The organism is Vibrio sp. SCSIO 43086 (genome assembly GCF_051132235.1).
In the GTDB taxonomy this organism is placed as follows: domain Bacteria; phylum Pseudomonadota; class Gammaproteobacteria; order Enterobacterales; family Vibrionaceae; genus Vibrio; species Vibrio diabolicus.
The window spans coordinates 921,179-1,036,521 of the sequence record NZ_CP072677.1; the positions used below are offsets into that span (position 1 = coordinate 921,179).

General features: G+C 45.1%; 101 protein-coding genes and 7 tRNA genes (2 of these 108 running past the window's edge). 59 read left to right on the plus strand and 49 right to left on the minus strand.

All coding sequences use genetic code 11. The features are described 5' to 3' along the window. On the plus strand, window positions 1-756 hold the 3' portion of the coding sequence (sucC, locus tag J8Z23_RS04320) for an ADP-forming succinate--CoA ligase subunit beta (RefSeq protein WP_104971395.1). 411 nt of this gene lie to the left of the window's left edge; only the last 756 of its 1,167 coding nucleotides appear in the window; the start codon falls outside the window, past its left edge; the stop codon is at window positions 754-756. Beyond that, window positions 756-1,628 carry a succinate--CoA ligase subunit alpha gene (sucD, locus tag J8Z23_RS04325; protein ID WP_053395190.1) on the plus strand — a complete coding sequence of 291 codons (873 nt, stop codon included), beginning with the start codon at window positions 756-758 and terminating at the stop codon, window positions 1,626-1,628. The genes sucC and sucD overlap by 1 nt, the downstream gene beginning before the upstream one ends. A gap of 70 nt (window positions 1,629-1,698) precedes the next feature. Here the strand turns inward: sucD and znuB are convergent, their stop codons facing one another. Next, complete coding sequence (gene znuB / locus J8Z23_RS04330) at window positions 1,699-2,484, minus strand: zinc ABC transporter permease subunit ZnuB (RefSeq protein ID WP_005396067.1); 786 nt, start codon at window positions 2,482-2,484, stop codon at window positions 1,699-1,701. Next, complete coding sequence (gene znuC, locus J8Z23_RS04335; protein WP_006742704.1) at window positions 2,477-3,265, minus strand: zinc ABC transporter ATP-binding protein ZnuC; 789 nt, start codon at window positions 3,263-3,265, stop codon at window positions 2,477-2,479. The genes znuB and znuC overlap by 8 nt, the downstream gene beginning before the upstream one ends. A 78-nt stretch (window positions 3,266-3,343) precedes the next feature. On the opposite strand from znuC, the gene znuA reads away from it, so the two are divergent. From znuA to J8Z23_RS04360, 5 genes are all read left to right on the plus strand, one after another. Beyond that, a complete protein-coding gene (gene znuA / locus J8Z23_RS04340) occupies window positions 3,344-4,231 on the plus strand; it encodes a zinc ABC transporter substrate-binding protein ZnuA (protein ID WP_006742703.1) in 888 nt (295 codons plus the stop codon). 201 nt (window positions 4,232-4,432) lie between these two features. Further along, window positions 4,433-7,810: an AraC family transcriptional regulator gene (locus J8Z23_RS04345; protein ID WP_434635096.1), complete on the plus strand. Its 3,378-nt coding sequence runs from the start codon at window positions 4,433-4,435 to the stop codon at window positions 7,808-7,810. Window positions 7,811-8,637: 827 nt separating this feature from the next. Next, window positions 8,638-8,865 carry a FeoA family protein gene (locus J8Z23_RS04350; RefSeq protein ID WP_005382190.1) on the plus strand — a complete coding sequence of 76 codons (228 nt, stop codon included), beginning with the start codon at window positions 8,638-8,640 and terminating at the stop codon, window positions 8,863-8,865. Beyond that, complete coding sequence (gene feoB, locus J8Z23_RS04355) at window positions 8,865-11,141, plus strand: Fe(2+) transporter permease subunit FeoB (RefSeq protein WP_434635098.1); 2,277 nt, start codon at window positions 8,865-8,867, stop codon at window positions 11,139-11,141. Before J8Z23_RS04350 ends, feoB begins: the two co-directional genes overlap by 1 nt. Then, a complete protein-coding gene (locus tag J8Z23_RS04360) occupies window positions 11,138-11,368 on the plus strand; it encodes a FeoC-like transcriptional regulator (protein WP_434635100.1) in 231 nt (76 codons plus the stop codon). The genes feoB and J8Z23_RS04360 overlap by 4 nt, the downstream gene beginning before the upstream one ends. A gap of 93 nt (window positions 11,369-11,461) precedes the next feature. Here J8Z23_RS04360 and J8Z23_RS04365 read toward each other — a convergent pair whose 3' ends face one another. Together J8Z23_RS04365 and argS are read right to left on the minus strand one after the other, a co-directional pair. Next, window positions 11,462-11,890: an HIT family protein gene (locus J8Z23_RS04365; protein WP_046874244.1), complete on the minus strand. Its 429-nt coding sequence runs from the start codon at window positions 11,888-11,890 to the stop codon at window positions 11,462-11,464. A 126-nt stretch (window positions 11,891-12,016) separates the two neighbouring features. Next, on the minus strand, window positions 12,017-13,750 hold the full coding sequence (argS, locus tag J8Z23_RS04370; RefSeq protein ID WP_046874243.1) for an arginine--tRNA ligase: 1,734 nt from the start codon (window positions 13,748-13,750) through the stop codon (window positions 12,017-12,019). 220 nt (window positions 13,751-13,970) lie between these two features. Here argS and J8Z23_RS04375 point away from each other — a divergent pair, with 220 nt between their 5' ends. After that, window positions 13,971-14,567, plus strand: coding sequence for a VOC family protein (locus tag J8Z23_RS04375; RefSeq protein WP_434635102.1), 597 nt, complete (start codon window positions 13,971-13,973; stop codon window positions 14,565-14,567). A gap of 71 nt (window positions 14,568-14,638) precedes the next feature. Here the strand turns inward: J8Z23_RS04375 and J8Z23_RS04380 are convergent, their stop codons facing one another. The 3 genes from J8Z23_RS04380 to purU form a co-directional block, all read right to left on the minus strand. Further along, window positions 14,639-15,007, minus strand: a complete 369-nt coding sequence (locus tag J8Z23_RS04380; protein ID WP_104971400.1) for a hypothetical protein — start codon at window positions 15,005-15,007, stop codon at window positions 14,639-14,641. A gap of 4 nt (window positions 15,008-15,011) precedes the next feature. Further along, window positions 15,012-16,628: a trypsin-like serine protease gene (locus tag J8Z23_RS04385; RefSeq protein WP_434635104.1), complete on the minus strand. Its 1,617-nt coding sequence runs from the start codon at window positions 16,626-16,628 to the stop codon at window positions 15,012-15,014. Between the two features lie 203 nt (window positions 16,629-16,831). Next, the gene (gene purU, locus J8Z23_RS04390) at window positions 16,832-17,665 is read right to left on the minus strand and encodes a formyltetrahydrofolate deformylase (RefSeq protein ID WP_005382206.1); all 834 of its coding nucleotides are present in this window, start codon (window positions 17,663-17,665) and stop codon (window positions 16,832-16,834) included. A gap of 218 nt (window positions 17,666-17,883) precedes the next feature. On the opposite strand from purU, the gene J8Z23_RS04395 reads away from it, so the two are divergent. The 7 genes from J8Z23_RS04395 (at window position 17,884) to rnd (ending at window position 25,377) form a co-directional block, all read left to right on the plus strand. Beyond that, window positions 17,884-19,824: an ATP-dependent DNA helicase gene (locus J8Z23_RS04395; protein ID WP_434635107.1), complete on the plus strand. Its 1,941-nt coding sequence runs from the start codon at window positions 17,884-17,886 to the stop codon at window positions 19,822-19,824. Window positions 19,825-19,853: 29 nt separating this feature from the next. Continuing rightward, the gene (tsaB, locus tag J8Z23_RS04400; protein ID WP_301567590.1) at window positions 19,854-20,555 is read left to right on the plus strand and encodes a tRNA (adenosine(37)-N6)-threonylcarbamoyltransferase complex dimerization subunit type 1 TsaB; all 702 of its coding nucleotides are present in this window, start codon (window positions 19,854-19,856) and stop codon (window positions 20,553-20,555) included. 60 nt (window positions 20,556-20,615) lie between these two features. Beyond that, window positions 20,616-20,921 (plus strand): hypothetical protein, encoded by a 306-nt coding sequence (locus J8Z23_RS04405; RefSeq protein WP_005396047.1) that lies wholly within the window; start codon window positions 20,616-20,618, stop codon window positions 20,919-20,921. 41 nt (window positions 20,922-20,962) lie between these two features. Next, window positions 20,963-21,520: a Slp family lipoprotein gene (locus J8Z23_RS04410; protein WP_048626136.1), complete on the plus strand. Its 558-nt coding sequence runs from the start codon at window positions 20,963-20,965 to the stop codon at window positions 21,518-21,520. 6 nt (window positions 21,521-21,526) lie between these two features. Further along, window positions 21,527-22,381, plus strand: a complete 855-nt coding sequence (locus tag J8Z23_RS04415) for an alpha/beta fold hydrolase (RefSeq protein WP_434635110.1) — start codon at window positions 21,527-21,529, stop codon at window positions 22,379-22,381. Between the two features lie 106 nt (window positions 22,382-22,487). Continuing rightward, window positions 22,488-24,179 carry a long-chain-fatty-acid--CoA ligase FadD gene (fadD, locus tag J8Z23_RS04420; protein ID WP_005396044.1) on the plus strand — a complete coding sequence of 564 codons (1,692 nt, stop codon included), beginning with the start codon at window positions 22,488-22,490 and terminating at the stop codon, window positions 24,177-24,179. Between the two features lie 79 nt (window positions 24,180-24,258). Further along, a complete protein-coding gene (rnd, locus tag J8Z23_RS04425; RefSeq protein WP_054867852.1) occupies window positions 24,259-25,377 on the plus strand; it encodes a ribonuclease D in 1,119 nt (372 codons plus the stop codon). Between the two features lie 78 nt (window positions 25,378-25,455). Here the strand turns inward: rnd and minE are convergent, their stop codons facing one another. Genes minE through minC form a run of 3 tightly spaced genes read right to left on the minus strand, consistent with a single transcriptional unit; the run spans window position 25,456 to window position 27,214 of the window. Further along, window positions 25,456-25,719 (minus strand): cell division topological specificity factor MinE, encoded by a 264-nt coding sequence (gene minE, locus J8Z23_RS04430; RefSeq protein WP_005396037.1) that lies wholly within the window; start codon window positions 25,717-25,719, stop codon window positions 25,456-25,458. A gap of 2 nt (window positions 25,720-25,721) precedes the next feature. Then, window positions 25,722-26,534: a septum site-determining protein MinD gene (gene minD / locus J8Z23_RS04435; RefSeq protein WP_005388331.1), complete on the minus strand. Its 813-nt coding sequence runs from the start codon at window positions 26,532-26,534 to the stop codon at window positions 25,722-25,724. Window positions 26,535-26,551: 17 nt separating this feature from the next. Further along, entirely contained in the window at window positions 26,552-27,214 is a 663-nt protein-coding gene (minC, locus tag J8Z23_RS04440) for a septum site-determining protein MinC (protein WP_005382304.1), read from the minus strand. Window positions 27,215-27,411: 197 nt separating this feature from the next. Here minC and J8Z23_RS04445 point away from each other — a divergent pair, with 197 nt between their 5' ends. The 4 genes from J8Z23_RS04445 to J8Z23_RS04460 all read left to right on the plus strand — a co-directional run bounded on the left by J8Z23_RS04445 (window position 27,412) and on the right by J8Z23_RS04460 (window position 31,206). Next, complete coding sequence (locus tag J8Z23_RS04445; RefSeq protein WP_005382303.1) at window positions 27,412-27,693, plus strand: YcgL domain-containing protein; 282 nt, start codon at window positions 27,412-27,414, stop codon at window positions 27,691-27,693. Window positions 27,694-27,741: 48 nt separating this feature from the next. Continuing rightward, window positions 27,742-28,713, plus strand: coding sequence for a lytic murein transglycosylase (locus J8Z23_RS04450; RefSeq protein ID WP_046874238.1), 972 nt, complete (start codon window positions 27,742-27,744; stop codon window positions 28,711-28,713). A gap of 91 nt (window positions 28,714-28,804) precedes the next feature. Continuing rightward, window positions 28,805-29,749, plus strand: coding sequence for a LysR family transcriptional regulator (locus tag J8Z23_RS04455; RefSeq protein WP_005396032.1), 945 nt, complete (start codon window positions 28,805-28,807; stop codon window positions 29,747-29,749). Between the two features lie 257 nt (window positions 29,750-30,006). Continuing rightward, window positions 30,007-31,206, plus strand: coding sequence for a NupC/NupG family nucleoside CNT transporter (locus J8Z23_RS04460; protein ID WP_031780514.1), 1,200 nt, complete (start codon window positions 30,007-30,009; stop codon window positions 31,204-31,206). 67 nt (window positions 31,207-31,273) lie between these two features. Here J8Z23_RS04460 and folD read toward each other — a convergent pair whose 3' ends face one another. Further along, the gene (folD, locus tag J8Z23_RS04465; RefSeq protein WP_005396027.1) at window positions 31,274-32,134 is read right to left on the minus strand and encodes a bifunctional methylenetetrahydrofolate dehydrogenase/methenyltetrahydrofolate cyclohydrolase FolD; all 861 of its coding nucleotides are present in this window, start codon (window positions 32,132-32,134) and stop codon (window positions 31,274-31,276) included. 203 nt (window positions 32,135-32,337) lie between these two features. Between folD and J8Z23_RS04470 the strand changes: the two genes are divergently transcribed. Next, window positions 32,338-32,414: transfer RNA gene (locus J8Z23_RS04470), tRNA-Arg, on the plus strand. A 163-nt stretch (window positions 32,415-32,577) separates the two neighbouring features. Then, complete coding sequence (locus J8Z23_RS04475) at window positions 32,578-34,272, plus strand: methyltransferase domain-containing protein (RefSeq protein WP_434635115.1); 1,695 nt, start codon at window positions 32,578-32,580, stop codon at window positions 34,270-34,272. 94 nt (window positions 34,273-34,366) lie between these two features. On the opposite strand, the gene J8Z23_RS04480 is transcribed toward J8Z23_RS04475, so the two are convergent. From J8Z23_RS04480 to J8Z23_RS04560, 17 genes are read right to left on the minus strand one after another with little or no spacing between them, the layout of a single operon-like run. Further along, window positions 34,367-35,590: a beta-ketoacyl-ACP synthase gene (locus J8Z23_RS04480; protein ID WP_134648026.1), complete on the minus strand. Its 1,224-nt coding sequence runs from the start codon at window positions 35,588-35,590 to the stop codon at window positions 34,367-34,369. Then, window positions 35,587-36,312, minus strand: coding sequence for a 3-oxoacyl-ACP reductase FabG (gene fabG, locus J8Z23_RS04485; protein ID WP_395195363.1), 726 nt, complete (start codon window positions 36,310-36,312; stop codon window positions 35,587-35,589). The genes J8Z23_RS04480 and fabG overlap by 4 nt, the downstream gene beginning before the upstream one ends. Beyond that, window positions 36,309-36,773, minus strand: a complete 465-nt coding sequence (locus J8Z23_RS04490; RefSeq protein WP_047009504.1) for a hotdog family protein — start codon at window positions 36,771-36,773, stop codon at window positions 36,309-36,311. The genes fabG and J8Z23_RS04490 overlap by 4 nt, the downstream gene beginning before the upstream one ends. After that, window positions 36,766-37,953 carry a beta-ketoacyl-[acyl-carrier-protein] synthase family protein gene (locus J8Z23_RS04495; protein ID WP_225497036.1) on the minus strand — a complete coding sequence of 396 codons (1,188 nt, stop codon included), beginning with the start codon at window positions 37,951-37,953 and terminating at the stop codon, window positions 36,766-36,768. Before J8Z23_RS04495 ends, J8Z23_RS04490 begins: the two co-directional genes overlap by 8 nt. Window positions 37,954-37,973: 20 nt before the next feature. Beyond that, on the minus strand, window positions 37,974-38,585 hold the full coding sequence (locus J8Z23_RS04500) for a DUF3261 domain-containing protein (protein ID WP_225497039.1): 612 nt from the start codon (window positions 38,583-38,585) through the stop codon (window positions 37,974-37,976). Next, window positions 38,582-40,924, minus strand: coding sequence for an MMPL family transporter (locus J8Z23_RS04505; RefSeq protein ID WP_262580409.1), 2,343 nt, complete (start codon window positions 40,922-40,924; stop codon window positions 38,582-38,584). Before J8Z23_RS04505 ends, J8Z23_RS04500 begins: the two co-directional genes overlap by 4 nt. Further along, a complete protein-coding gene (locus J8Z23_RS04510; RefSeq protein WP_017819935.1) occupies window positions 40,896-41,516 on the minus strand; it encodes a LolA family protein in 621 nt (206 codons plus the stop codon). Before J8Z23_RS04510 ends, J8Z23_RS04505 begins: the two co-directional genes overlap by 29 nt. Next, on the minus strand, window positions 41,516-41,962 hold the full coding sequence (locus J8Z23_RS04515) for an acyl-CoA thioesterase (protein ID WP_042523992.1): 447 nt from the start codon (window positions 41,960-41,962) through the stop codon (window positions 41,516-41,518). The genes J8Z23_RS04510 and J8Z23_RS04515 overlap by 1 nt, the downstream gene beginning before the upstream one ends. Next, on the minus strand, window positions 41,962-43,515 hold the full coding sequence (locus J8Z23_RS04520; RefSeq protein WP_434635120.1) for an HAL/PAL/TAL family ammonia-lyase: 1,554 nt from the start codon (window positions 43,513-43,515) through the stop codon (window positions 41,962-41,964). The genes J8Z23_RS04515 and J8Z23_RS04520 overlap by 1 nt, the downstream gene beginning before the upstream one ends. Then, the gene (locus J8Z23_RS04525) at window positions 43,499-45,205 is read right to left on the minus strand and encodes a glycosyltransferase family 2 protein (protein WP_434635122.1); all 1,707 of its coding nucleotides are present in this window, start codon (window positions 45,203-45,205) and stop codon (window positions 43,499-43,501) included. The genes J8Z23_RS04520 and J8Z23_RS04525 overlap by 17 nt, the downstream gene beginning before the upstream one ends. Continuing rightward, window positions 45,198-45,566 (minus strand): ApeI family dehydratase, encoded by a 369-nt coding sequence (locus tag J8Z23_RS04530; RefSeq protein WP_134648038.1) that lies wholly within the window; start codon window positions 45,564-45,566, stop codon window positions 45,198-45,200. The genes J8Z23_RS04525 and J8Z23_RS04530 overlap by 8 nt, the downstream gene beginning before the upstream one ends. Before the next feature lie 10 nt (window positions 45,567-45,576). Beyond that, the gene (locus tag J8Z23_RS04535) at window positions 45,577-46,977 is read right to left on the minus strand and encodes an AMP-binding protein (RefSeq protein WP_134648040.1); all 1,401 of its coding nucleotides are present in this window, start codon (window positions 46,975-46,977) and stop codon (window positions 45,577-45,579) included. A 4-nt stretch (window positions 46,978-46,981) separates the two neighbouring features. Then, window positions 46,982-47,542: a hypothetical protein gene (locus J8Z23_RS04540; RefSeq protein WP_228070055.1), complete on the minus strand. Its 561-nt coding sequence runs from the start codon at window positions 47,540-47,542 to the stop codon at window positions 46,982-46,984. After that, a complete protein-coding gene (locus tag J8Z23_RS04545) occupies window positions 47,542-47,799 on the minus strand; it encodes an acyl carrier protein (protein ID WP_005382279.1) in 258 nt (85 codons plus the stop codon). The genes J8Z23_RS04540 and J8Z23_RS04545 overlap by 1 nt, the downstream gene beginning before the upstream one ends. Window positions 47,800-47,814: 15 nt before the next feature. Then, complete coding sequence (locus J8Z23_RS04550; protein WP_005382278.1) at window positions 47,815-48,075, minus strand: phosphopantetheine-binding protein; 261 nt, start codon at window positions 48,073-48,075, stop codon at window positions 47,815-47,817. 13 nt (window positions 48,076-48,088) lie between these two features. Continuing rightward, window positions 48,089-48,856 carry a lysophospholipid acyltransferase family protein gene (locus J8Z23_RS04555; RefSeq protein ID WP_006742871.1) on the minus strand — a complete coding sequence of 256 codons (768 nt, stop codon included), beginning with the start codon at window positions 48,854-48,856 and terminating at the stop codon, window positions 48,089-48,091. After that, window positions 48,853-49,581, minus strand: coding sequence for a beta-ketoacyl synthase chain length factor (locus J8Z23_RS04560; RefSeq protein WP_048626149.1), 729 nt, complete (start codon window positions 49,579-49,581; stop codon window positions 48,853-48,855). The genes J8Z23_RS04555 and J8Z23_RS04560 overlap by 4 nt, the downstream gene beginning before the upstream one ends. Window positions 49,582-49,658: 77 nt before the next feature. Between J8Z23_RS04560 and J8Z23_RS04565 the strand changes: the two genes are divergently transcribed. The 4 genes from J8Z23_RS04565 (at window position 49,659) to J8Z23_RS04580 (ending at window position 53,365) form a co-directional block, all read left to right on the plus strand. After that, window positions 49,659-50,057 carry a hypothetical protein gene (locus tag J8Z23_RS04565; protein WP_005390458.1) on the plus strand — a complete coding sequence of 133 codons (399 nt, stop codon included), beginning with the start codon at window positions 49,659-49,661 and terminating at the stop codon, window positions 50,055-50,057. 27 nt (window positions 50,058-50,084) lie between these two features. Beyond that, entirely contained in the window at window positions 50,085-51,152 is a 1,068-nt protein-coding gene (locus J8Z23_RS04570) for a methyltransferase (protein WP_167713405.1), read from the plus strand. Window positions 51,153-51,159: 7 nt separating this feature from the next. Then, window positions 51,160-52,404 carry an NAD(P)/FAD-dependent oxidoreductase gene (locus J8Z23_RS04575; protein WP_046874222.1) on the plus strand — a complete coding sequence of 415 codons (1,245 nt, stop codon included), beginning with the start codon at window positions 51,160-51,162 and terminating at the stop codon, window positions 52,402-52,404. Window positions 52,405-52,624: 220 nt separating this feature from the next. Beyond that, a complete protein-coding gene (locus tag J8Z23_RS04580; protein WP_134648048.1) occupies window positions 52,625-53,365 on the plus strand; it encodes a transglycosylase SLT domain-containing protein in 741 nt (246 codons plus the stop codon). Between the two features lie 9 nt (window positions 53,366-53,374). Here the strand turns inward: J8Z23_RS04580 and J8Z23_RS04585 are convergent, their stop codons facing one another. Beyond that, the gene (locus tag J8Z23_RS04585) at window positions 53,375-54,679 is read right to left on the minus strand and encodes a hemolysin family protein (protein WP_167713406.1); all 1,305 of its coding nucleotides are present in this window, start codon (window positions 54,677-54,679) and stop codon (window positions 53,375-53,377) included. A gap of 176 nt (window positions 54,680-54,855) precedes the next feature. Here J8Z23_RS04585 and J8Z23_RS04590 point away from each other — a divergent pair, with 176 nt between their 5' ends. The 9 genes from J8Z23_RS04590 (at window position 54,856) to J8Z23_RS04630 (ending at window position 67,638) form a co-directional block, all read left to right on the plus strand. Continuing rightward, window positions 54,856-56,064, plus strand: a complete 1,209-nt coding sequence (locus J8Z23_RS04590) for a DEAD/DEAH box helicase (RefSeq protein WP_046874220.1) — start codon at window positions 54,856-54,858, stop codon at window positions 56,062-56,064. 252 nt (window positions 56,065-56,316) lie between these two features. Continuing rightward, window positions 56,317-56,979, plus strand: coding sequence for a potassium channel family protein (locus J8Z23_RS04595; protein WP_006742864.1), 663 nt, complete (start codon window positions 56,317-56,319; stop codon window positions 56,977-56,979). After that, window positions 56,976-58,343, plus strand: coding sequence for a TrkH family potassium uptake protein (locus tag J8Z23_RS04600; protein WP_134648050.1), 1,368 nt, complete (start codon window positions 56,976-56,978; stop codon window positions 58,341-58,343). Before J8Z23_RS04595 ends, J8Z23_RS04600 begins: the two co-directional genes overlap by 4 nt. Before the next feature lie 356 nt (window positions 58,344-58,699). Beyond that, window positions 58,700-61,684: a M6 family metalloprotease domain-containing protein gene (locus J8Z23_RS04605; RefSeq protein WP_301659165.1), complete on the plus strand. Its 2,985-nt coding sequence runs from the start codon at window positions 58,700-58,702 to the stop codon at window positions 61,682-61,684. Window positions 61,685-61,858: 174 nt separating this feature from the next. Next, complete coding sequence (locus J8Z23_RS04610) at window positions 61,859-62,671, plus strand: hypothetical protein (protein WP_005390499.1); 813 nt, start codon at window positions 61,859-61,861, stop codon at window positions 62,669-62,671. A 176-nt stretch (window positions 62,672-62,847) separates the two neighbouring features. Next, complete coding sequence (locus J8Z23_RS04615) at window positions 62,848-64,317, plus strand: protein adenylyltransferase SelO (protein ID WP_256951270.1); 1,470 nt, start codon at window positions 62,848-62,850, stop codon at window positions 64,315-64,317. 212 nt (window positions 64,318-64,529) lie between these two features. Next, window positions 64,530-65,528 carry a TRAP transporter substrate-binding protein gene (locus tag J8Z23_RS04620; RefSeq protein ID WP_005390503.1) on the plus strand — a complete coding sequence of 333 codons (999 nt, stop codon included), beginning with the start codon at window positions 64,530-64,532 and terminating at the stop codon, window positions 65,526-65,528. A 70-nt stretch (window positions 65,529-65,598) separates the two neighbouring features. Continuing rightward, complete coding sequence (locus J8Z23_RS04625) at window positions 65,599-66,273, plus strand: TRAP transporter small permease (protein ID WP_005390505.1); 675 nt, start codon at window positions 65,599-65,601, stop codon at window positions 66,271-66,273. A gap of 3 nt (window positions 66,274-66,276) precedes the next feature. Further along, complete coding sequence (locus J8Z23_RS04630; RefSeq protein WP_047009484.1) at window positions 66,277-67,638, plus strand: TRAP transporter large permease; 1,362 nt, start codon at window positions 66,277-66,279, stop codon at window positions 67,636-67,638. Between the two features lie 42 nt (window positions 67,639-67,680). On the opposite strand, the gene J8Z23_RS04635 is transcribed toward J8Z23_RS04630, so the two are convergent. The 3 genes from J8Z23_RS04635 to J8Z23_RS04645 all read right to left on the minus strand — a co-directional run bounded on the left by J8Z23_RS04635 (window position 67,681) and on the right by J8Z23_RS04645 (window position 71,089). Continuing rightward, window positions 67,681-67,863, minus strand: a complete 183-nt coding sequence (locus J8Z23_RS04635) for a hypothetical protein (protein WP_041853050.1) — start codon at window positions 67,861-67,863, stop codon at window positions 67,681-67,683. Window positions 67,864-67,941: 78 nt separating this feature from the next. Next, window positions 67,942-69,279, minus strand: coding sequence for a sigma-54-dependent transcriptional regulator (locus J8Z23_RS04640; RefSeq protein WP_005390512.1), 1,338 nt, complete (start codon window positions 69,277-69,279; stop codon window positions 67,942-67,944). 4 nt (window positions 69,280-69,283) lie between these two features. Then, a complete protein-coding gene (locus tag J8Z23_RS04645) occupies window positions 69,284-71,089 on the minus strand; it encodes a sensor histidine kinase (RefSeq protein ID WP_065645431.1) in 1,806 nt (601 codons plus the stop codon). Between the two features lie 526 nt (window positions 71,090-71,615). Between J8Z23_RS04645 and tig the strand changes: the two genes are divergently transcribed. From tig to J8Z23_RS04680, 7 genes are all read left to right on the plus strand, one after another. After that, a complete protein-coding gene (gene tig / locus J8Z23_RS04650; protein WP_005390526.1) occupies window positions 71,616-72,923 on the plus strand; it encodes a trigger factor in 1,308 nt (435 codons plus the stop codon). Window positions 72,924-73,028: 105 nt separating this feature from the next. Then, a complete protein-coding gene (gene clpP / locus J8Z23_RS04655; protein ID WP_005382347.1) occupies window positions 73,029-73,655 on the plus strand; it encodes an ATP-dependent Clp endopeptidase proteolytic subunit ClpP in 627 nt (208 codons plus the stop codon). A 70-nt stretch (window positions 73,656-73,725) separates the two neighbouring features. Next, the gene (clpX, locus tag J8Z23_RS04660; RefSeq protein WP_005390528.1) at window positions 73,726-75,006 is read left to right on the plus strand and encodes an ATP-dependent protease ATP-binding subunit ClpX; all 1,281 of its coding nucleotides are present in this window, start codon (window positions 73,726-73,728) and stop codon (window positions 75,004-75,006) included. A 129-nt stretch (window positions 75,007-75,135) separates the two neighbouring features. After that, window positions 75,136-77,487, plus strand: a complete 2,352-nt coding sequence (lon, locus tag J8Z23_RS04665) for an endopeptidase La (RefSeq protein WP_005390529.1) — start codon at window positions 75,136-75,138, stop codon at window positions 77,485-77,487. Between the two features lie 191 nt (window positions 77,488-77,678). Then, window positions 77,679-77,951 (plus strand): HU family DNA-binding protein, encoded by a 273-nt coding sequence (locus tag J8Z23_RS04670; protein ID WP_005382341.1) that lies wholly within the window; start codon window positions 77,679-77,681, stop codon window positions 77,949-77,951. A gap of 201 nt (window positions 77,952-78,152) precedes the next feature. Further along, a complete protein-coding gene (gene ppiD, locus J8Z23_RS04675) occupies window positions 78,153-80,012 on the plus strand; it encodes a peptidylprolyl isomerase (RefSeq protein WP_005390530.1) in 1,860 nt (619 codons plus the stop codon). Between the two features lie 225 nt (window positions 80,013-80,237). Further along, window positions 80,238-80,522, plus strand: a complete 285-nt coding sequence (locus J8Z23_RS04680; protein WP_031780151.1) for a ComEA family DNA-binding protein — start codon at window positions 80,238-80,240, stop codon at window positions 80,520-80,522. A 98-nt stretch (window positions 80,523-80,620) separates the two neighbouring features. Here the strand turns inward: J8Z23_RS04680 and rrtA are convergent, their stop codons facing one another. Next, complete coding sequence (gene rrtA, locus J8Z23_RS04685; RefSeq protein ID WP_047009480.1) at window positions 80,621-81,172, minus strand: rhombosortase; 552 nt, start codon at window positions 81,170-81,172, stop codon at window positions 80,621-80,623. Between the two features lie 3 nt (window positions 81,173-81,175). Here rrtA and J8Z23_RS04690 point away from each other — a divergent pair, with 3 nt between their 5' ends. After that, window positions 81,176-81,790, plus strand: a complete 615-nt coding sequence (locus J8Z23_RS04690) for a tRNA-uridine aminocarboxypropyltransferase (RefSeq protein WP_047009479.1) — start codon at window positions 81,176-81,178, stop codon at window positions 81,788-81,790. A 6-nt stretch (window positions 81,791-81,796) separates the two neighbouring features. Here the strand turns inward: J8Z23_RS04690 and J8Z23_RS04695 are convergent, their stop codons facing one another. The 3 genes from J8Z23_RS04695 to J8Z23_RS04705 form a co-directional block, all read right to left on the minus strand. Next, window positions 81,797-83,119, minus strand: a complete 1,323-nt coding sequence (locus tag J8Z23_RS04695; protein ID WP_258586672.1) for an anti-phage deoxyguanosine triphosphatase — start codon at window positions 83,117-83,119, stop codon at window positions 81,797-81,799. A gap of 15 nt (window positions 83,120-83,134) precedes the next feature. Next, the gene (gene yfbR, locus J8Z23_RS04700) at window positions 83,135-83,719 is read right to left on the minus strand and encodes a 5'-deoxynucleotidase (protein WP_047009477.1); all 585 of its coding nucleotides are present in this window, start codon (window positions 83,717-83,719) and stop codon (window positions 83,135-83,137) included. Between the two features lie 90 nt (window positions 83,720-83,809). Beyond that, window positions 83,810-85,024: a pyridoxal phosphate-dependent aminotransferase gene (locus J8Z23_RS04705; protein WP_005390543.1), complete on the minus strand. Its 1,215-nt coding sequence runs from the start codon at window positions 85,022-85,024 to the stop codon at window positions 83,810-83,812. 217 nt (window positions 85,025-85,241) lie between these two features. Here J8Z23_RS04705 and J8Z23_RS04710 point away from each other — a divergent pair, with 217 nt between their 5' ends. The 7 genes from J8Z23_RS04710 to J8Z23_RS04740 all read left to right on the plus strand — a co-directional run bounded on the left by J8Z23_RS04710 (window position 85,242) and on the right by J8Z23_RS04740 (window position 92,754). Next, complete coding sequence (locus J8Z23_RS04710; RefSeq protein ID WP_432596725.1) at window positions 85,242-86,549, plus strand: isochorismate synthase; 1,308 nt, start codon at window positions 85,242-85,244, stop codon at window positions 86,547-86,549. Then, on the plus strand, window positions 86,546-88,264 hold the full coding sequence (gene menD / locus J8Z23_RS04715; RefSeq protein ID WP_434635139.1) for a 2-succinyl-5-enolpyruvyl-6-hydroxy-3-cyclohexene-1-carboxylic-acid synthase: 1,719 nt from the start codon (window positions 86,546-86,548) through the stop codon (window positions 88,262-88,264). Before J8Z23_RS04710 ends, menD begins: the two co-directional genes overlap by 4 nt. After that, window positions 88,251-89,078 carry a 2-succinyl-6-hydroxy-2,4-cyclohexadiene-1-carboxylate synthase gene (menH, locus tag J8Z23_RS04720; protein WP_434635141.1) on the plus strand — a complete coding sequence of 276 codons (828 nt, stop codon included), beginning with the start codon at window positions 88,251-88,253 and terminating at the stop codon, window positions 89,076-89,078. Before menD ends, menH begins: the two co-directional genes overlap by 14 nt. Then, the gene (gene menB, locus J8Z23_RS04725) at window positions 89,071-89,937 is read left to right on the plus strand and encodes a 1,4-dihydroxy-2-naphthoyl-CoA synthase (RefSeq protein ID WP_005390550.1); all 867 of its coding nucleotides are present in this window, start codon (window positions 89,071-89,073) and stop codon (window positions 89,935-89,937) included. The genes menH and menB overlap by 8 nt, the downstream gene beginning before the upstream one ends. 126 nt (window positions 89,938-90,063) lie before the next feature. After that, a complete protein-coding gene (menC, locus tag J8Z23_RS04730) occupies window positions 90,064-91,053 on the plus strand; it encodes an o-succinylbenzoate synthase (RefSeq protein WP_257082824.1) in 990 nt (329 codons plus the stop codon). Then, window positions 91,038-92,465, plus strand: a complete 1,428-nt coding sequence (menE, locus tag J8Z23_RS04735; protein WP_301659173.1) for an o-succinylbenzoate--CoA ligase — start codon at window positions 91,038-91,040, stop codon at window positions 92,463-92,465. Before menC ends, menE begins: the two co-directional genes overlap by 16 nt. A 100-nt stretch (window positions 92,466-92,565) precedes the next feature. Then, entirely contained in the window at window positions 92,566-92,754 is a 189-nt protein-coding gene (locus J8Z23_RS04740) for a hypothetical protein (protein WP_005390556.1), read from the plus strand. Here J8Z23_RS04740 and J8Z23_RS04745 read toward each other — a convergent pair. From J8Z23_RS04745 to J8Z23_RS04755, 3 genes are all read right to left on the minus strand, one after another. Then, complete coding sequence (locus J8Z23_RS04745) at window positions 92,744-93,679, minus strand: YeiH family protein (RefSeq protein WP_301659174.1); 936 nt, start codon at window positions 93,677-93,679, stop codon at window positions 92,744-92,746. The two genes, J8Z23_RS04740 and J8Z23_RS04745, sit on opposite strands and share 11 nt — an antisense overlap. Window positions 93,680-93,795: 116 nt before the next feature. After that, entirely contained in the window at window positions 93,796-95,670 is a 1,875-nt protein-coding gene (locus J8Z23_RS04750) for an MFS transporter (protein WP_046874204.1), read from the minus strand. A gap of 13 nt (window positions 95,671-95,683) precedes the next feature. After that, on the minus strand, window positions 95,684-96,274 hold the full coding sequence (locus J8Z23_RS04755) for a TetR/AcrR family transcriptional regulator (protein ID WP_006743255.1): 591 nt from the start codon (window positions 96,272-96,274) through the stop codon (window positions 95,684-95,686). A gap of 378 nt (window positions 96,275-96,652) precedes the next feature. On the opposite strand from J8Z23_RS04755, the gene J8Z23_RS04760 reads away from it, so the two are divergent. Beyond that, entirely contained in the window at window positions 96,653-97,525 is an 873-nt protein-coding gene (locus J8Z23_RS04760; protein ID WP_046874203.1) for a Tim44 domain-containing protein, read from the plus strand. A gap of 425 nt (window positions 97,526-97,950) precedes the next feature. Here the strand turns inward: J8Z23_RS04760 and J8Z23_RS04765 are convergent. The 6 genes from J8Z23_RS04765 to J8Z23_RS04790 all read right to left on the minus strand — a co-directional run bounded on the left by J8Z23_RS04765 (window position 97,951) and on the right by J8Z23_RS04790 (window position 98,880). Next, window positions 97,951-98,035 (minus strand) — tRNA-Tyr (locus J8Z23_RS04765). An 84-nt stretch (window positions 98,036-98,119) separates the two neighbouring features. Continuing rightward, window positions 98,120-98,204, minus strand: a tRNA-Tyr gene (locus J8Z23_RS04770). 84 nt (window positions 98,205-98,288) lie between these two features. Beyond that, window positions 98,289-98,373, minus strand: a tRNA-Tyr gene (locus tag J8Z23_RS04775). A gap of 84 nt (window positions 98,374-98,457) precedes the next feature. Then, a tRNA-Tyr gene (locus tag J8Z23_RS04780) sits at window positions 98,458-98,542 on the minus strand. Window positions 98,543-98,626: 84 nt separating this feature from the next. Further along, window positions 98,627-98,711, minus strand: a tRNA-Tyr gene (locus tag J8Z23_RS04785). Between the two features lie 84 nt (window positions 98,712-98,795). Then, window positions 98,796-98,880, minus strand: a tRNA-Tyr gene (locus J8Z23_RS04790). A gap of 284 nt (window positions 98,881-99,164) precedes the next feature. On the opposite strand from J8Z23_RS04790, the gene J8Z23_RS04795 reads away from it, so the two are divergent. From J8Z23_RS04795 to J8Z23_RS04805, 3 genes are all read left to right on the plus strand, one after another. Beyond that, window positions 99,165-100,274: an efflux RND transporter periplasmic adaptor subunit gene (locus tag J8Z23_RS04795; RefSeq protein ID WP_301658980.1), complete on the plus strand. Its 1,110-nt coding sequence runs from the start codon at window positions 99,165-99,167 to the stop codon at window positions 100,272-100,274. After that, window positions 100,274-103,387, plus strand: coding sequence for a multidrug efflux RND transporter permease subunit VmeF (gene vmeF, locus J8Z23_RS04800; protein WP_046874696.1), 3,114 nt, complete (start codon window positions 100,274-100,276; stop codon window positions 103,385-103,387). The genes J8Z23_RS04795 and vmeF overlap by 1 nt, the downstream gene beginning before the upstream one ends. 219 nt (window positions 103,388-103,606) lie before the next feature. Further along, window positions 103,607-103,804: a type II secretion system protein gene (locus tag J8Z23_RS04805; RefSeq protein ID WP_005390570.1), complete on the plus strand. Its 198-nt coding sequence runs from the start codon at window positions 103,607-103,609 to the stop codon at window positions 103,802-103,804. 90 nt (window positions 103,805-103,894) lie between these two features. Here the strand turns inward: J8Z23_RS04805 and J8Z23_RS04810 are convergent, their stop codons facing one another. Beyond that, window positions 103,895-104,470 (minus strand): porin family protein, encoded by a 576-nt coding sequence (locus J8Z23_RS04810; RefSeq protein WP_005390572.1) that lies wholly within the window; start codon window positions 104,468-104,470, stop codon window positions 103,895-103,897. A 213-nt stretch (window positions 104,471-104,683) separates the two neighbouring features. Here J8Z23_RS04810 and J8Z23_RS04815 point away from each other — a divergent pair, with 213 nt between their 5' ends. Then, window positions 104,684-105,001, plus strand: coding sequence for a DUF1244 domain-containing protein (locus tag J8Z23_RS04815; RefSeq protein ID WP_167713325.1), 318 nt, complete (start codon window positions 104,684-104,686; stop codon window positions 104,999-105,001). 64 nt (window positions 105,002-105,065) lie between these two features. On the opposite strand, the gene J8Z23_RS04820 is transcribed toward J8Z23_RS04815, so the two are convergent. Continuing rightward, window positions 105,066-106,160, minus strand: coding sequence for a PLP-dependent cysteine synthase family protein (locus J8Z23_RS04820; protein WP_395202545.1), 1,095 nt, complete (start codon window positions 106,158-106,160; stop codon window positions 105,066-105,068). A gap of 138 nt (window positions 106,161-106,298) precedes the next feature. Here J8Z23_RS04820 and J8Z23_RS04825 point away from each other — a divergent pair, with 138 nt between their 5' ends. Together J8Z23_RS04825 and J8Z23_RS04830 are read left to right on the plus strand one after the other, a co-directional pair. Further along, window positions 106,299-106,763, plus strand: coding sequence for an Lrp/AsnC family transcriptional regulator (locus J8Z23_RS04825; RefSeq protein ID WP_005390577.1), 465 nt, complete (start codon window positions 106,299-106,301; stop codon window positions 106,761-106,763). A gap of 461 nt (window positions 106,764-107,224) precedes the next feature. After that, window positions 107,225-110,266: a cadherin repeat domain-containing protein gene (locus J8Z23_RS04830; protein ID WP_434635147.1), complete on the plus strand. Its 3,042-nt coding sequence runs from the start codon at window positions 107,225-107,227 to the stop codon at window positions 110,264-110,266. A gap of 64 nt (window positions 110,267-110,330) precedes the next feature. Here J8Z23_RS04830 and tesB read toward each other — a convergent pair whose 3' ends face one another. After that, window positions 110,331-111,191, minus strand: a complete 861-nt coding sequence (gene tesB, locus J8Z23_RS04835) for an acyl-CoA thioesterase II (RefSeq protein ID WP_005390581.1) — start codon at window positions 111,189-111,191, stop codon at window positions 110,331-110,333. A gap of 240 nt (window positions 111,192-111,431) precedes the next feature. Between tesB and J8Z23_RS04840 the strand changes: the two genes are divergently transcribed. After that, complete coding sequence (locus J8Z23_RS04840) at window positions 111,432-111,866, plus strand: YbaY family lipoprotein (protein ID WP_012842007.1); 435 nt, start codon at window positions 111,432-111,434, stop codon at window positions 111,864-111,866. A 30-nt stretch (window positions 111,867-111,896) separates the two neighbouring features. Here J8Z23_RS04840 and J8Z23_RS04845 read toward each other — a convergent pair whose 3' ends face one another. Continuing rightward, window positions 111,897-112,199 carry a DNA base-flipping protein gene (locus J8Z23_RS04845; RefSeq protein ID WP_134646971.1) on the minus strand — a complete coding sequence of 101 codons (303 nt, stop codon included), beginning with the start codon at window positions 112,197-112,199 and terminating at the stop codon, window positions 111,897-111,899. Window positions 112,200-112,456: 257 nt separating this feature from the next. On the opposite strand from J8Z23_RS04845, the gene J8Z23_RS04850 reads away from it, so the two are divergent. Together J8Z23_RS04850 and J8Z23_RS04855 are read left to right on the plus strand one after the other, a co-directional pair. Then, window positions 112,457-113,200 carry a hypothetical protein gene (locus J8Z23_RS04850; protein ID WP_046874702.1) on the plus strand — a complete coding sequence of 248 codons (744 nt, stop codon included), beginning with the start codon at window positions 112,457-112,459 and terminating at the stop codon, window positions 113,198-113,200. Window positions 113,201-113,352: 152 nt separating this feature from the next. Next, window positions 113,353-115,343, plus strand: partial view of a GGDEF domain-containing protein gene (locus J8Z23_RS04855; protein WP_104974319.1) — the 5' portion only. The gene runs 13 nt beyond the window's last position; only the first 1,991 of its 2,004 coding nucleotides appear in the window; it begins with the start codon at window positions 113,353-113,355; its stop codon lies beyond the right edge, outside the window.

Consider the following 115,343-nt stretch of genomic DNA (forward strand, 5'->3'; position numbering starts at 1 on the left):
GAAGAAACGCCGGAGCTAATCCACAAAGCAGCAATCGATCCACTAGTGGGCCCACAAGCTTATCAAGGTCGCGAGCTTGCATTCAAACTTGGTCTTGAAGGCGACCAAATCAAACAATTCGTTAAGATCTTTATGGGTCTTGGCACTATGTTCGCTCAGTACGACCTTGCTCTACTGGAGATCAACCCGCTTGTGATCACTGGCGAAGGCAACCTGCTATGTCTTGACGGCAAGATCAACATCGACTCAAACGCACTTTACCGTCAGCCTAAGCTACGTGAAATGCACGATCCATCTCAAGAAGATGAGCGCGAAGCGCACGCAGCTCAGTGGGAACTGAACTACGTAGCACTAGATGGTAACGTTGGCTGTATGGTTAACGGTGCGGGCCTTGCAATGGGTACGATGGATATCGTAAACCTACACGGTGGCAAACCAGCTAACTTCCTAGACGTAGGTGGCGGTGCGACGAAAGAGCGTGTTGCAGAAGCATTCAAGATCATCCTATCTGATGACAACGTGAAAGCAGTACTTGTTAACATCTTCGGTGGTATCGTTCGTTGTGACATGATCGCAGAAGGTATTATCGGTGCGGTTAAAGAGGTAGGCGTAAGCGTACCAGTTGTTGTTCGTCTAGAAGGTACTAACGCAGACTTAGGTCGCGAAGTTCTTGCTAATTCTGATGTTGATATCATTGCTGCTGAGTCGCTAACTGACGCTGCTCAGAAAGTTGTTGCTGCTGCGGAGGCTAAATAATGTCTGTATTAATTAACAAAGACACTAAAGTAATCTGTCAGGGTTTCACTGGTGGTCAAGGTACGTTCCACTCAGAGCAAGCTATCGCATACGGAACTCAGATGGTTGGTGGTGTTTCTCCTGGTAAAGGTGGCCAAACTCACCTAGGCCTACCTGTATTCAATACAGTACGCGAAGCAGTAGAAGCAACTGGCGCAACAGCGACAGTCATCTACGTGCCAGCACCTTTCTGTAAAGATGCAATCCTAGAAGCGATTGATGCGGGCATCGAGCTAATCGTAACAATCACGGAAGGTATCCCTACAACAGATATGATCGACGTGAAAGTGAAGCTAGAAGAAACTGGCGTTCGCATGATCGGTCCTAACTGTCCGGGTGTTATCACTCCTGATGAGTGTAAGATCGGTATCATGCCTGGTCACATCCACAAGAAAGGTAAAGTAGGTATCGTATCTCGCAGCGGTACTCTAACTTACGAAGCAGTTAAGCAAACAACTGACGAAGGTTTCGGCCAGTCTACTTGTGTTGGTATCGGTGGTGACCCAATCCCAGGTTCAAACTTCATTGATATTCTAAAACTGTTCCAAGAAGACCCTGAAACTGAAGCGATCGTTATGATCGGTGAAATCGGTGGTACAGCAGAAGAAGAAGCTGCAGCGTTCATCAAAGAGAACGTGACTAAACCAGTTGTTTCTTACATCGCGGGTGTAACTGCGCCTCCAGGTAAACGTATGGGTCACGCAGGTGCGATCATCTCTGGCGGTAAAGGTACTGCTGAAGACAAATTCGCAGCACTTGAAGCAGCGGGCGTTAAGACTGTGAAATCTCTAGCAGAGATCGGCCAAGGTCTACGTGAAGTAACGGGCTGGTAATTTCAAACTCGAAGCTTAAAGCTAAAAAGCCTAGCAATTGTTGCTAGGCTTTTTTGTATCAAGGTGCTTTTTACGATTTTTGGCGAATAAATTGGCTAAGCATAAACAGAGATGTTGCGCTGATTACTACTGATGGGCCAGCCGGCGTATCGAAGTGCCATGATAGGCTAAGCCCCATTAGTACTGCCACAGAGCCAATAATGGATGCGAACAATGCCATTTGCTCTGGTGATGAAGAGACTTTACGTGCTGTTGCTGCTGGGATGATCAGCAAAGAAGTCATGATAAGTGCCCCAACAAACTTCATTCCTACGGCAATCACAACACCTACCATAAGCATTAACACCAATCTAACCAAGTCTGTATTGACGCCCTCGACGGCAGCAAGCTCTTCACTAACTGTGCTCGACAATAAAGGTCGCCAAAAAACGTAAAGACACACACTAACAGCAACGACACCTGCGTAAATGAACATCAGATCTTGCGGAGATACTGCGAGTAAGTCACCGAACAAGTAACTCATCAGATCTACACGGACATTATCCAAGAAACTAACAGAAACTAGACCAACAGATAATGCGCTATGGGCGAGTATACCCAGAAGCGTATCGGTTGCGACCAGTTGTTGTTTCTGTAGTGTCACGAGCAATACCGCGAGTGCTAAACAGCAAACGAGTAGTGCAAGATAAAGGTTCACGTTGAGCAGAAAGCCTAATGCCAAACCCATCAATGAAGCATGTGCCAGGGTATCACCGAAGTAAGCCATTTTGCGCCAAACGACAAATGACCCAAGAGGACCTGCAATGATCGCGATGCCAATACCAGCAAGAATAGAAGGTAGAAGAAACTCAATCATGGTGATGATGTCCGTGTTTATGGTTGGAGCATGATGTCGCATCGCCAGTTACTGGCGTTCCGGATAAATCGTGATGATGATGCTCGTGGTCGTGATGATAAAACGCGAGCGATTCTCTCGCTGCATTGCCAAATAGCGCGATGTAAGAAGGGTGCTGAGTAATCGTGGCAGGTGAACCAGAGCAGCAAACATGGTGATGCAGACAAATGACATCATCTGTTTTGGCCATGACTAAATGTAAGTCGTGTGACACCATAAATACACCGCAATCGAATCGGTGACGAATGCTTTCAATTAGATCGTAGAGATCGATTTGACCTTGAATATCCACACCCTGCGCAGGTTCATCTAGCACTAACAGCTCTGGGCGTTGAAGCAAAGCACGCGCAAGTAATACGCGTTGGTTTTCACCACCTGATAAGCGATGCATGTTACTACTAATTAAATGCTCAGCGCCAACAAGCCTTAATGCATCAATACATTCTTGTTTACTGTATTTTCCTGCTAAATTTAGAAAACGGGTGACATTCAATGGAAGAGAGTCATTGAGTTTCAATTTTTGAGGAACATAACCAATTTTTAGTTTTCTTTGTCGGTTTAATTTGCCGCTAGTCGGTTTTTGAAGGCCTAAAATGACTTTGACTAACGTTGATTTTCCCGCTCCATTGGGACCAATTAGGGTTGTTATTTTGCCCTTTTGTAATTCCATACTAATGTTATCGAGAACTCTGCGGCCATCGAACTCGACGCATAAGTGCTCAAGATGGACTAAGGAAGACATGAATGAAACTCATTTGCAAATCAATAATGTTATAATGTAACATTATCACACTTTCTACACCATATCCCAAATAAAACTATGAAAAGAGCATTAATTCTTGCTGCGTCAGCGATGCTAACGTTGCCAGCACACGCAGTAACGGTACTAACGAGTATCAAACCTATTCAGTTATTAGTGACAGAGCTTACTCAAGGGGTGACTTCGCCAGATGTATTACTGCAGTCTAACACTTCGCCCCATGATTACGCTTTACGCCCATCGGATGTTAAGAAAATCGCTTCTGCTGATTTAGTCATTTGGTACGGACATGATCTCGAACCGTTTCTGGAAAAAGTCGTGTCAGACAGATCGAATACTCTGACTATTAGTCAAATTCCAGATCTAGATTTGCGTGAGTTTGATAGTGAGCACAACCATGACCATGATGGCCACGATCATGGTTCACATGATCCGCACTTTTGGTTAGGTGTAAGTCAAGCACAACAAGTTGCCAAGGCTGTCGTAAATCAACTAGGATCACTTGATCCGGAAAATGCAGCACAGTACCAAGAAAACCTTAAAAAATTTGAAACTGAGCTCAGCCAGACGGACCTAGAGATCAAGAAGAAATTATCGCCAGTGAAAGACAAAGGTTACTTTGTGTTTCACGATGCTTATGGTTATTTCGAAGAGCGTTATGAGTTAAATCAAATGGGGCACTTCACCGTGAGCCCGGATCGTAAGCCGGGAGCAAAAACCTTAATCCAAATTCGTCAAAAGTTAAGTTCAGGAGATGTAGCCTGCGTGTTTTCTGAACCTCAGTTTACTCCAGCTGTCGTTCAGAGCGTGATGCGAGGTAGCAAAGTTGCCAAAGGTGAACTTGACCCATTAGGGAGCACAATTGAAGCAAAACCGGGCAGTTACTTTACTTTTCTCAACAATATGGCGAATAATTTTGAGCAGTGCTTGAGCCAAAAGACGGATTAAGTAGTGTTGTTGTGTAGGAATAGTCCTTTTAACGTGATCCAGTAGTAAGAATTACAACCTTTGGCAAGGCGAGCCTTTTCTCAAACAGTAATTGAGATATCATTATCAATAATTAGCAGCTCAAAATAACCGTATAAGTCCATGCTGTAGAAGATATGGACGGTGAGCGCCGAGCACAAATTGATATAAAAGGTTTTCGTCTTGCTACGCCAATTAGCCCTTGTCTTGTTGGGCTTTTTCCTATCTTTCCAAGCATTTGCTCTTCATAATGCGAATGCCATCTTTTACCCTTTGCCGACTCAGGTTAAGGGTACTTTTATTGCGGCTAAAAAATTGTTCTTGGGTGAGCAAGGGGGCTTGTGGATTCACGACGTGCATGGGCGGGTGTTGTTTTATGATGGCCAAAATATCCTACCTAAATCAGGCAGTTTTTTACAAATGTCTGCCAAGCAACTGGCTTATCATGAAGGCTCGTTCTGGACCTTTGTTGAGAATGAGGTGTATCAAACTTATCCAAATCAAGAAAGACGTTTAGTCTTTAGCTTAAACCCCGGGTCGCAAATAAGAAAAATCGGTTCTTCTGAAGATTATATTTGGGTTAGTGATGGCGCACATTTCTATACTTACAACATCGATACTAACGAGTTAAAGTCCTTTTCTTTGTTGCAGCTCTATCAACATAGCAACAATAGCTATGTTTATATTAACGATGCAGTTCTGCTCGAAGAGAAGTGGGCACTTGCTACAACTTCTGGCTTTTATCTTTCAGAAGGAGATAAGTTTGACCATGTAGTCGCTTCAGGTCAGAACTACATTGAAAAGATCTACTACTCACACACGCGCAGAGAAATTCTGGTAGGAACGTTGCGTGGGGCATTAATTTTCAATATTTATCAACCTGATAAAGAGGTGATTAAGATTGGCGGCTCTCATGTGTTGACTTTCGCTGAGACAAATCAAGAGTACTGGGTGGGGACTGAGCATGGTCTGTATTTATACTCATTCTTGTCAGGTGAAGTGACAGAAGTCGAGCCTGCAAGCTTTCTTGAACTGGAGCTGGATAATACAAAGATCTATTCGCTACTGAGTGACAACATGGGAGGGATGTGGATCGCGACTAACCAAGGCATTCGCTATTACTCCTTGTTTAGTAAAAAGTTTGAACGAGTAACCTTCAGTAGTTACGACTCGCAAACCTTATCAGGGCGAATTCGACAAACTTCCACAGGACCTGATGATGCGCTTTGGTTCGCGGATGACCGAAAGCTTTACCGGACAGGTGAGAGTGGCAACATCAAAGTCTTGGAGCTTGATTCGCAGATCAATGAATTTGCATTTCAAGGTGGGATGCTTTGGCTTGCGACCTCTAAAGGGCTCGAAATATTCGAGCTGAATGGTCTTAACAAAGTGACATTTCCTTATTTACAGGTTATGGCTGGACACGCAGTGGAGCACGTGACTGTAGATGGTAATGATCGTCTCTGGGTATCAAGTGGATACCATCTTTACAATGTTGATATAACCAAGCAAAGCGTAAGAAACTTTGGAAGTGAGTGGCTAGTAAGTCAGTACTTACCAGCTAAGGTTACGCGTTTATACGACACTGAAGATTCTCTATTGATAGGGACCGATCATGGGGTTTATCAATACAGCAATGAAAACATCCAGTTCATCCGCTATTCCGAAAAGTTTGGTGAATCATTAGACATGGTCACGGCGGTTGATGGCAGTCAGTGGTTTGCGTCATCTTACGGCGTTTTTAAAACGATTAAAGGAAGTGACGAGAAACATGTTGTTGAAATGAGTGTGCCCAACGCGCGACCTGCTTGCTTGATCAGAGACAGGCAAGGTGTGTGGTTAGCCTCTTCTGTCGGATTAAGCTATTACCACCTTTCGGGTGAATTAGTGAAGCATTATTCATCGGCGTCTGGCTTAATGAACAACGAGTTTCTACCAGGAATTTGCAGTGTTATACAGCAAAAAGAAGGTGGTGAGCGAGAGCTCGTCCTAGGGTCGAAATACGGGTTGGTAAAAGCTGAAGCATCCAAGCTGCTTGTGTCCAACCCTCCAGAGTCGAAGTTTATCGTGAGCCAAGTTGTGCTTGAAAACGAGGTTCTACAAGTTGGTAGCGCCGATTTGAATGGAATAAAATTACCGTATGGCTCTTCTCTAAGTTTCTTATTTGGCGTGATGCCAAAACCAGACAGCCAAAATTTGTATTATCGATTGAATAGCGATGATCCTTGGCAAGCGCTAGAGGGAGGCCAACTGACTCTAGAGCACCTCAATTCCGGTGAATACCATCTACAGGTAAGTAATGAGTCTCAAGTCGCTGCTGGATTGGTTGGGCTCGAGTCGTATTTTATTGTGCTTAATCCTTGGTATTTATCGCAACTCGCAATTTTAGGTTTTGTGGTCGCGAGTATTGCCATGGTTGCACTACTTATGTACTGGCGTTCTCGCTATGTTGTACAGGCTAACCGTGATTTAGCTGCGCAAGTGACACTCAAAACTAACCAGTTGAGGCATCAAAGCCGAGTGTTGTTGACGAGTAACCAACAGCTACGTAAACAGATTCAAGTCAGAAATCTGTTGGTTGATCACGTGGCGCAATCTATTAAGTCCAGTGTGGATTTTATAGCGTCAAAATTACCCATACCTTTGGATGCAGCTACGGAAGATCATCTGGCGAAAACGACATGGCAATTAAATGAGTTAAAAAGTGTTCCTGGCGAAGCTAGCGGCGGTAGTCACAATTACAATTTGAGTCAGATAACTCAATCGGTGGTTGATGTATGGCAAGATGATTTTGCGAAGGCTGGGATTATGGTGGAGCTTGAAGATGAGAGAAAAACAAGTCGAATTGCTCTGGAAAGCTTTAACCTTGATGTTATCTTCAACAGCATTTTTGCCAATATCATCAAGCGTTCTTTCCGAGGCCAAACGGTGAGAATCATGCTAGAAGAGGGCAATGATATTGTTTCATTGAGTTTTCTTGATTATGGGACGCAACTGCCTAATAAAGTCACGACCGGGCGTCCATCTAATATGAACCACTCTGAATTGAGTATTGATCATCTTGCCCAGTTAGTGACAACGAGTGGAGGATACTTGGCGGTATTTACTTCCGACGCTCAAAATAAAATCGAAATTACATGGCCAACTGCGAAGGAAATGAGTTATGTGGATGAATCTTTGCAAGAATTTGAGTCTGAACCTATCGTCGAAGATAAAGTGACCCCAGAGAAAGAATGGTTGCAAAAAGTCTATCAGCTGGTGGCTGAGCATTACCATGACCCTGAGTTTGGTACTGCTTTAGCGGCTAAAATGCTGTTCATGTCAGAACGCTCTTTACAGAGGCGCTTTAAATCAGCCTCGTCAAGAACGTTAAAAGATTATGTAACCGAAGTTCGTTTAGAAACGGCGTGTGAGCAGTTATTAGCGGGCGAGAAAATCAGCGAAGTAGCGTTTAACTGCGGCTTTAATGATCCTTCTTACTTTAGCCAAAAGTTTAAATTGCATTTTGGTTTGCCTCCTTCCAAGTTTGCTTTGACTCAAGAAAGCCAAGAAACCAACTAAAAACCCTCATTACACACTCCCTAGTGAATATTCAAAAGACTGGGGAGCTGCTTATAGCGCTCTACTATTCTAGAGCTACCAATGCAGTGATTCTCATTGCTTCTTCATCACATCTAGCCTACAAATCCATTCTCAATACGTAAGCACGGTCACGCTCTATCTGTTAGTAGCGCTGTTCTTAGCTATAACCATACATGGCTTAAGAGGACGGATTTACCTACGGCGACAAATAGATGAATGGTTGTATTTTTGTATCTAGAGTGTGTTGGTTCATTTGAGTAGTGGGGGCATGCGAAATTCGTGAAAACAGAACTGTGCTAAAAAGGTGGATAAGATAAAGAGTTTAGAGAGAGATGAAAAAAAATATCGTGGTATAGCCGGGGGGACTATACCACGGGTGTCAATGACACCTTCGCTTGCTGCCGGAGTGACATGTTGCCATGCCACCTCTGGAATTCATTTGAGAGGTTGCCCTCTCGATGGAGTAACTATACGAGAGGTTACTTATTTTTCTTATAAAAATAACGCCATGTTGATATGAGAAAAACGACAAAGTTTTAAATATTATTTAACTTGTTGTTTTGTATTGAAATTTTTGTCTTTGCCATTTGTTTGTGACATTTTTATTTCATTGATCGTGATTTTTAATTGTTAATTTTGACGTAAATAACGAGAGGAAATTTACGGAGTTGACGTTTGAAAGCATGAAAACATTTATGAAATCTTTGATTTCACACAAGGATTGAAGGGTTATAGGAGAGTAATATTGGCAGCCTAAACTTATTAAATAATAATATTTCTCATTAGCAATACTCTTAAGGGCCACTATGAAGTTATCAGAGATTAATCCTGGCGATACGGTGACGATTCGGTTGTTAGATGGTCTTTCATCAGATATCAGAAAGAAACTCATGGTCATGGGGCTGCTTCCCAATACAGAAGTCAAAGTGATTCGACGTGCTCCAATGGGCGATCCTTTACAAGTCGAAGTCCGTGGTGTGTCTGTCGCCTTGCGAGAAACCATTGCTCAGAAAATTGAAGTGGAGCGAGTGTAATGCAATATCAAGTGCTTACCGTAGGTAATCCTAATAGTGGTAAAACGACGCTATTTAATGGTTTGACTGGCGCAAAACAGCAAGTTGGTAACTGGGCAGGCGTCACCGTTGAAAAGAAAACGGGACAATTCAAACATGCGGGTGACGAGTTTTTGCTCACTGACCTTCCTGGCATTTACTCGTTAGACAGTGGTAATGATAGCAATAGTATTGACGAATCCATTGCATCGCGTGCGGTTCTAACTCATCCTGCCGACCTCATTATCAACGTGGTTGATGCCACGAGTTTAGAGCGCAGCTTATATATGACGTTACAACTTCGCGAACTTGGCCGTCCTATGATTGTTGTTCTCAACAAAATGGATGCGCTAAAACGTGAACGTCAAATGATTAACGTTTCAGAGCTTGAGAAAACGTTAGGTTGTCCTGTAGTAAGTTTATCTGCAACCAATAAAACTCAAGTTGCAGAGTTTAAAGAAAAACTTCATAAGTCCATTGTTCAAGGGGTCGCGCTTAAAGAGTTATCTTTGCATTACGGTGAAAAGATGGAGTCGGCGATTCAAACTGTTTCCGCACTTTTTAACGATCAAACCGTCGCCCATCGTGCATTAGCGATTCGTGCGCTTGAAAAAGACACGATGGTTCTCAATAGCCTTTCCGATATTGATAGAAGCAAAGTATTGGAAGTCATTGCGACTTTAGACTTGGATATCGATTTGCATGTCGCGGATACCAAGTACACATACCTGCATGAACAGTGTAAAAAAGTTCGCCGAAGCGAAGGCAAGCTAAGCCGTAGCGTGACTGAAAAACTCGACCAATTTATTTTGAACAAGTGGATTGGGATCCCATTCTTCTTTGTTGTTATGTACTTGATGTTTATGTTCTCGATTAACATTGGTAGTGCATTTATCGACTTTTTTGACATTGGTGTAGGCGCATTGCTGGTTGATGGTGGACACCACTTATTAGATGGTCACCTCCCCGTATGGCTAGTTACGGTGATTGCTGATGGTTTAGGCGGCGGTATTCAAACAGTTGCGACCTTTATCCCGGTCATTGCGTGTTTGTACTTATTCCTTGCTGTGCTCGAGAGCTCGGGTTACATGGCACGCGCTGCGTTTGTGCTTGATAAAGTGATGCAGAAAATCGGCTTGCCGGGTAAAGCGTTTGTCCCTTTGGTTCTTGGTTTTGGCTGTAACGTTCCGTCAATCATGGCAACGCGCACGCTAGACCAAGAGCGTGAGCGCAAGTTGGCTGCGTCGATGGCACCGTTTATGTCATGTGGTGCTCGCTTACCTGTGTACGCTTTATTTGCTGCCGCTTTCTTCCCAGGCTCTGGTCAAAACATTGTGTTTGCACTTTACCTACTTGGTATTGTCGCCGCGGTGTTTACCGGTTTGTTCCTCAAGCACACGCTGTATCCTGGCAGCAGTGATAGCTTGGTGATGGAAATGCCTGACTATGAGCTTCCGACATTGCAGAACGTCGTGATCAAAACTTGGCAAAAACTTAAGCGTTTCGTACTGGGTGCAGGTAAAACCATCGTTGTGGTTGTTGCTATCTTGAGCTTCCTCAACTCGCTAGGAACTGACGGTACATTCGGTAATGAAGACAGTGATAAATCGGTTCTATCAAAAGCCGCTCAGGTTGTGACGCCAGTGTTTGCACCAATTGGTATTCAAAAGGATAACTGGCCAGCAACGGTTGGTATTATTACTGGTATCTTCGCGAAAGAGGCAGTCGTGGGCACATTGAACAGCTTATATACTACGCCAACCGATGGAGAGGATGCAGAATTTGATCTTATGGGTAGCCTAGAAGAAGCGGTGATGAGCATTCCTGAAAACCTAGCAGGGCTGAGCTATTCTGATCCTCTGGGGATTGACGTCGGTGATTTAGCAGATTCTCATGCAGTCGCAGAGGAGCAAGAAATTGATGAATCGATCTTTGGTAACATAAAAGAGAAATTTGTTTCTGGTCATGCTGCTTTTGCGTACCTAATTTTTATCTTACTTTACACTCCTTGTGTGGCTGCGATGGGTGCCTATGTTCGAGAATTCGGCAATAACTTTGCGCGCTTTATAGCGGTATGGACAATGGGGCTCGCGTACTTGAGTGCGACTTTCTATCATCAGCTTATGCATTTCGCTGATAGCCCTATCACCAGCGGCGTTTGGATTGCCGCAATTATTGCGATTTTCTTTGGCACGTACCACGTTTTCATGCGCGTAGGCAAGAAACATCAAGGCGAGTTTGAGGCGCAAGTCGTATGATTTTAAAAGAGCTTTATCAATATATTGCCGAAAAAGGAACGGTTTCCCAATCTGAGCTAGCAAAACAGTTCGGAATGAGTGAAGACGGTGCAGACGCCATGTTAAGTGTATGGATTAACAAAGGTCGTATTTCTCGCTTGGTAGATACAAATAAAGCTCATCATATAACGCGAATACGCTATGCAGTCACAAAGCACGATGGTTTGTCACTTATCGTAACCATGTAGTAAGAGCAATGAACCATCGCGCAAAAACAACAAAGCCGCATCAGCAATGATGCGGCTTTTTACTTTCTGCCTGAATTAAAAGTTATATAACGGTTACGCTTTACGGAAGATAGAGCTTAACGACAACACATTACGAATTCGGTTAAGAATCTCTTCTTGTTCTTCGTCAGTACGAAACTCACCTTTGGTGTTACCCCAAACTGGTCCCGGCCATGCCATATCGTCTTTAAAGCGAGCAACATGGTGAATGTGCAGCTGTGGCACCATGTTACCTAGGGCACCAAGGTTTAACTTGTCTGGGCGGAATGTCGCTTCGAGTGCTTGGCTTACCGCTTGAGATTCGAGCAAAAACTGTTGTTGCTCTTGCATTGGCAAGTGGTGTAGCTCTTTCAAATTTTCGCGTTTAGGCACCAAGATAACCCATGGCACAGCATTATCTTTATGAAGAAGCGCGACGCAAAGTGGGAAGTGACCAATCACCGAAGTGTCTTTTGCCAATTGAGGATGAAGTTCAAAACTCATTATTGCTGTCCGATTAATTTTTAGTTTGAAGTAGTATACGACAGATAAAACAAAAGGTTGACGCTTTCACGTCAACCTTCGTCATCATTTAGCTTGTGCTACTTAAGCTAACTACGTAAAAGCGGATTACATACGCTCTAGAGTATCGATACCCAGTAGAGACAGACCTTGCTTGATGGTCTTCGCTGTTAGCGCAGCTAGTTTCAGACGGCTTTGTTTCACTGCTTCGTCTTCAGCAACTAGGATAGGGCACGCTTCGTAGAAGCTAGAGAACTGACCTGCTAGTTCGAATAGGTAGCTACACATGATGTGTGGTTGGCCTTCGCGAGCAACAGATTGCACCGCTTCTTCGAACTGCATAAGTTTAGCAATAAGTGCTTTCTCTTTCTCATCAGTGATTTTGATGTCACCTTGGAGAGCATCCATAGCAACACCAGCTTTAGCGAAAATTGAAGCTACACGAGTGTATGCATATTGCATGTATGGTGCTGTGTTGCCTTCAAACGCTAACATGTTGTCCCAATCGAACACGTAGTCAGTCGTACGGTGTTTAGATAAGTCAGAGTATTTAACCGCTGCCATTGCAACTGTTTTAGAGATCTTCTCTTTTTCTTCCGCATCTAGTTCAGGGTTTTTAGATTCGATCAGCTGTGCTGCGCGAACTTCTGCTTCATCCAGAAGATCTGCCAAACGAACGGTACCACCCGCACGAGTCTTGAATGGCTTTCCGTCTTTACCCAGCATCATGCCGAACGCGTGGTGCTCAAGAGATACAGACTCAGGCACATAGCCCGCTTTACGCACAATCGTCCAAGCTTGCATTAGGTGCTGGTGTTGACGTGAGTCGATGAAGTAAAGCACACGGTCTGCGCTTAGCTCTTCATAACGATATTTTGCACATGCGATATCTGTTGTTGTGTATAGGAAACCGCCATCGCGTTTTTGAACGATAACGCCCATTGGTTCGCCATCTTTGTTCTTGTATTCATCTAGGAATACAACTTGCGCGCCATCATCTTCAACGGCAAGACCTTGTTCTTTTAGGTCTGCAACGATCTTAGGAAGCATGTCGTTGTACATGCTTTCGCCCATTACGTCGTCACGGGTCAGTGACACGTTTAGACGGTCGTAGTTGCGCTGGTTTTGGATCATGGTTACATCAACGAGTTTTTTCCACATTTCTGCACAGTACTCGTCACCGCTTTGCAGTCTTACCACGTAGTTTCGCGCCTTTACTGCGAACTCTTCATCTTCATCGTACAGCTTTTTCGATTCGCGGTAGAAGCCTTCAAGGTCCGCAAGTTCCATAGAAACTTCGCCAGACTCTTGTTGTACGCGCTCAAGGTTTGCGATAAGCATACCGAACTGAGTACCCCAGTCACCGATGTGGTTCGCGCGGATCACTTTGTGACCTAAGAACTCAAGCGTACGTACCACTGCATCACCGATGATGGTTGAACGCAGGTGACCTACGTGCATTTCTTTTGCTACGTTTGGTGCAGAGTAGTCGGCAACGATGGTTTGCGCTTCTTCTTTAGCTACGCCAAGACGTTCGTCTGCTAGCGCCGCGTCGGCTTGTTTCGCAAGGAACTCTTCGCTTAGGAAAATGTTGATGAAACCAGGGCCAGCGATTTCTGTTTTGCTCGCAATACCATCTAGGTCTAGAACATCCAGTACTTTCTGTGCAAATTCTCGTGGGTTAGTACCCAGTTTTTTAGCAACGCCCATTACGCCGTTTGCTTGGTAATCACCAAATTGTGGCTTTGCTGATTGGCGAACGGCTGCAGGACTACCTGCAGGTGCGCCAGCGGCTTCTAGAGCCTGAGATACTTTGTCATTAATAAGTGCTTGGATATTCACACGCGTTTCCTTCAATTCAAGGACAAAGAACTCGGCAGAATGTACGCCGAGCTCTGTTAGAGTTCACAAAAATGGGGCTAATCATAACAACTTTATTGCTTTTCATACAGAGATGAATAGGCGAAATTTTTACTTTTTCGATTGAATGGAAATGTGGCTTAGTTTGCGTTTACTATTGCGCTCAAAGTAATGAGATAAATCGCCCCATAAGAGAGCCACAATGACGACTCAACTAGTTGAAAAGCGCCTAACGCCTGAATTGATGATCCAAGATCTGGACGCATTTATGGCGAAGATTGAAGAGCTTGCAACCCTGTTAAAACTGGATCTGAGCTTTGCTCAAGCTGACCATATTGCGCTGCGTATTAATGATACTGAAACAGCGAAAGCCGCGCATGAAGCATGGAATCAATACGGTAAGGTGATTTCACAAGCGAAAATAAACGGTCGCCCAATCATCGTTATCGAATTCGACAAAGCGTTGGAAAGCCGTGGCTGGAAGATTGAGTGTCTGGAGCTGCCATACCCTGCGGAAGGCAAAATCTACCCAAATGAAAGCTGGGAACATGTGGAGTTTGTGATTCCGTCTCATGCCGAAACCGCAGATGAGTTTCTTGCTGATTTGAAACACACTTACCCAGCGTTTGGCGCGCGTTTTAATGAGTTGGAAGAGCTGGGTGTAAAGAGCAAATTGTCGAGCCCGAAAAGGGAAGGCGAACGCTTGAACAACCCAACCGTGGCGTTTAAGTACCAAGGCATTTGTATCAAGCTGCACCCGCATTCACTTAAGCGTATTGTGGAGTCTGAGCAGGCGTAAAACGCTAGAGTGAAATTTCTGAGTTGCGAGAGGCAAAAAGGGAGCCGAGGCTCCCTTTCGTAAGCGAATCACTATTTAGCCGGTGACTTGCTTTTTGGGTTGGTAATGGAAAGCTTTTTGCCTTTCAACTCTTCGTCTAGAGTTAGTGTGAAAGTCTTTGGAAACGGCATTCGTTTACAATGATCCACTTTGTTCCTGACGATTGTGAGCAGGGCTTCCGTTGAAGAGTTTTGCTCTATTTTTAAGCTAAAGTCATCGTTCTTACTGCAGCCATTAGACTCGGCGATAAATGAAATTTGACTATCGCTAGTTCGGTACGCTTCTACCATGATTGCTTGGTGTTCAGACTCTTGACCTTGCTGCATTTCTGTATTTGCCGAGCAAGCGACTAAGCTGATTGAGCTCAAACCAAGCAGCATTGTTTTGAGTATATATTGCATCTTGTTATCCTTTTTTGCGACGCAGGAAAGGACCTGCAGCTAGCAACATCAATAGGCTAATCGAGAAGCTGCCGCCTGAACTCGATGTTGTTGTTACGCTGCTCTCGCTAGTGTTATCTGAACTAACTGACATCTTGATATTGCGAATATACGCTTGCGCGTTGTAACCACCGCTAAACTCGTAGTTTTTCAGATAAGCAAAAGTAACCGTGTTTGACTTCCGGTAAAGATCGATAGAAAGTTCATTGTACTCAAGAAGCTGGCGAGTGTAGTCATACTCTTGGCCATTGACGTAAACGACAAAAACATCGAAACCATCTGACAAGACTTTAAAGTCCATTGATAGTTTGCCTTTTGGAAGATCGGTTAAATGCAAGATGGATGCACCAGTAGACATTCCCATTTCTGCTGACTGAAGTTCACCATTTTCAGCGGTCCAAGCGTGTTCATTGGTGTACACGTTTGCGCCAGCTAGCGTAACGGCACTGCTCAATGAGCTGCTTGCTTTATCAATACCACTATATATTAAGGTAGTCGAAAGTTTAGATAGTTTCGGATGATCAGTAGAGACTTCAATCGTTTCAACTGAGTGCGAGTAGCTTGGGTAGTAGCCTACCGTAATTTGACAGCTCTGAGATGGTGCCAGTGTCGCAGTACAGGTATTTTTGGCGAGGCTGATTCCGCTTGTTAGGGTAACGCCCGTGATGTTAATTGGCGTATTCACCTCGTCATTACGAATAGTAAAGGTCTCTTGCTGCGCTTTTCGCTCAACGAAATGAAGATCTCGATACTGAGTGTAGCTGATAGTATTACGATGACTATCTATCCAGCCGTTGTGCTGAAAATGAGCGACGTTTGCGTAAACACCATAAGCATTTGGTTGAGCACACCCATCACCCCAACTGACCACCCCTAATAATTTGTTGATGCCGTTATCGTCAACGATGAGCGGACCGCCGCTATCTCCTTGGCAGCTATCTTTACCTCCCCAATAGTATCCGGCGCAAATGCCGTCATCTGATACATTAGAGTAGTTTCCTGGTAGGTTTTGGCAGGTAGCTCGATCTACGTATTCCAAATCAACTTGTTGTAAAACGGTTGGGTATACTCGGTCTGTCGTGGACGTATTTCCCCATCCAGCTACGTGCAACTTGTCTCCCACACGTACGCTATCTAAAAGTTCTGGCGTTGCCAGATCGATAGTCGCGCTATCGACATTGCGTTCTAATTCGATAAGAGCGATGTCATTGTTCGTTGTATTACTGTTATATGCAGTATGCGAGTAGATATTGTTAACCGCGATGCGCTGCGCGTGAGACTCGTTGTTTTGATCATAAAGACCAAGAGCGATATCAATATCGTCCGCATTAAGACCTTCCACACAGTGCGCAGCAGTTAATACGTATTTTCCACCAAGGAAACTACCGCCGCAGAAGTGACCAATAGATGTTGGCTGTCCTTTACGGACCAGTGAAGCAATAAACTTCCAGTCGGAAGTATTAGCTGGCTCGCCGCCAATAATGCGAGTGGATACATCATTCTGAACAGGCTTAAGAGTATCTGCGATTGTGGTTGCTGGCAAAGTCAGCCCAATCAGAAAAGCCACTAACGTTTTTTTCATTTTAATTCCGTAATATTAACGTGGTTTATTATAAGGGGACCAAATGATAAACGGAATCATTCTCTCAGTAAATAGTTGTAGTGAAATGAAAAATTATAATATATCGGTTTAATTTTGATGGTTAGAGTCGGGGGATATCCCTGAAAAGATGAAACCCGCCAAGTTGGACGGGTTTCATTCTCGTTGTAACTAGTGCGGAGGGATTACAGGATCACTGTTTTATTTCCATAAACAAAAACGTGGTCATTGATCACTTTATTCAAAGCCTTACTCAATACGTTCTTCTCTACATCGCGTCCTGCTTGCGCCATATCTTGGGCGTTGAATGTATGGTCGACAGGAATTACGTCTTGCTTGATGATCGGCCCTTCATCTAAATCATTAGTCACGAAGTGTGCCGTTGCACCGATGATTTTCACACCGCGATCGTAAGCTTGTTGATATGGCTTAGCGCCAATAAAAGCAGGTAAGAAGCTGTGATGAATATTAATGATTTTGTGGTGGTATTTCTCAACAAACGTAGGCGTCAATACGCGCATGTATTTAGCTAACACCAAAAAGTCAGCATCGTATTGGTCGATCACCTCTAACATCTTCTGCTCGTGTTCTTCACGGCTAAGGTTTTCATGGGTCACGTGGTGGTAAGGAATGTCGAAGCGTTCAGTGAGAGTTTGCAGTTTGTCGTAATTCCCTACCACAGCGGCGATCTCAACATCTAGGCTTCCGTCGTAGGTTTTCATCAGAATATCGCCTAAACAATGCGCTTCTTTTGTGACGAGAATGACGATGCGCTTACGGCGAGAGCCAACCAATTTACGCTTAGCACCTTGCGGGAGGGCTTGGTCCAAGTCGGCAAGAAACGTTTGATCGTTGAAGTATCCCTCCAGCTCCGTTCTCATGAAAAAGTGGCCACTGGTATTATCAACAAATTCGTTATTGTGAACGATGTTGAGTTGGTGCTTGTAACAGATGTTAGTGATTTTCGAGATGAGACCCGGGGCGTCAGAACAGTGGGTCAACAGTGTTTTCTTTTCCATAAATCAGGTACTTCCATGCATTAATATTTTAGCGTACGAATTTGTTATTATTCCCAGGCGGGTGTAACTGTACTGCCATGTTTCACCATAAATAATCTATTCTTACGTTGGTTTCAACAAAATATCCGTGCGTCGCCGCAAGCTGGCCAGATTGTGGGCTGATGTCACTCCTATTCCTCTGATATACTCTCGATAATTTTTCAAACTCAATACCAAGCATGATCGCAAAAACTTTTTCCTCTGATGGCGCATTAGGTAAGGCCATTCCGGGCTTTCAAGCTCGTCAGCCACAAATCGATATGGCGGAAGCCGTCAGCAGTGCGATCAAAGATCAAACCCAGTTGGTGGTAGAGGCAGGAACTGGAACCGGTAAGACCTTCGCCTACCTAGTCCCTGCACTGTTGAGTGGTAAAAAAGTGATCATCAGTACAGGCTCGAAAAACTTGCAAGAGCAGTTGTACCATCGGGACTTACCGCTCATGGTCAATGCGCTTGGTTTTTATGGTCAAGTGGCGTTATTAAAAGGGCGTTCTAACTATCTGTGTTTGGATCGCTTGAGCCGCCAAATGGTCGAAAGCCATACTAATGAATCTGACCCGACGCTATTAACTCAATTGGTTAAAGTGCGTGCTTGGTCATCAGAAACCAAAACAGGTGACCTTGGTGATTGTGATGATCTGCCAGAAGACAGCATGATCATTCCGACCATCACTTCAACCAATGATAACTGTTTAGGTAAAGAGTGTCCGAGCTACACCGATTGCTTTGTATTGAAAGCTCGTAAGCGAGCCATGGATTCCGACATTGTTGTGGTGAACCATCACTTATTTCTTGCTGATTTAGCGATCAAAGAAACAGGATTTGGTGAACTGATTCCAGAAGCCGATGTGTTTATTTTTGATGAAGCTCATCAGTTGCCAGATATTGCGAGCGAATATTTCGGCCAGTCAGTATCAAGTCGCCAAATTCACGATCTTGCCAAAGATATTGAAATAGCCTATCGCACCGAAGCAAAAGATATGCGCCAATTGCAAAAAGTGGGCGACAAACTCATGCAAAGCGCAATGGACATGCGGATTGTACTGGGTGAGCCTGGCTTTCGTGGCAACTGGCGTGAGGCGTTGCAATCAGGCTCTATTAAGCGAGAATTATTGCGCTTAACTGATAGCCTCGAATTGGCGATTGATGTACTCAAAATAGCCTTAGGGCGCAGTCAATTACTGGATACCGCTTTTGAACGAGCCAATTTGATCAAAGGCCGCATCGACCGGGTATGTGATGTCGATATTACCGGCTACTCATACTGGTACGATACCTCGCCTCGTCATTTCGCTCTGCACATTACGCCTCTTTCTGTCGCGGACAAGTTCCATGAGCAAATAGAGATTAAACAAGGCGCGTGGATTTTCACGTCAGCAACCCTAGCCGTATCGGGCGACTTCAAGCACTTTACTGAGCGCCTTGGCCTCAAGCCTACAAAGCAATTTTCTCTGCCGTCCCCCTTTGATTATCAAAAACAAGCGCGCCTTTGTGTGCCAAGGTATCTGCCAGAGCCAAACAGTAACGGCTTAGCGGATAAGTTAGTCCGAATGCTTACTCCGGTGATTGAAGAAAATGATGGTCGCTGCTTCTTTTTATGTACCTCGCACAGCATGATGCGTGAACTAGGTGAGAAGTTCCGAGAAGTACTTGAGCTGCCTGTGTTAATGCAAGGGGAGATGAGTAAGCAGAAAACCTTGGCGGAGTTTATGGAACTGGGTAACGCTTTACTCGTGGCGACAGGTGCATTCTGGGAAGGGATTGATGTTAGAGGTGATGCGCTGAGCTGTGTTATTATCGACAAATTACCGTTTACCGCCCCTGACGATCCGTTACTCAAAGCCCGTATCGAGGATTGTCGACTACGTGGTGGTGAGCCATTTGCTGAAGTACAAATCCCGGATGCAGTGATTACGTTAAAGCAGGGAGTAGGGCGATTAATTCGAGATCAGAAGGATCACGGTGCGTTGATTATTTGTGATAATCGCCTCGTCACGCGAGACTACGGTGGTATTTTCCTCGGAAGCCTACCACCTATCCCAAGAACGCGAGACTTAGATGGAATCAAAGCATTCCTGAAAGCAGAACAATCTGTCACAGACGCAAGTGCTGAGGCATAACCCAATAAATGAGAGTTGTAGAGAGTTAAATGAGCGCAAAAATTCTTGCTATCGATACAGCGACTGAAAACTGTTCAGTTGCGTTGTTGGCTAATGATCAAGTGATTTCACGTAGCGCGGTTGCACCACGCGATCACACCAAAAAAGTACTGCCAATGGTTGATGAAGTACTAAAAGAAGCTGGCCTGACTCTACAAGAGCTAGATGCGTTAGCGTTTGGACGTGGTCCAGGTAGCTTTACTGGCGTTCGTATCGGTATTGGTATCGCACAAGGTTTGGCGTTCGGTGCTGACTTACCTATGATCGGCGTTTCAACACTGGCTGCGATGGCTCAAGGTAGCCATCGTTTACATGGTGTGACCAATGTTGCTGTGGCCATTGATGCACGTATGAGTGAAATTTATTGGGCGCGCTATTCTCGTCAAGACAATGGTGAATGGGTTGGTATTGATGAAGAGTGTGTTATTCCACCAGCACGTCTAACTGAAGAAGCACAGGCAGACGACAAAATGTGGACGACAGCAGGTACTGGTTGGGATGCATACCAAGAAGTATTAGCAGACCTACCATTTAATTTGACGCATGGCGAGGTTCTGTACCCTGATTCACAAGACATCGTGATTCTTGCTGAACAAGAATTTAAAAAGGGTAATACTGTGCCGGTAGAAGATTCTAGCCCAGTTTATCTACGCGATAATGTGACATGGAAAAAACTTCCTGGTCGCGAATAGTCCGTTTTTCATTAACCTGACAAAAAGCAGGGCGTTTGCCCTGTATTTTTATGGAGTGCTATGGCGTCGATTAATGGCTTGCCTCCTTCTTTGATTCCCGGTGCAAATCGCACTAATAAAGTCAGCAAAAAGAAGCAGGTAGATAAATCACAAACAAAGCAGCCTGTAGGTCAGCCTTCAAAGGTTGCTAACGCTGTGGCGCACTCCATAAAACACGTGGATGAGTCCCAAATTCACCGAGCTCAAGTGCAATATGACCTTCCTGAAGGGAGCGCACGTAAAGCAATGGAGCAGTACATGGATGTCATGAATCGAACTAAAAAAGAGGAACTGGCTCAATTACTTGGTGTCGATATTTACGTGTGAGATCTCCCCAGCTTGGGGTTACTAATATTGAAAGGTGGTTTATGAAGGTTTTTGGACGGTTTTTTCTCGCATTATTTGCTACGGTTGGTTTGTCTGCGTGTAGCTCGTTGCCAGAGGAGTTAAATGCCAGCACAGAACAAGTCGTTACTGATTATAAAGCTTTCGCTGAGTCTCAGGGGCAAGTGAGTGAAGATGTTCGTCTTGGTGGAATCATCGCTAAAGTGGATAACTTCAAAGATAAAACCCGTCTAGAAATCGTAAACCTACCAATCAGTAAATCTGGTAAACCGGATATTGATGAAGAGCCAACGGGACGTTTTGTCGCCTATTTTGATGGCTATTTAGAGCCCGTCGCCTTTAGTGAAGGCCGCTTGTTGACGGTTGTAGGTAAAGGCGCCGGAGAAGAAGAAGGAAAGATTGGTGAGCACGAATACGTATTCCCGATCATTAAGGGGCAAGGCTACCGTTTGTGGAAAATTGAAGAACGTGTACGCATGTATGACTCGCCAACCTACTTTTACCCATGTTACTCGATTAACTGCCGCATGTGGCGTAATGATTTCCCACAAGACGGTAAAGTGATAAAACAGGTCAAATAATCTGCGATGCATGAGCGTCAATTCGAGCTTCCTGCCGGCAAAATGGCAGCCCTTGAGATAGGGAACGAGAAAACGGCTGACTTGTCAGTCGTTTTTCTTCATGGGTGGTTAGATAATGCGGGCAGCTTTAAAGCGCTCATGGAGCAGTTGAACCAACTTAATCCTCACTTACACCTCCTCGCCATCGATCATTTTGGTCACGGTTTATCGAGTCATAAATCTCACGATAACTATTACCCCTTTCACGACTATATTGCCGATTTATATCAGTTGTTGGACGAATTATCGCCAAACAGACTGATATTAGTAGGGCATTCACTTGGTGCTTTAATCGCAAGTTGCTATAGTGCTGCGTTTCCAGATCAGGTCGAAGCTCTTGTGCAAATTGAGGGAGCAGGACCTCTTACTGAAGATCCTACTAACAGTTTGCCTCGTCTTCGCGATGGCGTTTTAAGTCGAATAAGACAGCAAAACAAGCCAGAGCGAGCCATTGCCTCCTTCGATCTGGCGTTAAAATTACGCGTGCAAGCCAACCAATTAACCGCTGAGCAGCTTCTGCCGATAGTCGAGCGAGGAACGGAGCAGCGAGGAGATAAATGGTATTGGCGGCATGACGCCAAGTTAAAATGTGCGTCGCTTTACCGAATGGCGCAAGCGCATGCTAACTCGATTACCAGCCAAATACGTTGTCCTCATTTGATCGTATTAGGCGATCAAGGATTTCAGAATTTACCATCTAACCAAGCTGATTGGGGAGAGAACCCGCCGCAAGTGGTTTCTGTCAAGGGTGGTCATCACTGTCATTTAGAGCAAATACTCGAGGTCGCAACGCGAATTCTTGGTGTAGTTAACAAAATTTAAACAAGTGTTTGAGAGTTGCGTGCTCAAGCACGTTCGCTGTGCTGTAATAGCTTTCAAAATAAAAAGGACGCTATTTTTTAGCCAGTTATAAACGAGGAGTAACATCGTGGATAAACCATGGCTTTCACGTTATCCAAGTGACGTACCTGAAACCATTAATCCAGAGCAATATGAGTCTTTGGTAGAAATGTTTGAGCAGTCTGTACAAAAATATGCAGACCAACCAGCATTCATGAACATGGGCTCGGTTATGACCTTCCGTAAATTGGAAGAGCGTAGTCGCGCATTCGCAGCGTATCTGCAAAACGAGTTAAAACTGCAAAAGGGTGACCGTGTTGCTCTGATGATGCCAAACCTACTGCAATACCCAGTGGCGTTGTTTGGTATTTTGCGTGCAGGTTGTATCGCCGTAAACGTTAACCCACTTTACACTCCTCGTGAACTTGAGCACCAATTGAATGACTCAGGTGCGACGACGATTGTGATTGTATCTAACTTTGCGAACACGCTAGAACAAATCGTCGATAAAACACCAGTTAAACACGTGGTGTTAACCAGCCTTGGTCAAATGCTGCCACGAGCGAAAGGTACGATTGTCGATTTTGTCGTGAAGTACGTTAAGGGCATGGTGCCTAAGTATGATTTACCTGGTGCAATCTCAATGCGTCAGGCTCTACGTAAAGGTCGTCGTCTACAATACGTTAAACCGTTTATGTCTGGGGATGACATCGCATTCCTGCAATACACGGGCGGTACGACAGGCGTCGCGAAAGGTGCGATTCTTACACACCGTAATATGATTGCGAACGTTTTACAGGCGAAAGGCGCGTACGGGCCGGTTTTATCTCCAGGCCGCGAATTGGTCGTGACAGCGCTACCGCTGTATCACGTATTTGCTCTTACCGTAAACTGTTTACTGTTTGTCGAAATGGGTGGCCGTAACCTACTTATTACCAACCCTAGAGATATTCCAGGGTTCGTGAAAGAGCTACAAAAGCATCCGTTTACTGCGATTACGGGCGTGAACACCTTATTTAATGCTTTGATCAACAACGAAGATTTCCACGAGTTGGATTTCAGTAACCTACGTTTAGCGGTTGGCGGCGGCATGGCAGTGCAGCGCTCAGTAGCAGAAAGATGGCAAAAGACCACGGGTTGTTACCTACTAGAAGGTTACGGCCTAACCGAGTGTTCTCCATTGGTTGCGGCATACCCGCATGACCTTGTTGAATACAATGGATCGATAGGTCTGCCTGTGCCATCAACGGAAGTTCGCATTGTGGACGAAGAAGGCAACGCTCTTGCGAATACTGAAACTGGTGAACTTCAAGTTCGTGGCCCTCAGGTTATGCAAGGCTACTGGCAACGACCTGAAGCAACGAAAGATACGATCAACGAAGACGGTTGGCTATCAACGGGCGACATTGTTAAGTTCGATGACGAAGGCTTCTTGCACATCGTTGACCGTAAGAAAGACATGATCTTAGTATCAGGCTTTAATGTTTACCCGAACGAAATCGAAGACGTTGTAGCGCTACACGGCAAAGTCCTTGAAGTGGCTGCTATTGGTCAACCGCACGAAGTCTCTGGTGAATTAGTGAAGATCTACGTCGTGAAACGCGACCCGAGCTTGACCAAAGATGAAGTGATTACGCATTGTCGTCAGCACTTAACTGGCTACAAAGTGCCGAAGTTGGTTGAGTTCCGCGAAGACCTCCCTAAAACCAATGTCGGTAAGATCTTGCGTCGTGTTCTGCGTGAAGAGAACGACGCTGAACTCGCGAAGAAAAGCGCATAAGCCGATTTCGTCGAGTCGAGAGATTTAAAAAATGATAGAATGCCAGCGTTTTGCTGGCATTTTTTATAGCGAGAAGTATGTGAATTATCAAATTATTACCAAAAACAAAGACCTAGAAGAAGTTTGCATTCACGCCCGAGAGGCAGATGTAGTGATGCTGGATACCGAATTCGTCCGTATTCGCACTTTCTACCCGCAGTTAGGTCTGATTCAGCTTTTCGATGGTAATCGCCTCTCGCTGATTGATCCGACCGAATTAACGGATATGACGCCGTTCGTAGCGCTATTAAAAGATACTTCCGTGTTAAAAGTGCTGCATGCCTGCGGTGAAGATTTAGAAGTTTTCCAAAATGCATTTGGTTGTACGCCGTTCCCTATGGTAGATACTCAGTTGATGGCGGCCTTTCTTGGCCATGGTCTATCAACAGGCTTTGCAACGCTGGTGGAAGAATATTTAGGTGTTGAGCTAGACAAAAGTGAGTCACGTACTGACTGGATGGCCCGACCGTTGACGCAAAAGCAATTAGACTATGCTGCTGCAGACGTGCATTACTTGCTACCGTTATACGAGAAGCTGTTCGATAAGGTGACGCAAGCAGGTTGGTGGGAAGCCGTACAACAAGAAAGTGATTTGTTGGTTTCAAAACGCATTCGCGTCACTAATGAGGAGAATGCCTACCTTGATATTAAAGGTGCTTGGCAGTTAAAACCTTCTGAACTGGCGATTTTAAAGCCATTGGCGACGTGGCGTTATCGTGAAGCAATCAAACGAGATTTAGCGCTGAACTTTATCTTCAAAGAAGGTGACCTATTAACAGTCGCTCGTCTTGGCTTAACGAACTTTAAGAAGATGGAAGCAGAAGATATTGATATCCGAGCGATTAACCGCCATGGCGCGAAGATTGCCGCGATTGTTAAACAAGCGAAGCAAACACCTTCTGAAGAGTATCCAGCGAAAATTGAACGCTTAATGGATTATCCAGGTTACAAACAAGTCTTCAAAAATATGAAAGACATAGTGAAATCGGCGTCGCAGAAGTCTGGCTTAGCGACGGAGTTCCTTGCTTCTAAAAAGCAGATTAATCAGTTGATCAGTTGGGTGTGGAAAAAAGATCGCGATCCAGAAGTGTTGCCTGACTTGATGCAAGGGTGGCGTTTGGATCTACTCGGCGACAAGATGAACAAAGCATTAAAGTAATAAAAGGTTAAAAGGTTGGCCTCGGTGCCAACCTTTTTCATTCAAATCTGAGCATTCAATCTCGCGAGGAAAAGTGGTTTACTTCTCGTCGTCTGGTAGCTTCACATTGAGCTCAAGAACTGAGATATCGTCGTCTTTGTGCTCAAATGTTAAGTCAACCATATTTGGATCAATTGCCACGTACTTACTGATCACCTTCAAGATGTCCTCTTTCAATTGAGGTAAGTAAGAAGGCGCTGGATCATTTTGGCTGCGGCGCTCAGCAACAATGATTTGCAAACGCTCTTTAGCTAGATTCGCAGAAGTTTTCTTCTGTGGACGGAAAAATTCTAATAATGACATGTCTAGCCTCCAAAGAGTCGTTTAAAGAGTCCTTTCTTCTCCTCAGTAAGGAAACGAAATTCAACCTGATTGCCTAATAAGCGATCAACGGTGTCAGAGTAAGCCATACCTGCATCGGTGTTATCGTCAAAAGTGACTGGCACACCTTTGTTTGACGCGTTAAGCACGGCTTGGCTTTCTGGAATCACGCCCAGTAGTGGAATATGTAAGATCTCCTCTACGTCTTCAACGCTTAGCATTTCGCCTTGAGTGACGCGAGATGGGTTGTAGCGAGTCAGTAGCAGGTGCTGTTTTACTGGCTCTAGCCCTTGTTCTGCACGCAGGGACTTAGAATCTAAAATACCGAGAATGCGGTCAGAGTCACGCACAGAAGAGACTTCTGGATTCGTTGTGACAATGGCTTCATCGGCGTAGTACAAGGCCATTAATGCGCCTTGCTCGATACCTGCTGGTGAATCACAAATAATGAAATCAAAGCCCATTTCATCAAGTTCGCCGAATACGCGCTGAACACCATCTTTTGTCAGTGCGTCTTTATCACGAGTTTGAGAAGCAGGAAGAATGAATAGGTTGTCCGTGCGCTTATCTTTGATCAGCGCTTGGTTTAATGTCGCTTCGCCGTTAATGACGTTTACAAAGTCATACACGACACGGCGCTCACAGCCCATGATTAGGTCGAGGTTACGCAAACCGATATCAAAATCGATCACCGCGGTCTTTTTTCCCTTCAGAGCTAGACCAGAGGCGATGGCTGCGCTTGAAGTGGTTTTACCAACGCCACCTTTACCAGACGTTACTACAATAATGCGTGCCATTTTTTTTCCTTTTTAGATTAAATCGCGAGAACTTCTAAATGCAATGATTCATCGGCTTTACTGATCATTACTTTCTTTTGCCAGTACTCGCTTTCAATTTGATCGCTTAACCAGTAGTCACCCGCAATGGATACCAGTTCTGCTTGTAAATCGTGGCAAATAATACGCGCTTCCTGCTGACCACTTGCGCCTGCAATCGCACGGCCTCGAAGTGTGCCATGGATATGAATAGAGCCGTCAGCGATGACTTCAGCACCAGCACTTACGTGCGCTAACACCACCAAATCACCATCTTTCGCGTAGATCTGTTGTCCTGATCGAACAGGCGTGCGAACTACTTTCGTTGGTGCCATTTTGGCAGGTGCTTGGCTTGGTGATTTGCTCGCCGACATAATGGCGAAGCCAGCTTCGGAAGCAAGATTTTGTACACGCTTGTCTTTACAGCCCGTTACACCGACCGGAATAAAACCAGCATCTGAGATGCCTTGTTTAAGCTTAGGGAAATCAATGTCGCCTTGTACTTTTGCTATATTGATTACCAAAGGCGCGGATGCAAAAAAAGAAGGTGCTTGAGAAACTTTTTCTTGCAAAAATTCGACAGTCTTTGCGATCTCATTGTCAGAAAGGTGTAAAACTGACAATGTAAAACTGCTACCTTTAAGGTCTGGTGAATGGGTCATCGTGGACTTCTTGCCTTTATTGAAAGAGCGTTGCCTTAAACTAGGTCTGTCATGTTATATTTCATCCTTTGACGCAGCAAGTTCTCTCGTGGGCAAATAGGTGAATTAATCTCAAATTTGCTATTAAGTTTGCGAGAATTTGACGTTTTCAACCTAATCCGCACTCAACGCGGCTAAATCAGCATAAAAGGCGTGTCATGCTTTGTTCTATTTATAAAAGCTCGAAAAAAGAAGGTACTTATCTCTATATTCCGAAAAAGGATGATTTTTCACAGGTTCCTGACACCTTAATGCAGATGTTCGGTAAGCCTATCGCTGTTATGACGATTAAACTTGATGGCCGTAAATTGGCACAAGTTGATATCGAAAAAGTGAAGGCTTCATTGCAAAATGATGGCTTCTTTTTGCAGGTTCCGCCTCCGCCGGAGAACCTACTAGAAAAGTACAAAGAACAAAAAGCCCAGCAGAAAGGCGAATAACGTCATCGTTTTTCATCTGGGATTTCTGCCTTGCTCAAGGAGGGCAATATGAAAAAAATACTGGCTACCATGCTTAGCGTTGGTGTGTGTACCTCGGCTTTTGCAAGTAGCGAGGGTTTCGATGAATACTTGAATAAGCTGCGTGCTGAAGCGCGTGATAAAGGTATCTCAGAGCAGGTCATTAGTGCTGCTTTTGCGAATGTTGAGTACAAGCCTCGAGCAGTAAAAGCGGACCGAAACCAACCAGAGAAGAAACTGACGTTGGATGAATACATTCCTCGCGCGGTGCCCGAATGGAAGGTGAAGCAAGCAAGACAACTCTATAAAGAGCATTACACCGAGCTAAAGCGTATAGGCGATGAGTACGGTGTGCAGCCTCGCTTTATCGTGGCGCTGTGGGGTGTAGAAAGTAACTTTGGTAAATTTACGGGTAACTTCAAAGTGATTGACGCGTTGTCGACAATGGCATTTGAAGGTCGTCGTGAAGAGTTTTTCCGTAAAGAGACCATGTCGGCATTGCAGATCCTCGATCAAGGCCATATTGAACTAGAAAACTTTAAGGGGTCATGGGCTGGTGCGATGGGGCAATGTCAGTTTATGCCAAGCTCTTTTCTTCGTTTTGCCGCTGACGGCAACGGGGATGGTAAAAAAGACATTTGGCAATCTGAAGCTGATGTGTTTGCATCAACCGCTAACTATTTGAGCAAGTCCGGCTGGGATGACAAATACACTTGGGGTCGCCAAGTGAAAGTTCCTAAAGGCATTGATCACAGCTTAGAAGGGCGCACGGCTGAAAAAGGTAAATACCTTCAGGAGTGGAGCAAACTTGGCATCACAAAATACGACGGTAGTCCGTTGCCAAAACTGGATGAAGACATCAAAGCATGGTTGATCATGCCGGACGACGAAAATGGTCGTACGTATCTGGTTTACAATAACTACAACGTACTGATGAAGTGGAACCGCTCTTACTACTTCGCACTCGCCGTGAGTCACTTGGCTGACCGAATCAAATACTGAGCTGTTATCAAATAATCATTTGGCATCCAGTATTCAATATGAGGGCTCTTCGGAGTCCTTTGTTTTTCCTATAATCAAATCGAGGTAAAGCGTGTTATCTGAACGTGCTGCACAAATGGTGATCTTCTCCGCTCTTCTTAAACATAAAAGTTTCACGGCTGCTGCAAAGAGCTTAGGCGTGTCGGTGTCTCATGTGAGTAAACAGTTGAGTCAGCTAGAAGCGTCTCTTGGTATCAAGCTTGTTCAACGCACTACGCGAAGCTTTACGCCGACTGAGGCAGGGAAAACCTTTTTTCATCACTGTGAGCAAGTGGTACAAGCGGTGAGCAGCGCCACATTAGAGATGGAAACCCAGCGGGATGAAGTGGCAGGTTTGGTACGTCTTGGATTGTCGCAATCATTTGGTACCTTACACATTATCCCAGCGATTCAAGAGTTACGCGAACTGTATCCTCAACTTCAAGTGGAAGTACATCTGTTTGACTATAAGGTCGATATGTTAGCCGAAGGGCTCGATTTATGGGTAACCAACAACGAGCATTTGCCTGAAGGCTACATTGCGCAGCGTTTGACGGATTGCCAGTTTGTTGTGGCGGCATCACCAGATTACTTATTGAAACATGATACGCCAACAGAGCCGGATGATTTGTCTTCTCATAACTGTCTTATATACAGAAGCTGGGAGCGCGACTATACGGGGTGGGCGTTTACCAAAGATCAGCAAGAATTGAACGTAAAAGTCTCGGGTAACTATTCAGTGGATCTGGCAGAAGCCGTTCGGGATGCCGCTATTGCAGGTTGGGGCATTGCCTACCTTGCCACTTACTTACTGGGTGATGAGTTTAGAACGGGTAAGTTAATACAGTTGTTACCGGACTGGAAAGCAAGCCAGTCGATGCCGTTTTATGCGGTGTATCCAAGCCGCCAACATATGCCCAAAAAAATATCCGCAGTGATTAACTTCATCAAACAGAAGATCGGTAACCCGTGTCATTGGGATCAACGTCTAGCGCCTTACATATCTATTCCTAAGTAACAGGATCAATGACGTTATTGAACGGCACATAAGGTGATTCACTTCACAAAAATTTTTCCAGAACTAGAAACATCTTTTCCATATAGAAACAATAAAAATAAGCAAACGTTTATATTTATATAATTCAATGACTTATAATTAAGGTCAATTATTGGGCGCTTAAACTTTTCACACTGTTAACATCCTCAACTTGCAGCATTTTGAGTCCGCTATACAATCCGGTGCCTTCCATATCCCCCTTCTGTCGGATTCATTTTATGAACTCAATTATTGGTATCGTAGCCATACTATTCGTAGCATGGCTACTTTCTACAAATAGAAAAAATATAAAGCTGAGAACAGTGTCGTTTGCGTTTGCTTTGCAGGTACTGTTTGCGTTGTTGGTTTTATATGTACCAGCAGGACGAGATGCGCTGAATTCAGTGAGCAGCGTTGTGTCGAATTTGATCAACTATGGTCAAGAGGGCATTGCGTTTTTATTCGGTAATTTGGCGACAGGGGGCTTCACCTTTGCGATCAATGTCCTGGGTATCATCGTTTTCTTCTCCTCTCTTATCTCCGGTCTTTATCACATTGGTGTGATGCCAAAAATCATTAACTTTATCGGTGGCGGTATTCAAAAACTGCTGGGTATCGGTCGTGCGGAGTCTTTGTCTGCTACGGCGAATATCTTTGTTGGCACCATTGAAGCACCATTGATGGTGAAGCCTTACCTAAAACACATGACTGACTCGCAGTTTTTTGCAGTTATGACAGGTGGTTTGGCATCAGTTGCTGGTGGAACGTTGGTCGGTTACGCATCACTGGGCGTCGACCTTAACTATCTTATTGCTGCTGCATTTATGTCGGCACCTGCGGGCTTGCTGATGGCAAAAATTTTAATGCCAGAAGATACGGATAAAGCAGCAGATATCGACATTAGCCAAGTTGAAATTCCACGTGCAACCAACGTAGTAGAAGCATTAGCCGATGGTGCAATGGCGGGTGTACGCATTGCTGTATCGGTAGGTGGTACGCTATTGGCTTTCATCAGTGTCATTGCAATGTTAAACGGCATGCTAGGTTGGATTGGTGATCTTGTTGGGACGCCACTAAGCTTCGAGCTGATCCTAGGTTATGTATTCGCACCTGTCGCTTGGTTATTAGGTGTACCATGGCAAGAAGCAACCACAGCAGGCTCGCTGATTGGTAATAAGATTGTGGTGAATGAGTTCGTTGCCTTCATCCAGCTTGCTGAAGTGAAGTCTCAACTCAGTGAACACTCACAAGCAATCGTGACGTTTGCTTTGTGTGGTTTTGCAAACATCTCAAGCATGGCGATGCTGATTGGTGGGTTGGGCTCATTGGTACCTGAAAAGCGTGCATTTGTTTCTAAACATGGTTTCCGTGCGATTATCGCTGGTGTCATGGCGAACTTAATGAGCGCTTCGATTGCGGGCGTGATTTTAAGCCTGTAATTGAAAGAGATACCTAAAATTAGCAAAAAGGCTCCTTGCGGAGCCTTTTTCGTATCTGAAGTTTACGTTATTTGTCTGTGTGGAACTGCTCGCAAGCGAGCATCGTGTTCTCAATTAAGCTTGCGACGGTCATTGGGCCAACACCACCAGGGACAGGAGTAATAAAGCTCGCACTTTCACGTGCTTTATCGTATTCCACGTCGCCAACTAGCTTGCCTGAATCAAGACGGTTAATGCCGACATCGATAACCACTGCACCTTTCTTAATCCACTCTCCAGGGATGAAGTTTGGCTTACCAACCGCAACTACGACAACGTCAGCTTGACGCACATGACTCTCTAGGTCTTTGGTAAAACGGTGACATGTTGTCGTTGTACAGCCCGCAAGCAGCAGCTCAAGTGTCATAGGGCGACCAACAATGTTTGATGCACCAACCACAACAGCATGTTTGCCACGAAGCTCTATGTTGTAACGGTCTAGTAGGGTAATGATGCCCTTTGGCGTGCAAGAGCGAAGCTTTGGAATACGTTGCGCAAGACGACCAACGTTGTAAGGGTGGAAGCCATCCACGTCTTTCTCTGGGTGAATGCGCTCTAAAACATGTGTTGTGTCGATGCCCGCAGGAAGGGGTAATTGCACTAGAATGCCGTCAATTTCATCATCGTTGTTTAATTCATCAATCAGCGCTAGTAACTCTTCTTCTGAGCTAGACGCAGGAAGGTCAAAAGACTTAGAAACAAACCCAACTTCTTCACATGCGCGGCGTTTGCTACCGACATAAACCTGAGAAGCAGGATCTTCACCAACTAGAACCACTGCTAAACCAGGGGCACGTAGCCCAGCTTCAACACGAGCTTTAACACGTGCTGCCACTTCGGATCGAACAGTTTGGGAAATGAGAGTTCCGTCTATATTTTGAGCAGTCATGACTTTCCTTATAAATTAAGAAGGCAAATTATCTGCGGCGCATTGTCGCAGAATTTCTTATTAACATCCATACGCAAACGTTTGCTTTGTGGTGTTTTTGAACATTAAGCGTTTTGATGGACTTTTTTTAGGCATTCAGATCAGAATGTTATGAAAACCCGTTGATTTACCCGTTTGAACTCGTATAATCCTGTCCCTGTAGCGCGCCCTTAGCTCAGCTGGATAGAGCACGTCCCTTCTAAGGATGTGGTCATTGGTTCGAATCCAATAGGGCGTGCCATTTATTCAAAAGCCCCGATAACTCTTTGAGTTGTCGGGGCTTTGTCGTTTTTAGGTTTTTGGCTGTAATTACCACTCTATCTACAACTTTTGAATGGCATTCTAGCCATTGCAATTTCTAGCAATTAATATGGACGCATATTAATTATCTTTCGTTAGTCTTTATGCCTGCCACTTCTAATTTTTATGACCAACACGCCAACTCTTTCGCGAAGCAATACACATCGCTCCAGTTTGAGGATGTCCACGCGAGTTGGAGAGTTTTCTGGCCCCAGGCTGGAGATCGCGTGTTAGATGTTGGCGCGGGCTCTGGTCGAGACGCGAAATGGATGGCTGAACATGGGTGTGAAGTTGTTGCGATTGAGCCTGCTCAAGCACTTCTAAGGCTTGGTAAGTCTTACTGTGGCGATTCCGTTACTTGGCTTGAAGATGCATTACCCAAGCTTGAGAAAACCATTAATCTTGGCTTTCGCTTCGATTTAATTCTTGTCAGTGCGGTATGGATGCATCTTGCGCCTACGCACCGTGAACGTGCATTTCGCAAACTTGCAAATTTGTTAGCGCCTAATGGTCGATTGGTGATTAGCCTTCGTCACGGTGACTTTTCTGACGGTCGTAAAGCTTATCCGGTATCGGTTGAAGAGCTTGAAAAGTTTGCAAAGAATAGCGCGTTAATGGTGAGAAACGTATCTCTCGATGATGATCAGTTAAAGCGAACGGGTGTATCTTGGCAAACTGTAGTTATGTCTTTGCCTGATGATGGTTCTGGTGATCTGAATAAGGTTCGCCACATTATCGTCAATGATTCCAAATCGGCTACCTATAAACTCGCACTACTACGTACTTTACTACGGATTGCAGACGCTCATTCTGGTGCAGTGGTTGATCGCAGCGAAGGTAAAGTTGCCATCCCATTAGGATTAGTCGGCTTATATTGGATTCGTCAATTTAAGCGTTTAATCGATAAAGAGAACATCCAGCAAAGCTCGAACTCGTCTAAAGGGCTAGGTTTTATAAAGCCCGATGGTTGGGGCAGACTTTCCCATTTAAGTCCTGATGATCTTGCTATAGGCACGATATTTTTTGGCGAAGACGCAGTGGCGCTTGATAAAGCAATAAAAGACAGCTTAAAAACCATAAAAGATGGCCCCGTCACCTTTACCTATCAAGGTGATAAATCAAACCCTTACTTTGAAATAATTCGTTCAGCTAAAAAGCCTAATAAAGGCTCAATTGTTGTGGATAGTGAGTTCCTCGAAAGCTATGGGCTGTTTGTGTTGGATGAAAGCCTTTGGGATTGTTTTCGATTGTATAACTCTTGGATTGAGCCGCTGGTAGTCAACCAGTGGATTATGGAAATGCAACGATTTCGGTCTAATCAAGAGCGGGGTATTCCACTGCAAACGTATCACGATTGTTTGGTCTGGATTGATAAAGACCATGATACGCGAGCCGTTCGAAAGCGAATTGTTCAGTTGAAACTCAGCCACTCCGACATTGTCAGCGTATGGAGTGGAAGCAAATTACGAAATGAGTATCACGTTGATCACTGTTTGCCTTTTGCTTATTGGCCTAACAATGATAAGTGGAACTTGCTACCAACTTCTAAGGCTGAAAACCTGAACAAACGTGATCGTATTCCTGCTAGCTATCGATTAAACGCGTCTAAGCCGCGAATTTTGGATTGGTGGCAGTTAGCTTGGGGAGAGACGGATAGTTTGAGTCGGACATTTTTTACCGAGGCTTCATTGTCGCTACCTAATGTGCCAGCATCTTGCCAAGATTTTGAGCATGTCTTTGAAGCGATGGGATTACAAATTCGTGGTGTTAAAAGTCGCCTTTGTATCGCGGAATGGTAATGTCTTGTTTGCCGTTACAGCGTGATATATGAACCTGATAGGCAACCAACAAAAAAGCGCTGGTTAACCAGCGCTTTTGCATTTACCAAGGGCATTACATCTTTTTAAAGATGATGGAGGTGTTGATGCCGCCAAAGGCGAAGTTGTTACTCATCAAATATTTCACGTCCAGTTCTCGGCCTTGTCCGGCGATGTAGTCTAAATTGCCACATTGCTCGTCGAGGTTTTCTAGGTTGAGCGTTGGGTTGAACCAACCCGTGTGCATCATTTCTAAACCTAGCCACGCTTCAATTGCGCCACAGGCGCCTAGTGTGTGGCCAAAGTAGCTCTTGAGTGAACTGATTGGCACTTTGCCCAGAGCATTCGCTGTTGCGTTGCTTTCCGCAATATCGCCGCGGTCGGTGGCAGTGCCGTGAGCAGATACATAGTCGATCTTCTCAGCAGGAATACCCGCGTTTTGCAAAGCCATTTCCATACAGATTTGCATGGTTTCCATCTGTGGTTGAGTGACGTGTGCGGCATCACAGTTGCTGGCAAAACCGATGATTTCTGCATATATTTTCGCGCCACGAGCGACGGCGTGTTCGTACTCTTCCAGAACTAGCGTTCCCGCACCTTCGCCAATCACCAAACCATCGCGATCGGAGTCATAAGGTCTTGGTGTGCTTTTCGGGTCTTCATTCTTCAGACTGGTGGCAAAAAGGGTATCGAAGACCGCGGATTCCGTTGGGCACAATTCTTCAGCGCCACCAGCAACCATGACCGTTTGGTAGCCGTGTTTGATCGCTTCGTAGGCATAGCCGATTGCTTGGCTGCCGGAGGTACATGCACTGCTGGTTGGGATCACTCGGCCTTTCAAACCGAAAAATAGACCAACGTTCACTGCCGTCGTATGCGGCATCATTTGCACGTAAGTCGTTGCAGTGATCGCTTTCGTGGTTTTCTCATTCAGCATGACACCAAATGCGCCGATTGCGTCAGTACTGCCTGTTGATGAGCCGTATGCGATACCCGTTTGACCATTGGTGAGTACGTCGTTACCAATCAAACCTGCTTGGTTTAGTGCGTTTTCTGTTGCGACGGTCGCCAATTTGGAAACACGCCCCATGCCGCGTACTTGCTTGCGCTTGTAGTGCTTTGGCAGTTCAAAATCTAAAATGGGTGCCGCGAGCTTGGTGTTCAAACCATCATACTGTTCGTAAGAAGGCATGTATTGCGTCGCGTTCAGGCAGTCACGCAGTTTCGGTTCGACAGACTGCCAATCGTTACCAAACGCAGTCACGCCCGACATTCCGGTTACAACAACTCGACGGCTCATACTAGGCCTCCGTTTACCGAAATGACTTGGCGAGTTACATAGCCTGCGATGTCAGACATAAGGTAACTGACTAAACCAGCGACTTCTTCTGGCTCTCCCATGCGGCGCAAAGGAATTTGCGGCATCGCGTGTTCTTTTACGTGTTCGTCTACCATGCCTGTGTCGATAAGTCCCGGTGCAACGCAGTTAACGGTGATTTTGCGTTTTGCCAGTTCAAGTGCGAGTGATTTTGTTGCACCAATTACGCCCGCTTTTGCTGCGCTGTAGTTGGTTTGACCACGGTTACCCATCAGGCCAGAGACTGATGCAAGGGTAACAATTCGGCCGCCTTTGCGCTTTTGCACCATAGGCATAACACAAGGGTGAAGAACGTTGTAGAAGCTATCTAGGTTGGTATGAATCACACCATCCCATTCTTCTTCGGTCATCGCAGGGAAAGCGGTATCTTTTGTGATGCCAGCATTGTTCACGACGCCATAGTAAGCGCCGTGTTTGGCGATATCGGCTTCTAGCTTCTCACGACAATCTGCACGGTCACTGATGTCGAATTGGATAAGACGACCGCTACCACCATGCTGTTCGATGGTGTTTAGGGTGTCTTGCGCGCCTTGTTGATCGCCCATGTAATGGACAATGACTTGGAAACCATCTTTGGCTAATTGAACGGCAATGGCTTTACCGATGCCTTTGCTGGCACCTGTAACGAGGACTTGTCGGGTCATTGTTGACTCCTGATTTTCATTTCTTGTAATTTTTCTTCTGATGGAACGTAAACGTTCAATTGGCAAGTCGCTACAACAGTTCCTTGTAGCTCAATACGGGCTGAAAAAACCGCCATACCGTTATCTTCCATAACTTTTTCAGCATACACATCGAGCACCTGTCCGCGAGAAAACGCATCGCATTCAGACGTGTATCGACGGCTACCAAGCAAAAAGCCAATCGGTGGCGCTTGTTCTTTCATTAATGCGTGGTAACCAGACCACGCCGCGACAGATTGCGCCATAAACTCAATGCCAACGTAAGCTGGCACAGTTTGAGAGGCTGAGTCGAAGAACGGGTTGTGTTCTACGATATCAACCTGGCAGTGAATCGTATCTTGTTGAACATCCAAAGCACGATCAACCAAGATCATTGGTTTGTCGTGTGGCAAAAGTTGTTCGATGGGAGGAAGTTTAGTCATGAGCGTAACCAAAAATAAGACTAATATTATTGCCACCAAAAGCAAAAGAGTTGCTGAGAATCGCTTTGTTACCCAGTTTGGTTGGCGTCTCAACTAACGATATATGGATATCGTCTGCCTTGGTTTCGCAGTGTTGTATTGGCAAATCAAGGTTGTACTTGAGAATATGCCAAGCGATCGCGGCTTCCGTTGCACTTGCTGCGCCTAATGTGTGTCCGGTAAGTGGCTTTGTCGAGCTTACGGGAACGGAGTCACCAAAGCAGCGATGAATGGCTTTGCTTTCCATCGCATCGTTTAACGGCGTTGCTGTGCCATGCGCGTTGATGTAACCAATGTCTTGCGCTGTAAGTCCTGCATTGGCCAACGCTTTTTTCATCGCTTCTTCTGCGCCTAACCCTTCTGGATGTGGTGCGGAAATATGGTGTGCGTCTGAGCTGTCGCCAGCTCCGAGAAGAGCAACGGGCGCAGGTGTTTTGCTTAGCAACATTAATGCTGCGGCTTCGCCGATATTGATGCCGTTGCGATGTTGATCAAACGGCTTACAAAGGCTATCGGATAGAGCTTCTAAACCGTTAAAGCCGTTTAGTGTGAGGCAACAAATGGTATCCACACCACCCACAATAACCGCATCAACAATGCCAGAGCGAATCATGCGTTGCGCGGTTAAAAAGACACGGCCACTAGAAGAACAGGCGGTTGAAACTGAGTAATGTGGGCCGCTCAAATCAAAGTAGGCGGCAATAAAATCGCTGCAGTTGCCAAGCTCTTGTTTGGTGTAATGGTAGTCGGCAGGAAAATTACCCTTTGCCAGCTTTTCACCAAATGCGATTTCGCCATCTGAAATGCCAGATGTGCTGGTGCCGATCACGACTGCGATACGGTCACGACCATATTTAGCCATGGCGTCACGCACGTCGCCTTCGATTTGCTGCAAAGCCGAAAGTGCGAGGCGGTTGTTTCTCGTATCAAACTGGCTGAGTGCGGGTGGTAATTGCGGTAACGTCTGTGCAATTCGACCGATTACTGTTTGGCGGCCTGAATTTAAAATATCTTGGTCAACCACCATGTTGGATGGCTTCGCTCCCGATAAACACTGGTGGATGAGCGCATCATCTTGTCCCATGGCAGAGTGAAAGCCACAGGCCTGAATATACAAAGGTTGAGAAGAGCGAATAGGCATATTGTTATTCTAAATTGTTCTTAGTTAATCTGATGTTGCAGTGTTTGAATAGAAATTGAAAACTGATGTTTGAGGTGATGAAAATCAATCTTACCCTCTAACTTGTTAGAAGAGCTGTATTGAATCTCAATGATCTTTTCACCGCCGCTATCAAAGATGGCGCGAGAATTATTTTTATCAATAATTCGCCACCTTACCTCATTTAACGATCCTTCCCAAGCGGAACTCGGCCAGAGCGTGATCATCAAGTTAAATAATACCTGTTCTGGCTGCGGTAGCGAACCTTGTAAACCGTTGAGCACTTCGGTTTGAATTTGTTCTCCATCGTAAGACAGTGAGAGTACTCTTGTCCCCCAGGATGAAAAGCCTGCCAACACCACTTCGTTGTTGGTCACTTGCAGTTGTACCGGAAGTTGCTCAGATGTGGTTTTACCATCTATTGCCCAAGAAGCCGTAATTAACTGACTGGCAGACAACTGATAGCCCAAGCTTGCGGGAGTGGGCAAGCTAACTTGGGTGTGCTCGTCAATGTCGACCTGAGGCGTCGATTGGTGAGGGACCAAGCTGCATGCACTTAAAAACAGGCTCAGTGTGATGAACGTCGCGTAGCGAAAAGCATGGTTAAAAATCATGACGTCGTTTCCTCTGTTTTAATCGCAATCGGAGAGAGCAGCCAAGCAACAAAAATACCACTTAACACCGTAATGCCGAAACTGTGAATCGCGTGAGTTTGGCTGAGTGATAGCAACCCAAATGACAGCACAGTGGTTATTGCCGAAAGGGTGATCGCCAATAGTGTGCTCACGCTGCGGGCTTTCTCGGCAAAGAACAGAGTGTAATCGATCCCGATACCAAGAATGAGCACCAAGCCAAGCAAGTTGAATAGGTTTAATGTTGTTCCCATCGCGACTGCCGTTGCCAGACCGCAGGCGCAAGCAATCAATGATGGCAGTAAAACTCGCCAACTGTGTTGCAGACCGTACCGCTTGATTAATACCAGAAAGATCACAGCACTGGCGGCTGCCAATAGTTCCATGATTTTGATTCGGTATTCACCAAATAGGGCGGATATTTCCTCAGCTTTGTTTAGATAAACAACATCAGACTGCGATTTGGCAAATGCCTTAACAACGGCGGAGTCTTGCAATTGGTTTAACACCACTACCGTTGCAGATTTTCCTTTGATCTTACCCAAATGGAGAAAACGCACAGGCGCTGATACTGGGTTTTGCAAGTACTGAGCAACCGTGACAGGGATAAAGTCGGCGTCCATTTTAGGCTTTTTACTTAAGCTCAGTCCGGAAGCTAGTGGGCTGGATTGTGTCGCGTAAAGATCGCGAATCAATTGATAGTCTTGTTGCTGACGCTCCACCGAGCTCAAGTAGCGGCTCAGACTTTGGTAGCTTTCGATGGTGCTGTCCGCTTTCCACGCTTCTAATGTTGGCGTCAAAGACTCCAGCTTTTTCATTAGGTTTTCGTCATCGTCGGCGGTAACGACCAACATTTGCTGCGAAGATTGCATGCCACTAAGCGTCGTAATTAAGGTTTCTTGCTGCTTGAGATCTTTCGGCATCGTTTGCAGCAGACGAATGTCGTCATCGTAGTTCAATTGCAGCAAGAAAAAGCCACTCGCAACCACACATAACATCGGTAATCCGACTTTAATTCGAGGTTGATTCCAAAGCGTTAACCATTTCGCCAACAGTGATTGTCCCGGTAAAGTCGAAATGGTGCGCGATGGGTTATGAGCCAGTATCGGATACCAAGCTACCACTGTGATGTAAGCGGCAATCAGACCAATGGATGAAAACAGCGCAAGCTGCTGCAAACCAGGAAACGGTGCCACTAACATGCCCAAATAGCCGATCAAACTGGTGATTAAGCCAAGTGTGATAGCTATGAAAATATGCTTTAACCCTTGCTCGCTATCCCATTCATTTCCCGCCGCAAGGCGCTCGGTTAGGTAGTGGAATGCGTAGTCGATAGACACGCCGATTAAACTTGCGCCAAACACTAAGCTGAACAGATGGACTTTTCCAAAAATCCACGTCGTAACGGACAACGCAACGAGCAAACCAATGGTGATGGAAAGCAGTGCGAGAGACAGAGGCATCACACTACGAAAGACCAACACGAACAATGCAATGATACCGAGCAGAGAGAACACACCGATGGTGCTGATCTCCGATTTTGCACTTTGCGTACCAAAGTCGGCGTAAAATAGAACGCCAGTATGTGCGACTTCAGCGCCATATTTCTGCGCGACGCTTTGTTCTAGCGCTTGAATATCAGGGACTGCAAGCTGCCCAGTTAGGCTATAAGGCGACTCTTTTAGCTCGGCAGTAATAAGCAAGTATTGAGCACCGTCTTTTTCGACGGACAGATAGCCGTTATCCAATCGGAAAGAGGACGATTGCTGGGTAACTTGGCTTAAATAATCACGGAATAGCAAGAAAGGGTCATTTTGTAACTCTTGCCCGGTCACTCCAGAGAACGGGTTGTACAGCGACTGAATCACATGCTGTACTTGCTGTTCTGGATTTTGGCTTAAACGCTCTCGTTGTTCAGGCGTCAGTAATTGGAAGCGGTGCTTAAAGTAGTAACTCGCCCAAGCTTGCTGTTCTTGAGGTGAGATTTTTCCCACCACATCGCGAAAATGATTACTTTGGCGTAACCCCTTATCAAATTCAGCGGCCGCTGCAAAAAGGGTATTTTTGTCCGGCGCTGTGATCACGAAAATGACTTTGTCGCTCATACTTGCCGAGACCGACTCAAAGGCTTGCTCAGCCACCGGGTTTTGTTGGTTCTTCGGCAACAGTTTTAAAATGTTGGTCTCAATCGGAGATTCTGCACTCCAAACCCATTGTTTGAGTAGCAACGCGCCCGCTAAAACAACGAGATTGAGCCAAACCAGAGCAAAGGTGTGAGTGCCGAGACTGAGTTTAGAAACGGAATTGAGCGTCTTCGGCATCCGTGAGTTCCTGAGGTAGAGAGGTCTGGTTTGTAAACGTGATTTCGGTCTTATCGCCACGCAGCTCTTGCAGGGTTAGGCGATCAATGTGCGTTTTACCGGAAAGAGTGATGGCTTTAAACACCGCATTTAATGGCGACTGTTTGGGCACTAAAACGAGCTGCCACTGATTGTTCTCAACTGAAAAATCGAGTGTGAATTGTTCTTGCAGTGCAGAAGTATCCCCGTGGAACACGGATAAAAACACATGACTAAAGTAGAACGCCATTGGGTTTTCTTGTGCAGAGATCGTTTTCGGTGCTTGGTCGGCAAAAGTCTGACGAAGTTTGTTTTCCGTCAATACCAAATTGACTGCGAAAGGTTCTGTTTGTTGCCACAACAAGCCATGTGTTTTGCTCAGTGTGAACTGACCTTTAGAGGTTAAAGGTTGACTAAACATTTCCAGATGACGCTGCTGCGTAAAATCTCCGCGTACGATTTCATGCTGAGACAACTGCTGTTGAAGCGATGCCAAATCCGTTACATTTGCTGTCGGTGTGGCCAGTGCTGGAACAGAAAATATCAGCAAAAAAGAGAGTAACCACTTTTGCATTAGTCCAGACTCCCATGGTTGTGCCATTGCTCTACTTTATCTAAAAAGATTGCTGGAGAAACAAAGCACATCTCTTGCTTTTCAATGGATACGGCGACTTGCGTTGTATGCGCTTTGCACATACGTTGATTCGTTTCGGCGTCGTAAATCACGTAATCCACACGTAAGCGGTTTTCCCACTCAGTGAGTTGCGCGGTAATACGAATGGTGTGATTAAACGGAATCGCCTTGACGTATTTAACGCGCGTATCGATGATCGGCCACATGTACCCAGAGTCTTGCATATCGCGATAGCTGTATTGGATCTTCTCCATCAGCACACGACGCGCTTCTTCAAAATATCGAAAGAAATTGCCGTGATAAATCACGCCCATCGGGTCAGCATCTTGGAATGAGGTGACCATAGTCACCTCTGCTTCTAATGGGTAGAGAACCTGCTCTTGCATTATACCTCCGCGTAGAGTGGCCAATGACGTTGCTGAATGCGTTCAATGAAATGACGCAAATCTTGTTCCAATGGGCGATCTTCAATCACAAACTCAAACTCGCTCAGCACGGCGTCACGAATTACTCGCAAACCCTGACTCATGTGGTGTTCGTCCAATTCGTTATGACGGCGACGAATCTCAACCGCTTGAACGCTTGCTAGGAGTGAAGCCGCAGCAACTTGCTCTGTTAACTCAAGTACGCGTAGGCAATCACGAGCCGCAATGGTACCCATGCTCACTTTGTCTTGGTTGTGACATTCGGTTGAGCGAGAAAAAACGCTCGCTGGCATGGTGTTTTTCAACGCTTCTGCCGTCCAAGCTGAGATACCAATCTGAACTGCTTTAAAGCCGTGGTTGATCGGTTTACGCTCGCCTTCTGCACCGGTTAAGTTAAACGGCAGGCCGTTATTGAACTTGTAATCCATCAGTTGCGCCATCTGACGATCCAGCAGATCAGCTAAGTTGGCAATGTTCACTTTCAACGTATCCATCGCCATTGCTATATGACCACCGTAGAAGTGACCGCCGTGCAAAACGCGCTCGTTGTCGCCATCGATGATTGGATTGTCGTTGGCACTATTTAGTTCATTCTCAATTAATTGACGTAGCCAAGGCAGTGAGTCTTGCACCATGCCAATCACGTGTGGCGCACAACGCAGCGAATAACGATCTTGCAGTCGGTCGCTATTGCGTGGCGGACGCTCAGCATTGAGATCATCACGCAGCCAAGTTGCAACTTGCTGTTGACCAGGGTGAGGTTTTACCGCAAACAATGCTTCATCAAAGTGGAAGTCATTACCTTGCATACCCACAGAGACCATCGCGGTAATCTTGGTGCAAAGCTGCGCTAGGTATTCTGCGCGTTTGTAGGCAAGACAGGCGAGGGCAGTCATCACGGATGTACCGTTCATTAACGCCAAACCTTCTTTTGGTTTTAGGCGAATTGGCTCAATGTCCAGCTCTGCAAACACTTCTTGTGTTGGTCGCACATCGCCTTTGTAAAGCACTTCACGCTCGCCAATTAAGGTCGCCGCTAGGTAAGACAGAGGCGTTAAATCGCCACTTGCACCCACCGAGCCTTCTTGTGGAATACGCGGCGCAATGTCGTGATTGATAAGCGTAACGATTTGGTTCAACAGATCGTGAGACACGCCAGATACGCCTTGCGACAATGAACATAAACGTGTCGCCAACACCGCGCGAGCTTGCTCATGAGAAAGGATTTGACCTAAGCCACAGCCATGGAAGCGTGTAAGGTGCAACGGAAGTTCATCCACAAGAGCGGGTGGAATCGCCACAGTACATGAATCGCCGTAACCCGTAGTCACGCCGTAAATAACGCCTTCTTCTTTCAGTAATCGTTCCAGAAACGCCACGCCACGATCAATTTTCGCGGTAAATTCTGGCGAGGTGTTCATGTTTGCCTTTGCACCTTGAGCAATGGCAACGACATCTTCGATGGTTAAAGATTGGGCACCAAAAGTGATGTTGTGATTATTGTTGTTTGTCATGTGGCTGATTACTTAAAGTCCAGAAGTTAAAAAAGTTGTACCACTGTAACGGCGCTTGCAGTGTGTGGTGTTCTAATCTGTGTGCGTACTGTTGAACAACGTGTTCTAGTGCCTGCTGACGCTCCTTGCGCGGTAGCGTGATTTGGTCACTAAAGTGTTCAAAGTACACATTAAAATGCGGAGTGTTTGCTTCGTCGTCGCGTAGGCCGAAGAGTAGGTAAACCGGCGCTTTTAATACCGAGGCCAGCATGAATGGGCCTTGCGGGAATGGTGCAGGTTTACCAAGAAAATCTGCCCAAACGACACGATTTTCTTTGCTGGTGGAAGTGCGATCGCCAACGATCACCACCCATTCGCCTTGCTCGATTTTTTGTTGAAGTAGAATCGCGGTGTCTGGTCCCATTGAGCTGACTTGAATCAGATTCAGTTCCGAATTTGGGTTTACCGCCTTCATTACCGCATTAAATTGTTCAGCGTGTTGGGTAAATACCAAGGCATTGATTTTGACATGAGAGTGTCGACGACCAAGCGCGCGGCAGAGTTCGATATTGCCAAGGTGCGAGCCTAAAATGAGCACGCCTTGTTTTTTCTGCGCCATCTCTTCGAAATGATGCTGGCCGTGAATGGTTAGGTTATCGACGTTAAAGTCACCTTGCCATGCTGCCAGTTTGTCGAGCATGGTACGCCCAAAAGAAAGCAGATGATGATAGCTGTCCAACTGTTTTGGCAGTGGGATGTTCTGCTGCGTTGCGTAGTGCTGTAAGTTGTTCAGGTAAATCTCAGACGCTTCACGGGCAGATTTACCCGTGAAGTGGTAGTAGCGCATGACTAGCTTTAAAATCAGGTCGAACGCTTTTCTGCCGAACAAGCGGTATACCGCGAGTAAGGTTTTGATGCCTAAAATTGTGCCTTGTTCTTTTCGTTTAGACCAGTGGGCATTGCTGTCATCTGTGTTACGGCGCTTTCTGGCGAGTAGCGAAGGGATGCGCGGCAACATGCCAAAAAATAGGCGAGTGTGCATCCAGCTTATCTTGACGTTATCCCACAATGCGTCGAAGTGGGAAATGCCACCTTCAGGGTAGATCACGCGAGTTGGAACAAAATCAATATTGACGCCTTCCCAGTACATTCGCACCAGAATTTCGATATCAAAATCCATGCGTTTGCCGATGTTGTCCTTGTTCAACACGGCGACCGTTTTCGCCACTGGGTAGGCGCGAAAACCGCACATGCTGTCTTTGATTGACAGTGACAAGGTTTCTATCCACACCCAAACGTGCGTAGCGTAGCGACCATACAAACGGGATTTAGGTACGCTCTCGTCGTATATCGGTTGGCCCGAAATCAGGTTATCTGGTTTTGTTTCGCTGGCGCTGAGCAATTTCGGCAATGCTTCTAGGTCGTGTTGACCGTCTGCGTCGATTTGAATGGCGTGCGTAAAACCAAGTTTGTGAGCTTGATGTAGGCCAGCCATCACCGCGCCACCTTTACCTTGGTTTTCGCTCAAACTAATCAGTTTTATCAGCCCTTTCTTGCTCAAAGCAGAAAGCGCTTGTTTGGTGTCTTCATTGCTGCCGTCGTCCACGACCAGCACTGGCAAAGCGAAAGAGGATAACGATGCCACCACGTCTGCAATTGTGCTGCCGTGGTTGTAGCAAGGAATTAAAAAGCAGGGACGGTAATCACTCACGTGACTCACCCAGTTTCATTTTTCCTGACGAGTGAGTCACCAAGGTTTCACCGTTTTTCGATGTGTACTTAAAGGTCAATTTCTCACGCTCATTGTCCCAAGAGAGTGAGAGGCAAACGGCTGCGTTTGGCAGAATCGGCTCTTGAAATTTGATGACTTCCATTCCTTTAAATACCTTGGGAGTATTCAAATATTGAACGGCGTAGAACAGCGCCCAATCAATTTGAGTGACGCCGGGTAAAAGAGGGAAGTGATTGAAATGACCTTGGAAATCTAAGATGTCAGCATCCACTCGCAGCGACAGCTCCGCGGTATGGTCACTCACTTCAATATTCTGAATAGTTGGTTTTCTTTTTTCCATGTTACTAGCTTTATTGGAATAGTTTTTCAATTTCAGCAACTTGGCGTTTGCCTTGGCTGTTCAATGGAATTTCGTCGACCACGCGGAATTTTCTCGGGATAGCGATCGGTTCTAGCCAATTGCGCAGTGCCTTGCGAAGCTCAAGCCAAAACTTGCCTTTACCAAGTTCATCAAGCACATCACCGCCTTTATCGTTAAGTACGATGATCGAGACTAACGTGAGGCGACCAGACTCTTCCATTGGGATCACCACGCTTTCTTGAACCCACGGCAGTTGCTCTAAACGTTTTTCCACTTCGACAAGAGAAATACGCTTTTCTTCGACTTTGACGATTCGGTCAGTGCGTCCACGCAATTCAAAAGAAATACTATCATGGAAATAGCATTCATCCGCAGTTTGGTACCAAGTGTTTTCATCAATGTGTGGCGAGCGGAGCTTTAAACAATTTTCATGGTTAAGCTCGGCTTCAACACCAGGGAATAACGTCCAGGGAGTACTGGCTTCGTGCTGCTGACGGTAAGCAATGCCGCCGGTTTCTGTGCTGCCAAAAACTTCAATAGGAAGTGACCCAAACAACAACTGGCTGTGCTGCGCGGCTTGGTTTGGCAAGGGACCACCAGAAGAAAATACGCACCGAATCGCAACCGGATTGTGCTCTTCACTGAGTCGTTTTAGTAACGCAGGGCTGCTTACTAGCGTGGTGTCAGCATCAGCGTGATGGACAATTTGCTCTGGGAACTCAAGGTTGTGTGCTGAAAATGGACGTGCAGAGCACAAAGGCCACAATACGCGGAACAGCAAGCCGTAAATGTGTTGATGAGAGACGGTGCTTTCAACGCGTGTGTTGGCAACCGTGTCGCCCCACAGGTTGTCTAGAATAGCAACTTCGATATCGAGCTGTTTCAGCGTTTTTGCAATGGCTTTTGGTTTGCCGCTTGAACCCGAAGTGAATAGCGTCACTGGTATTTGTGCCAGATTCAATTCACGCCAAACATAAGGTTGGTCAACCTGTTGTTTGTTAGTCAATGTGGTTTCTAACAATGAACTAGCTTCGATTAAAAGCGAACTCACCTGTTCTGGAACCGAGACATCGGCATCGTGCAGCAATAAATCGTAGTGCTCACTGAGCTCTTTGAGTGCTTCTGGTTGGTAATTACCAGGTAATACAATGGATTTTCCTGCATAACAACAAGCGAAAAAGCCAACGGCAAACAGGTAGCTGTTGCCAAAACACAACGCAATGTTTTGCGTTGGTTGGGTTTCTAACTGCTGAGCAAGCGTTGCGACGTGCTGCTGGAAATCACCCCAAGTGATAACTGTGTCGCGATCGTAAGAGACAGGGGATTGCTCAGGCCTCTCTGCGACGAACAAGGTCGCTAGGGAGGTAAAGCTCGAATACGTTGTATTCATACGATTAGTGTTCCTTTCGAACAAATTGACGCACGATCCATTCTCCAGCGAACAAGCCACCAGCAAGTAAGTAGCTGATGAGGCCGTTATAAAGCGTCCATATTTTTACTGGTAGGAAACAGGTATAGAGCGCAACGGCAGCATTGAGCGTAAAAAAAACGCACCAAACCATCGTCACTTTGCGTGTGTAAGCCACGCCACTAGCCGGAAGGTCAGGCTCTTGCAAGCGAGCAAGCCTTTCAATGATTGATTGCGGCTGTTTCAAGCTCAGTCCAAAGACACACAGCATACATACATTGACAACCACAGGGTAAAACTGAAGCCACCCGTGTTGTTTAAACACCATGCCAAGTGTAATTAGAACAATGCCAACAGCGCCCGTAGCGAGCGCCAAGAATTTAAACTCTTTTAGTGGGGTCTTATTTGCGACGAAAACACGCAAAAGTAACGCAGCAATTAACAAGCCCCCGACTAAGTTCAAGCCAAATTTATCTATACCGAAATAGACGGCGAAGGGGTAGGCAAACAGTACAATTGCAGACAGACCAGTCAGCAATTGGCGCATTAACTTTCCTTCAATAACTCAGTGACGGCGTTAACCACATCGTCAACGGTTCTTACAGCACTAAACTCTGCTGGCTTGATTTTTTTGCCAGTGACATTCTGTAGGTGTACGACCAAATCAACGGCGTCAATGCTATCAAGGTCGAGATCTTGGTATAAGTGCGCATCTGACTGAATGTCGGCTGCGTCAATTTCGAACAGCTCAACAAGCGCATCTTTAACTTGTTCAAATACTTGATCTTTATTTACATCAGTCATGAATATACCTACAACTTATTCATTAGTTTGAGAAGAAACGTATTTCGCTAGGTTTGCTACAGAAGCAAAGTGTTCGCGCGTGTTTGAGTCGTCGGCATCAATAACGATGTTGTATTGTTTTTTAATTGCGAGTCCAAGCTCAAGTGCATCGATAGAATCTAAGCCAAGTCCATCACCAAAAAGTGGTGCATCCGTTTCAATATCATCTACGGTTAAATCTTCAAGGTTTAAAGCATCAATAATAAGTTGCTTAATGTCGTTGTGTAACTGTTCCACTGGGACCTGCTTATTAATAAAAGTTTTCTGGAAAAATGTTTTCAGCTAGGTGCTGTTGTAAGCGTCGCGCCGCTATTGTCGGCGACGTAGTTTGCTTTATAAAAGGGTCAATCTCAACTTTATCCTTAACTTCAACCCTGAAAAAAGGCTTTGTTGCCGGTACTTGATACCATTTTTTCTCTTTTGTGAGGAAACTTGGCGTTACCGTAATATGGACAACCCTTAAATCTCGTTCTGTTCTTACCGCAATTTGTGCTGCGCCGCGTTGTAATTTTGGTTCTACACCAGGTGTTGTTCTTGTCCCTTCAGGAAATATAAGCAACACGTTGCCTTTGTTAAATCGTTCATCACAAAGTGCTAATAAATCATCCGGCGCTTCATTGGGAATATATCCGGCTGCTTTTACGATGTGCTTCATAAAAGGATTCGACCATATTGCTGATTTTACTAAACAGTCGCAGCGATTTAATTGTGAAGCAATGAGAACGTAATCGATTAAACTAGGATGGTTGGCAACAATTAAACAATTACGATCTTGTTGAAGAATATCGGCACCAATAATTTCGTAATCGATTGCTCCACTTAACTTCATCAATTTACAAAAGGTGTTGAATGAATATCGAATCGCACCTTGAACTTTATATTCACGTTCGGTTTGATCCGAAACGAAAATACGAATAGTCGGAATAACAATGAAGCTCAGTGCTAAACCACCTAACCCAAATACTGAAAAACAAAAGCCGGTTGCTAGCACACGCCAATACTGATTTAAGCGACTCATTGCTTTTGCCATTCCCAAATTTGTTGCGGAGCGTGAATAGTCCACTGATTTTCATCTGACAAGTAGTGTTGCAAAAACGCTAAGCCTTGTGGCAACGGGTGGTTTGAGCATTTTGCACTGATGCCGCTTTGCACCGTGAAGCTATCTCCATGAGAAAGTATCAAGCCGAGTCCAAACCCTTGGTATTGTTGGTTTTCATACTCTAAATAAGAGTCAGGCATAGGCTCATCAAAGTCAACAAGCAGCACTTTTTTATCAGGGTTGTCGGACAAAAACAGCCATGCTTCTAATATTGCACTTTGGAATGTGTTTTCTGCCGCAGCGATCGAAGTTAGGGGGATGGGCTGTTTGGTTGCAATAGTGGCAAGCCCTGCGGCGGTATTATGCACGGACTGAGAAAAAGCCATCGGAGACGCTTCTTCTCCGTTAATAATATCTTTAACTAACGCAACACTGCGATGCAATTCGCCATGACGACTCGAAAATACGAGGTAATCAACCTGATGTTGATTAAGTAATTCGATTGCCGTTTGCACTGCCAGTTTGCTAAGTGGACTCATTCTTCTGCGCATCATCGCAGGAATATCCGCAACATTGATTTTGCCATCTTCTGGCCATTTTATCTCTGTTGCCCATTGTTTCCATTCATTGGATTCGGATAAACCGAATGAATTCGCAGTCCACGCATCAATATTGAACGAAATGTTGATCTTCGAGTTTGGCATATTGGGTTAAATTGTTTATTTTACAGCTCGATACAAATTGGGTTTTACCCAAAGTCATAATAAAAAAGGAAATTATCATGTCGCGTTTTAAGCTGTATGTCTCGTTATTATTAACTTTGCTTCTTGTCGGTTGTGGACGAGTACAACCTGTAATGAATGTGGAGGATACTCCAGTTGCTTATGATCTTCAAAATAAACAAGTAAAAATGGCCATTGTGCAATCGGCAACCAACCGAGGTTGGACGATTGAAGAAGTAAGCCCAGGCGTTCTTATTGCAAAAATTCACGTTCGTAAACACTTTGCAGAAGTAAAAATTCCATATAACAACAAATATTACTCAATTATTTATCTCAACTCAGTAAATCTAAAAGCCAGTGATGGCAAAATCCATCGCAATTACAATCGTTGGATAAACAACTTGAATGTTGATATTCAACGAGCTATTGCATTGTTAGGCTCTCAGTCTAAACAATAAAAATATTAATTGCAGTTAGGTTTTTCCGTGTTAAATCAAAATAATGACCCTTTTAATGCTTTTGAAGCAAAAACAGAAGCTCAGAAGTTATCTTTTGCACCAATCGTGTTCCAGACCGCCAGAACGCTCCGAGATTTAGGTATTTTAGCCGCGCTAGACAGCGCCGGTTCACAAGGCATGAGTGCCATGGACATTGCCGAGAAAACGGGCGTGTCAGAATATGGTGTCAAAGTATTGTTGGATATGGCGATTAGCGCACATATTGTTTTATGGGAAAGACCTAACTATTCGCTTGCGAACCTTGGTTTTTACCTTCTTCACGATGGTATGACGAACGCAAACATGGATTTTACGGCTGATGTCTGTTACGCCGCGATGATGCATCTGACGGAAGCGATTCAAGAAGGTAAGCCTTCAGGTTTGAAAGAGTTGGGCAATTGGGAGACTATTTATCAAGGTCTGTCGACGCTGCCAGACCAAGCTAAGCAGAGTTGGTTTAAGTTCGATCACTTCTATTCGGATCGCTCGTTTCCATTACTGCTTAAAGAAGTGTTTGCAAGCAAGCCAAAGCACCTCGTGGATATTGGCGGAAATACCGGGAAATGGGCTATTCAGTGTTGTAAGCATGATCCTGATGTTGAAGTTACTATTGTTGATTTGCCGCAGCAATTAGAAGTGGCGATGTCAAATGTCTCAGAAAACCAGTTCGCCGAGCGTGTACGTCCATACCCTGCCAACATGCTTGATAAAGCACAAACATTGCCAGAGCATGCTGACGTATGGTGGATGAGCCAGTTCTTGGATTGCTTTTCACCAATTGAGATCCTAAATATCCTTAAAAAAGTCAAAGCCCAGTTAACGAAGGGAGATACTATTTACGTATTGGAGCTATTTTGGGATGCCCAAAAATACGCGGGTGCTTCCTATAGTCTTAATGCAACCTCTCTCTACTTTACCTGTTTAGCCAACGGCAATAGTCGTTTTTATCGCAGTGATGATTTCTTAGAAATTGTTGAAGCGGCAGGTTTATCTGTCGTCGAAAGAACCGACAACATTGGCCTTGGTCACACCTTATTAAAACTACAAGCAAACTAAATTCAGAATGAAAACAGAGCTCAAGCAAGTTGTCGTCGTAGGAGCGGGCCCATCTGGCTCCACCGTTTCTGCGTTATTAAAATCGCGTGGCATAGATGTCGTTGTCATAGAAAAAGCCACCTTTCCACGTTTCTCTATCGGAGAAAGCCTGCTTCCTGCATGTATGGAAGTTGTCGAGCAAGCCGGAATGACAAATGCGGTAAAGCAGTTTGGCTTCCAATATAAAGATGGCGCTGCATTTCGTCGCAATGGTGTTTACACCCAGTTCGATTTTACGGACAAATATACCCCAGGGCCGGGTACGACGTTTCAGGTGCAACGTGCCAGTTTTGATAAAGTGCTCGCCGACAGTGCCGCAGAGCAGGGCGTCGATATTCGTTATCAACATGAGCTAGTTAGCTTGGCGTTTGAAGGCAAAAAATCTCGCTTAGAAGTTGTTGGGCCGGATAAACAGACCTATCAAATCGAAGCTGATTTTGTTTTGGATGCGAGTGGTTTTGGCCGTGTTTTGCCACGCTTGTTGGATCTTGAAGAGCCTTCTTGTCTTCCTCCAAGAAAAGCGATATTTACTCACATTGAAGATCGTATCTCTCCACAAGAGCCAGAGTACGATCGTAATAAAATTCTGATTTCCGTGCATCCTGAAAATCACGATGTGTGGTACTGGCTAATTCCATTCTCGAATGGTACATGTTCGTTTGGTGTGGTGGGTGAGCCTGAGTTTTTCGAGCAATACCCAGAAGATAAGCTTGCAGCTTTGCAGCAGTTGGCGAATGAAGAACCGGGGTTGGCTTCTTTGTTGCGAAATGCGAATTACCCAAATCCAGCAGGCGAGTTGGGTGGCTATTCAGCAAACGTCAAACGCTTAGCGACTGAAAACTACGCACTGCTTGGTAATGCCGGCGAGTTTCTTGATCCTGTATTTTCATCTGGCGTTACTATTGCTATGAAGTCAGCGGAATTTGCGGCCGATTGCGTAGCTCGTCAATTAAATGGTGAAGTGGTTGACTGGCAAGAAGAGTATTCGGAACGCTTGATGGTGGGGGTAAACACATTCCGCACTTATGTGGAGGGGTGGTACAGCGGCACATTGCAAGATGTGATCTTCTATCAAAACCCGAATCCACGTATTAAGCAGATGATTAGCGCGATTTTGGCTGGATACGCTTGGGATACAAACAACCCTTACGTAAAGCAAAGCGAACAACGTTTGTCGACGCTCGCTGAGCTGGTTCGAGAAGCGGAACTGTAAGAGTATAAATTCTCTTAGCTGAGAATGCGTAAACCTAGGTCTTACCGAGAAATTGGTAAGACCTTTTTTATTCTCGGCAACACCTTTTTATTTGTACTTCGAGCTTACTGGAGACATCTTGACCACTTGTTTCGAGGTGTATCGAATTTGAGAAAATTTATAGTGATTATGATCACATACATACTCATTGTTGCTGATATTTATATTAAACGTGTAGGAAATGGATTACATTTTGGGAGTGTTCCCTAAATCCGGCTTCGTTGTGAAAACGGTTTATAAGCAACTGTATAAATTAGTAAAGTTCCAAAAACTGCACCAAAAAAAAAATAAGTTTCTTGCCAAATCAATTCGCTTGGTGAGTTCGAACCGTCGACTGCGCCAAACACTTCCTTTACTTTCTCGAATTGTCAAAGAACACGACGCGCCAACTGTCTCTTCGGTTGTTGATCCCGAGAACGCGGTGGCGTGGGGAGGCAAAGTTTCTCCAGAGTTCAAACGCAAAGTCATTCGTATTAGTGAAGAGCTGGAGATCAACCCTAATCACCTGATGGCCTGCATGGCATTTGAAACCGCTGAAACCTTCAGTCCAAGCATCAAAAATGGTTCAGGAAGTGGGGCGACAGGGTTAATTCAATTTATGCCCTCTACCGCTGAGTCATTAGGAGTGAGTACGAAAACTCTTGCGAGGATGAGCGCGGTCGAGCAACTTGACTATGTAAAAGCCTATTACTGGCCATATCGCCATAAAATCAATAGTCTGGAAGATGCGTATATGGCTATTCTCTATCCTGCTGCGATTGGCAAACCGTCTTCTTTCGTTTTGTTCAAGCAAGGCTCGATTGCATACCGACAAAATGCGGGTATCGATCGTCACAATACAGGAAAAATCACGCTTAATGATGTTTCCTATAAAGTGAGGAAAAAACTAGAGAAAGGTTTACAGCCCAATTTGATGGGATAGGACCGTGCTTTATTCCACTTCGCTATTGTTAGTTGGTGTATCGGTGTCTTTGGTGACTCTGACTTGCATAATGCGATGTTTTTTAACGAGGAGTATGTCAAATCGCCAACCTTGGTAGTGAATGTGCTCCCCAACATTTGGGACTCGACCATAAAGCCATGTCAAAAGCCCATTTAATGTTTGAAAGCCTTCTCGCTCTTCGCCTTCTATGCTGTTCAGTTCGAGTTTATTCTTGAGCTCATTGAGCGGGATCAACGCGTCCATCAACCAGCTGCCATCTTTTTGTTGCTTGGCCCACACTTGCTGTGGCGCCATGCCCAGTTCTCCAGCAATTGACTTTAACAAGTCGTATAGGGTTACTAGGCCTTGTACATCACCATACTCATCGACAATAAAGACCATTTCCGCACTGGTTTGTTGCATGTAGTTAAGGAGAGGTAACCCTTTCATGGACTCGGGTACAAAACGCGGACGCTTGAGCTGTTTAGCCAGTTTACTGATAGACAATTCGTCATATTCATCGAGCAGGACTTTGGATGAAATGGTGCCAATAATATTGTCCAAACTACCCTTACAGACTGGCCATACGGAGTGTTGGGTTTGGCGAAGGTCAGTAAGGATGACATCAATAGGTTGGTTGGCATCCAGGTAATGGATATCGCACCGTGGTGTCATTAACGATAATGCTAAACGATCGTTAAGGTGGAGTAAGTTGCGAATCATCAATTGCTCTTGTGGCTCAATCGCACCGGACTCAGAGCCTTCGCTAACAATAGCAAAAATATCCTCCTCGGTAACAATCTCACCGTTGCTGTCGTTTTGGCGCAATAATCGGAGAAAAGTATCGGTTGAAAACGTCAATAAGAAGACAAAAGGAGTGGTGAGCTTGGCGAGCCAGTGGATCGGATAAGCTACGATAATAGCGATGGTTTCTGCGTTGTTTTGTGCAAAGCGCTTGGGAACGAGTTCTCCCACCACAATCGCGAAGTAGGTGATCATGAGCACGACGCTCATCGTTGAAAGTACCGTTGCTATCTCTCTTTCTAGCCCTTGGGTTACTAGCCAATTTTCGAATGGTACTGAGAGCGTTGCTTCACCAAAAATACCACTTAGTAGCCCGATCACGGTAATGCCTATTTGGATCGTGGAAAGAAACTGAGTCGGATTGTTTTTAAGTTCGAGCGCTAAAGCGGCAGAGGCGTTGTGTTCTGCAATTAATTTTAGCCTTCCGCTTTTGGCTGCGACTAGAGCGATCTCTGACATCGCGAACGCGCCATTGAGTGCGATTAATCCAACCAGCAGTAATACGTCCATAACGTTTCCCAGTAATGTACACGTTAGCAGCATAACTAGATTCACGCGCAAGAAATGTGATGTTGCGAGTAAATCATGCAGCGCTCTATTATCGGGCTCTACGCGCATGAATCCTTCTGTTACTTCACTGGGATTCTGATACACTACGCGCCCATTTCCTCTGTTGAGACGTTTCTATGCCATTTTCTAAGCTTGGTTTAAGCGCATCGATTACTGATGCAGTAAAAGCGCTAGGTTATGAAAAACCGACCTCTATCCAACAAAAAGCCATTCCAATCGTACTGCGTGGTAGCAACTTAATTGCTGCAGCACAAACGGGGACAGGTAAAACGGCCAGTTTTGTTCTACCAATCTTAGAAAAGCTTAGTCAAGGCGAAACGCAACGTAAAAAACGCGCTCGCGCTATTATTCTTACGCCCACACGCGAACTTGCGCTTCAGGTTCATCAAAGCATTGAAGCTTATGGTAAAAACTTACCGCTGCGCTCAATGGCGATGTTTGGTGGTGTGGATTATGCGCCACAAAAACAAGCTTTGATCGAGGGTGTCGATATTGTGGTAAGTACGCCGGGACGTTTGATTGACCTGTATGGTCAACGCGCTATTCACTTTGATGAAGTGGAAATGCTAGTGCTTGATGAAGCGGACAAAATGTTGGACATGGGATTCATCGATGCGATCGATAAGATCGTTGATTGCATGCCAGAACATGTTCAAAGTCTGCTGTTCTCGGCAACGCTATCTAACCCTGTTCGTGATTTGGCGAAAAACGCGATTATTGATCCTGAAGAGATCACGATTGCAAAACACAGTGCATCTAAGTCGAACATCAAGCAGTGGATCACCACCGTCGATAAGGACATGAAGTCGTCGCTGTTAAGTCACATGCTCAAAGAAAACGACTGGTCACAAGTACTGGTATTTATTGAAACCAAACACGGTGCTGCCAAGCTTGTTAGCCAACTTGAAAAGCGCGGCATTGTGGCTGAAGCGTTTCACAGTGGTCGTAATCAGCGTGTTCGCCAAGAATTAATAGAAAAGTTCAAAGCCGGTGAAATCCAGTACCTAGTCGCAACTGGTGTTGCAGCACGCGGTATTGATATCGATAACTTGCCCGTTGTTATTAACTACGACTTACCGTATCCAGCGGATGAATATGTACACCGTATTGGTCGTACTGGTCGTGCTGGCGCACAAGGTGAAGCGATCTCATTAGTCTCAAAAGATGACTTTAAAAACCTTTGTATGATCGAGAGCCGTTTAGGGCACTTGCTAGAGCGAGTGGAAATTGACGGCTTTGCACCAAGAAAGCCAGTGCCGATTTCTATTTTAAATTACGTACCTAAGAACAAGCGTAAACCGCACGATAAACGCGAATCAAAATAGCCTGTTTACCCCTACGATCCAAAAGCCGCATTGTTGCGGCTTTTTGCGTTTTAGGGAGATTCAATCATGGGTTGACAGTGTTGGCTTTTATGCCGTAATGAGGAAAAAAGTTAATTTATGTCATACGCTTAACACTCAAAGTGAGTCAGCTTTCGTAAAGCTTTTGTCAATTCTCTGTCCTCAGGTTTGCACAAGGTTAGGAATGGGCGCAGACTTTTTTGCTTGCTAGTGAATGCATAAGATGAGGCATAAATGAAAACAGGTGATAAGCAATTCGCCGTTATTGGTCTTGGCCGATTTGGTTTGGCAGTGTGTAAAGAGCTACAAGATTCAGGAGCTCAAGTTTTAGCGGTTGATATCAACGAAGACAGAGTCAAAGAAGCTGCCAGTTTTGTTAGTCAGGCAATTGTGGCTAATTGTACTCACGAAGAGACGGTTGCTGAGCTTAAGCTTGATGATTACGACATGGTGATGATTGCTATCGGAGCGGACGTTAACGCCAGTATTCTCGCCACACTGATCGCCAAAGAAGCGGGAGTGAAGTCAGTATGGGTTAAAGCCAACGATCGATTTCAAGCGCGTGTCCTGCAAAAGATTGGTGCGGACCACATTATCATGCCTGAACGTGACATGGGGATACGTGTCGCGCGTAAAATGCTCGATAAACGGGTTCTTGAGTTCCACCCTTTAGGTAGTGGCTTGGCCATGACGGAGTTTGTGATTGGATCTCGTTGGATGGGTAAGACATTAAGTGACCTAGCACTGTGCAAAGTTGACGGTGTTCAAGTACTCGGGTTTAAACGGGGCCCAGAAATTACCAAGGCGCCAGACCTTAATACCAAGCTGGAAATTGGCGATCTCATTATTGTGGTTGGCCCGCAAGATGCGCTGGCAAATAAATTAAAATCACTATGACGCAGTTTCATCAAAAAGGCGTTTTTTACGCGCCAGATGGTAAACGAGAAAAAGGCAAGGGTAGCGAGCCGCGGATTATATTGCTGAGTTTTCTCGGTGTGTTGCTGCCTTCTGCCGTGCTGTTAACCTTGCCGGTTTTTTCTGTTACCGGCCTTTCGATAACGGACGCTTTGTTTACCGCAACATCTGCCATCAGTGTGACAGGGCTTGGTGTTGTCGATACCGGGCAACACTTTACGTTAGCCGGGAAGATCTTGCTGATGCTTTTAATGCAAATAGGTGGGTTGGGTCAGATGACGTTGTCGGCGGTTTTACTCTATATGTTTGGTGTGCGTTTAAGCTTACGCCAGCAAGCGTTAGCGAAAGAAGCGCTAGGGCAAGATCGACAGGTCAATTTAAACCGACTGGTGAAGCGGATTGTGATTTTTGCGCTTGTCGCAGAATCTATTGGGTTTATTTTCCTTTCCGTTCGTTGGGTTCCTGAAATGGGCTGGCAAACTGGCATGTTTTACGCGTTATTTCATGCGATTTCTGCGTTTAACAACGCAGGGTTTGCTCTGTTTTCAGACAGTATGATGAGCTTTGTGAATGACCCGCTGGTCATCTTTACCCTGGCCGGGTTATTCATTTTTGGTGGGCTTGGTTTTACTGTTGTCGGAGACATCTGGCTGAACTGGCGTAAAGGTTTCCACTTTTTGCATCTTCATACCAAAATCATGCTTATCGCGACACCGATATTGCTCCTCGTTGGAACGGTGATGTTTTGGTTACTCGAGCGGAGTAATCCAAATACAATGGAATCTTTACCTGTGGCGGGTCAATGGTTGGCGGCATTCTTCCAATCCGCTAGTGCTCGAACGGCCGGATTCAACAGTGTCGACTTGGCGCAGTTTACCCAGCCAGCGTTATTGATCATGATTGTTCTGATGTTGATTGGTGCTGGGTCCACCTCAACGGGGGGCGGTATTAAGGTTTCCACATTTGCCGTTGCGTTCATGGCTACGTGGACCTTTTTGCGCCAAAAGAAACATGTGGTTATGTTTAAACGAACCGTAAACTGGCAAACCGTGACTAAGTCACTTGCCATTATCGTTGTGAGCGGCGCCATTCTGACAAGCGCGATGTTTTTATTGATGCTCACAGAGAAGGCAAGCTTTGATAAGGTCATGTTTGAAACCATTTCCGCATTTGCGACGGTAGGACTTACCGCTGGTTTGACGGCAGAGCTTTCTGAACCTGGCAAGTACATTATGATCGTGGTAATGATCATTGGTCGTATCGGGCCACTCACGCTTGCCTACATGTTGGCCCGCCCTGAACCTACCTTAATCAAATACCCAGAAGACGCCGTTCTTACAGGGTAAAGTAGTGTTTATCTGCACCCCACCGACCATAACGAGCACTGATTAATAGCAGTGCTCGTACATTTATAAAATATGTGGGACGTTGCCCAATTTTATCTACAAAGTCGCAGAAGTTTATTTCTTCTTCCTTTTGTTTCGATACTATTCATTCACTCAATTTATACCCTCGGAAGCCACACTTACAAAAGTATTTGGGCATCCGACGCCTTTGTAACGTGATGCTAAATAATATTGTGTTATCTGAGCGAATTGATACCAGCCTTAGTCGTTAGCCACTCAACCTCATTCTATGTTTATGGGCTATTGTGTACTGGCTGTGCTTGGTATTAAACGAATCGAAAAGATGGAGCCGTACTTTGAAATTCAACACACTCGCCTTGACTATGCTAACTGCGCTTCTTGCAGGTAAGAGCATGGCAACTACTCCGCCATCACCAGTTTGGCATACTATTGCGTTGAGCGATGGTACCTCTAGTGAGGCAATTTTACGCGGCACTGCCGATTTCCACTGGTTTGAAGATAAACAAGGTAATGCCTTGGTTCATGAAGATGGCATTTGGTTTTTTGCACAGATTCAGCGCGAGTCAGACATCCCAACGTTACGCTCGACGGGTGTTGCTAAAACTCAATCGAGTGATGCGCCTGAATCGGCGAAGTTTCGCCCGGATCTACAAGTTAAGCCGCAGTTATCTTCTCTAAAAACCATTGAACCGATGGCGCGCCAAAATCTATTGCGTTCGGCGCAAGGTTATCAGGCGATGAGTAGCTCATCGGTGAAGCAACAACCACTGTTAGTTGTGCAAGTCTCCTTTGATGACCAAGCAATGGTGCATGACTTCGAACAACGTGTGTTTAATACCGATGGCCAAAGCGTTGTCGATTATTTTGATAAAAACTCTCAAGGGAAATTCAAAGTTGTCCCTGCGATTGAGAGTTATGGTGCCGCGAATGATGGTGTGATCAATGTGACCGTGGCGCAAAGCCACCCAAATTGCCACTCTAGCTCAACTGACAAGACTTGCACTGCCAAGTTGAATGCGGTCTTCACCGAAGCGTATCAAAAACTGGATCCGTACTTTAATCTTTCGGCTTACGACAGCAATCAAAATGGTACCGTAGAACCGTCAGAGTTGTCAGTGATGTTTATTTTTGCTGGTGGCGACCGTTCAACCGGATTCCTTGATCGCCCTTCTATTTGGCCGCATAAATTCTCTCACGATGATGTGGCCCTAGATGGCAAAAAAATTGCCGATTATTGTGTGTTTGCTGACTACCAAGTTGATCATCAAGCGACGTTAGGCGTGATCGTACATGAGCTTGGCCACTTAATGCTTGGCTTGCCGGATTTGTACGCAAGGAACAGTGATGCTTCGATCGGTTCTTGGGGCGTGATGGGCGGTGGTTCATGGGCACAGAAACCGGGAGACTCATACGCAGGAGACACGCCAGTGAACATGAGTGCGTGGAGCAAACACGCCGCTGGTTTCGTAGTACCAACGATCACTCATGAAAGCCTGATGCCTATTTCCGTGAACAACGACGATTTCAAACTGGTGTATCTCGACCCATACTTGAAAGAGTTTGGCCCACGCGTTTATTTGGAAAACCGTACCTTTAGCGGTTACGACCGAGCATTGGCGGCAGAAGGCATACTAGCGACGTCGGTTAATGTCCAAAATCGCTTTAACGATGTTGGCGCGATGCAGGTTCAAATCATGCAGGCCGATGGTCTGAATGAGTTAGAACATGATGGAAGCAGTGATGCCGGCGATTTGTATCCTAATGGTGGCAATGTCATTTCAGATACATCGACCCCGGGTCTGAGAGCGATCGCCGGGTTTGATACTGGGGTTCGTATTTCCAACATTGCCAGCAACACCAACGGTGGTAGTTTTTCTCTTGAACATACAAACGAACCAAATAAATCAGCATGGCTGAACTCTCTTCACCAAGGTTATGTGTACGCGAGTGGGAGTAACACTCTGGCGGTGTCACTGGACTTGAATAGTGATACAGAGCTTGATGGCCTTCAACTTTACGCGCAAAGAGATAGCGCTCAAAGTGACATGACTTATCGAGTTTGGCGATTCCCATTTTCTGGAAACATTGGCTATCGATTAATATTGAATCAGAACAATGCTGAACTTTTACAGCAAGGTAGCTTCCAAAAGCCATCCCGAATTTTATTCCCTCAACCGAGCCAATTAAGTGCGGGTCAGCACCTGTTAGTAGTGGAATTAGAAGGCGGTGAATTTGAATCGAACTTTGACTTTGGCCGCTTACTAAAATCTGAAAAATCATCCCTGCCTGTAATGTGGACTGGTAATTACAATGAGATAGGTACGTTTGGTTTAGAGCAAGCCGGGTTCTCTTATGTTCCGTTTGCAGCACTCTTGAATGTGGAGGCGAACAACATTGTTGAAGCGAAAGCTGACTCACTGCAAACCGATAAGAATACGCCAATCGATCTGAACTTGATGGACAATGATTTCATGGCCATAGGGTATCAGTTCAATGTGGACATTGTGCAGAAGCCTGAGCATGGCACTATTTCTGGCAACCAATACCAACCTGACGCTAACTTTGTTGGTTTGGACAGCTTCCAATATCGTTTGCTGTCTACGGATGGCGTGTATTCGTCTTCGGTTGTGAGCGTGCAGGTCGAAGTACTTGGTAGTAATGAAGCACCAAAAGCGCTCATCGATGTGGATAGCCAGGAGATTACTGCTGGACAGAAAGTAACGTTGTCGGCGGCAAACAGCACAGATGCGGATGGCGATGTGTTGAACTACCGATGGGAGCAATTGGCTGGTACTTCAGTTTCTATCGGAAATTCGACCAGTGCTACGGCAAGCTTTACAGTGCCTCAAGGTATAAAAGCGGGTGAGGTTCTGACATTCCGTCTAACCGTTACTGATCCAAGTAATGAAACCTCCAGTGCTACCGTCAATTTAACCATGCAAAACGCAGCGCCAGTCACGCTAGCAGATACGGCGACCGTTGCCGTTGGTGAAAGCATTGTGATTGATGCTGCTGGCAATGATTCGGATGAGAACGGCGATAAACTGGTTGTAGAAAGCGTACAGAACCTAACGGGCGTGGGAAGTGCGAGTGTAGAAAATGGCAAAATTCGTTTTCAAGCTCCGGATAGTGCGGTTGATAACATCAAGCTGCAATACACGGTTTCAGATGGCAACGGTGCTACCGCAATGGGAGAAGTGACTGTGACGGTTGTCGCTTCCTTGAAAACAACGACATTCAAGAACTCTGAAGGTAGCGGCAGTGTTTCTTATTGGGCTCTGATGTTACTCGTTGCATTGGGCTGGCGACGCCGCGTCTAAAACGATATCGAATTACGGTATAAGCCACTCACATTGAGTGGCTTATTTTTTGTGCCTGTTTTACTTCCTAATACTTCTCATTATCTTATGAGATGTGTTTCTCATTATTTTTAAAGCGATTTTTCTATTCAGCGGTTACCCTATGGGCAGATTTTCATAAATTAAGGATGTTGTATGTCAACCGAGGACTTTTCTGTTTCGGCAATATGCCGAGAAGCAGCAGTGATGGTCAGAAGGAACCTACTCGCAATTGTCATTGCTTGTATTCCATTGATCATCGTGCACTCAATTTTTGTGTTTATGTATCCTGAAATGACGGGGCAAGATCAAGCGAACGCTCAAGAAGGAAACATCGCGGGATTTTATTTCGTCACAATCATTTTATACCCACTTGTTGCCGCGATGGCGGCTGTGCGTGTACACCGAATTTATTTGGTTGGCGATTACATGCACTCAGCGTTGGATGTATTTCGCTTGTCAGCCAGAGAATTCCGTTTCATTGGCTGGTGGATATTATTTGGGTTGATGATGATGCTCGTCATTGGTATTCCCATCTTTGTGTTGTCGTTTCTCTATATTGCAGAAAGCGGTGAACCCGATTTTGTCGCCATGGCGTTTATCACAACGGTTGCAAGCATTCCAGGCTATTGGGTTATGGCGCGCTGGTCATTTGTATTGCCTGCGACCGCAATGGATCATCAGCCGCGCAGCTTGCGTCGTTCGTGGAACCAAAGCAGACCATACAACAAACAAGTATTCATTTTGATGGGCTTAATTCCATTGGGCGCGGGATTGCTCAGTCAGCTTATCTTTAGCCACTTTACTAACCTCTTCATGCTGAGTCTTGTGGGTGTTGCCTATGGTATTTTCGGTGCGTACCAGTTGGCTTTGTTATCGTTGAGCTATAAAACGGTCGTGGACATTGAACGCGCTCGTTTTGATACACCATCAGAGCCACCAAAAACGGGTGAAGAGTTTTCCGCTTAATCATTTGATCGCTTTTACATACCACTTCCGTTTGTGAGGTGGTATGCAGCGGGTTAACACCTTCCTATCGCCTTCGCTTTATTCACGCAAAATACCCATGCCCATTTCATGGCTGAATGACAGTGACGTTCACACGTATACTGACAGCAGTACTTCTTTTTATTAAGGAACCCCACATGTCCATTTGGCAACGGGTCAGTTTCACCCATCGCTTTAGTCAATTACCGTCAGCTTTCTATACTTTGGTCGAGCCGCAACCCTTGGATAATACTCGTTGGGTCGCTTGGAATGGTGAGTTTGCGCAGCAGTTTGGTTTACCAGCAAAGCAAAGCGATGAGCTATTGGCGGTTTTTTCTGGGCAAAGCGAATTCGAACCGTTTCGCCCTCTGGCGATGAAATACGCAGGACATCAGTTTGGCGTTTACAACCCAGACTTGGGCGATGGACGTGGATTGCTGTTGGCGGAAATTGAGCATCAAGATGGCACTTGGTTTGATCTTCACCTCAAAGGCGCGGGGCTAACCCCCTACTCGCGAATGGGGGACGGCAGGGCGGTGTTGCGCTCAACCATTCGTGAGTATCTATGTAGTGAAGCCATGGCGGGGCTTGGGATCCCGACGACTCGTGCTCTTGGCATGATGGTCAGTGACACGCCGGTTTATCGCGAGAAAACAGAATTCGGCGCAATGTTGATTCGTATGGCGGAGACCCACGTGCGTTTTGGCCATTTCGAGCATTTTTTCTATACCAATCAATTGGCAGAGCAAAAGTTGCTGGCGGACAAAGTGATCGAGTGGCATTTTGCTGATTGTGCATCGGCAGAGAAGCCATACGCTGCAATGTTTGGTGAAATTGTTCAGAAAACAGCGGACATGATTGCTTATTGGCAAGCGTATGGGTTTGCTCATGGGGTAATGAACACCGATAACATGTCGATCCTTGGTCAAACGTTTGATTACGGCCCGTTTGGTTTTCTTGATGATTATGAGCCGGGATATATTTGTAATCATTCCGACTACCAAGGCCGTTATGCATTTGACCAACAGCCAAGAATTGCGCTTTGGAACCTATCAGCACTCGCGCATGCGCTATCGCCACTCGTTGAGCGAGAAGATTTAGAAGCGTCGTTGAGCCAATTTGAAGTCCGGTTGAGTCAGCAGTTCAGCCGCCTAATGCGTGAGAAGTTGGGTTTAAAAACCCAGATCGCGGAAGATGGGCGTTTATTTGAAGCAATGTTTGAGCTCCTTCACCAAAATAACACGGATTACACTCGCTTCTTTAGAACGCTTTCAAATCTTGATACTGATTCTTCTCAATCCGTAATCGACTTGTTTCTCGACCGAGAAGCTGCGCGAGCTTGGCTTGATCTGTACTTAGCTCGATGTGAGCTAGAGGTTGATGAACTAGGGGGCCTGATTTCAGCCGAACAGCGTTGCGAACAGATGCGTCAAGCCAATCCCAAATACATCTTGCGTAACTACTTGGCTCAGTTGGCGATTGATAAAGCGGAAGAAGGGGACTTTAGCGAATTACACCGATTGGCCGAACTGTTAAAGCGCCCATTTGATGAGCAGCCCGAGTTTGATGATTACGCGAAATTGCCACCAGAATGGGGGAAGAAAATGGAGATAAGCTGTTCTTCATAAATGGGTCATTTCCCACCCATTTGAATCTTTTTCTTGGGTGGAATTCACTCGTTATACTCTGTGTTCATGTTAATGGGCTTTGTTAATTTATTGAAATACATATGAATTTTAACATGGTCCATTAATTGCTCTTTGTTGAACATCCGTACCCATCGCCTAACACCTAGTTATTCATGGACGGGATGGGATGTGATTCAACAAGGAGAATAATAATGTTTAAGCCTCTAACTCTACTATCTGTCTCTGCGCTTGCTGTAACGAGCTTTAACGCTGCCGCGAATTGTGACCCAGGTGAAACGGTCATCAAGTTCAGCCATGTAACGAACGCGGACAAACACCCAAAAGGTATTGCGGCTTCGTTACTTGAAAAACGCGTTAACGAAGAGATGAACGGTAAAGTCTGTATGCAGGTGTTTCCGAACTCAACGCTTTACGATGATGATAAGGTGTTGGAAGCACTACTAAATGGTGATGTTCAACTCGCTGCACCTTCTCTTTCTAAGTTTGAGAAATTCACCAAAAAGTACCGCCTTTTCGATCTGCCTTTCTTGTTCGACGATGTCGACGCTGTTGACCGCTTCCAAAACTCTGAAGCCGGTGAAAAGCTGAAAAACTCAATGAAACGACGTGGTCTACAAGGTATTGCGTTTTGGCATAATGGCATGAAGCAAATGTCAGCCAACAAGCCGCTCATTTCTCCAGCCGATGCTGAAGGGCTTAAGTTCCGTGTTCAAGCTTCGGACGTTCTCGTTGCTCAGTTTGAACAGCTAGGCGCAAACCCGCAAAAAATGTCATTCAAAGAAGTGTACGGTGGCCTGCAAACTAAGGTTATTGATGGTCAAGAAAATACTTGGTCAAACATCTACGGCAAAAAGTTCTTCGAAGTTCAAGATGGCATTACGGAAACGAACCACGGGATTCTGGATTACCTAGTGGTGACGTCAAACGACTTCTGGAAAAACTTACCAGACGATCAGCGCGAGCAGCTAAACACAATCATCCAAGAGGTGACAGCGCAGCGTAATGCTGAGTCGACCAAAGTGAACCTGGCGAACAAAAACAACATCATCGAAGCTGGTGGTGTAGTTCGTACGTTAACGCCAGAGCAGCGCCAAGAATGGGTCACTGCACTTCAGCCAGTATGGAAGAAGTTTGAAAAAGACATTGGTTCTGACCTAATTGAAGCCGCTTTGGCTTCTAACCAAAAATAATAACGCCTAGCACGCTTAGCCCTCTCGATTAGAGGGGGCTCTTTTCCCCTACAGACGACGTGATGTAATTATGGAACAGACTTTTTTTGCCAAGGCTGGACGAATCACCGATGCCATTGAAGAGACTTTGATTGCTTTCTTCTTAGGTGCCATGACCTTGTTAACCTTTGCCAATGTCATCTTTCGTTATGTCTTTAACGACAATATTCTTTGGGCGCTTGAGCTCACCGTCTTTATGTTCGCATGGATGGTGTTGGTCGGCGCTTCTTACGGTGTGAAAAAACACTTTCATATTGGTGTTGATGTGATTATCAACATAGTGCCAGAGGGCAAACGAAAAGCCTTGGCGTTATTCGCTGCAATATGCTGTTTAGCCTTCTCTATTTTGCTTTTAATTGGCTCTTGGAACTACTGGTATCCGTTCGCCACAGACCGAGCGTGGTATGAAACGGATGATATTCCAATGCCGGAAATGCTTCAGTTTATGGCGGATTGGTTAAACGAGGGAGAGCGTTACGAAAAGCTGCCACGTTTTATTCCTTATTTCGCTTTACCGCTTGGTATGGCGTTGCTAACGCTGAGATTTGCTCAGGCAACATGGCAAATTGCTACCGGAAAGCTCGACCGACTGATTGCAGGGCATGAAGCGGAAGAAGAGCTAGAGGCGCTTCAAGAAGAGATGAGTGATGCCGGTGATCTTATGGCTCCAAAGGCCTCAGACAATTCTAAGAGCAAGGAGCAATAAGCCATGGATATCTTATTTCTATTTTTGATGGTGATTGGCTTCATGCTCGTCGGCGTGCCAATCGCAGTTTCTCTGGGTCTTTCCAGTATTCTTTTCCTTTTGATTCATTCGGATGCGTCTTTGGCGTCTGTTGCTCAAACGTTGTTTAATGCATTTGCTGGACACTACACTCTATTAGCAATTCCATTCTTCATTTTAGCTTCAAGCTTTATGTCGACAGGTGGTGTAGCGAAACGGATCATTCGTTTCGCGATTGCGATTGTAGGCTGGTTCCGTGGTGGTTTAGCGATGGCTTCGGTTGTCGCGTGTATGATGTTTGCCGCGCTGTCAGGTTCATCTCCAGCAACGGTTGTTGCCATAGGTAGTATCGTTATCGCAGGTATGATCAAAAACGGTTACTCAAAAGAGTTTGCGGCCGGCGTAATTTGTAACGCAGGTACCCTAGGGATTTTGATTCCGCCATCTATCGTTATGGTGGTTTACGCTGCCGCGACCGATGTGTCAGTTGGACGCATGTTTCTCGGTGGTGTGATTCCCGGTTTGCTAGCGGGTGTCATGTTGATGATAGCGATCTATATTGCTGCCCGTATTAAGAACCTGCCAAAACAACCATTTGTCGGTTGGAAAGAGACGTTTGATGCAGCTAAGGATGCAAGCTGGGGCTTGTTGCTGGTGGTGATCATTCTCGGTGGTATTTATGGCGGTATTTTCACCCCAACAGAAGCCGCTGCAGTTGCTGCTGTGTACTCGTTCTTTATTGCCAACTTTGTATACAAAGACATGGGGCCATTTGCAGACAAGAAAAACACTAAACCTGCGCTCGTTAAAATCTTCCAAACCTTCGTTCATAAAGACACCAAACACACGCTGTATGAAGCGGGTAAACTCACCATAATGCTGCTTTTCATTATTGCCAATGCGTTAATTTTGAAGCACGTTCTCACGGAAGAACGCATCCCGCAAATGATCACAGAGTCGATGATGTCAGCTGGTCTAGGACCAATCACCTTCTTGATTGTGGTGAACGTATTGCTGTTGATTGGTGGTCAGTTTATGGAACCATCAGGCTTATTGATCATTGTTGCACCACTGGTGTTCCCGATTGCGATAGCACTGGGGATCGACCCAATTCACTTAGGTATTATGATGGTGGTGAATATGGAGATAGGTATGATAACACCACCTGTTGGGCTTAACTTGTTTGTTACTGCAGGTGTCGCCAAAATGTCGATGATGAATGTAGTAAAAGCCGCACTGCCATGGGTGGCGGTGATGTTCCTATTCCTCATTATTGTAACGTACGTGCCATGGGTGTCGACTTGGTTACCAACCACCTTGATGGGGCCAGAAATCATCACTAAATAATGGCACCAGATATTTGAAGAAAAGCAAAAGAGGTGTGATGATTCACACCTCTTCGTCTATGGGTTTGTAGCTAGGCCTACGAGGGTCTGGGTGGACTCGCCGCTCGTAGCTTCGCCACTTCTTTTTATTCTTGCGCCGCTCCTCGCCTGAACGCCTCTCTTCTTGATATTGCCCGTCTACCATCACGGTATCTGTAATGATCGGTATTCTCACTTTCTCGTTCATATCCGTAACAACCATGATGAATCAATTATTAAAAATTATGATTCAAGTTGGATATAATACCAATCCTTGAGAATCGTTTTATTTATAGAGTTCTTTATCTATTTGATAGCGTTGCATTTTGTCATACAGAGTTTTTCGAGGCACATTCAATTGTGCCATTGTCTGTTTAATACTGCCGTTATTTTCCAGTAGTGCACCTTCAATGGCTGCTCTCTCGAACTCTGCTACTTGTTCTGCAAGACTTGAAGAAGGCTTGGCAACCGGAGTCGATTCTCCTAACTGAATTAATTTACCCAATAGCACGAAACGCTCTGCTGCATTTCTTAGCTCGCGAACATTGCCTGGCCAGTCATGGTTCATCAGTTGGGCGAGGTCGTGGGATGACAAGCTAGGAGAGCTTTTACCGTAACGTGAAGCCGCTACCAATAGGAAATGATGGAAGAGGGCAGGGATGTCTTCTTTCCGTTCACGCAGTGGCGGGAGATCTAAGGTAACCACATTCAGTCGATAGTAAAGATCTTGGCGAAAGGTTCCCTCTTCAGCAGCGCGTTTCAAATCGACTTTGGTGGCGGCAATCACTCGAATATCTAAGGGCAAGAGTTCATTCGAGCCGACACGCTCAATCACACGCTCTTGCAGTACTCTCAGTAAACGGATTTGGGCTTGGATTGGCATTGACTCGATTTCATCCAAGAAAAGTGTACCGCCTTGAGCAAATTCAAACTTACCGATACGGCGGCTTTCTGCGCCAGTAAATGCGCCTTTTTCATGCCCGTAGAGTTCGCTCTCAATCAAATTCTCTGGTACTGCACCACAATTTACTGCGACAAAGTTTTGGTTCCGTCGAGAGCTTTGCTCATGCAAAGAACGGGCGATTAACTCTTTACCTGTACCAGTTTCGCCAAACAATAAGATATCTGCATCAGTATCGGCGATGTGAGCAATGGTTTCGCGTAACATTTGAATGCTAGACGTTTCTCCGATAACACGAGGTCCGAGCGTTTTACTTGCCTTGAGAGACAGGCGTAACTTCTCGTTTTCAACCGTTAATTGGCGCTTCTCAATGGCGCGCTTGACGGTTTCAACTAGGTGCTCAGGTGGGAATGGCTTTTCGATAAAATCATACGCTCCTTGGTGTAACGCATTAACCGCCATTGAGATATCGCCATGACCAGTAATCATAATCACGGGAAGATGGGTGTCTTTGCGCACAAGGGTATTCAGTAAATCCATCCCTGAAATACCGGGTAAGCAAATATCGGTAATCACCACACCTGGCTCGGCTCCCTGCTTAATGGCGAGTAAGGCAGATTCAGCGTCTGGAAAGAATGTGGCATCGATATCTGCCAATTCAAACGTTTGTTCTATTGCCAGTCTAAGATCGGCTTCATCATCAATAAAAAACACCTGACACATGATCTCATCCTTTTGATTGTTCTGTGTTGTTAGGAGCGATAGGTAAACACAATGAAAATCGAGCTCCGCCTTGTTCTCGATTTTGGGCACATAATCTTCCGTTCATACTGGCTAAGATTTGTTGCGAGATAGAGAGTCCTAAACCTAACCCATTTTGTTTGGTAGTTAGGAAAGGCTCACATAAGTCCGAAAGTGAGAAATCTCCAAGCCCAGGACCATTGTCATCTACATGAATCCAAACCAAACCGGCATGTTCGTCTTGCTCTATGGATAACTGTACTTGTTTGTCTTGTTGCTCTTTGAGAGCCTCTATCGCATTGGTCAGTAAATTAACCAACACTTGTTCAAGTTGAATGATATTGATCTGAACTTCAACATCGTGCTCTGGTACCTGCGTTTCTAGCGTGACACGTGCAGATTTAAGTGCGGGTTTCATCAGCTCTTTGACTGAGGCAATTACTGGAAACAAACGAGATTGAGCCAGCTCGTTTCCACTGGTTTTTTTAGCGAAAGAACGAAGCTGCTGACTGATGTTTGCCATACGATCAGTGAGGGCTGAGATGCGAGTTAGATTATCTTCCACTCGCTCATATTTTTCTTTTTGGAGGAACAGCTTGCCGTTTTCAGCAAAGCTGCGAATGGCCGCAAGTGGATTATTCAGTTCATGACTGATACTGGCTGACATTTGCCCCAATACTGCTAGTTTCGCAGCTTGAACGAGTTCGTCTTGCGTTAGGCGAAGTGTTTGTTCGGTTTCAATTCTCTGGGCGATTTCTGCTTGCAATTCTGCGGTGCGAGCCATGACTTGATATTCAAGTTTTTGATTGGCCTCTTGCTGAATTCTCTCAAGTTGTAAGTGGCGTTGTTGACGGTGATAGATGAGCTGGCCAATTAAAAACAACACTGTGAATGCAAGAGTAAGTACAAAAATGTAACCCATAGTGAGCCAGACGATAGACTGCTTGGGAGATAGTACACGGATGGTCAGCTTGAGCTCTGGTAGGGGCAACGAAGAGACCACTAAGGTCCCTTTGTTATATGGGTAACCTTGTTTTAGCTCAGAATGCGTTTCCTCCACATTGCCCACCAGTCCTAGAGTTTCAATTGGCTCATCAAGGTATTGTCGGCTTGCCCAAACTTGTTTTCTTTCATTCTCAGTCAGTGGTTGTAAGCTTTTGAGTAGCCAATCGCTTCGGCTGCTCATGAAAACAATCCCGTGCGGATCGCTCGCGACGAACACACTATTTGGCTGCTGCCAGTTGTCTTCTATCTTACTCAAGTCCATCTTAACCACGACCACACCAAGGACGCCGCCCGCGTATATGATCGGATAAGAATAGTAGTAGCCACGCTTACCCGAAGTCGAACCCAGCGCGTAGTATTGGCTTCGTTCCCCAACGATTGCTTGTTTGAAATAAGGGCGGAACGCAAAATTTCGTCCAATAAAAGATCGCTCTTTACGCCAGTTGCTGGCCGCGACCGTCGTACCCCATTGATCGATTAAATAGGTATCTGCCGCTTCAATCACGTCATTAACGGATTCTAAATACCGATTGGTGAGTTCCAGTTGGGCACTGTTATTTGGATGCAGTAACGCTTGATGGAGAGGGTCATCTTTAGCCAGAAGATTAGGGATATGGGCGTATTTATCGAGTTTGTTTTTAATATGACTAGAAAATTGCTCAAGTTGGGACTGGTGTTTATCAAGCAATGATTGATAACTAGTCTGCCAAACCCAATGACCACCTATGATTGCGCAAAGGAAATAGAAGGCAAAAAAAGTCAGCAGAATCCGGTTTTTTTGCGACATCCTTACACTCCTTAAACCTTTCCTTTGGTCACGTAAGAAAATGTTAATAGTTTGTAGGGAGGATTAGGGATTTAGTTTTCAACTCTGTGGAGTAAAACAAGAGCAAGATCTCTTTTTAGGCTTTTCGATAAAAAAACCGGTCGATTCTCTTGAAAAAGTCGCTATTGTCCCCATTCTAGATATGCTGACGATACTTAGAAGGTGTTTGAATCGCATTTTTGAAGAAAAAATGGGTCAGCATTCGAGAATTTAGCGCAGACAATGTCCACATAGTGGCTATTGGCTCGACAGGGTTGCGACAGATCGCTAGAATGTCGCGTCTAAAAATTCTGTCCTGAGGCTAATAGGAGATACCTTTGGTAATTTTATCGAAGATATCACTGATTAGTCCGGTACTGACAAACAGTATCGATACTCGATTTAAATTAGGTGTTCGGACAGAACACTACACAAGGATGAAGCGTAAGCTCCGCTGAGTTTCGCTCATACGCTCGGAAAACCGAGCCACTTTAGAGGTTTATATATAATGCAAGTTACTGTTGAAACGCTAGAGGGCCTAGAGCGCCGTCTAAACATTACTGTTCCAGCTGCAAACATCGAAGACGCTGTAACAGCTGAACTACGCAACATCGCTAAAAACCGTCGTTTCGATGGTTTCCGTAAGGGTAAAGTGCCTCTAAAAATGGTTGCTAAGATGTACGGCAAAGCAGTACGTCAAGACGTTCTTGGTGAAGTTATGCAACGCCACTTCATCGAAGCTATCGTTAAAGAGAAAATCAACCCAGCTGGCGCTCCAACTTTCGCTCCTGTAGAAAACAAAGAAGGTTCAGACCTAGTTTTCACTGCAACTTTTGAAGTTTACCCAGAAGTTGAGCTTAAAGGCCTAGAAAACATCACTGTTGAAAAACCGCTAACTGAAGTTAAAGACGCAGACGTAGAAGAGATGATCGATACTCTACGTAAGCAACAAGCTACTTGGGTTGAAGTTGAAGAAGCAGCAGAAGATGGCAAACGCGTAAGCATTGACTTCGTTGGTTCTATCGACGGTGAAGAATTCGAAGGCGGTAAAGCTGAGAACTTCCCTCTAGAAATGGGCGCTGGTCGCATGATTCCTGGTTTCGAAGACGGTATCGCAGGTAAAACTGCAGGTATGGAATTCGACATCGACGTGACTTTCCCAGAAGATTACCACGCTGAAAACCTAAAAGGTAAAGCAGCTAAGTTCGCAATCAAAGTGAACAAAGTTGAAGCTCGTGAACTACCAGAACTAAACGACGAGTTCGTTGCTAAGTTCGGTGTTGTTGAAGGCGGTGTTGAAGCACTTAAAGCTGAAGTTCGTAAAAACATGGAACGCGAGCTTAAGCAAGCTGTTAAGAACCGCATCAAAGAGCAAGCGATTGACGGTCTAGTTGAGCAAAACGACATCAACGTACCATCAGCGCTTATCGAACAAGAAATCCAAGTTCTACGTCAACAAGCTGCACAACGCTTCGGTGGTAACCCAGAAGCTGCTGCTCAGCTTCCACGTGAACTGTTCGAAGAACAAGCTAAACGTCGCGTAGTAGTTGGTCTTCTACTAGGTGAAGTAATCAAGTCTGAAGAGCTAAAAGCGGACGACGAGAAAGTTAAAGCTCTAATTGAAGAAATGGCTACTGCATACGAAGATCCATCAGAAGTTATTGCTTACTACGAGCAAAACGAAGAAATGATGAACAACATGCGCAATGTAGCTCTAGAAGAGCAAGCAATCGACGCGATCATCGCTAAAGCACAGGTTTCTGAGAAAGAAGTAGGCTTCAACGAGCTACTTAACCAACAACAACCTGCTGCTTAATAAGCAATATCTTGCGTAGAAGGTTGACTTAACGTTAACTATTCTGCTAACAATGGTCCGTATGATAGTCATCATCCGGGCCATTTATTTTAGGGACATAAGAATATGAGCTACCAAGAAAAAAATGCAATGTCGCCAATTATGGACGCGCTAGTACCAATGGTGGTTGAACAAACTTCCCGCGGCGAACGCTCTTACGACATCTACTCACGTCTGCTGAAAGAGCGCGTGATTTTTTTAACGGGTCAAGTGGAAGACCACATGGCAAACCTTGTCGTGGCTCAGCTACTTTTCCTAGAATCTGAAAATCCAGATAAAGATATTTTCCTATACATCAACTCGCCAGGCGGCAGCGTAACAGCTGGTATGTCTATCTACGATACCATGCAGTTTATTAAGCCAAATGTTAGCACTGTATGTATGGGTCAAGCATGTTCAATGGGTGCCTTCCTGTTAGCGGGTGGTGCGCCAGGTAAGCGTTACGTACTGCCTAACTCTCGTGTAATGATCCACCAACCATTGGGTGGTTTCCAGGGTCAAGCTTCTGATATCCAAATCCATGCTCAGGAAATCCTGACCATTAAGCAGAAGCTAAACAAGTTGTTAGCAGAACATACTGGCCAACCTCTTGAAGTCATTGAGCGCGATACTGATCGTGATAACTTCATGTCATCAGAGCAGGCTGTGGAATACGGTATCGTGGATGCAGTGTTAAGCCACCGCGGCGAGTAATTAGCCAGCGCATTTTGGCAAAAATTGATATACACTCATTCATGAAGAGTAAAGGCTAAGAGGTTAGCGAATGACAGATAAAAGCAAAGAAAGTGGCAGCGGTAAATTGCTGTACTGTTCTTTCTGCGGCAAAAGTCAGCACGAAGTTCGCAAGCTAATCGCAGGTCCGTCAGTGTACATTTGCGACGAGTGTGTCGACTTATGTAACGATATTATTCGCGAAGAAATCAAGGATGTTCTCCCTAAGAAAGAATCTGAAGCGTTACCAACGCCAAAACAGATCCGTGAACACCTTGATGACTATGTGATCGGGCAAGATTACGCGAAAAAAGTGCTCGCAGTTGCGGTATATAACCACTACAAGCGTTTACGCAATGGTGATACAACGAGTGAAGGTGTGGAGCTTGGTAAAAGTAACATCCTTCTAATTGGCCCAACAGGTAGCGGTAAAACACTGCTTGCTGAGACATTAGCTCGATTCTTGGATGTGCCATTTACAATGGCAGACGCAACCACACTAACCGAGGCCGGTTATGTGGGTGAAGACGTTGAAAACATCATCCAAAAGCTTCTGCAAAAATGTGATTACGATGTAGCTAAAGCTGAACGCGGCATCGTTTACATTGATGAAATTGATAAAATTTCACGCAAAGCTGAAAACCCATCTATTACGCGTGACGTATCTGGTGAAGGTGTTCAGCAGGCGCTACTAAAACTTATCGAAGGTACGGTTGCTTCGGTTCCACCTCAAGGTGGTCGTAAGCACCCTCAGCAAGAATTCCTACAAGTGGACACGTCGAAGATCCTGTTCATCTGTGGTGGTGCATTTGCTGGCCTAGATAAGGTGATTGAGCAGCGTGTTGCAACAGGTACAGGTATTGGCTTCGGTGCTGAAGTTCGTTCTAAAAACGAATCGAAGACCGTGGGTGAGCTATTTACTCAGGTTGAGCCTGAGGATTTAGTGAAGTACGGACTCATTCCAGAATTCATTGGTCGTCTTCCTGTGACAACAACACTGACTGAGCTTGATGAAGAAGCGTTGATTCAGATCCTATGTGAACCGAAGAACGCATTAACCAAGCAATACGCAGCATTGTTTGAGCTTGAAAACGCCGAACTTGAGTTCCGAGAAGATGCGCTGCGCGCTATCGCTAAGAAAGCAATGGAGCGTAAGACAGGTGCTCGTGGTTTACGCTCGATCCTTGAAGGCGTATTACTGGAAACCATGTACGAACTGCCATCTGCGACAGACGTAAGTAAGGTCGTGATTGATGAGTCCGTCATCAATGGTGAGTCAGAGCCATTGCTTATTTATAGCAACTCAGACAATCAGGCCGCAGGAGCAGAATAAATTCAGCCGTAATGAAAAAGGAGGTAAGTAATTACCTCCTTTTTTTATTTCTCTTATTGAATCCAAACAATTAGCCCCCATATAAATCGATAAGTAATACGTAAACGTGAAAGCGGAAGAGAGAATTATATGAACTTGGAACGTTCCGAGCGTATCGAGATCCCGGTACTACCTCTACGTGACGTAGTGGTCTACCCGCACATGGTTATTCCATTGTTTGTTGGTCGTGAGAAATCGATTAGCTGTTTAGAAACGGCGATGGAAACCAACAAACAAGTTCTTCTTGTGGCACAAAAGCAAGCTGATACTGATGAGCCTACGGTTGACGACCTATTTGAAGTAGGTACGGTAGCCACCATTCTCCAGCTACTGAAGCTTCCGGATGGCACAGTAAAAGTACTGGTTGAAGGCCAGCAACGTGCGAAAATCAATCACTTTAAAGAGAGTGACTTCTTCCTAGCGGAAGCGGAATTTGTGGTTACGCCAGAATTGGATGAGCGTGAGCAAGAAGTGATTGTTCGCAGTGCGATCAATCAGTTTGAAGGCTTTATTAAGCTAAACAAGAAGATTCCACCAGAAGTTCTCACCTCACTCAACGGTATCGACGAAGCGGCTCGCTTAGCGGATACCATTGCAGCTCATATGCCGTTGAAGCTGGTGGATAAGCAGCAAGTACTTGAAATTGTTGATGTCACTGAGCGTCTGGAATTCCTAATGGGCCAGATGGAATCAGAGATCGATTTGCTGCAAGTTGAAAAACGCATTCGTGGTCGCGTTAAAAAGCAAATGGAAAAATCTCAGCGTGAGTACTATCTGAATGAGCAAATGAAAGCGATTCAGAAAGAACTTGGTGAGATGGAAGACGCACCAGACGAGTTCGAAACGCTGCAGAAGAAGATTGACGAATCAAAAATGCCTCAAGAGGCACGTGAAAAGACTGAGCAAGAGCTGCAAAAGCTTAAGATGATGTCTCCAATGTCTGCCGAAGCAACAGTGGTTCGTAGCTACATCGATTGGATGGTCAGCGTGCCTTGGGCTAAACGCTCAAAAGTTAAGAAAAATTTAGCGAAAGCAGAAGAGATTCTTAATGAAGACCACTACGGTCTAGAGCGCGTAAAAGAGCGTATTCTTGAATACTTGGCGGTTCAAAACCGAATCAATAAGTTAAAAGGTCCAATCCTTTGTCTTGTTGGTCCTCCAGGTGTGGGTAAAACGTCTCTTGGTCGTTCAATTGCTTCTGCTACAGGTCGTAAGTACGTTCGTATGGCGCTGGGTGGTGTACGTGATGAAGCAGAAATTCGCGGTCACCGCCGTACTTACATTGGCTCATTGCCAGGTAAATTAATCCAGAAGATGTCGAAAGTTGGCGTGAAGAACCCATTGTTCTTATTGGACGAAATCGACAAAATGTCTTCAGATATGCGCGGCGATCCGGCATCAGCGCTACTAGAAGTACTTGATCCTGAACAGAATAACTCGTTCAACGATCACTACTTAGAAGTGGATTACGACCTTTCTGACGTTATGTTCGTTGCAACCTCGAACTCGATGAACATTCCAGGTCCATTGTTAGATCGTATGGAAGTTATTCGTTTATCTGGTTACACCGAAGACGAGAAGCTGAACATTGCAAAACGTCACCTTGTTGATAAGCAGGTGAAGCGCAATGGTCTAAAACCGGATGAGATCATCATTGAAGACTCTGCGATTATTGGCATCATCCGTTATTACACTCGTGAAGCGGGTGTCCGTAACTTAGAACGTGAGATCTCTAAGATCTGCCGTAAAGCCGTGAAGAACATCTTGCTGGATAAAGACATCAAGTCAGTCACGGTAACGATGGACAACCTAAAAGAGTACTTGGGTGTTCAACGTTTCGATTACGGTAAAGCGGATGAAAGTAACCGAATTGGTCAAGTGACAGGTCTAGCTTGGACAGAAGTGGGTGGCGACCTGCTAACGATTGAAACTCAATCCATGCCAGGTAAAGGTAAGCTGACGCAAACGGGTTCTCTTGGTGACGTGATGCAAGAGTCTATCCAAGCCGCAATGACAGTAGTTCGCTCTCGTGCAGAAAAACTGGGTATCAATACTGACTTCTACGAGAAGAAAGATATTCACGTGCACGTACCGGAAGGCGCGACGCCAAAAGATGGCCCAAGTGCGGGTACTGCAATGTGTACTGCCTTGGTTTCTGCTCTGACAGGTAACCCTGTGAAAGCAGAGGTAGCGATGACGGGTGAAATAACACTGCGTGGTGAAGTCCTACCTATCGGTGGCCTAAAAGAGAAGTTACTTGCGGCACACCGTGGCGGCATTAAGACTGTGCTAATTCCAAAAGACAACGAGCGTGATTTGGAAGAGATTCCTGATAATGTTATCGCTGATCTGGAAGTCATCCCTGTACAGTGGATTGATGAAGTACTGAAAGTCGCACTAGAGCGAGACCCGACGGGCGTTGAGTTTGAGTCTCAAAAATAGTGATGTGCAGCAAAAATAAGTAAAAGTTTACGCTGATAAGTCTAAAAAGGCTTGTCAGCGTTTTTTTTGGGCGCTAAGTTAGTTTCGATAGCTGCCAGCCCTTGACGAATAAGGGATGGAGCATATTTTCTTAACAATGGAACGAAAGTCATCACAAAAATAATCACAGATGACACAAAGGGGAAATTACAGTGAATAAAACTCAGTTAGTAGAACAAATCGCAGAAAATGCAGACATTTCTAAAGCGTCAGCGGGTCGTGCTCTAGATGCATTCATCGAAGCAGTAAGCGGCACTCTTCAGTCTGGTGATCAAGTTGCTCTAGTTGGCTTTGGTACATTCAGCGTTCGTACTCGTGCTGCACGTACTGGTCGTAACCCAAAAACTGGTGAAGAAATCCAAATCGCAGAAGCAAAAGTACCAGCTTTTAAAGCTGGTAAAGCACTGAAAGACGCTTGTAACTAATCACAGCGTTAATTCTGTAACCGGCCATTTGCTTAACTTTTGCTCAAACAATAAGTTTCGAACAAAAATTTACAAACTTCGAGCCGAACTTTCTTAAATTATGCGCATCATACTGATGCGCATTTCTTTTTCTGATATTATTGCGCCATTATTTCTATTAGATAGAAGCAGTAGGCTTCAATTGTGGAGAGCAGTTAAATTATGATGGATCGACTACGCGAAGGCGTGAATAGCATCGCGGTCAAAATTATCCTTGGGCTTATCATCCTGTCTTTCGTATTTGCAGGTGTGGGTAGCTACATCGTTAGTGGTAACAACAACTCTGCAGCGAAAGTCGGTAACACTGAGATTCCTCGTGGTGAGTTCGAGATGGCATACCAAAATGAGCGTAACCGTATGCAAGCTCAGTTGGGTGACTACTTCTCTCAAATGCTGGCTGACCCTGCATATGTTGAATCTTTCCGCAAATCCGTTTTAGATCGAATGATCAATGACGTGTTGCTTGACCAACAAGCAGAAGCTTTAGGTCTGCGAATCAGCGACACCCAAGTTCGCAGCATGATTCTAGACATGCCTCAATTCCAATCTAATGGTCAGTTCGATCAAGAGATCTATCAAGCTTCTCTGCGTCGTGCAGGCTTTTCGCCAGATTCTTTTGCTGAGTACATGCGTCGTGAATTGGTTCGTGAACAACTGCTGAATGCACTACAAAACAGTGAATTTATTCTGCCAGGTGAAGTACAGGCAGAAGGTAAGCTGTTCACTCAAACTCGTGATATTCGCACGATTAAAATCGACTTAGCAGAGTTTGCGAAAAACATTGAATTGACTGACGAAGAAATTCAACAGTACTACAAAGCAAACCCTGACAACTTTACTCGCCCAGAGCAGGTTAAAGTCGCTTATATCGAACTGTCTGCTGAAGCGCTAAAGGAACAAGTTAATGTTTCTGATGCTGAGGTGAAAAAGTACTACGATGAGCACTTAAACAAATACTCTTCAGAAGAGCAGCGCCGTGTCGCTCATATTCTTGTAGAAGGGGACGATGAAGCAAAAGCGCAGGCTATCTTAGATGAGCTAAATGCGGGAGCAGATTTTGCGACGCTTGCTCAAGAGAAATCTGACGATTTTGGCAGTGCTGAAAACGGTGGTGACTTAGGTTGGATTGAGCGTGATGTGATGGACCCTGCTTTTGAAGAAGCGGCATTCGCGTTGAAGAATCCAGGCGATACGTCGGGTCTAGTAAAGTCGGACTTTGGTTACCATATTATCAAGCTTGAAGAGCTAAAAGACTCTGTGGCGAAGCCATTTGAAGAAGTTGCCGCTGAAATCAAACAAGAAATGGTTGACCAACAAGCAGTTGATCAATTCTACGAGCTACAAAGCGAGCTTGAGCGCGTAGCGTTTGAATACCCAGACTCATTGTATGACGCTTCTCAAGCGGTTAACCAAGAAGTGAAGACAACGGACTTTATTTCTCAAGTTGACGCACCTGAAGTGCTTCGTAACCCTGCGGTAATGCAAGCTATCCTTAGCCCAGAAGTAAAAGAAGATGGCTTAAACTCTGAAGCTATCGAAGTTGCACCTGAACATATTATTGTTGTTCGTGTTGAAGACGCACGTGATGAGACGGTTCTTCCACTAGAAGAAGTGAAAGATCAGGTTATTGCAGAGCTATCTCGCGTTAAGGGTGAGCAAGATGCGATGGAACTTGGTACACAGGTTGTTGCTGCATTGAAAGAAGGTAAGACAGATGTGCTTACTGAAAACAACCTTGCATTTGGTGAACAAGAGACAGTAGATCGCCGTTCTCCGTTGGCAACAACGGTATTCGCGATGGCAAAACCAGTCGATGGTAAGCCAGTATATGGTCAGTCTAAAGATCTTGAAGGTAACATTGTTATCATCGAGCTTGATGCTGTAAATGCTGAGCTAGATAGTGAGTTAGAAGAGCAAGTTGCGATGCAAATGCAGCGTGCATCTTCTCAGCAAGACCTATCATCTGTGCTAGCTGTACTGCGCGCAAACACTGACATTGAGTACTTTATTGTGAGCAACTAAGCACAATTAGTGTAATTTGCATGTTAACTAAAACGGACCGCATAAGCGGTCCGTTTTATTTTTGTCTTTATTAACTTCAATCATCAATAAGCATTACTTAAATTAGTGCGCGTTTAAGTGATACCAGTCATTGCGAATATCGGGTCATCTAGGTTTGTTAACTGGATAGTGACTTGCTACTGGTGACTGGTTTTAGCCTACTATTTTGGAGATTGTATGTTCAATATGAAATGGATTTTGACATTGTGCTTATTTGTTTTTGCGCCTTTTAGCATGGCTGCGGATTCAGCCACTGACAAATATGAAGGAATTGAAATTACCGTAAATATCAACACGGCCTCTGCTGAAGAAATAGCGACCATGTTGAAAGGTATTGGTGAGAAGAAAGCGCAGAGTATCGTGGACTACCGCGAGGAGCATGGCCCTTTTAAAACGGCAGCAGATTTGAAGAGCGTAAAAGGCATTGGTGAAGCGACAGTTAAGAAAAACGAAGACCGCATTTTACTGTAGCTTGATGTATTTCAGATATTGAGTCTGAATTCAGAACAATATCTGTTTCCCTATTACTGCTTTCCCGAACCAACCCCTCTTTCGTGGTTCGGGATTTTTTATCCGAATAAACGACGGCGAAAACCTTTTTCCATTAGAGCCATTGTTAACCCACCGAAGGCACCAAATAAATGAGCATCAATAGCAACGTTTGCGCCGATAAGCGCAGCAGTGCTGCTGGATGGACCATAGATCTGCTCCCATGCTACTTTGGCAATAAGCCCTCCGACCAACAACAGGCTGCTTCTTCTGCTTTCAAAGACTTCTCTGAGTGCCCAGAATCCAAATAGACCGTGTAGTACGCCAGATAATCCCACGTACACCGACATATTGGTAAACAAATTCATTGCGCCAACAAATGCACACAAGAGTGAGAAAACGATAAGGAAGTTGCGAGTGCTTGGACGAAAAATAAAAGTAATGATCCACAATCCTGCCAGGTTCATCCCTAAGTGCGCAAAGTTGGTATGTGTGAGATTTCCTGTTACGATTCGCCACCATTCGCCATGGCGTATATTGTAGCTGTGCCACTCGGTTAGGCTTGCCATTGGTTCGAATTGAAGTATCAAACAGATCACGCTGATAATACTCAGCAAGGTATAAAGGTTCACTCTATGTCTCGTTATTGTTCTCGTTGTGGAAAATCGCAAAAAGCGTGTATTTGCCAATGGATTGTACCGTTGGCAAGCGAGGTAGAACTTATCATTCTTCAGCACACGAGTGAAGAACATCGTCCGCTTGGTACGGCACGGATTCTCAATTTGAGTTTAGATAACTGTATTTGTCTGATAGGAGAGGACTTTTCTGGTGATGATGTCTTAAATCACTTGTTGGCGGATGAATCATATCAACATTTTGTTCTTTACCCATCGGAACAGTCACGATGCATCTCTGAAATCAATCAAGTGAGCCGTAGTGTATCTAAGAAAATACGTTTGGTTTTGCTCGATGGGACGTGGAAAAAAGCGTACAAAATGTGGCAGCTTTCTAGCAATTTACATCCACTCCCAACCGTGCAATTACCGAAGCAATTGCAAGGGCATTACACCATTCGTAAGGCGCCCTCTGAGAATAGCTTATCGACAGTCGAGGCGGGTTATCATTCGCTTCGTTTGCTTGAACCCGAGAGAGACTTTACACCGCTTATGCATGCCTTTGAAAAGATGATCGAATTCCAAATCGCCCAGATGCCGCCGGGCGTATTTGAAAAGAATTACTTGAAAGGTTGAGTGTGACTAAAGAACGATGGAAGAGAATAGCTGACGGTGTAGCTTTTGCGCGTGACCATCGGTCATTGCAGAAATATAATCGGCGATGACCCTCATCTTATTGCTCTCGCTCTTTGCCTGACACCACAGATCTTTTGTATGAACGGGTAGTAATCGCTCTGGGTCTGCTGTTAACGCTTCAAAAATATCCATAATAATTTGCTGACCCTTATACTCAACGATCTGGACCTGCGGGACTTGGATAACGAAGGTGCTGACAAAGTGCTTGAGTACGTCAAGTGCACGTGCCATCTGTGGTTCTAAACACGCATTCCAAGACAGTAACGGGTTATTAAACGGCTCATCCACCGCTTTGATTGAAATGCTGGTCAGTAGCGCGTTAACCATACCACCGATGGCATCTTTCCGTTCATGATGCTTACCACTAAATAGCATCTGTCCGATGGAATCGATATGTGCTTCAAACCACGGGTCGCCACAGTCCGCTAATTGACTTGCTGCGCCTTCTTGCCATTGCTGACGTGTCACCATACCAAGCACGATTGCATCTTCTAAATCATGAACGCCGTAGGCGATATCGTCCGCTAGCTCCATGATTGAGCAATCGAGTGATTTAAAACGCGTTTTACTGTGCTCAAACTCCGATTCTGGTTTTGAGCGCATTAGGCTAAGCAATGCCTTGTCGTTGTCAGAAAGCGGTGCAATTACCCAATCAAATAAGTCTTTGTCACAATCATAAATACCCTTAGCTGGGCTCCAATCTTTTGCTTTTAGTTTACGTTGGTGCTCGGCTGGTTGAGGCAACTTGACGGAGCGTGTTTGACTAATGAGGGCAGGGTACTTAATCAAACCAAGCAGTGTGCGGCGTGATAAATTCATTCCGAAATGCTCGGTATAAGGCTCTAACTTAGTGACTATACGAAAGGTTTGGGCGTTCCCCTCGAAGCCGCCATGTTCGCGCATTACGTAGTTTAGAGCGACTTCTCCCCCATGACCGTATGGAGGATGCCCGATGTCGTGCGCCAAACATAATGAATCAATTAAGCTGTCTGATGGTAATAGATCACGGAACTCTGGTTGTTTTTTCTTTAACTGGGCGACGATACCGGTCCCGAGTTGCGACGCTTCTAAGGAGTGTGTTAACCGACTGCGGTGAAAGTCTTCCAAGCTATTGCCGTGTACTTGGGTTTTTGCTTGTAAGCGTCGAAATGCAGCCGAGTGAAGAATGCGCGCTCGGTCTCTTTGGTACGGGCTTCGATGGTCGTCACGACGTATTTTATGCTCATCATCATGGCGCTCTTGCCATTGCGGGTGTAATTCAAACGACACGATTATCTCCGTAAGCTAACTGATTTCATCTAACGATAATTCGAAACTTGGGGCAAAGGTATTGAGGAAGTAATCCATTTCAGGCGTTCTACGTTCTTGCAAAGTGATGTCTAAGCGTTTTTTTGCCAGAGCGAACTCATGATTGCCTGCGCTTAGTTCTTCGAGACATTTTAAATAGGCACAGATGGAGTCGGCTTGCTTGACGATTTTTGCGTCCTCTTCGTGTGCAGAGTGGGAAAGAAGGTAGGGGGCAAAATCATCTTGGAACTCTTCCGGTAACATTGAGAGTAATTTTTGTTCCGCTGCCGATTCTATCTTCTTATATTCTTTGGCAATTTCAGGGTTGTAATACTTCACTGGGGTTGGAAGGTCACCCGTTAATACTTCGCTGGAGTCATGGTACATGGCAAGAATCGCGATGCGTTCTGGGTTCAGGTTGCCGCCGAACTTTTTGTTTTTAATGAGGGCAAGGGCATGAGCGACAAAAGCAACTTGTAAGCTATGCTCTGAAACGTTTTCTGGTGAGACGGACCGCATTAAAGGCCAGCGTTGGATCAGCTTCATTCGAGCCAGGTGAGCGAAAAAATGGCTTTCTTTCATGGCTTTCTCCGTTTCTGGTGTAAAAAAGGAACTCACTAGGAGTTCCTCTAAGCATATGAGAGATCAGCACTAATTACTACCAGTGATTCATTACTGGCTGTAGGTTGATAGGAATCGCTCAAAACGTCCAATGGCGATTTCTAGATCTTCAACGTGTGGCAGTGTCACGATGCGGAAATGGTCTGGTTTTGGCCAGTTGAAACCGGAACCTTGCACCAGTAAGACCTTCTCTTGTTTTAAGAAATCTAAAACCATCTGCTGATCGTTCTTGATGTTGTACATTTTTGTGTCGATTTTCGGGAAGAGGTACATCGCACCCTTAGGTTTGACACAAGAAACACCAGGAATCTGATTGATCAGTTCATACGCTCTATTGCGCTGCTCTAATAAGCGTCCGCCAGGTAAAATCAGTTCATTGATACTCTGGTATCCACCTAGCGCAGTTTGAATCGCATGTTGCATTGGTACGTTTGCACATAAACGCATCGATGAAAGCAACTCCAAGCCATTCACGTACCCTTGAGCTAGATGTTTAGGCCCCGTTAGGAACATCCAGCCACCACGGAAACCGCAAACACGGTAGGCTTTTGAAAGGCCATTGAATGTCATGACGAGCACGTCTTCAGTGAGTGTTGCGACTGAGGTATGTGTTGCACCGTCGTACAACACTTTGTCGTAGATCTCATCTGCGAAAATGATCAGTTTGTGCTGGCGCGCGATTTCAATCACTTCAAGTAGGAAATCACGGCTATATACCGCACCTGTCGGATTGTTCGGGTTGATCAGAACAATGCCACGTGTCTTTGGTGTGATTTTCTTTTTGATGTCTTCAAGATCTGGGTACCAGTCTGCACCTTCATCACATAGGTAATGAACCGGCTTACCGCCTGATAGTGCAACTGAAGCTGTCCACAACGGATAATCAGGTGCTGGGATCAGCATTTCGTCGCCATTATTTAACAGCGCTTGCATGGCCATCACGATCAGCTCAGACACGCCGTTACCCACATACACATCTTCGACATCTAGCGAGCGGATACCTTTACGTTGATAGTGTTGGACCACGGCTTTACGAGCAGAGTAAATGCCTTTGGAATCACAATAGCCTTGAGAAGTCGGCAGATTACGAATCACGTCGACTAAAATCTCATCAGGGGCGTCAAAACCAAATGGGGCAGGGTTACCAATGTTTAGCTTTAGGATTTTATGCCCTTCTTCCTCCATGCGCTTAGCATGTTTGAGTACAGGACCCCTAATGTCGTAGCAGACATTATCGAGTTTTGACGACATCCCGATATTTTGCATTGTATAATTCCTAAAAATTCGTTAATTTCTTTATTAAAATACAATAATTTGTTTTTTATTAGAATATATATCTGTAAATTATCTGTTTGCTGGTTAAGTTTTGCTCGTTTGCTATCACAGGATTTTGCAAAAGATCGCATACGACCTTGATTTGCTTTGGGTCTAAACTTAGAGTAGCCGTCAGTTACCATTTATCCTCACATACTACGAGGTTGATTTGTCACAGTTCCATCAAGCCGTAAAGAGAATTATCGAGCGAGTTCAGCAAGCGGAAGGCAATCAAACACGTCTGGTCGAGCCCCTGAGCGAGAAACCTAATTTCTCATTTATTGATTGGCTTGATGCACAACCACTTTTCCCTAAATTCTACTGGCAGTCCCGCGATACTCGTGAAGAGGTCGTTGCACTAGGGCAATTACACGCTTTTGTTGAGCCAGGCCCTGCTTATACCATTCTAGGTGAAGGGCAACGAGTCTGGGGCGGACGCTCTTTTGACGGCCAGCATGAGAAAAATCGTCGCTGTATGCCTTCTTTCTTCTTTTTGCCTCAAATTGAGTTAATTCGTTTTGATCAACAATGGTCTCTCGCAGTTAATATTTCAGAAGACAAAGCGCGAACCCTAGCAGGACTGCATAAACTGGTTTGTGAGGTCGCGACCTTAGCTCCGATTTCTTCTCACATCCGCTCTATTGTTCATACGCCAAGTCAGCCTCAATGGAATGAGTTAGTTCATAAAGTTCTGACTGGTATAAAGAATGATGATTTTAAGAAAGTGGTATTGGCGCGTCGCTCTACCGTGCAGCTTGATAACACATTAAGTGCCGCACAGTTGCTGAAAGCGAGTTACTTAAATAACCATCATAGTTTCCATTTCATGCTGAGCTTAGACAGCAAGCACAGCTTTATGGGTTCTACGCCAGAACGTTTGTATTCTCGCGTAGGGCATGAACTTCATACCGAAGCGTTAGCAGGCACGATTGGTCGAGGGGACAATGCCACTCACGATATGGAGTTGGCGAATTGGTTATCCCAAGACCAAAAGAACCTCAACGAAAACCAATACGTAGTTGATGACATTATTGATCGCCTATCACCGCATTCCGAAGCGGTTGAAGTGGAGGCCGAGGCAAGTTTGGTTAGACTACGAAAAGTGCAACATCTCAAGCGAAATATTCACGCGAGCTTAAAGACGGGCATAAACGGTGTTCAGTTGTTATCGGCGCTTCAGCCGACGGCGGCGGTTGCTGGCTTACCTCGACAAGAATCCATGCAGTTTATTCTTGATAATGAGCACTTTGCACGCGGCTGGTACGCGGGGTCAATGGGGTACATAAGCCATGAACGAGCAGAGTTTTGTGTCGCGATCAGAAGCGCTCTTGTTCTCGGTGACCAAGTACAACTGTTTGCGGGCGCAGGTATTGTGCCAGGCTCTGTGGCAGAGCATGAGTGGGCGGAACTTGATAAGAAAATGTCGACGTTACTTACGCTGATTTCTGATCACCCCCCGTTGGGAGTCGCATCATGAATCATGACCAAGCGGTGCTCAATCGAATTTGGTCAGAAACCATATTGATTGAGCTTCAGCGATTTGGCGTTAAGCATGTTTGTATCGCTCCTGGCTCTCGTTCTACTCCTTTAACTTTAGAGGCGGCAGAACAGTCCAATTTTTCTATTCATACTCACTTTGATGAGCGTGGTCTCGGCTTTATGGCTCTTGGCTTAGCGAAAGCTACTCAAGAGCCAGTGGCAATCATCGTTACCTCTGGTACGGCAGTGGCGAACTTATTACCAGCCGTTGCGGAGGCTAGGCTTACTGGTGAAAAGCTGGTGCTGCTCACTGCGGATCGTCCGATGGAGCTCGTTGGCTGTGGCGCAAACCAAGCGATTAACCAGTTGGGTATTTTTTCACATCATGTCTCGGCCAGCTTGAATTTACCAAGCCCAACTTTAACAACATCGCTTAATTGGTTGCTGACCTCTGTTGACGAAGTGATGTTTACTCAGCAGCTGCAAGGCAGTGCTGTTCATATTAACTGTGCATTTCCAGAACCTTTGTATTCCAACGGTGCAAAAGCGGATTATCAAACCTACTTAGACTCGGTAGCCGGATGGCGAAAAGGAAGTGGTAGTTATACCCAGCGTTTTAGCCACTTGTCACAGGCGAAAATCCCGTCTTGTGCGGATAAAAAAGGCTTGGTTGTGATTGGCAGCTTACCGCTTGAACAAGCGAAGTCGGCGCAGGCATTTGCACAAAAGATGGGATGGCCGGTACTTGCAGACCCGCAAAGTGGTCTCAGTTCGGATTGGGCGCATTACGATGTATGGCTTCAACTTCCCGAGCTCGCAAACGAGCTTGAATCTTGTGAACTTATTATCCAATTTGGTAGCCGAATCATCTCCAAACGTTTGAACCAGTGGATTGATAAACAAGTTTCGCAAAATCAACAAAGTAAAGACGTTCAATACTGGTATATCTCGCCGCGTATGGACCGTAATAACCAAAATCATCTGGCGCAAATGCACTGGGTTGAGCTTCCTCAAACTTGGGTTTCTCGCATTAGCTTTGAGAAGCCAATATTTGCTGGATGGGCTGATAGGTTAGCGAATGGAGTTAAGCGAGTTCATCAACGTATCGAAGAAGCTTTCCTATCTGATTCAGCGTCTGCCATTGACGAAATTGCGTTGGCAGCAGACATCAACGAGCGCACTAAAAACGCTGATGTCTTTTGGGGTAACAGTTTGTTTGTTCGACTTGTCGATATGTACGGCAAACTTGATGATGTAGAAGTGTTCACTAACCGAGGCGCGTCAGGAATTGACGGTTTGTTTGCTACCGCATCAGGTGTGCAGCGAGCAAGAGGTAATCCGTTACTGATGTATATTGGTGACACATCAGCACTGTATGATCTCAATTCACTAGCGCTGTTTTCTCACAATAAATTGCCGACGGTACTTGTGGTCACAAACAATGATGGTGGCGCAATTTTCGATATGTTACCGGTGCCTCAGGAGCATCGCACTGCGTACTACCAAATGCCCCACGGTTATCAGTTTGAACATGCAGCCAAACAGTTTGGTTTAAAGTATGAGAAGCCAACTACGTTAGAAATGTATCAAGCAATGGTTGCCGAGCACCTGTCGAGCGGTCAAGGCACACTGCTGGTGGAAGTTCAAACCCCACCAAGTCAAGCCGCAGAGTTGATAAAGGCATTTAATAAGAGCCTGCATGCTTCACTCTGAGCGTTTCTCTTCAACTGAAAAACACCAAAGTGGTGATCTTCCCACTCTGGTGTTTTTGCATGGCTTTTTAGGAAGTGGTGCTGATTGGCAAGCTTGTTTGGATGAGCTGACTCGGTTTGAACGAATTGTTATAGACCTTCCTGGTCATGGTCGTAGCCAGTTTACAAAGTGCAACGATCTCGATGATTGCTGCAAACTTCTTAATTCCACACTATCTTTATTATTTCCTCCGCAACAACCACTTATTTTGATTGGTTACTCGATGGGCGGCCGTATTGCGATGCATGGTATTGCCAATCAATGCTTCTCAGATCTCAATATTGTGGGCGCAATTGTTGAAGGGGGAAACTTCGGGCTTCAAACTGAGTCAGAGAAACAGGTGAGATTGGAGAATGATGCTCGCTGGGCAAAGCGTTTCAAAACAGAACCACTTGAACGTGTTTTGAACGATTGGTATCAGCAAGCGGTGTTTTCTTCACTAAACCATGAGCAAAGACAAACATTAATTGCGAAGCGAAGTGATAATCTTGGCTCGGCGGTCGCGAGCATGCTGATGGCAACATCGTTAGCCAAGCAGGTGTATTTGTTGCCCACACTGAAAAAGCAGAATATACCGATGTATTACTTGTGTGGCGCGAAAGACCAAAAATTTAGCCAACTGGCACAACGTAGCGGGTTGGCGTATCGACAAGTTGAAGGCGCAGGACATAACGTTCATCAAGAGCAGCCCCAACAATTTGCGATGCATATTAAGCAAATAATTCAATCTCACTTTGGTGAGAGTAACGAGAACAATGGGAATCACCATGGCTAAAACAGTAGGCATTTCTGAAGAAGAACTTTACGCTCCGGTTCAATGGAAAGATTGCAGCGAGAAATACGAGGATATTCACTACCATAAATCTGAAGATGGTATCGCGAAAATTACCATTGCACGCCCACAAGTGCGTAATGCATTCCGCCCTCAAACAGTAAAAGAGATGATTGATGCGTTGGCAGATGCGCGTTATGACTCTGGTGTTGGCGTGATCATTCTGACAGGTCTAGGTGAAGACGCATTCTGTTCTGGCGGCGACCAGAAGATCCGTGGCGACTACGGCGGCTATAAAGACGAGCAAGGTACACACCACCTAAACGTATTGGACTTCCAACGCGATATTCGAACTTGTCCAAAACCTGTGATCGCATCAGTTGCTGGCTGGGCTGTTGGCGGCGGTCATGTACTGCACATGATGTGTGACCTAACAATTGCAGCGGACAACGCGCAGTTTGGTCAAACGGGCCCTAAAGTGGGTTCATTTGACGGCGGTTGGGGCGCGTCTTACATGGCTCGTATCGTAGGCCAGAAGAAAGCACGCGAAATCTGGTTCCTATGTCGTTTCTATAACGCGCAAGAAGCGTTAGACATGGGCTTGGTCAACACGGTTGTGCCGCTAGAAGAGCTAGAGAAAGAAACCGTTCGTTGGTGTCGTGAAGTTCTTCAGCATAGTCCAATGGCGCTACGTTGCCTGAAAGCAGCATTGAATGCGGACTGTGATGGTCAAGCCGGTCTTCAAGAGCTTGCGGGTAACGCAACGATGATGTTCTACATGACCGATGAAGGACAAGAAGGTCGTAACGCATTCAACGAGAAACGTCGCCCAGACTTCGACAAATTCCCTCGTAACCCATAATTCGTATAAAAAGAGGAGTGTTTTAGCTCCTCTGTTCCATTTTTCCTGAGCGCCTCGCCCTCTGGGAGGCTGGTGGGATTGCTCGCCAGAACGCTCAAATATACGGCATTACATAGGACTCGAATTATGCGTGAAGCGAAAATTTATCGTTATAGCTTGCCCATGGATAGTGGTGTCATCCTGCGAGACAATAAGCTAACTGAACGTGTTGGTTATGTTGTTGCGCTTTCTGAAGGTGACCAAATAGGGCTTGGAGAAGTCGCTCCTCTTCCTGGTTTTAGTTTAGAGAACACCGAAGATGCAGGTATTCAGCTACAGGAACAAGCGGAGCGTTGGGTAGCAGGATTGGATGTGGATTACGCCAACATGTATCCATCGGTCGCGTTTGGTTTATCGATGGCACAGTTAGAGTTGGCTGGTGGCTTACCCCAACAAGGTAAGTATCAAACAGCGCCGCTGTGTACTGGTGACCCAGACGAGCTCATTCCAAAGCTGAACGAAATGGAAGGCGAGAAAGTCGCGAAAGTAAAAGTCGGGCTTTATGAGCCGATTCGCGATGGCATGCTTGTGAACCTTTTTCTTGAATCTATCCCTCAATTAACGCTTCGACTTGATGCAAACCGCGCTTGGACACCAGAAAAAGCGCAGCAGTTTGCTAAATACATTACTCCGTCTCTGCGTCAGCGCATTACCTTTTTGGAAGAGCCGTGCCGCTCTCCTGGCGATAGTCTCTCTTTTGCTATCAATACTGGTATTGCGATTGCTTGGGATGAAACGTTGCAAGATGCGGTTCGTCGAGAGGATTTCCGTCTTGAAGATCTAACTGGTGTGAAAACGATCATCATCAAACCCACACTCATTGGTTCGGTGGATTTTTGTATTACACTGATAGAGAAGGCGAAGTCACTGGGGATGAAAGCGGTTATTAGCTCGAGCATTGAATCCAGTCTCGGTTTAACGCAATTAGCGCGCTTTGCCCAATGGCAGCTGCCTGATGAAGTTCCAGGTTTGGATACGATTGGCCTATTCAAAGCTCAGTTAGAGCAAGGCTGGCCTAAGTGTGAACTTCCCGTTCTTCCTCTGAAAGATCAGGAGATTGTGTGGCATTCTGCATAGACAATGTTGCGAAGGCACCGTGGAAATATTGGGCTCAAACGAGCCCTTTTTCTATTGCGCTCAAGACACCAACAGAAACATTAAACTGGCAACAACTCTCAGTACGTATTGACCAATACGCTCACTATTTGAATGACTTGGGCGTAACGCGGGGAGATGTGCTGACTTTGGTAGGTAAAAACCAAGTCGAAACTCTGCTGTTTTATCTTGCTTCCAAGCAGTTAGGCGCACTTGCCGCGCTGACCATGGTACAACCACTCGATACGTTACAGAGTAAACTTGCGACCCTTTATAAACCTGAACAAACTCGGTTTATCTGGTTTGCTCAGGAGTGCGCTTCGACCTTTTCTGAACATGATATACAAAAACTCAAGGCAACATTGCTTTCACCGCCCTTAGTTTCACAACAAGAGCGTGATGCGGTGATTGAAGATGCCTATCACCATGACAGGCTCGCTTCTGTGGTATTTACCTCTGGCTCGACAGGGGAGCCTAAAGCCGTGGTTCATACACATCGACAACACCTTGCATCCGCAGAAGGCTTGTTGCAAGAGTTCATTTTCACTCAGCAAGATTCTTGGCTATTGTCGCTTCCGCTTTATCACGTCTCTGGATTGGCGATTGTATATCGTTGGCTATATGTCGGAGCGACATTGAAAATCGGTACAGGAAAACTTGTCGAAGATATTCAGGGCGTGTCACACGCCTCTTTGGTTGCAACGCAGCTCAAACGGCTATTGGATGATGATGCTCACTTGTCATTGACGCATGTGCTATTGGGCGGCAGCCACGTTGCTCACGAGTTGGCGTTGCGAGCAACAGGACGAGGGATTGAGGCGTGGTTAGGTTATGGGATGACGGAAGCAGCCTCTACCGTTACCGCAAAGAGAATTGACAGTACCAGTAATGCTGGACACGTATTGAAGCACCGTAAGGTAAAGTTGGTTGACCAACGCATTTTTGTCGGTGGTAAAACATTGGCGGCAGGGTATTTTCATCAAGGTCATGTTACTCCGTTTCTGGATGAGAAAGGCTGGTTCGATAGCAAGGATCTCGGTGAGTGGCAAGGTGACGAGTTAAAGATCATCGGCCGTGCCGACAATCAATTTATCTCTGGTGGTGAGAACATTCATTGTGAAGAGATTGAGGCAGCATTGAACCAAATTGATGGCGTGGTGCAGAGCATAGTGGTTCCAGTCGAAGATGCGGAATTTGGTCATCGCCCTGTTGCTGTGATTCAGACCAATGATTTGCGCAGCAAAGCGGAATATGACCTGCATTTGCAATCCAAATTAGAGAAGTTTAAATGGCCAGTGGAATACCATTTAATGCCACAAGTGCTACTAGAAAGTGGGATCAAAGTTTCTCGGAAGGCAGTGAAGGAGTGGCTATTGCCATCAATTCAGCATTAGTCAATTTTGCTATGTATTAGTCAGAAAGGGAATTTCGTATCCTTATAACTCTGAATCATAATTATGCTTCTTCGAAGAGAGAAAAGGCATAAGGTTCAGGATGGTAAAGCTAGTATTAATTGCGGCGGTAGCACTACAAATTGGTATTGCAATAAGCAGTGAAGGGCTCGCCCGCTCTCTTGCAGAGCTGACGGCCTTTTTGATCGCTATCGCATTGGTTGTTACATACAAAAACAGCAAACTTGAGCCGTCGTCATCTCAACACGATGAGAAGACCACTAATATCTAAACAATAACCAACTTAGAGAAGTGGTTGAAATTAACACCCACAGAGTTACACCAAACAACAGTGGCTTAGCTCCAGCAGACCTCAGCTTCGAAATTGAAATGCTGCAACCAATCAGGAACAGGCACACCATCAAAGCTTGTTTCGCTCCAACGAAAATACCGTGATAGACCATTTCAAATTGAGGGAAGAAGTCGCTAAACGCGATGGCTGCGCAGTACCAAAAAATGAAATAAGGAATAACTAACTTTTTCGTTCCATTCTCTTTCTGGTCTCTCGAAAAGATCACGGCACTGATCAGTGCGACAGGAATGATCCACAAAGCTCGTGCGAGTTTTAACGTTGTTGCTGTAGTTAGTGCTTCTTCACCGTAGGCTGAGGCTGCCCCAACAACAGAAGAAGTGTCATGAATAGCAATCGCGGCCCATGTACCAAATGTGTGTTGATCTAGCCCTAAAGCATGCCCAACCACAGGAAACACGAATAGTGCGATGGAGTTTAGGACGAATACCGTTGCCAGTGCTAATCCAATCTGTTCGTCTTTTGCTTTAATCGCTGGTGCCACCGCGGCAATTGCACTACCACCACAAATTGCTGTACCTGACGAGATTAAGTATGCGGTTACTCGCTCCAACTTAATTATTCTGGCAATGATAGTGCCTATGATCAGTGTGCCCGCAATCGTGGCAATAATCAGACCGATACCATCCGATGTAACGGAGAGTGCTTGCTCAAAGTTGATGCCAAAGCCTAAACCAATAATCGAGTAGGACAACAGCTTTTTAGTAAAAGAAGCAATGGGCAGTTCTGAAGGCACAAAACCAAAACTTGCGAGTAGAAAACCAATAACTAGGGCAATAGGAGAGGAGACAAAAGGGGTTAAGCAAAAGAGTAACGCCAATCCAAACAAGAGGTAGTTTCTATTCAAGGTTTTTATTCGCTGTTGTGAATGAAAGCGCGAGTATATCGCACTGAGTGTGGTCAGTTTGTCTTAATGATTTGAACACATGTTCAGTTATTCTAAACATGTGTTCAAATGTATTTTTATCGCCAGTCGCCTCTAAGTTGATGCACTCTATCGAACATCGTTTTTGCCGTTGCTTCATTTGGTGGAACCGGCTGTCCGGCTTCAATTTCTAGCTTTGACCAAAATCGAGTCGGTAAGCCACAACATGCGCGGCCTTTCGCGCGGCTGAAATAGCTTCCCCATAAGCCTTTGAGTGCCACGGGTATGACAGGTACTGGGCTGCGACGCAGAATAATATCAATGCCACGCATGAATTCATTCATTTCACCGTCTGAGGTTAATTTCCCCTCTGGGAAAATACAGACGATATGTCCTTCGCTTAATGCGGTTTCTACATCATTAAATGCACGCCTGATGGAGTTTCTGTTACTCGCTGAAATCGGAATTACCCCAGTTCTGCGTAAAAAGCGTCTTAGTGGAGGTAGGTTGGCGTAATCTTCCTCCATCACAAAACGAATCAACCTTGGGCATACTGCGCTAAGTAGCAAGGCGTCCATATAGCTCACGTGATTACATACGATCAACGCACCGCCTTGTTCTGGCAAGTTATGTAGGTTTTTATGTTTCACTCGATAAATAGTGTGAGTTAGCATCCAAACCACAAAACGGACAACGAATATCGGTATTTGCAAAAAAATGTAAGCGGCGACCAAGAAATTCAAAATGGCTAACAATGCAAACAATTGAGGAATTGTCATCTTGATTACACTTAGGCACACAATACCTAAGACAGCACTGCCGACCATAAACAGAGAGTTAAAGATATTGAGCCCTGCGATGACTTGCGCGCGCTCGGTTTCCTTTGCTCTATGTTGCATTAATGCGTAAAGCGGCACGATAAATAACCCACCCGAAGCACCAATCATCAATAGGTAGAAAAATAATGGCCAAAAAGGCTCATATCTAAAGAAGTCTACAAAGTTATGGAAGATAGGTAGGTCACTTGGAATGGAGGTTGCCATCAAGTACCCAAATACCGTAATGCCAAGTGCGCCAATAGGCACAATACCGACTTCGATACGATGATTTGAGATCCAATTGCAAAGTAGCGACCCTAGCGCGATACCAATGGAAAACAGAGCAAGCAAGAAAGACACCGCACTCTCGGTGCCATTTAAGTAAATCTTGGTGAAATTCGGGAACTGGGTTAGATAGGCGGCGCCTAAAAACCAGAACCAGCTTATCGCCATAATACATTGAAAAACAACACGATCTGATTTTGCGATGGATAGCGTGTGTTTAGTTTGTTTGTACGGTTGCCAACGAAAAGAAAGATTAGGTGCGCTGGCGGCTGCAAAGGGTATTGATCGGCTCGACAAATATCCCAACAATGCAAAGAGTACGACACAAAATGCGGCAAGGTATTTTGCGTTGTCTGCTGAGGCGATAATTCCAGCACCTAGGGTACCAATAAGGATGGCGATAAAGGTACCAGCTTCAACAAGGGCGTTGCCTGGCACTAACTCTTTCGCGTTTAATTTTTGGGGCAAAAGGGCATATTTAACCGGTCCAAAGAATGCTGACTGTGTGCCCATTAAGAACAGTAGCAGCAAAAGCACACCATAACTTTCGGTTATAAAACCAATGGCGCCCAAAAGCATGATGGCGATTTCAAACAGCTTTACCTTGCGAATAAACCATGATTTTTCATATTTATCGGCTAATACGCCAGCTGAAGCGGAGAATAGAAAGAACGGTAGAATGAACAAGCCAGCCGCTAAATTGATGAACAAGTTGCTCGAAATAGGTAGTGCGCTGGATCCCGCGAAGGCGACAAACAGCAGCAAAACGTTTTTAAAAATATTGTCGTTGAAAGCGCCAAAAAACTGAGTGATGAAATAGGGTAGGAACTTTCTTTGCGTAAGTAAGGACGGCTGTCTGTCGGACGACATGGATAATCCTTTGTTACCAGTTTGTGAGGTAGTTAGAAAGCAGGTTACTGATTAATTCTTTACCATCAATGGGTTCACTAGAGAAAAATTTATCATCAACACTGAGTAAAGTAATGCCGTGTACGCCAGACCAAAGCACTCGACTCGCTTGAATCACTTCGGACTCGGTACGATGTGGTGCGATTTGAGCCAATAGTGACTCCAGCATTCCTGTCATCCCGTCGATACGTTTGGCATGCCATTCTGGAAGCTCTGCACCATTCATGTTGTGCTCGAAGACTAACTGCCAACGGTAAGGGTGCTTTTGAGCGAAATCGTGGTAGCAATAAGCCAGTTCAAATAGAGCTTGATGAGCGTCTTTACTACTATTGGTCGCCTTCAATGCTTCTTGGGAGAGTTCGTCTAAAGTTTGCGCGACTACGTGTAAAAGTAACAGGTTATAGTTGCCAAAAATGTTGACTAATGTGCTTGGCACGTAACCAATCATGTTAGCTATTTTACGAAGACTGAGTTCGTGGTAAGAATTCTCATCTAAAAAGTTTTTGACTGTTGTTAAAGTCAAATTCACTAACTCTTCTCTGGTGTGATCGTTTCTGCGCGCCATACTCTCAAACTGCTTTATTGAACATCGTTCAATATGATAGTCAGCTACCTATTAACCGTCAACAAGGCAATATACTCAAGTGACGTCAAGGTCCAGGATTCTGAGCTGTGTCACTGATTCTAATTCAAGTAAAACATCCCCGAGTAGTAGCGAGTTCATTCCCAGCATTTCTAAACGAACCAAGTATCTCGAAGTTAACCGAGAGCAGTCTGTATCTTTGGCAATATTCTGATACATGTCAGCTTCTGTAAGCTGTTTTCATCAACAGGCATACAGAGTATGATGACGTAACAATCATCTTTGGCGTGCTACTGTTTGAAACAATCGTTGTTTCGTCTGATAGAGCACAATCTTAGATAGCTAACTTTAAGGATAACGATGAAACGTTTATTTTCTATTGTTGCTCTGTTGATGTTTACCGTTGCTGTAACGCCTATCGCGGAAGCGAAGAAGTTTGGTGGCAGTAAGTCTTTCGGTAAGAGCTACAAAACAGCGCCAGCACCAAAACAACAGCAACAAAACACCAATACGGTCGGCAAAGATCAGACGGCAAAGTCTTCAAGTAAAAAAGGCTTAATGGGTGGTCTGCTAGGCGGACTTCTTGCTGGTGGTCTACTTGCTGCATTCTTTGGCGGTGCTTTTGAAGGTATCCAGTTTATGGATATCTTAATTATTGGTTTGATTGCCTTTGTCATCTTTAAATTAATGCGCGGTATGCTAGGTGCGAAGCAGGGCAGTATGAACCAGCATCGCCAGCAACCTGCATTTGGTGGTAACGCATCTAAGTTTGAGCAACCAAACATGCAAAACTTTGAGCAACAGCCAAACACAAATAATGGTGGCTTTGGTGGTTTCGGCGCTCAAACGGACGTACCACATAACTACCCACCGGGCTTTGACCAAGCAGCGTTCATTAACGGCTCTCGTGAACACTACCGAATCCTGCAAGGAGCGTGGAATCACAATCAACTGGAAACCATTGAAGAATATGTTTCTCCAAGCTTGTTTGAAGATCTGAAAGCAGAGCGCGCGAAGCTCGACGGTGAGCAGCATACTGATGTAATGTACGTTGATGCAGAGATCGTCCGTGCCGATTACGATGCAAATAAAGCACAGCTTAGCCTGCAGTTTAGCGGTCGTTACCGTGACACAGTAGAAGGTGTTGAAGAAGAAATCGAAGATATCTGGCACCTAGAGCGTGACCTGACTGTGCCTAATGCACCATGGTTAATCGTTGGTATTCAAGGCTAGTCACCTTTAAACCAATTTAGTCACTAATAAAAATCCCGCACCCCCTGCGGGATTTTTTGTATCTGTCGTTTGTATTTACGAAAGGTGTTTTTATAAAACCTGCCAGATGGAGACTTCATCATGGCTCGCGCTTAACTCTGCCGAATATCTTTTTGCTAGTCAGTCCTCAAGTGTTTTACTGAATGTTTTTAGCATTCACATTATGGTCATTGCGATAAAACAAGGACAAAGTGCTAGTTCATTGTTTGTATTACAACGACCAGATCCGAACTTTGGCCATAGGAGATTCGCTTCGGCCCAGTTGTTAAAGTAGGGTCCAACAGAGGGAGAACCGCGAAGAAGTTGGGTTAAATAAGGAAGGTCTTGTTACTTTATCAAGAATCCGAAACGAAAAAAGCCAGCTCAATGAGCTGGCTTTTTCAATATGGTGGAGGGGGACGGATTCGAACCATCGAAGGCAGTGCCGGCAGATTTACAGTCTGCTCCCTTTGGCCACTCGGGAACCCCTCCAGGGTGTTTTATACTTAAAAGATAGTTTCCCAACCTAGCTTCCAAGTTGTTCTTATGTTTAAAGGAAAAACACAAGAAAGAATATGGTGGAGGGGGACGGATTCGAACCATCGAAGGCAGTGCCGGCAGATTTACAGTCTGCTCCCTTTGGCCACTCGGGAACCCCTCCAGGGTGTTTTATACTTAAAAGATAGTTTCCCAACCTAGCTTCCAAGTTGTTCTTATGTTTAAAGGAAAAACACAAGAAAGAATATGGTGGAGGGGGACGGATTCGAACCATCGAAGGCAGTGCCGGCAGATTTACAGTCTGCTCCCTTTGGCCACTCGGGAACCCCTCCAGGGTGTTTTATACTTAAAAGATAGTTTCCCAACCTAGCTTCCAAGTTGTTCTTATGTTTAAAGGAAAAACACAAGAAAGAATATGGTGGAGGGGGACGGATTCGAACCATCGAAGGCAGTGCCGGCAGATTTACAGTCTGCTCCCTTTGGCCACTCGGGAACCCCTCCAGGGTGTTTTATACTTAAAAGATAGTTTCCCAACCTAACTTCCAAGTTGTTCTTATGTTTAAAGGAAAAACACAAGAGAGAATATGGTGGAGGGGGACGGATTCGAACCATCGAAGGCAGTGCCGGCAGATTTACAGTCTGCTCCCTTTGGCCACTCGGGAACCCCTCCAGGATGTTTTATACTTAAAAGATAGTTTCCCAACCTAGCTTCCAAGTTGTTCTTATGTTTAAAGGAAAAACACAAGAAAGAATATGGTGGAGGGGGACGGATTCGAACCATCGAAGGCAGTGCCGGCAGATTTACAGTCTGCTCCCTTTGGCCACTCGGGAACCCCTCCAGAGGATTTTTATACTTAGCAAGATGTTTTCCCAACTCATCTCCCAAGTGCGGAGCGAATCATAGCAAACTCGCTCAGGCTGTAAAGCGTTTTTCTTGCGTTTTTACGTTGAATGCTGTCTTTTTGGGCAAAGATGGTAGAAAGTCAGCGTTTTGTGTGTCCTTTGAACAGAAGAGAAACGCTCTTTTTACTTGAATTTACACTACTTGACGTTAAACCACGTATCTACTGATAAAATGTAAGCAGTTTAATGACATAAGTTTATTCGTTTAGAAGTCAATATCATGAGCATGAAAGCCACGTTATCGTTATCTGTTTTAACGCTTTCTATATTAATGAGTTCTCCATCAGCTTTCGCAGCTATGCGAGGCTCAGCAGTTACCGTCGTAACTGAACAAGTAGAAACGCACGAGATCAATCAATCCTTATCGCTTATCGGTAAATTAGAAGCGGCGGAGTCTGTGGTTGTTGCATCGGAAGTCGCCGGCAAAGTGAATCAAATCGCTGTTAAAGCGAATCAAAATGTCCAACAAGGTCAGCTGTTAATCAAGTTGGATGATGATAAGGCTCAAGCCGCTTTGATTGAGGCAAAGGCGTACCTTAAAGATGAACAACGTAAGCTAAAAGAGTTTCAACGTTTGGTTAAGCGAAATGCTATCACCCAAACTGAGATCGACGCACAAAAAGCAAGTGTTGAAATCGCACAAGCAAGGCTGGACGCCGCTCAAGCAAATTTGGCCGATCTTCATATTACGGCTCCATTCTCTGGCACTGTTGGTTTCATTGACTTTAGTCGCGGTAAAATGGTTAGCGCGGGTACAGAGCTGTTGACCTTGGATGACCTTTCCGTCATGGAGCTGGATTTACAAGTACCGGAGCGCTATTTATCGATGCTCTCTATTGGTATGGAAGTCATTGCCAAAACCAGTGCATGGGGTGAACAGACGTTTACTGGTCAAGTCACAGGCATTGATACGCGGATTAGCTCAGAAACGCTGAACCTGCGTGTACGTATTGAGTTTGAGAACCCTGAAAACCTCTTAAAGCCGGGCATGTTAATGAATGCATCATTGGCCTTCCCTGCGATTGAAGCGCCAATTATCCCGGTTCAAGCACTAGAATACTCTGGCACCAAGCGTTACGTATACGTCATCGATGGCAACAATAAAGCGACTCGACAAGAAGTCATTCTCGGTGCTCGTGTCGATAACGAAGTCGTTATTGAGTCAGGCGTTGAAGTTGGCGACAAAATTGTTGTACAGGGCATCGTTAATATGCGAGATGGTGTTGAAGTTAAGGAAATTGTCGCACCAGGAAAGGCAGAAACAGCTAACGCAACTGGTAATCAAGGTGTTCAAAGCACGCAAGACGAAGCGGCTAAGGAAGCAAACTAATGTTACTTTCTGACGTTTCTGTAAAACGCCCAGTCGCAGCGTTGGTATTGAGTATGCTGCTGTGTGTATTTGGTTTTGTATCCTTTACGAAACTAGCGGTGCGAGAAATGCCGGACATTGAAAGTCCGGTCGTTTCCATTAGTACGCGTTATGAGGGCGCTTCCGCGACGATCATCGAGAGTCAAATTACTTCTGTATTAGAAGATCAGCTTTCAGGCATCAGCGGAATAGATGAGATCAGTTCGACGACGCGAAACAGCAGTTCGCGTATCACGATCACTTTTGAGCTAGGTTACGATCTCAATACGGGTGTTAGTGATGTTCGCGACGCGGTGGCTCGCGCTCAACGTTCGCTACCTGATGAAGCGGACGATCCAATTGTCTACAAGAATAACGGTTCAGGTCAGGCCTCCCTCTATATTAACCTCAGCTCTGCAGAGATGGACCGCACTCAATTGACGGATTATGCAGAACGTGTACTGATGGATCGCTTTAGCTTGATCTCTGGGGTGAGCTCCATTGATCTCTCTGGTGGTTTGTACAAAGTGATGTACGTGAAGCTTAAGCCAGAGCTGATGGCGGGGCGCTCAGTCACGGCTTCGGACATTACATCGGCACTGCGAAGTGAAAACTTAGAAAGTCCGGGTGGTGAAGTTCGTAATGATTCGACAGTCATGTCGGTACGGACAGCGCGTAGCTATAACACGCCGGAAGATTTTCAGTACCTCGTGATTAAAAGGGCAAGCGACAACACGCCTATCTATTTGAAAGATGTCGCTGATGTTTTTATCGGTGCAGAGAACGAAAACTCGACCTTTAAAAGCGATGGCGTCGTCAATGTTAGTTTGGGGGTTGTTCCTCAGTCTGATGCGAACCCGTTAGAAGTAGCAAAATTAGTTCGAGCTGAAGTTGATAACATCCAGAAGTTCTTGCCGGAAGGAACGCGGCTTGCTATCGACTACGATGCGACGGTGTTTATCGAGCGCTCGATAGAAGAGGTGTATAGCACGCTATTTATTACGGGCGGTTTGGTTATTTTGGTGTTGTACATCTTCATTGGTCAAGCTCGTGCAACCTTGATTCCTGCGGTTACGGTTCCGGTATCGCTGATTTCTTCGTTCATTGCCGCTTATTACTTTGGCTTTTCTATCAACTTAATCACCTTGATGGCGCTGATCCTGTCTATCGGCTTGGTAGTGGATGACGCGATTGTGGTTGTTGAAAACATCTTCCACCATATCGAACGTGGTGAATCGCCTTTGCTTGCGGCCTATAAAGGTACGCGGGAAGTAGGCTTTGCCGTTATCGCGACAACGCTAGTGCTGGTGATGGTATTCCTGCCGATTTCTTTTATGGATGGCATGGTAGGTCTGCTATTTACTGAGTTTTCTGTCTTGTTGGCGATGTCAGTAATTTTCTCGTCTTTGATCGCCCTAACATTAACTCCTGTATTGGGTAGTCAGATTTTGAAGGCGAATGTAAAACCAAATCGATTTAATCAAGTGGTCGATCGCCTATTTAGTAAACTTGAGAGTGGTTACCGCTCATTATTGAAAGGCGCATTGAAAATGCGTTGGGCTGCACCGCTGGTGATTTTGGCGTGTTTGGGCGGCAGTTACTTCTTGATGAACCAAGTGCCAGCCCAGTTGACCCCTCAAGAAGATCGCGGGGTGATGTTTGCGTTTGTACGCGGGGCTGATGCTACGTCATACAATCGTATGTCAGCCAATATGGACATTGTTGAAGACCGATTGATGCCATTACTTGGGCAAGGGTATCTGAAGTCGTTTAGTATTCAAACGCCTGCATTTGGTGGACAGGCAGGCGATCAAACCGGCTTTGTTATCATGATTCTAGAAGACTGGAACGAGCGAGATGTAACAGCTCAGGAAGCGCTTAACAAAGTGCGTGGTGCACTAGCTGGCATACCTGATGTTCGAGTGTTCCCATTCATGCCTGGTTTCCAAGGTGGTTCGAGTGAGCCTGTTCAGTTTGTGTTAGGTGGCTCTGATTACGATGAACTTCTCGTCTGGGCTGAAATGTTGAAAAACAAAGCAGAAGAATCGCCAATGATGGAAGGTGCTGAGATCGATTACTCAGAGAAAACGCCAGAGCTATTGGTTACGGTCGACAGACAGCGTGCCGCAGAACTAGGGGTCAGTGTCAAAGACATTTCTGATACGCTAGAAATCATGCTTGGTGGTAAAAGTGAAACGACTTATGTTGAGCGTGGCGAAGAGTATGATGTGTATCTTCGTGGTGATGAAAACAGCTTTAATAATGCAGCGGATTTAAGCCAGATTTATCTGCGAACTAATAGTGGGCAGTTAGTGACGTTAGACGCGGTCACTAAAATTGAAGAAGTGGCAGCTTCTATTCGTCTATCTCACTACAACAAACAGAAATCCATCACTATTACGGCTAATCTGTCAGAAGGCTACACATTAGGAGACGCGCTGAATTACCTTGATCAACAAGCGATAGACAACTTACCAGGTGACATCTCGGTGAGTTATTCTGGCGAGTCAAAAGACTTTAAAGAGAACCAAGCGAGTGTTGCTGTCGTATTTGCGTTGGCATTGCTTGTGGCGTATCTCGTGTTGGCGGCTCAGTTTGAAAGCTTCGTGAACCCGTTAGTGGTGATGTTTACGGTGCCGATGGGCGTATTTGGTGGCTTCCTTGGCTTGGTTGTGATGGGGCAAGGCATGAACATTTACAGCCAGATCGGCATGATCATGTTGATCGGCATGGTGACGAAAAACGGCATTTTGATTGTTGAGTTTGCCAACCAGTTGCGAGACCGTGGTGTTGAATTCGAAAAAGCGGTTATTGATGCAGCTGCGCGACGTCTGCGCCCGATCTTGATGACAGCATTTACCACGCTTGCTGGTGCCATCCCGCTGATCGTTTCGACAGGGGCAGGTTATGAGAGTCGTATTGCTGTGGGTACCGTGATCTTTTTCGGGATGGGATTTGCAACATTGGTGACCTTATTTGTCATCCCGGCTATGTACCGATTGATTTCGGCGAAAACACAGGCGCCAGGTCATGTAGAAGCAGAATTGAACAAAGCACTCAGCCACGATACAAAAGGCCGTATTGCTCATCCTTAGCCGCTGTACGTAAAGCTTTGATTGAAAACACCGAACAAAAGTTGTTCGGTGTTTTTTTATATTGAGAGTGATTACTTATAGATCTAATGATTATTTTTGTTTACTATTTCGCCACTTCTTCGAGGAGCACAGGACTCGCTCATCGTATTGACTGAATGTCGGGTCTTGTTAGGTGTCATGCCGGGAAAGCAGCATATACCTATTATTTGAGGTGTTCTCTTGAAAAAAGTACGTGGTAGTTACATGGTAGAAATGGTTTTAGTTGCGGGTGTTATGGCGTTGTTAGCGACCACTGCACTTCCGACGTTAACGAATGCACTAAAAGATCGTCAAGATGGCATTTTACACTCTCTCGATGCCGGGCAACCAAGTAGCCATGTGAATCAAGAGACAACAGAAAAGTTCTCCGCTCAGTAACTGATGACACACCGTAGATTGTAAAACAAGCCGAGGTAAAAACCTCGGCTTGTTTGTATTTCAATTCTGGTAACTTGGTGCTATCTAATGTTAGAAGCGTTTCCCTAAGCTAACTTGCACACCTTCGTAGCTGTCGTAAAAATCTTCAAAGCCCATATCTGCGACATTATAGATGTACTCTGCGCGCAACCAGATGTCTTTGCTCATATCCCAATGGACACCAGCACCGATATTGAATAGTGCTCCTGAATCATCGGTGACTTTTTGTTGGTTTGGAACGTACATTTCTGCCTGAGTCCCCAACGCGGTCACGCGGCCGAACAAAGAAAGTGGTGTATCGCCAAGGTTATCACTGGTCAATACTGCTGACATACCCGCTTGGTAATAGTGCAAATCCAAATCTGTTTTCAGTGTGTCGTTTTTAAGTTCGTTTTGGGAGTAGCGAAGCACACCTTCAAACGCAAGGTATTGATTGACATGATAGCCCCAACCAACAGTGATATGTGGTGTGGACCACTCATTGTCTCTGTCTGAGCCAAAATAGGGTGTATCAAAACCGACGTTACCAGTACCCAGATAAAAATAAGATTGATGAGTTTGTTCTTGAGCAGCAAAAGTCGGCACACTGATGGTCAAGGCAGACAATAATAGAATGGCGTTTTTCATAACTTGACGATAACCTTTGTAAAAGACCGTTGTAATGAGTTGTGTTAATATTAATTTAATCAATAAGATAGATGGCGTTTATCATATCAGCTTTAACGCAAAGGTAGTCATTTAGACTGGGAATTGTTGCGCTAAAGCAGACTTCCTAGGCTGGAGAACTTACTATTCGGTATGGTGATTAACGTCAATCAAATAAGAGAGAAGGAAAGGAAAGTGGCTGAATTCAAATATAAAAATCTGACTCAAGAAGAACAAGATAAGTTAGACGCGGCGACATTTCGTCGTTTATTGGCGCATTTAGACGCGAATAAAGACGTGCAGAACATCGACCTCATGATCCTTGCGGGCTTCTGTCGCAACTGTTTTAGCAAATGGTACAAAGCTGAAGCGGAAAATCTCGGTGTGGATTTAGATATTGATGACGCTCGCGAACGTGTTTACGGCATGACTTACGGTGAATGGAAACAAAATCATCAGCCAGCGGCAACGCCAGAACAACTGGCGGCGTTTGAAGCGCGTCAGAAAAAGTAATACTCATTTCCAAAAAAACAGCCCGCACATCAGCGGGCTGTTTTTTTACATTCGAATTTGCATATTAAGCGGTAATTGGATCGCAACATGCCGGTTCGACACAGCCTTTCGCTTGAATGACTTCAAGTTGCGCGAGGTAAGGTTGAATATCACCGATGTTCTCTTTTACCCATGTTAAGTCGTAATAAGTATCTAAGTAACGCTCACCAGAGTCACATAAAAGTGTCACGATAGAGCCTGTTTCACCGCGTTGTTTCATTTCGCAGGCCAGTTGAAGCACACCGTAGAGGTTCGTCCCCGTTGATGCACCGACTTTACGCCCAATGAGTTGAGAAACCCAATGTGCAGTTGCCACACTGGCAGCGTCTGGAATTTTGCGCATCTCGTCAATAACACCTGCAATAAAGCTTGGCTCGACACGTGGTCGACCGATGCCTTCAATTTTGCTGCCGGTCTCACCTTTTAATGAGTGATTACCTGACTGAAAAGCGTCGTAAAACACCGAGTTTTCAGGGTCTACGACACAAAGTTTGGTGTCGTATTTTTGGTAACGAATAAAACGGCCAATGGTTGCAGACGTACCACCAGTTCCTGGGCTCATTACTACCCAATTAGGAATTGGGTGATCTTCTAGTTCCATTTGGCTAAAGATAGAGTTCGCAATGTTGTTGTTGCCGCGCCAGTCAGTCGCACGTTCAGCATAAGTAAACTGATCCATGTAGTGACCATTTAACTCTTGAGCCAAGCGTCGAGACTCGTCATAAATCTGATCTGAGCGCTCTACAAGATGCGCTTTACCACCGTAAAACTCAATTTGTTCAATCTTTTTACGTGCGGTGGTTTTCGGCATAACAGCAATGAACGGTAAGCCAAGCAAGCGAGCAAAATACGCTTCTGAAACGGCAGTGCTGCCTGAGGACGCTTCAATCACTGTGGTTTCAGGACCAATCCATCCGTTACAAATCGCATAAAGAAACAACGAGCGTGCCAATCGGTGTTTCAGAGAGCCTGTTGGATGCGTGCTCTCATCTTTTAGGTAGATATCGATACCATCAAGAGAAGGCAGTTCAAGTTTAAATAAATGAGTATCAGCAGAACGTTGAAAGTCTGCTTCAATTTTACGCACTGCATTGTTGATCCAGTTGTGGTCAGTACACATGGCGTCTCTCCTTGGAAATCGATAGATAAGCATTAGATGGGAATAATTTACCTATAATACGAGAGAAAAACTTTGCTATAGTTGCCGGTAATGACTATTTTGATAGAAAAGTTTTCTACACTTCGTGGGTTTTATAGGATGAGTTTGGATCGGGTCGATAAACAGCTGCTTGCGTTGTTACAAACCGACAGCACCTTGTCATTAAATGAGTTAGCAGAGCAGGTAAATCTGACAACGACGCCATGTTGGAAGCGTTTGAAAAGGTTGGAAGAAGAAGGCTACATCGAAAAGCGCGTGGCGTTACTGAGTGCAGAAAAACTCGACCTGTCTTTTATCGCTTTTGTTCAGCTAAAAACCATCGATCACTCCGAAGATTGGTATCACCATTTTGTCACAACAGTGAGTGATTTCCCCGAGGTAATGGAGTTTTATCGTATGGCCGGCGAGTATGACTACATGATGAAAGTGCTGGTGAAAGATATGAAGTGTTTTGACGAGTTTTATAAGCGCTTAGTTAATAGTGTAAAGGGATTGTCTAATGTGACTTCAACATTTGCTATGGAATCCATTAAATATACGACTGAGTTACCACTTCTCAACTAAATAGCTTTATACGAATTTTATTTAATGGTTACTCTACCTGTTAGCATTTTAAGTGTTAACAGGTAGCAGGGTTATTCTAACTAGGTTACTTTTTACTGGATTGGAATAAATATAAACGATATTTATTCTCTCTTCTATTCCCGCATTAACTGTTTGTTTTTTATCCTTTATTAAGTGCTCATACAGCAAAACGCATGAAAAAATAACGCAATTTTTTCTCTTTATTTTTCGTGTTTTATTTTTGTTGAATATTCATTCTTACTAAATTAATTAATTGGTTTAATTTAAACGTTTGCTTTGTGTTGTTTTGTGTATTTTAGGCACCACTTCTGAACATTTATTTTTATGCGTAATACAGTAGCAAATACTTAAGTAATAAAGTACTCAAAAATGGACATGGTGATTAATAAAACATCGTATTATTATCGCCAGCACTTATTTGTGACAAAGTGTTTCTAAAAATGAACAGAAAATATTATTTGCTTTTTCTCGCGGCGTTACTCGCTGGTTGTGGTGGTGGAGGTGACTCTAAAACGAACAATACAAAGACACCAACTACGATAACAAAGCAGAGTCGTCCACAGTTAAAAGCTGAAGACACGGTATTGAAGTTTGAGGGCGTGGGAACCGTTACAGAGGCAAAATTGAGCAATGTACATGGTTCGGTGTCTTATCAAGTCATTGACTCTAATCCGCTAAATGTTGTGAAAATTAATGACTCTGGAATGCTACAAATTTTGCGTCCAGGAACGGCAACAATTCTGGCTACGGATAACAGTTCTGCTTATGAATCCTCTGAAGCACGATTTTCTATCACTGTGGAACGAGGTATTAACACAGACCTTTCGGTTAGTGATCTAAACTTCAATGCAATCGAATCTGAAGGGAAAGCGCTGACCGTTCGTGGCCAAAAAGGTGAATTGAGTTATGAAGTAGAAAGTGGTCATAACTTGATTCGGGTTGATCAGAACGGTTCGGTATATTCATTAGGCTCAATTGGTCAGGCGTCGGTACTGATTACTGACTCAGGTAACGAGCTCTATCTGCCGAAGCAAGTTCGCGCGACGGTGAAGCTTCATGGAGTAGCATCCGGGCAACTTCAATTCGCCTTGCTGGAAGACGAATATAGAGAAGGGCTGACGTTAGAACCTGCACGTTTAGATAAAGCTCAAACGCAAAGCATCACATACAAAATCATTCGCAGCGAACCAGACAACAAAGTTGCCGAGTTACTCAACCCGGAGTCAGGTGTGCTCCTTGTTCATAATGTTGGGCAGTTAACCGTTGAAGCAACAGCAACTTACAGCGATGCCTTTTTAGATAAGCAGCAAACGGCGCAATTTGTTGTGGATGTAAAACAAGGTCAACGCGAAGCAATCAGCGTAGCGGATGTTGTGAAAACTTATGAGGAAGGTGGCCGAATTTTCCCTAAGGTGACGAATGCTCGCGGCGACTATTCACTGCGAATTATTAGCGGCACAGATGTTATCGCTAAATCTATGAGCAGTGAAGCACTGCTGATCAAAGGTGTAGGTACGGCTGAAGTTGAAATCTACGAGCATGAAATGCGTAATTATCCTGCAAGTAAAGCTCGCTTCAATGTTGAAGTTAATCGCGCGCCTCATCCAGTGATGAACGACATTGAAATGTCGCTTATTTATCAGCCTAGCCTCTCAATTCCTTTGGCATTTTCAGGACAAAAAGGCAACGTAAGCCTAGTCGGTAGTTTACCGGACGGTTTAAGAATGACCGATGGCAAGTTAGAAGTAGAGACGGCTGGTGAATATCGTCTTAAGTTTGAAGATGATGGTGGGGATTTATATCAACCAATTCAGTTTAATGTAGTCATCAAAGTAGCGAAAGCTGCGGGACAAGCCATGGTGACACAAGATTATGAAATGGTGTATAGCAAAGACTATAGCTTTGATCTTCGTCGTGACTTTGGTTTAAGTACAAGTAACGATCATGTAGAACTCGTTGATAACACTGCTACAGATGTTATAGAGGTTACTGCGGATGGACGTGCCTATGTTTACAAAGCGGGTAAAGCGACGTTAACAGTTCGCAGACAGGAGAGCGCGAATTATACTGCGGGTCCAGATCAGAAAGTGTACGTTAATATTCTTAGTGCGCCGAGTCGGATTGATGTGCAATCCGATGTGGAAGAGACTTGGAAAACCAGCCAGCCTTATGTTCAAAAACCGACCATCTCTGGTACGGTTGGCGAAGTTTCGTATCGATTTGCAGAAAATGCAGCAACGGATGTGGTTTCCCTAGACAGCAAAACGGGCGAGATGCGCATCCTCAATGCTGGCAGCACAAGAGTTGTTGTATCGGATGCAGGGGACGATAAATTTACTCCGGGTGAAAGCAGTTTCTCTGTCACGATCAAACAGGGCACAAACCCTGTATCGATTGCTTATCCAACGGTAGACTTTTCAGCGGGTACTATTATCTCACCAGTGATGAGTGGAGGAGAGGCGAAAGCCAGTTATCGTCTTATTAACCAAAAAGATCCTGTGGTTGAGTTAGTCTCTTCTGAAACGGGGCGTTTGAAGATTTTGCACGCAGGCGAGTACCAATTAGAAGTGACGCTAACTGCACGTAACTATACAACTAAAACCGTATTGGTTAACGGCACCATTAATAAAGCGGATCATCCCGGTCTTACCACGAAACTTCAAACCGTTGAGTTTACGCCTTTCAAGGCAATTGACTTAGATTTCGGTAGAACGGTCGGTACTCGCACTTACTCATTTGGTGATACTGTGAGTAAAGATCTTGCCACGTTAGACAATGCGAATGCTGAGTTGACGCTAACCAATTACTCTCAATACCATTCTATTGCTCTAGATATCTCTGAGAGTGAATCGCGAGATTACAAAGCGTTACCAAGAACAAAAGTCACGGTTAGTGTCGATTTGGCAGAGTCGGGTGTTGCAGATAAATACACACAACTTAATAGCGAACAAACCGTCATTGTGAGCACGCTTAGTGCCCCACAGTTTGCCAATTTAGAAGAGAGTGAATTTGGTATCTTGGGTTCGCGTTCGGTACGTGAACCGACGGATGACGAGCTGCAAAAACACGGTAAAGGTAAGGTTGTGCTATTTATGTTTAAGCCAGTTGGTAGCGATGACCGAAGACAAGAAAAGGCAGCGTGGGTGCATGTTGCTCGATTCGATGGATGTACATCAGAGCTATTTGCTGATGACCTTAAGCCATTTAATGCAATTGGTTATGATGATCCAGGGTATTGCACCAGCGGTAGCACTATCCGTATGACTCGGTTCTTAGTGATTGATGATTCTAATTTGGAAGACATAGAGTATGAGTTGGCAGCACCAGTCATTACTTACCGTCGTGGGGTGCGTGAATTTTTAGCAACGGATAAAGGTGGATTCTACGCTGACCCAAATGTCGTTTACGGGAAAAGCGAATACGGTTACCCGAAATCACTTTACGAATGGTCGGTCATTACTATGAAGTATCAACCAAATTAATTATCGTTTGATACCCACAAAAAAGGAGTGCTGAGCACTCCTTTTGTCGTTTAGGGTTTAGCGGTTACTTGGTATAGCGCATTACACCTTCTTGCACTGCGGTTGCCACTAAATGACCTTGCTGGTTATAGATTTCGCCACGCACTAACCCGCGAGTATTACTCGCCGTTGGGCTTTCTATCGCGTACAACAACCATTCATCCATTTTGAACGGACGGTGGAACCAGATTGAATGGTCAATGGTGGCAACTTGGAAGTTTGGCGTCATTAATGACACTTCATGTGGGTGCATTGCTGTCACGAGGAATCCCCAATCTGATGCGTAGGCCAACAGGTACTGATGTATAAGCAGGTTCTCTGGCATTTCACCATTGGCACGAATCCAAAGATACTGTTTAGGCTCTGCTTTTTTGGGTTTTAGGGGGTTGATGACCGTAACAGGACGGGTTTCAATTGGCTTTTCACCACAAAATGTTTTGCGTAGTCGCTCTGGCAGGAATTCGGCTATATGGCTAGCAAGCTCACTCTCAGAGGCGAAGTTTTCTGGGCCAGGAATGTCTGGCATTTCCTTTTGATGATCAAACCCAGGTTGATCGCCATGGTAAGACGCCGTTAGGTAGAAAATAGGGCGTCCATTTTGAATCGCCTTAACGCGTCTGGTGCTGAAGCTACGGCCATCCCTTAGGTTTTCTACATCATAAATGATGGGCTTTTCTGGATCACCAGGGTACAAAAAATAGCTATGGAAGGAGTGCACCGCGCGTGTTTCTTCAACGGTGTAGCGCGCAGCAGAAAGCGCTTGCCCAATCACTTGGCCGCCATACACTTGAGGCAAACCTAGGTTTTCACTTTGGCCACGAAACAAGCCTTCTTCTAATTTTTCGAGTTGTAGTAGGCTGAGCAATTCTCGTAATGGTTTACTCATTGTGTCTCCTCACCGTTGTCTTTCACTCCAACTTACCTCAACAGTCTCACTCTTGTGAAGTGCCATAGTTAAGAACTATTGAGTAACTTAGAAATAGTATTGTTCCGATTATGAAACAAAATCAATTGTTTGATAAATTCTAACTCAGTCAAACTATTGTCAAATAAACCGACAGGAAGCAGACAGTTTTATATTCCACACCTATAATTGCTCCGGTTTAATACTCTTTTCGAGGAAGATATGAAAAAAACACTACTGCTTGTTACTTCTTTACTCTTTGGGGCTGCGTTAGTGGGTTGCCAAACTTCTCAAAATACAGAAATGGAATCTGCAGAGGCGTCAATGAAGACGATTACAGGTACAGTGGCTTACCGTGAGCGTATTGCTCTGCCGCCAAACGCAGTGGTTACCGTCGCGTTAGAAGATGTGTCTTTGGCTGACGCGCCAGCAAAAGTACTAGCAAAGCAGACATTCGAAACGGAAGGCAAACAAGTTCCTCTTTCTTTTGAGCTGAACTACGATAACAATGAAATCAAACCAAACCATCGTTACAGCGTCCGTGCGCGTATTGAAGTGGATGGTAAATTGCGTTTTATCAGCGATACACATAACGGTGTAATCACAGATGAAGCACAAACTCACCAGTTGGATATTCGTCTAGTTGGTACGCGTTAATATCAAACTCAGCGAACAAAAAATGGCAGCCTAAGGCTGCCATTTGTATTTTCTTAGCGAAATTTTTCCAATCTCAGATACTTCAATTCCTTCGGCTTCTAATTTCTTTGTTTGTCGTTCTAAATCACTGCCTTTTAAGGATATTTTTCCTTGACTATTTATCACTCTAAACCACGGGAGTTTGCTGTCCTCTGGCAAATTACCAAGCGCTTTACCAACATGTCTTGCGTAGCCCGGGTAACCTGCCATTTTTGCGATTTCCCCGTAGGTGGAGACTTTTCCTTTTGGAATTTGGTGAATTACAGCAAAGATTTGCGCTAAAAATTGGTCCATACTCAAAAGTGTCTATTGTGGATTACTAAGGAATGGTAAACCATCGGACTTGTATATTGCTAACGGTTCTTAACGTTTATATTGCCCGCGATTGACTTTTGTTGATCACATTTTCTCTTCAGTCGTGCCGTATGTTAATGAGCGTTAAAAAGCATAAAACAAACACAAGCTAAGCTTGAATCTAGACCCTCTCAACGACTTTTAATCCCAGTTTTTGCCGTTGAGTTACCAAGTAGGTGGGGAAGCCAGGAGGCGCTATGATTTTATCGACACTTCAATTTTTCATTACGACTTTACTCGCAGTGGTGTGCGTTCGAGCGATGAGTTTGAGCGAGGGAGATATTCCCGTTCTTGCACTCATGATCCCGGCGTTGTGGATCTTGCCACAAGGCGGGTTTGCAGGTTTGGTGTTGCTGGGCGCAATGATGGCTTTTGGCGCTACGCTCTCAATGCAGCCAATCGCGCTATCGATTGGTATTTTGATCCTTTTCCCACTTTTAATGGTAGTGTTCTCTCGTAGAAGTTCGTTGGGCGTTCTGCTCACCGCAGGCCTAATCGTACTTACTCTACAAGTCGGTATTATGGTCACGCAACAAGGTGGGAAGCTAGATGGATCCGCTTGGGTTACAGTGGTTCAAACTGTCGCGGTCATGGCGATGTGGTGGTCTGCTGTACATTGGACCCCATCCAATAAGCACAGCTGGTGGCCGATGCTGTTGTTGTTCCCATTATGGATTGCTGGCTTGCCATATGCCGTTCTTGTGGCATTGAGCGTGACAGGAATGCTGGCTTCAATGGAAACCCTCGCGAAGCTTAAACACTCCATTCGTTGGAGTAAACTATTGTGCTGGACGTTACCGACCGTTGGCTTTGCTGCCTTAGTGGTGAGTCCGACTACAGATGTACCAAACCCTGTTTTTGTTGTTTGGATCTGTTTGTTAGGAACGGCTTGGATGACGGACTATATCTTACGTAGCAGCGATGAACAGGCAGAATTATGAGTATTTCGTCAGGTAAAAAGTGACACGTGCGGCAGACTATCGAATTGGTTGTGGAACAAAATGAAGATTAGTATATGTTCTTCATTTCATATTTACTAAACTTCCAATAATAATAACCACATTATAAGTGGTTGATTTAAGATAAGTTTGTCATGACTACCTTTGCTCGAACACTGTTGCTTTTTACTTGTTGCCTACTGAGTTTGAATGTAAAAGCTGAATCACCTTTAATTGCTCATTATAAAGTTGCGACAGAAGCGGATGATGTCGTCACCCGTGTTCTTTTTAATGCTGCATCGAAAGAGTTCGGCTTTACCGTTCAATATGTGAACTATTCCAGCTTTGATGCCATTCTAAATTCCGTCGCGAATGGGGAAGCGGACTTTGCTGCGAATATCACTTACACAGAAGAGCGTGCTCAACGCTTTAGTTACTCCCGTCCAACTAATATCGAATATACCTACCTTTTTGGATTAAAAGACTCGACGTTGAGTGACATTTCACGAGTTGGCGTCCCTAAAGATACGGTTTACGCTGAATTACTTAAACAATACTACCCGGAGCTAAAACAGGTCTCTTATCAAGGTCATGAGCAAGCGGTAACGTTACTGAGATCAGGCGTTGTTGAAGGCGTAGTCGATGCCATCAATCAGCTTAAGCCGATGCTGCTGGAGGGCTTTGACGCTAAGATGTTAAATGATCAGATTTCGATAAAGCCAGTATCGATCATCAGTAAAAAAGATCATCATCTCGAAGAGTTGGATACGTTCGCTACGTTTATTCATGGGGAAGGAGTGCAAAAGCAACTTCGTGAAGAGATCTCCCAGTATCAATTTGAACTCAGGCGAGCGGCATTGCGAGAATCTATTCGCTTATTACCTCTCGATTTTAGTGAGCCTATACGGATCAAGCTCGAATCTATCTTTCCATATGTTGTTTACAACGAAGACGGCAGTATCGAAGGGATGACGGCAGATGTCGTCCTGAGAAGCTGTGAGATTTTGGCATTAAACTGCGTGATCATTAGTGAGCCAAATGAAAGTTGGGGCTCCATGTATCACGAGTTTATGCAGGGGAGCTTTGAAATTTTAGCGCCGTTAACGGTCAGTCGCGAGCGACATGAATTTAGTTACTTTCCCAAGCCCCATTACTCACCAGCATCCGTTATGGTCAAGCGTTTAGGTTACAAGCCGAACACTTACTCTCATGTGTCACAGTTGATCTCTGAGCGGATTGGTGTGGTTGAGGACGACTTTTTCGACCAAATGATGACACAACTTTTACCGCTAAAAGAGCTGAAACGTTATCGTACCCAACAAGAACTCATTCAGGGTTTATTGAATGAAGAGGTCGATTACATTCCGATGGATACCGCGATGCTCAACCACTTTTTACGTCTGAGCGAGTTGGTTCCGATAGAGCAGGACACGGCGATTGGCGAGTTTTACCAGTCACAACTTTCTGTTGGATTGGTGGCGAACGAGAAAGGTGCCATGCTTGCTCCTTTTTTCAGTCGAGCGATAGCGATGTTGGAAGTAGATAAGATCATTGCCCAGTACGACCTGCGCCCAGATTGGCGTACCGCGCTTGAATATGAGGTTCGGCTGGCAACGCAAACGCAGGCTGTGTTTGTCTTTGTATTGTTGTTTGCGATTTGCGTTTCGCTTTATCTTTATCGTCAATCGAATACTGACAATTTAACGGGGTTAAGAAATCGCCGCGCGTTGCAAGTAAAACATCGAAAAGGCGTAAACAAAGATCTATCCATACTTTACTTGGATATTAACCACTTCAAACGAATCAATGATACGTACGGTCACCGTGCTGGTGATGAGGTGTTGCAATTATTGGCGCTAAAAATTCATTATGTATGGTCAGGAAAAAGTTACCGGATAGGGGGAGATGAGTTCATACTGTTGGGCTATCCGACTCAAGCAGAATTAAATAGGGCAATGAAAGAGCTCAGCAGAATTGATGTAAAAGGCAAACTGTGTAGTGAGTTAGAGTCTGTGGGCATCTCTATTGGTGTCTCTGCAAAAAGAGAACAGCACATGAGCTTAGAGCAAGCCATGCATTTAGCTGATGAAGATATGTATTCAAGTAAGCAGTCAACACGCCGTTATCCTTCTTCGCATCGTTACGT

Excerpts from the sequence above, each read along its gene's own strand:
- sucD (WP_053395190.1), top strand. The coding sequence starts at position 756 with ATGTCTGTATTAATTAACAAAGACACTAAAGTAATCTGTCAGGGTTTC.
- znuB (WP_005396067.1), bottom strand. The coding sequence starts at position 2,484 with ATGATTGAGTTTCTTCTACCTTCTATTCTTGCTGGTATTGGCATCGCG.
- znuC (WP_006742704.1), bottom strand. The coding sequence starts at position 3,265 with ATGTCTTCCTTAGTCCATCTTGAGCACTTATGCGTCGAGTTCGATGGC.
- znuA (WP_006742703.1), top strand. The coding sequence starts at position 3,344 with ATGAAAAGAGCATTAATTCTTGCTGCGTCAGCGATGCTAACGTTGCCA.
- J8Z23_RS04350 (WP_005382190.1), top strand. The coding sequence starts at position 8,638 with ATGAAGTTATCAGAGATTAATCCTGGCGATACGGTGACGATTCGGTTG.
- feoB (WP_434635098.1), top strand. The coding sequence starts at position 8,865 with ATGCAATATCAAGTGCTTACCGTAGGTAATCCTAATAGTGGTAAAACG.
- J8Z23_RS04360 (WP_434635100.1), top strand. The coding sequence starts at position 11,138 with ATGATTTTAAAAGAGCTTTATCAATATATTGCCGAAAAAGGAACGGTT.
- J8Z23_RS04365 (WP_046874244.1), bottom strand. The coding sequence starts at position 11,890 with ATGAGTTTTGAACTTCATCCTCAATTGGCAAAAGACACTTCGGTGATT.
- J8Z23_RS04375 (WP_434635102.1), top strand. The coding sequence starts at position 13,971 with ATGACGACTCAACTAGTTGAAAAGCGCCTAACGCCTGAATTGATGATC.
- J8Z23_RS04380 (WP_104971400.1), bottom strand. The coding sequence starts at position 15,007 with ATGCAATATATACTCAAAACAATGCTGCTTGGTTTGAGCTCAATCAGC.
- J8Z23_RS04385 (WP_434635104.1), bottom strand. The coding sequence starts at position 16,628 with ATGAAAAAAACGTTAGTGGCTTTTCTGATTGGGCTGACTTTGCCAGCA.
- purU (WP_005382206.1), bottom strand. The coding sequence starts at position 17,665 with ATGGAAAAGAAAACACTGTTGACCCACTGTTCTGACGCCCCGGGTCTC.
- J8Z23_RS04395 (WP_434635107.1), top strand. The coding sequence starts at position 17,884 with ATGATCGCAAAAACTTTTTCCTCTGATGGCGCATTAGGTAAGGCCATT.
- tsaB (WP_301567590.1), top strand. The coding sequence starts at position 19,854 with ATGAGCGCAAAAATTCTTGCTATCGATACAGCGACTGAAAACTGTTCA.
- J8Z23_RS04405 (WP_005396047.1), top strand. The coding sequence starts at position 20,616 with ATGGCGTCGATTAATGGCTTGCCTCCTTCTTTGATTCCCGGTGCAAAT.
- J8Z23_RS04410 (WP_048626136.1), top strand. The coding sequence starts at position 20,963 with ATGAAGGTTTTTGGACGGTTTTTTCTCGCATTATTTGCTACGGTTGGT.
- J8Z23_RS04415 (WP_434635110.1), top strand. The coding sequence starts at position 21,527 with ATGCATGAGCGTCAATTCGAGCTTCCTGCCGGCAAAATGGCAGCCCTT.
- minE (WP_005396037.1), bottom strand. The coding sequence starts at position 25,719 with ATGTCATTATTAGAATTTTTCCGTCCACAGAAGAAAACTTCTGCGAAT.
- minD (WP_005388331.1), bottom strand. The coding sequence starts at position 26,534 with ATGGCACGCATTATTGTAGTAACGTCTGGTAAAGGTGGCGTTGGTAAA.
- minC (WP_005382304.1), bottom strand. The coding sequence starts at position 27,214 with ATGACCCATTCACCAGACCTTAAAGGTAGCAGTTTTACATTGTCAGTT.
- J8Z23_RS04445 (WP_005382303.1), top strand. The coding sequence starts at position 27,412 with ATGCTTTGTTCTATTTATAAAAGCTCGAAAAAAGAAGGTACTTATCTC.
- J8Z23_RS04450 (WP_046874238.1), top strand. The coding sequence starts at position 27,742 with ATGAAAAAAATACTGGCTACCATGCTTAGCGTTGGTGTGTGTACCTCG.
- J8Z23_RS04460 (WP_031780514.1), top strand. The coding sequence starts at position 30,007 with ATGAACTCAATTATTGGTATCGTAGCCATACTATTCGTAGCATGGCTA.
- folD (WP_005396027.1), bottom strand. The coding sequence starts at position 32,134 with ATGACTGCTCAAAATATAGACGGAACTCTCATTTCCCAAACTGTTCGA.
- J8Z23_RS04475 (WP_434635115.1), top strand. The coding sequence starts at position 32,578 with ATGCCTGCCACTTCTAATTTTTATGACCAACACGCCAACTCTTTCGCG.
- J8Z23_RS04480 (WP_134648026.1), bottom strand. The coding sequence starts at position 35,590 with ATGAGCCGTCGAGTTGTTGTAACCGGAATGTCGGGCGTGACTGCGTTT.
- fabG (WP_395195363.1), bottom strand. The coding sequence starts at position 36,312 with ATGACCCGACAAGTCCTCGTTACAGGTGCCAGCAAAGGCATCGGTAAA.
- J8Z23_RS04490 (WP_047009504.1), bottom strand. The coding sequence starts at position 36,773 with ATGACTAAACTTCCTCCCATCGAACAACTTTTGCCACACGACAAACCA.
- J8Z23_RS04495 (WP_225497036.1), bottom strand. The coding sequence starts at position 37,953 with ATGCCTATTCGCTCTTCTCAACCTTTGTATATTCAGGCCTGTGGCTTT.
- J8Z23_RS04500 (WP_225497039.1), bottom strand. The coding sequence starts at position 38,585 with ATGATTTTTAACCATGCTTTTCGCTACGCGACGTTCATCACACTGAGC.
- J8Z23_RS04505 (WP_262580409.1), bottom strand. The coding sequence starts at position 40,924 with ATGCCGAAGACGCTCAATTCCGTTTCTAAACTCAGTCTCGGCACTCAC.
- J8Z23_RS04510 (WP_017819935.1), bottom strand. The coding sequence starts at position 41,516 with ATGCAAAAGTGGTTACTCTCTTTTTTGCTGATATTTTCTGTTCCAGCA.
- J8Z23_RS04515 (WP_042523992.1), bottom strand. The coding sequence starts at position 41,962 with ATGCAAGAGCAGGTTCTCTACCCATTAGAAGCAGAGGTGACTATGGTC.
- J8Z23_RS04520 (WP_434635120.1), bottom strand. The coding sequence starts at position 43,515 with ATGACAAACAACAATAATCACAACATCACTTTTGGTGCCCAATCTTTA.
- J8Z23_RS04530 (WP_134648038.1), bottom strand. The coding sequence starts at position 45,566 with ATGGAAAAAAGAAAACCAACTATTCAGAATATTGAAGTGAGTGACCAT.
- J8Z23_RS04535 (WP_134648040.1), bottom strand. The coding sequence starts at position 46,977 with ATGAATACAACGTATTCGAGCTTTACCTCCCTAGCGACCTTGTTCGTC.
- J8Z23_RS04540 (WP_228070055.1), bottom strand. The coding sequence starts at position 47,542 with ATGCGCCAATTGCTGACTGGTCTGTCTGCAATTGTACTGTTTGCCTAC.
- J8Z23_RS04545 (WP_005382279.1), bottom strand. The coding sequence starts at position 47,799 with ATGACTGATGTAAATAAAGATCAAGTATTTGAACAAGTTAAAGATGCG.
- J8Z23_RS04555 (WP_006742871.1), bottom strand. The coding sequence starts at position 48,856 with ATGAGTCGCTTAAATCAGTATTGGCGTGTGCTAGCAACCGGCTTTTGT.
- J8Z23_RS04560 (WP_048626149.1), bottom strand. The coding sequence starts at position 49,581 with ATGCCAAACTCGAAGATCAACATTTCGTTCAATATTGATGCGTGGACT.
- J8Z23_RS04565 (WP_005390458.1), top strand. The coding sequence starts at position 49,659 with ATGTCGCGTTTTAAGCTGTATGTCTCGTTATTATTAACTTTGCTTCTT.
- J8Z23_RS04575 (WP_046874222.1), top strand. The coding sequence starts at position 51,160 with ATGAAAACAGAGCTCAAGCAAGTTGTCGTCGTAGGAGCGGGCCCATCT.
- J8Z23_RS04580 (WP_134648048.1), top strand. The coding sequence starts at position 52,625 with ATGGATTACATTTTGGGAGTGTTCCCTAAATCCGGCTTCGTTGTGAAA.
- J8Z23_RS04585 (WP_167713406.1), bottom strand. The coding sequence starts at position 54,679 with ATGGACGTATTACTGCTGGTTGGATTAATCGCACTCAATGGCGCGTTC.
- J8Z23_RS04590 (WP_046874220.1), top strand. The coding sequence starts at position 54,856 with ATGCCATTTTCTAAGCTTGGTTTAAGCGCATCGATTACTGATGCAGTA.
- J8Z23_RS04595 (WP_006742864.1), top strand. The coding sequence starts at position 56,317 with ATGAAAACAGGTGATAAGCAATTCGCCGTTATTGGTCTTGGCCGATTT.
- J8Z23_RS04600 (WP_134648050.1), top strand. The coding sequence starts at position 56,976 with ATGACGCAGTTTCATCAAAAAGGCGTTTTTTACGCGCCAGATGGTAAA.
- J8Z23_RS04610 (WP_005390499.1), top strand. The coding sequence starts at position 61,859 with ATGTCAACCGAGGACTTTTCTGTTTCGGCAATATGCCGAGAAGCAGCA.
- J8Z23_RS04615 (WP_256951270.1), top strand. The coding sequence starts at position 62,848 with ATGTCCATTTGGCAACGGGTCAGTTTCACCCATCGCTTTAGTCAATTA.
- J8Z23_RS04620 (WP_005390503.1), top strand. The coding sequence starts at position 64,530 with ATGTTTAAGCCTCTAACTCTACTATCTGTCTCTGCGCTTGCTGTAACG.
- J8Z23_RS04625 (WP_005390505.1), top strand. The coding sequence starts at position 65,599 with ATGGAACAGACTTTTTTTGCCAAGGCTGGACGAATCACCGATGCCATT.
- J8Z23_RS04630 (WP_047009484.1), top strand. The coding sequence starts at position 66,277 with ATGGATATCTTATTTCTATTTTTGATGGTGATTGGCTTCATGCTCGTC.
- J8Z23_RS04635 (WP_041853050.1), bottom strand. The coding sequence starts at position 67,863 with ATGAACGAGAAAGTGAGAATACCGATCATTACAGATACCGTGATGGTA.
- J8Z23_RS04640 (WP_005390512.1), bottom strand. The coding sequence starts at position 69,279 with ATGTGTCAGGTGTTTTTTATTGATGATGAAGCCGATCTTAGACTGGCA.
- J8Z23_RS04645 (WP_065645431.1), bottom strand. The coding sequence starts at position 71,089 with ATGTCGCAAAAAAACCGGATTCTGCTGACTTTTTTTGCCTTCTATTTC.
- tig (WP_005390526.1), top strand. The coding sequence starts at position 71,616 with ATGCAAGTTACTGTTGAAACGCTAGAGGGCCTAGAGCGCCGTCTAAAC.
- clpP (WP_005382347.1), top strand. The coding sequence starts at position 73,029 with ATGAGCTACCAAGAAAAAAATGCAATGTCGCCAATTATGGACGCGCTA.
- clpX (WP_005390528.1), top strand. The coding sequence starts at position 73,726 with ATGACAGATAAAAGCAAAGAAAGTGGCAGCGGTAAATTGCTGTACTGT.
- lon (WP_005390529.1), top strand. The coding sequence starts at position 75,136 with ATGAACTTGGAACGTTCCGAGCGTATCGAGATCCCGGTACTACCTCTA.
- ppiD (WP_005390530.1), top strand. The coding sequence starts at position 78,153 with ATGATGGATCGACTACGCGAAGGCGTGAATAGCATCGCGGTCAAAATT.
- J8Z23_RS04680 (WP_031780151.1), top strand. The coding sequence starts at position 80,238 with ATGAAATGGATTTTGACATTGTGCTTATTTGTTTTTGCGCCTTTTAGC.
- J8Z23_RS04690 (WP_047009479.1), top strand. The coding sequence starts at position 81,176 with ATGTCTCGTTATTGTTCTCGTTGTGGAAAATCGCAAAAAGCGTGTATT.
- yfbR (WP_047009477.1), bottom strand. The coding sequence starts at position 83,719 with ATGAAAGAAAGCCATTTTTTCGCTCACCTGGCTCGAATGAAGCTGATC.
- J8Z23_RS04705 (WP_005390543.1), bottom strand. The coding sequence starts at position 85,024 with ATGCAAAATATCGGGATGTCGTCAAAACTCGATAATGTCTGCTACGAC.
- menD (WP_434635139.1), top strand. The coding sequence starts at position 86,546 with ATGAATCATGACCAAGCGGTGCTCAATCGAATTTGGTCAGAAACCATA.
- menH (WP_434635141.1), top strand. The coding sequence starts at position 88,251 with ATGCTTCACTCTGAGCGTTTCTCTTCAACTGAAAAACACCAAAGTGGT.
- menB (WP_005390550.1), top strand. The coding sequence starts at position 89,071 with ATGGCTAAAACAGTAGGCATTTCTGAAGAAGAACTTTACGCTCCGGTT.
- menC (WP_257082824.1), top strand. The coding sequence starts at position 90,064 with ATGCGTGAAGCGAAAATTTATCGTTATAGCTTGCCCATGGATAGTGGT.
- J8Z23_RS04740 (WP_005390556.1), top strand. The coding sequence starts at position 92,566 with ATGGTAAAGCTAGTATTAATTGCGGCGGTAGCACTACAAATTGGTATT.
- J8Z23_RS04750 (WP_046874204.1), bottom strand. The coding sequence starts at position 95,670 with ATGTCGTCCGACAGACAGCCGTCCTTACTTACGCAAAGAAAGTTCCTA.
- J8Z23_RS04755 (WP_006743255.1), bottom strand. The coding sequence starts at position 96,274 with ATGGCGCGCAGAAACGATCACACCAGAGAAGAGTTAGTGAATTTGACT.
- J8Z23_RS04760 (WP_046874203.1), top strand. The coding sequence starts at position 96,653 with ATGAAACGTTTATTTTCTATTGTTGCTCTGTTGATGTTTACCGTTGCT.
- J8Z23_RS04795 (WP_301658980.1), top strand. The coding sequence starts at position 99,165 with ATGAGCATGAAAGCCACGTTATCGTTATCTGTTTTAACGCTTTCTATA.
- vmeF (WP_046874696.1), top strand. The coding sequence starts at position 100,274 with ATGTTACTTTCTGACGTTTCTGTAAAACGCCCAGTCGCAGCGTTGGTA.
- J8Z23_RS04810 (WP_005390572.1), bottom strand. The coding sequence starts at position 104,470 with ATGAAAAACGCCATTCTATTATTGTCTGCCTTGACCATCAGTGTGCCG.
- J8Z23_RS04820 (WP_395202545.1), bottom strand. The coding sequence starts at position 106,160 with ATGTGTACTGACCACAACTGGATCAACAATGCAGTGCGTAAAATTGAA.
- J8Z23_RS04825 (WP_005390577.1), top strand. The coding sequence starts at position 106,299 with ATGAGTTTGGATCGGGTCGATAAACAGCTGCTTGCGTTGTTACAAACC.
- J8Z23_RS04830 (WP_434635147.1), top strand. The coding sequence starts at position 107,225 with ATGAACAGAAAATATTATTTGCTTTTTCTCGCGGCGTTACTCGCTGGT.
- tesB (WP_005390581.1), bottom strand. The coding sequence starts at position 111,191 with ATGAGTAAACCATTACGAGAATTGCTCAGCCTACTACAACTCGAAAAA.
- J8Z23_RS04840 (WP_012842007.1), top strand. The coding sequence starts at position 111,432 with ATGAAAAAAACACTACTGCTTGTTACTTCTTTACTCTTTGGGGCTGCG.
- J8Z23_RS04845 (WP_134646971.1), bottom strand. The coding sequence starts at position 112,199 with ATGGACCAATTTTTAGCGCAAATCTTTGCTGTAATTCACCAAATTCCA.
- J8Z23_RS04850 (WP_046874702.1), top strand. The coding sequence starts at position 112,457 with ATGATTTTATCGACACTTCAATTTTTCATTACGACTTTACTCGCAGTG.